This is a genomic window from Corynebacterium sp. HMSC066C02 (assembly GCF_001814945.1).
Classification (GTDB): Bacteria; Actinomycetota; Actinomycetes; order Mycobacteriales; family Mycobacteriaceae; genus Corynebacterium; species Corynebacterium aurimucosum.
The window spans coordinates 1-115,343 of record NZ_KV818436.1 but is presented as its reverse complement, the minus strand read 5'-3'; the positions used below and the strand labels follow the sequence as shown (position 1 = coordinate 115,343).

100 protein-coding genes, 2 tRNA genes, 1 other RNA gene and 1 pseudogene (1 of these 104 running past the window's edge) are annotated in these 115,343 nt (G+C 60.5%); 37 read left to right on the top strand and 67 right to left on the bottom strand.

The features are described 5' to 3' along the window. From murD to mraZ, 8 genes are all read right to left on the bottom strand, one after another. Positions 1–1,317: the 5' portion of a UDP-N-acetylmuramoyl-L-alanine--D-glutamate ligase gene (murD, locus tag HMPREF2996_RS01520; RefSeq protein WP_070729777.1), read on the bottom strand. 75 nt of this gene lie to the left of the window's left edge; only the first 1,317 of its 1,392 coding nucleotides appear in the window; the start codon lies at positions 1,315–1,317; its stop codon lies off the left edge, out of view. Then, on the bottom strand, positions 1,314–2,426 hold the full coding sequence (gene mraY, locus HMPREF2996_RS01515; RefSeq protein WP_070445282.1) for a phospho-N-acetylmuramoyl-pentapeptide-transferase: 1,113 nt from the start codon (positions 2,424–2,426) through the stop codon (positions 1,314–1,316). Before mraY ends, murD begins: the two co-directional genes overlap by 4 nt. Before the next feature lie 23 nt (positions 2,427–2,449). Then, positions 2,450–3,985, bottom strand: coding sequence for a UDP-N-acetylmuramoyl-tripeptide--D-alanyl-D-alanine ligase (gene murF, locus HMPREF2996_RS01510; RefSeq protein WP_070445279.1), 1,536 nt, complete (start codon positions 3,983–3,985; stop codon positions 2,450–2,452). Further along, positions 3,982–5,535 (bottom strand): UDP-N-acetylmuramoyl-L-alanyl-D-glutamate--2,6-diaminopimelate ligase, encoded by a 1,554-nt coding sequence (locus tag HMPREF2996_RS01505; RefSeq protein ID WP_070445276.1) that lies wholly within the window; start codon positions 5,533–5,535, stop codon positions 3,982–3,984. The genes murF and HMPREF2996_RS01505 overlap by 4 nt, the downstream gene beginning before the upstream one ends. 67 nt (positions 5,536–5,602) lie before the next feature. Continuing rightward, positions 5,603–7,471: a peptidoglycan D,D-transpeptidase FtsI family protein gene (locus HMPREF2996_RS01500; protein ID WP_070445273.1), complete on the bottom strand. Its 1,869-nt coding sequence runs from the start codon at positions 7,469–7,471 to the stop codon at positions 5,603–5,605. 328 nt (positions 7,472–7,799) lie between these two features. Further along, a complete protein-coding gene (locus tag HMPREF2996_RS01495) occupies positions 7,800–8,636 on the bottom strand; it encodes a cell division protein FtsL (protein WP_070445269.1) in 837 nt (278 codons plus the stop codon). Further along, on the bottom strand, positions 8,633–9,676 hold the full coding sequence (gene rsmH, locus HMPREF2996_RS01490) for a 16S rRNA (cytosine(1402)-N(4))-methyltransferase RsmH (protein ID WP_070445266.1): 1,044 nt from the start codon (positions 9,674–9,676) through the stop codon (positions 8,633–8,635). The genes HMPREF2996_RS01495 and rsmH overlap by 4 nt, the downstream gene beginning before the upstream one ends. A 173-nt stretch (positions 9,677–9,849) precedes the next feature. Continuing rightward, positions 9,850–10,284, bottom strand: a complete 435-nt coding sequence (gene mraZ / locus HMPREF2996_RS01485; protein WP_010190539.1) for a division/cell wall cluster transcriptional repressor MraZ — start codon at positions 10,282–10,284, stop codon at positions 9,850–9,852. Between the two features lie 526 nt (positions 10,285–10,810). On the opposite strand from mraZ, the gene HMPREF2996_RS01480 reads away from it, so the two are divergent. The 3 genes from HMPREF2996_RS01480 to HMPREF2996_RS01470 are packed head-to-tail and all read left to right on the top strand — an operon-like array spanning position 10,811 to position 13,283. Further along, on the top strand, positions 10,811–11,959 hold the full coding sequence (locus tag HMPREF2996_RS01480; protein WP_070729776.1) for an ABC transporter permease: 1,149 nt from the start codon (positions 10,811–10,813) through the stop codon (positions 11,957–11,959). Continuing rightward, positions 11,956–12,645 carry an ABC transporter ATP-binding protein gene (locus HMPREF2996_RS01475; RefSeq protein WP_070445261.1) on the top strand — a complete coding sequence of 230 codons (690 nt, stop codon included), beginning with the start codon at positions 11,956–11,958 and terminating at the stop codon, positions 12,643–12,645. The genes HMPREF2996_RS01480 and HMPREF2996_RS01475 overlap by 4 nt, the downstream gene beginning before the upstream one ends. Before the next feature lie 35 nt (positions 12,646–12,680). Further along, on the top strand, positions 12,681–13,283 hold the full coding sequence (locus HMPREF2996_RS01470; RefSeq protein ID WP_070445258.1) for a TetR/AcrR family transcriptional regulator: 603 nt from the start codon (positions 12,681–12,683) through the stop codon (positions 13,281–13,283). Positions 13,284–13,394: 111 nt separating this feature from the next. Here HMPREF2996_RS01470 and HMPREF2996_RS01465 read toward each other — a convergent pair whose 3' ends face one another. Continuing rightward, positions 13,395–13,802, bottom strand: a complete 408-nt coding sequence (locus tag HMPREF2996_RS01465) for a DUF3040 domain-containing protein (protein WP_070445255.1) — start codon at positions 13,800–13,802, stop codon at positions 13,395–13,397. A gap of 153 nt (positions 13,803–13,955) precedes the next feature. Beyond that, positions 13,956–14,399, bottom strand: a complete 444-nt coding sequence (locus HMPREF2996_RS01460) for an SAV_6107 family HEPN domain-containing protein (RefSeq protein ID WP_070729774.1) — start codon at positions 14,397–14,399, stop codon at positions 13,956–13,958. A 263-nt stretch (positions 14,400–14,662) separates the two neighbouring features. Here HMPREF2996_RS01460 and HMPREF2996_RS01455 point away from each other — a divergent pair, with 263 nt between their 5' ends. The 3 genes from HMPREF2996_RS01455 to HMPREF2996_RS01445 are packed head-to-tail and all read left to right on the top strand — an operon-like array spanning position 14,663 to position 17,910. Beyond that, positions 14,663–15,235, top strand: a complete 573-nt coding sequence (locus HMPREF2996_RS01455; RefSeq protein ID WP_070719493.1) for a GNAT family N-acetyltransferase — start codon at positions 14,663–14,665, stop codon at positions 15,233–15,235. A 43-nt stretch (positions 15,236–15,278) separates the two neighbouring features. Beyond that, a complete protein-coding gene (locus HMPREF2996_RS01450; protein WP_070445246.1) occupies positions 15,279–16,370 on the top strand; it encodes a polyprenyl synthetase family protein in 1,092 nt (363 codons plus the stop codon). Between the two features lies 1 nt (position 16,371). Next, a complete protein-coding gene (locus HMPREF2996_RS01445; protein ID WP_070719494.1) occupies positions 16,372–17,910 on the top strand; it encodes an alpha-(1->6)-mannopyranosyltransferase A in 1,539 nt (512 codons plus the stop codon). Here the strand turns inward: HMPREF2996_RS01445 and HMPREF2996_RS01440 are convergent. Continuing rightward, on the bottom strand, positions 17,879–18,277 hold the full coding sequence (locus HMPREF2996_RS01440) for an Rv2175c family DNA-binding protein (protein ID WP_070445241.1): 399 nt from the start codon (positions 18,275–18,277) through the stop codon (positions 17,879–17,881). The genes HMPREF2996_RS01445 and HMPREF2996_RS01440 overlap by 32 nt on opposite strands. Before the next feature lie 50 nt (positions 18,278–18,327). Here HMPREF2996_RS01440 and HMPREF2996_RS01435 point away from each other — a divergent pair, with 50 nt between their 5' ends. Then, positions 18,328–19,578 (top strand): protein kinase domain-containing protein, encoded by a 1,251-nt coding sequence (locus HMPREF2996_RS01435; protein WP_070711466.1) that lies wholly within the window; start codon positions 18,328–18,330, stop codon positions 19,576–19,578. A gap of 12 nt (positions 19,579–19,590) precedes the next feature. Here HMPREF2996_RS01435 and HMPREF2996_RS01430 read toward each other — a convergent pair whose 3' ends face one another. Both HMPREF2996_RS01430 and HMPREF2996_RS01425 read right to left on the bottom strand, forming a co-directional pair. Next, entirely contained in the window at positions 19,591–20,979 is a 1,389-nt protein-coding gene (locus HMPREF2996_RS01430) for a class II 3-deoxy-7-phosphoheptulonate synthase (protein ID WP_070445234.1), read from the bottom strand. Between the two features lie 73 nt (positions 20,980–21,052). Beyond that, a complete protein-coding gene (locus HMPREF2996_RS01425) occupies positions 21,053–21,559 on the bottom strand; it encodes a polyadenylate-specific 3'-exoribonuclease AS (protein WP_070445233.1) in 507 nt (168 codons plus the stop codon). A 61-nt stretch (positions 21,560–21,620) separates the two neighbouring features. Here HMPREF2996_RS01425 and HMPREF2996_RS12935 point away from each other — a divergent pair, with 61 nt between their 5' ends. Beyond that, complete coding sequence (locus tag HMPREF2996_RS12935) at positions 21,621–22,883, top strand: glycosyltransferase family 87 protein (protein ID WP_141757467.1); 1,263 nt, start codon at positions 21,621–21,623, stop codon at positions 22,881–22,883. 256 nt (positions 22,884–23,139) lie between these two features. Here HMPREF2996_RS12935 and HMPREF2996_RS12930 read toward each other — a convergent pair. The 12 genes and pseudogenes from HMPREF2996_RS12930 to HMPREF2996_RS01355 form a co-directional block, all read right to left on the bottom strand. Further along, a pseudogene (locus HMPREF2996_RS12930) lies at positions 23,140–23,328 on the bottom strand (hypothetical protein); the annotation flags it as partial. Positions 23,329–23,382: 54 nt separating this feature from the next. Then, positions 23,383–24,129 (bottom strand): lysophospholipid acyltransferase family protein, encoded by a 747-nt coding sequence (locus HMPREF2996_RS01405; RefSeq protein ID WP_070711469.1) that lies wholly within the window; start codon positions 24,127–24,129, stop codon positions 23,383–23,385. A gap of 66 nt (positions 24,130–24,195) precedes the next feature. After that, positions 24,196–25,152: an ROK family protein gene (locus HMPREF2996_RS01400; protein ID WP_070643669.1), complete on the bottom strand. Its 957-nt coding sequence runs from the start codon at positions 25,150–25,152 to the stop codon at positions 24,196–24,198. Beyond that, positions 25,145–26,308, bottom strand: a complete 1,164-nt coding sequence (locus HMPREF2996_RS01395; protein WP_070729771.1) for a glycosyltransferase family 4 protein — start codon at positions 26,306–26,308, stop codon at positions 25,145–25,147. Before HMPREF2996_RS01395 ends, HMPREF2996_RS01400 begins: the two co-directional genes overlap by 8 nt. 3 nt (positions 26,309–26,311) lie before the next feature. After that, positions 26,312–27,385, bottom strand: coding sequence for a C40 family peptidase (locus tag HMPREF2996_RS01390; protein ID WP_070445216.1), 1,074 nt, complete (start codon positions 27,383–27,385; stop codon positions 26,312–26,314). 158 nt (positions 27,386–27,543) lie between these two features. Next, a complete protein-coding gene (locus HMPREF2996_RS01385; protein WP_070445698.1) occupies positions 27,544–28,179 on the bottom strand; it encodes a C40 family peptidase in 636 nt (211 codons plus the stop codon). A gap of 1,280 nt (positions 28,180–29,459) precedes the next feature. After that, the gene (locus tag HMPREF2996_RS01380) at positions 29,460–31,082 is read right to left on the bottom strand and encodes a cytochrome bc1 complex cytochrome b subunit (RefSeq protein WP_070445213.1); all 1,623 of its coding nucleotides are present in this window, start codon (positions 31,080–31,082) and stop codon (positions 29,460–29,462) included. Continuing rightward, on the bottom strand, positions 31,082–32,302 hold the full coding sequence (locus HMPREF2996_RS01375; protein ID WP_070729769.1) for a cytochrome bc1 complex Rieske iron-sulfur subunit: 1,221 nt from the start codon (positions 32,300–32,302) through the stop codon (positions 31,082–31,084). The genes HMPREF2996_RS01380 and HMPREF2996_RS01375 overlap by 1 nt, the downstream gene beginning before the upstream one ends. Next, positions 32,299–33,186 (bottom strand): cytochrome bc1 complex diheme cytochrome c subunit, encoded by an 888-nt coding sequence (locus HMPREF2996_RS01370; RefSeq protein WP_070643661.1) that lies wholly within the window; start codon positions 33,184–33,186, stop codon positions 32,299–32,301. Before HMPREF2996_RS01370 ends, HMPREF2996_RS01375 begins: the two co-directional genes overlap by 4 nt. A 67-nt stretch (positions 33,187–33,253) precedes the next feature. Next, positions 33,254–33,838 carry an aa3-type cytochrome oxidase subunit III gene (locus HMPREF2996_RS01365; RefSeq protein WP_210398886.1) on the bottom strand — a complete coding sequence of 195 codons (585 nt, stop codon included), beginning with the start codon at positions 33,836–33,838 and terminating at the stop codon, positions 33,254–33,256. Positions 33,839–34,423: 585 nt separating this feature from the next. Further along, positions 34,424–34,855, bottom strand: a complete 432-nt coding sequence (locus tag HMPREF2996_RS01360; RefSeq protein WP_070445207.1) for an aa3-type cytochrome oxidase subunit IV — start codon at positions 34,853–34,855, stop codon at positions 34,424–34,426. Between the two features lie 19 nt (positions 34,856–34,874). Further along, complete coding sequence (locus HMPREF2996_RS01355; protein ID WP_070445204.1) at positions 34,875–35,954, bottom strand: aa3-type cytochrome oxidase subunit II; 1,080 nt, start codon at positions 35,952–35,954, stop codon at positions 34,875–34,877. Between the two features lie 354 nt (positions 35,955–36,308). On the opposite strand from HMPREF2996_RS01355, the gene asnB reads away from it, so the two are divergent. Then, positions 36,309–38,231, top strand: a complete 1,923-nt coding sequence (asnB, locus tag HMPREF2996_RS01350) for an asparagine synthase (glutamine-hydrolyzing) (protein WP_070729767.1) — start codon at positions 36,309–36,311, stop codon at positions 38,229–38,231. A gap of 67 nt (positions 38,232–38,298) precedes the next feature. Here the strand turns inward: asnB and HMPREF2996_RS01345 are convergent, their stop codons facing one another. After that, complete coding sequence (locus tag HMPREF2996_RS01345; protein WP_010190580.1) at positions 38,299–38,643, bottom strand: HesB/IscA family protein; 345 nt, start codon at positions 38,641–38,643, stop codon at positions 38,299–38,301. Between the two features lie 180 nt (positions 38,644–38,823). Here HMPREF2996_RS01345 and HMPREF2996_RS01340 point away from each other — a divergent pair, with 180 nt between their 5' ends. After that, positions 38,824–39,516 (top strand): DUF3043 domain-containing protein, encoded by a 693-nt coding sequence (locus HMPREF2996_RS01340; protein ID WP_070643655.1) that lies wholly within the window; start codon positions 38,824–38,826, stop codon positions 39,514–39,516. A 12-nt stretch (positions 39,517–39,528) separates the two neighbouring features. Then, positions 39,529–40,446: a nicotinate-nucleotide--dimethylbenzimidazole phosphoribosyltransferase gene (locus HMPREF2996_RS01335; RefSeq protein WP_070445194.1), complete on the top strand. Its 918-nt coding sequence runs from the start codon at positions 39,529–39,531 to the stop codon at positions 40,444–40,446. A 9-nt stretch (positions 40,447–40,455) separates the two neighbouring features. Here the strand turns inward: HMPREF2996_RS01335 and HMPREF2996_RS01330 are convergent, their stop codons facing one another. Continuing rightward, positions 40,456–41,559 (bottom strand): branched-chain amino acid aminotransferase, encoded by a 1,104-nt coding sequence (locus tag HMPREF2996_RS01330; protein ID WP_070729766.1) that lies wholly within the window; start codon positions 41,557–41,559, stop codon positions 40,456–40,458. 163 nt (positions 41,560–41,722) lie between these two features. Here HMPREF2996_RS01330 and HMPREF2996_RS01325 point away from each other — a divergent pair, with 163 nt between their 5' ends. Next, positions 41,723–43,222: a leucyl aminopeptidase gene (locus HMPREF2996_RS01325; RefSeq protein ID WP_070729764.1), complete on the top strand. Its 1,500-nt coding sequence runs from the start codon at positions 41,723–41,725 to the stop codon at positions 43,220–43,222. Positions 43,223–43,270: 48 nt separating this feature from the next. Here HMPREF2996_RS01325 and HMPREF2996_RS01320 read toward each other — a convergent pair whose 3' ends face one another. Then, positions 43,271–44,545, bottom strand: a complete 1,275-nt coding sequence (locus tag HMPREF2996_RS01320) for a glutaminase (RefSeq protein WP_070729763.1) — start codon at positions 44,543–44,545, stop codon at positions 43,271–43,273. A 28-nt stretch (positions 44,546–44,573) separates the two neighbouring features. Between HMPREF2996_RS01320 and HMPREF2996_RS01315 the strand changes: the two genes are divergently transcribed. Further along, positions 44,574–45,116: an isochorismatase family protein gene (locus HMPREF2996_RS01315; protein WP_070729761.1), complete on the top strand. Its 543-nt coding sequence runs from the start codon at positions 44,574–44,576 to the stop codon at positions 45,114–45,116. A 20-nt stretch (positions 45,117–45,136) separates the two neighbouring features. Here HMPREF2996_RS01315 and HMPREF2996_RS01310 read toward each other — a convergent pair whose 3' ends face one another. Further along, positions 45,137–45,544: an oxidoreductase gene (locus HMPREF2996_RS01310; protein ID WP_070526613.1), complete on the bottom strand. Its 408-nt coding sequence runs from the start codon at positions 45,542–45,544 to the stop codon at positions 45,137–45,139. Between the two features lie 148 nt (positions 45,545–45,692). Between HMPREF2996_RS01310 and sucB the strand changes: the two genes are divergently transcribed. The 8 genes from sucB to HMPREF2996_RS01270 all read left to right on the top strand — a co-directional run bounded on the left by sucB (position 45,693) and on the right by HMPREF2996_RS01270 (position 56,518). Further along, positions 45,693–47,720 carry a 2-oxoglutarate dehydrogenase, E2 component, dihydrolipoamide succinyltransferase gene (sucB, locus tag HMPREF2996_RS01305; protein ID WP_070729759.1) on the top strand — a complete coding sequence of 676 codons (2,028 nt, stop codon included), beginning with the start codon at positions 45,693–45,695 and terminating at the stop codon, positions 47,718–47,720. 273 nt (positions 47,721–47,993) lie between these two features. Beyond that, positions 47,994–49,148 carry an MFS transporter gene (locus HMPREF2996_RS01300; RefSeq protein WP_070729758.1) on the top strand — a complete coding sequence of 385 codons (1,155 nt, stop codon included), beginning with the start codon at positions 47,994–47,996 and terminating at the stop codon, positions 49,146–49,148. 73 nt (positions 49,149–49,221) lie between these two features. Next, positions 49,222–52,080 (top strand): aminomethyl-transferring glycine dehydrogenase, encoded by a 2,859-nt coding sequence (gene gcvP / locus HMPREF2996_RS01295; protein WP_070729756.1) that lies wholly within the window; start codon positions 49,222–49,224, stop codon positions 52,078–52,080. 3 nt (positions 52,081–52,083) lie between these two features. Further along, positions 52,084–53,196 (top strand): glycine cleavage system aminomethyltransferase GcvT, encoded by a 1,113-nt coding sequence (gcvT, locus tag HMPREF2996_RS01290; RefSeq protein ID WP_070729754.1) that lies wholly within the window; start codon positions 52,084–52,086, stop codon positions 53,194–53,196. A gap of 42 nt (positions 53,197–53,238) precedes the next feature. Then, positions 53,239–53,631: a glycine cleavage system protein GcvH gene (gene gcvH, locus HMPREF2996_RS01285; protein ID WP_070729752.1), complete on the top strand. Its 393-nt coding sequence runs from the start codon at positions 53,239–53,241 to the stop codon at positions 53,629–53,631. A gap of 69 nt (positions 53,632–53,700) precedes the next feature. After that, on the top strand, positions 53,701–54,507 hold the full coding sequence (lipB, locus tag HMPREF2996_RS01280) for a lipoyl(octanoyl) transferase LipB (RefSeq protein WP_070729751.1): 807 nt from the start codon (positions 53,701–53,703) through the stop codon (positions 54,505–54,507). 109 nt (positions 54,508–54,616) lie between these two features. Then, complete coding sequence (lipA, locus tag HMPREF2996_RS01275; protein ID WP_070447403.1) at positions 54,617–55,690, top strand: lipoyl synthase; 1,074 nt, start codon at positions 54,617–54,619, stop codon at positions 55,688–55,690. Positions 55,691–55,732: 42 nt separating this feature from the next. Then, positions 55,733–56,518 carry a DUF4191 domain-containing protein gene (locus HMPREF2996_RS01270; protein ID WP_070729750.1) on the top strand — a complete coding sequence of 262 codons (786 nt, stop codon included), beginning with the start codon at positions 55,733–55,735 and terminating at the stop codon, positions 56,516–56,518. A 354-nt stretch (positions 56,519–56,872) separates the two neighbouring features. Here the strand turns inward: HMPREF2996_RS01270 and HMPREF2996_RS01265 are convergent, their stop codons facing one another. Then, entirely contained in the window at positions 56,873–57,307 is a 435-nt protein-coding gene (locus HMPREF2996_RS01265; RefSeq protein WP_070447409.1) for an RDD family protein, read from the bottom strand. 129 nt (positions 57,308–57,436) lie between these two features. Between HMPREF2996_RS01265 and glnA the strand changes: the two genes are divergently transcribed. Further along, positions 57,437–58,870, top strand: a complete 1,434-nt coding sequence (gene glnA / locus HMPREF2996_RS01260) for a type I glutamate--ammonia ligase (protein WP_070447412.1) — start codon at positions 57,437–57,439, stop codon at positions 58,868–58,870. Between the two features lie 177 nt (positions 58,871–59,047). Here glnA and HMPREF2996_RS01255 read toward each other — a convergent pair whose 3' ends face one another. From HMPREF2996_RS01255 to HMPREF2996_RS01230, 6 genes are all read right to left on the bottom strand, one after another. Further along, the gene (locus HMPREF2996_RS01255; RefSeq protein WP_070729748.1) at positions 59,048–59,689 is read right to left on the bottom strand and encodes a biliverdin-producing heme oxygenase; all 642 of its coding nucleotides are present in this window, start codon (positions 59,687–59,689) and stop codon (positions 59,048–59,050) included. Positions 59,690–59,856: 167 nt separating this feature from the next. Next, positions 59,857–60,828, bottom strand: coding sequence for an HtaA domain-containing protein (locus tag HMPREF2996_RS01250; RefSeq protein ID WP_070729747.1), 972 nt, complete (start codon positions 60,826–60,828; stop codon positions 59,857–59,859). Further along, positions 60,821–61,615 carry an ABC transporter ATP-binding protein gene (locus HMPREF2996_RS01245; RefSeq protein WP_070447420.1) on the bottom strand — a complete coding sequence of 265 codons (795 nt, stop codon included), beginning with the start codon at positions 61,613–61,615 and terminating at the stop codon, positions 60,821–60,823. The genes HMPREF2996_RS01250 and HMPREF2996_RS01245 overlap by 8 nt, the downstream gene beginning before the upstream one ends. Then, positions 61,615–62,658, bottom strand: coding sequence for a FecCD family ABC transporter permease (locus HMPREF2996_RS01240; protein ID WP_070447423.1), 1,044 nt, complete (start codon positions 62,656–62,658; stop codon positions 61,615–61,617). The genes HMPREF2996_RS01245 and HMPREF2996_RS01240 overlap by 1 nt, the downstream gene beginning before the upstream one ends. Then, positions 62,639–63,685, bottom strand: coding sequence for a heme/hemin ABC transporter substrate-binding protein (locus HMPREF2996_RS01235; RefSeq protein WP_070711523.1), 1,047 nt, complete (start codon positions 63,683–63,685; stop codon positions 62,639–62,641). Before HMPREF2996_RS01235 ends, HMPREF2996_RS01240 begins: the two co-directional genes overlap by 20 nt. Positions 63,686–63,695: 10 nt before the next feature. Then, complete coding sequence (locus tag HMPREF2996_RS01230) at positions 63,696–65,546, bottom strand: HtaA domain-containing protein (protein WP_070729745.1); 1,851 nt, start codon at positions 65,544–65,546, stop codon at positions 63,696–63,698. A 718-nt stretch (positions 65,547–66,264) separates the two neighbouring features. On the opposite strand from HMPREF2996_RS01230, the gene HMPREF2996_RS01220 reads away from it, so the two are divergent. Continuing rightward, positions 66,265–67,233, top strand: a complete 969-nt coding sequence (locus HMPREF2996_RS01220; protein ID WP_083313761.1) for a TDT family transporter — start codon at positions 66,265–66,267, stop codon at positions 67,231–67,233. Between the two features lie 35 nt (positions 67,234–67,268). On the opposite strand, the gene HMPREF2996_RS01215 is transcribed toward HMPREF2996_RS01220, so the two are convergent. From HMPREF2996_RS01215 to thrC, 5 genes are all read right to left on the bottom strand, one after another. Beyond that, the gene (locus HMPREF2996_RS01215) at positions 67,269–67,850 is read right to left on the bottom strand and encodes an META domain-containing protein (protein ID WP_246822966.1); all 582 of its coding nucleotides are present in this window, start codon (positions 67,848–67,850) and stop codon (positions 67,269–67,271) included. 128 nt (positions 67,851–67,978) lie between these two features. Continuing rightward, the gene (locus tag HMPREF2996_RS01210; protein ID WP_010190620.1) at positions 67,979–68,509 is read right to left on the bottom strand and encodes an NUDIX hydrolase; all 531 of its coding nucleotides are present in this window, start codon (positions 68,507–68,509) and stop codon (positions 67,979–67,981) included. Positions 68,510–68,527: 18 nt separating this feature from the next. Further along, complete coding sequence (locus HMPREF2996_RS01205) at positions 68,528–69,376, bottom strand: S1 family peptidase (RefSeq protein WP_246822965.1); 849 nt, start codon at positions 69,374–69,376, stop codon at positions 68,528–68,530. Continuing rightward, entirely contained in the window at positions 69,369–69,521 is a 153-nt protein-coding gene (locus HMPREF2996_RS12755) for a hypothetical protein (protein WP_168166665.1), read from the bottom strand. Before HMPREF2996_RS12755 ends, HMPREF2996_RS01205 begins: the two co-directional genes overlap by 8 nt. 4 nt (positions 69,522–69,525) lie before the next feature. Further along, a complete protein-coding gene (thrC, locus tag HMPREF2996_RS01200; RefSeq protein ID WP_070729739.1) occupies positions 69,526–70,971 on the bottom strand; it encodes a threonine synthase in 1,446 nt (481 codons plus the stop codon). A 38-nt stretch (positions 70,972–71,009) separates the two neighbouring features. Here thrC and HMPREF2996_RS01195 point away from each other — a divergent pair, with 38 nt between their 5' ends. Beyond that, a complete protein-coding gene (locus HMPREF2996_RS01195) occupies positions 71,010–72,311 on the top strand; it encodes an MFS transporter (RefSeq protein WP_070729737.1) in 1,302 nt (433 codons plus the stop codon). A 311-nt stretch (positions 72,312–72,622) separates the two neighbouring features. Here HMPREF2996_RS01195 and HMPREF2996_RS01190 read toward each other — a convergent pair whose 3' ends face one another. The 4 genes from HMPREF2996_RS01190 to HMPREF2996_RS01175 all read right to left on the bottom strand — a co-directional run bounded on the left by HMPREF2996_RS01190 (position 72,623) and on the right by HMPREF2996_RS01175 (position 77,965). Beyond that, a complete protein-coding gene (locus HMPREF2996_RS01190) occupies positions 72,623–73,054 on the bottom strand; it encodes a hypothetical protein (RefSeq protein WP_236659246.1) in 432 nt (143 codons plus the stop codon). 34 nt (positions 73,055–73,088) lie between these two features. Further along, positions 73,089–73,406 carry a hypothetical protein gene (locus HMPREF2996_RS01185; RefSeq protein ID WP_070711489.1) on the bottom strand — a complete coding sequence of 106 codons (318 nt, stop codon included), beginning with the start codon at positions 73,404–73,406 and terminating at the stop codon, positions 73,089–73,091. A 154-nt stretch (positions 73,407–73,560) separates the two neighbouring features. Next, positions 73,561–76,620: a bifunctional [glutamine synthetase] adenylyltransferase/[glutamine synthetase]-adenylyl-L-tyrosine phosphorylase gene (locus tag HMPREF2996_RS01180; RefSeq protein WP_070729735.1), complete on the bottom strand. Its 3,060-nt coding sequence runs from the start codon at positions 76,618–76,620 to the stop codon at positions 73,561–73,563. 7 nt (positions 76,621–76,627) lie between these two features. Further along, entirely contained in the window at positions 76,628–77,965 is a 1,338-nt protein-coding gene (locus HMPREF2996_RS01175) for a glutamine synthetase family protein (protein WP_070643947.1), read from the bottom strand. A gap of 198 nt (positions 77,966–78,163) precedes the next feature. On the opposite strand from HMPREF2996_RS01175, the gene HMPREF2996_RS01170 reads away from it, so the two are divergent. Both HMPREF2996_RS01170 and HMPREF2996_RS01165 read left to right on the top strand, forming a co-directional pair. Beyond that, positions 78,164–79,240 carry a DUF2786 domain-containing protein gene (locus HMPREF2996_RS01170; RefSeq protein WP_070729733.1) on the top strand — a complete coding sequence of 359 codons (1,077 nt, stop codon included), beginning with the start codon at positions 78,164–78,166 and terminating at the stop codon, positions 79,238–79,240. Between the two features lie 109 nt (positions 79,241–79,349). Then, positions 79,350–81,077, top strand: a complete 1,728-nt coding sequence (locus HMPREF2996_RS01165; RefSeq protein WP_070447460.1) for a CYTH and CHAD domain-containing protein — start codon at positions 79,350–79,352, stop codon at positions 81,075–81,077. A gap of 159 nt (positions 81,078–81,236) precedes the next feature. On the opposite strand, the gene HMPREF2996_RS01160 is transcribed toward HMPREF2996_RS01165, so the two are convergent. Next, complete coding sequence (locus HMPREF2996_RS01160) at positions 81,237–81,425, bottom strand: hypothetical protein (RefSeq protein WP_012715171.1); 189 nt, start codon at positions 81,423–81,425, stop codon at positions 81,237–81,239. A gap of 147 nt (positions 81,426–81,572) precedes the next feature. Here HMPREF2996_RS01160 and HMPREF2996_RS01155 point away from each other — a divergent pair, with 147 nt between their 5' ends. Further along, positions 81,573–82,844 carry a galactokinase family protein gene (locus tag HMPREF2996_RS01155; protein ID WP_070729731.1) on the top strand — a complete coding sequence of 424 codons (1,272 nt, stop codon included), beginning with the start codon at positions 81,573–81,575 and terminating at the stop codon, positions 82,842–82,844. Here HMPREF2996_RS01155 and HMPREF2996_RS01150 read toward each other — a convergent pair. The 5 genes from HMPREF2996_RS01150 to HMPREF2996_RS01130 all read right to left on the bottom strand — a co-directional run bounded on the left by HMPREF2996_RS01150 (position 82,841) and on the right by HMPREF2996_RS01130 (position 87,452). Further along, positions 82,841–84,244, bottom strand: coding sequence for an RNB domain-containing ribonuclease (locus HMPREF2996_RS01150; protein ID WP_070729729.1), 1,404 nt, complete (start codon positions 84,242–84,244; stop codon positions 82,841–82,843). The two genes, HMPREF2996_RS01155 and HMPREF2996_RS01150, sit on opposite strands and share 4 nt — an antisense overlap. A gap of 37 nt (positions 84,245–84,281) precedes the next feature. Then, positions 84,282–84,714: RNase P RNA component class A (gene rnpB, locus HMPREF2996_RS01145), an RNA gene on the bottom strand. A 15-nt stretch (positions 84,715–84,729) separates the two neighbouring features. Further along, complete coding sequence (locus HMPREF2996_RS01140) at positions 84,730–85,890, bottom strand: bifunctional RNase H/acid phosphatase (protein ID WP_070729727.1); 1,161 nt, start codon at positions 85,888–85,890, stop codon at positions 84,730–84,732. Further along, a complete protein-coding gene (locus HMPREF2996_RS01135; protein ID WP_070643960.1) occupies positions 85,887–86,603 on the bottom strand; it encodes a zinc ribbon domain-containing protein in 717 nt (238 codons plus the stop codon). The genes HMPREF2996_RS01140 and HMPREF2996_RS01135 overlap by 4 nt, the downstream gene beginning before the upstream one ends. Next, a complete protein-coding gene (locus HMPREF2996_RS01130; RefSeq protein ID WP_070729723.1) occupies positions 86,604–87,452 on the bottom strand; it encodes a Nif3-like dinuclear metal center hexameric protein in 849 nt (282 codons plus the stop codon). It lies immediately after the preceding gene. 103 nt (positions 87,453–87,555) lie between these two features. Here HMPREF2996_RS01130 and HMPREF2996_RS01125 point away from each other — a divergent pair, with 103 nt between their 5' ends. Together HMPREF2996_RS01125 and HMPREF2996_RS01120 are read left to right on the top strand one after the other, a co-directional pair. Then, positions 87,556–88,047, top strand: a complete 492-nt coding sequence (locus HMPREF2996_RS01125) for a low molecular weight protein-tyrosine-phosphatase (protein WP_070729721.1) — start codon at positions 87,556–87,558, stop codon at positions 88,045–88,047. Between the two features lie 31 nt (positions 88,048–88,078). Next, complete coding sequence (locus tag HMPREF2996_RS01120; RefSeq protein WP_070729719.1) at positions 88,079–89,068, top strand: SURF1 family cytochrome oxidase biogenesis protein; 990 nt, start codon at positions 88,079–88,081, stop codon at positions 89,066–89,068. A 528-nt stretch (positions 89,069–89,596) separates the two neighbouring features. Here HMPREF2996_RS01120 and HMPREF2996_RS01115 read toward each other — a convergent pair. Then, positions 89,597–89,672: transfer RNA gene (locus tag HMPREF2996_RS01115), tRNA-Val, on the bottom strand. Positions 89,673–89,784: 112 nt separating this feature from the next. Next, positions 89,785–90,222: a DUF3052 domain-containing protein gene (locus HMPREF2996_RS01110; protein WP_070643970.1), complete on the bottom strand. Its 438-nt coding sequence runs from the start codon at positions 90,220–90,222 to the stop codon at positions 89,785–89,787. Between the two features lie 173 nt (positions 90,223–90,395). Between HMPREF2996_RS01110 and aceE the strand changes: the two genes are divergently transcribed. Then, positions 90,396–93,152 carry a pyruvate dehydrogenase (acetyl-transferring), homodimeric type gene (gene aceE / locus HMPREF2996_RS01105; protein ID WP_070729717.1) on the top strand — a complete coding sequence of 919 codons (2,757 nt, stop codon included), beginning with the start codon at positions 90,396–90,398 and terminating at the stop codon, positions 93,150–93,152. 232 nt (positions 93,153–93,384) lie between these two features. On the opposite strand, the gene HMPREF2996_RS01100 is transcribed toward aceE, so the two are convergent. After that, positions 93,385–94,398 (bottom strand): alpha/beta fold hydrolase, encoded by a 1,014-nt coding sequence (locus HMPREF2996_RS01100; protein ID WP_070729715.1) that lies wholly within the window; start codon positions 94,396–94,398, stop codon positions 93,385–93,387. Positions 94,399–94,424: 26 nt separating this feature from the next. Here HMPREF2996_RS01100 and HMPREF2996_RS01095 point away from each other — a divergent pair, with 26 nt between their 5' ends. Together HMPREF2996_RS01095 and HMPREF2996_RS01090 are read left to right on the top strand one after the other, a co-directional pair. Next, on the top strand, positions 94,425–94,727 hold the full coding sequence (locus HMPREF2996_RS01095) for an acyl carrier protein (protein WP_070729713.1): 303 nt from the start codon (positions 94,425–94,427) through the stop codon (positions 94,725–94,727). Further along, entirely contained in the window at positions 94,724–95,503 is a 780-nt protein-coding gene (locus tag HMPREF2996_RS01090) for an HAD-IIA family hydrolase (RefSeq protein WP_070643980.1), read from the top strand. Before HMPREF2996_RS01095 ends, HMPREF2996_RS01090 begins: the two co-directional genes overlap by 4 nt. Positions 95,504–95,506: 3 nt before the next feature. On the opposite strand, the gene HMPREF2996_RS01085 is transcribed toward HMPREF2996_RS01090, so the two are convergent. The 10 genes from HMPREF2996_RS01085 to HMPREF2996_RS01040 form a co-directional block, all read right to left on the bottom strand. Beyond that, positions 95,507–95,986: a hypothetical protein gene (locus HMPREF2996_RS01085; protein WP_070643982.1), complete on the bottom strand. Its 480-nt coding sequence runs from the start codon at positions 95,984–95,986 to the stop codon at positions 95,507–95,509. Positions 95,987–96,386: 400 nt separating this feature from the next. Beyond that, positions 96,387–97,190 carry a serine hydrolase domain-containing protein gene (locus HMPREF2996_RS01080; RefSeq protein ID WP_070729712.1) on the bottom strand — a complete coding sequence of 268 codons (804 nt, stop codon included), beginning with the start codon at positions 97,188–97,190 and terminating at the stop codon, positions 96,387–96,389. 10 nt (positions 97,191–97,200) lie between these two features. Continuing rightward, on the bottom strand, positions 97,201–97,848 hold the full coding sequence (locus HMPREF2996_RS01075; RefSeq protein WP_070643986.1) for an excalibur calcium-binding domain-containing protein: 648 nt from the start codon (positions 97,846–97,848) through the stop codon (positions 97,201–97,203). A 278-nt stretch (positions 97,849–98,126) separates the two neighbouring features. Then, entirely contained in the window at positions 98,127–99,698 is a 1,572-nt protein-coding gene (locus HMPREF2996_RS01070) for a mechanosensitive ion channel family protein (RefSeq protein WP_070729710.1), read from the bottom strand. Positions 99,699–99,741: 43 nt separating this feature from the next. Next, positions 99,742–101,340, bottom strand: coding sequence for an ABC transporter substrate-binding protein (locus tag HMPREF2996_RS01065; protein ID WP_083313756.1), 1,599 nt, complete (start codon positions 101,338–101,340; stop codon positions 99,742–99,744). 38 nt (positions 101,341–101,378) lie between these two features. After that, positions 101,379–102,452 (bottom strand): trimeric intracellular cation channel family protein, encoded by a 1,074-nt coding sequence (locus HMPREF2996_RS01060; RefSeq protein ID WP_070447555.1) that lies wholly within the window; start codon positions 102,450–102,452, stop codon positions 101,379–101,381. A 100-nt stretch (positions 102,453–102,552) separates the two neighbouring features. Next, on the bottom strand, positions 102,553–102,909 hold the full coding sequence (locus tag HMPREF2996_RS01055; RefSeq protein ID WP_083311489.1) for a hypothetical protein: 357 nt from the start codon (positions 102,907–102,909) through the stop codon (positions 102,553–102,555). Between the two features lie 74 nt (positions 102,910–102,983). Next, on the bottom strand, positions 102,984–103,433 hold the full coding sequence (locus HMPREF2996_RS01050) for a Panacea domain-containing protein (protein WP_070711510.1): 450 nt from the start codon (positions 103,431–103,433) through the stop codon (positions 102,984–102,986). A 135-nt stretch (positions 103,434–103,568) separates the two neighbouring features. Further along, positions 103,569–103,642 (bottom strand) — tRNA-Ile (locus tag HMPREF2996_RS01045). Between the two features lie 186 nt (positions 103,643–103,828). Further along, positions 103,829–104,275 (bottom strand): hypothetical protein, encoded by a 447-nt coding sequence (locus HMPREF2996_RS01040; RefSeq protein WP_246822964.1) that lies wholly within the window; start codon positions 104,273–104,275, stop codon positions 103,829–103,831. A gap of 152 nt (positions 104,276–104,427) precedes the next feature. Here HMPREF2996_RS01040 and HMPREF2996_RS01035 point away from each other — a divergent pair, with 152 nt between their 5' ends. After that, on the top strand, positions 104,428–105,762 hold the full coding sequence (locus HMPREF2996_RS01035) for an AAA family ATPase (RefSeq protein WP_070729706.1): 1,335 nt from the start codon (positions 104,428–104,430) through the stop codon (positions 105,760–105,762). A gap of 265 nt (positions 105,763–106,027) precedes the next feature. Here the strand turns inward: HMPREF2996_RS01035 and HMPREF2996_RS12925 are convergent, their stop codons facing one another. After that, positions 106,028–106,360 (bottom strand): helix-turn-helix transcriptional regulator, encoded by a 333-nt coding sequence (locus HMPREF2996_RS12925; RefSeq protein WP_246822969.1) that lies wholly within the window; start codon positions 106,358–106,360, stop codon positions 106,028–106,030. A 524-nt stretch (positions 106,361–106,884) separates the two neighbouring features. Here HMPREF2996_RS12925 and HMPREF2996_RS01025 point away from each other — a divergent pair. Beyond that, positions 106,885–107,427, top strand: coding sequence for a DUF488 domain-containing protein (locus tag HMPREF2996_RS01025; protein ID WP_070729705.1), 543 nt, complete (start codon positions 106,885–106,887; stop codon positions 107,425–107,427). Between the two features lie 395 nt (positions 107,428–107,822). Here HMPREF2996_RS01025 and HMPREF2996_RS01020 read toward each other — a convergent pair whose 3' ends face one another. Further along, entirely contained in the window at positions 107,823–111,557 is a 3,735-nt protein-coding gene (locus HMPREF2996_RS01020) for a hypothetical protein (RefSeq protein ID WP_141757466.1), read from the bottom strand. A 545-nt stretch (positions 111,558–112,102) separates the two neighbouring features. On the opposite strand from HMPREF2996_RS01020, the gene HMPREF2996_RS01015 reads away from it, so the two are divergent. The 3 genes from HMPREF2996_RS01015 (at position 112,103) to HMPREF2996_RS01005 (ending at position 114,645) form a co-directional block, all read left to right on the top strand. After that, a complete protein-coding gene (locus tag HMPREF2996_RS01015) occupies positions 112,103–112,447 on the top strand; it encodes a helix-turn-helix domain-containing protein (protein ID WP_070729701.1) in 345 nt (114 codons plus the stop codon). A gap of 219 nt (positions 112,448–112,666) precedes the next feature. Beyond that, positions 112,667–113,725, top strand: coding sequence for a DUF3322 domain-containing protein (locus tag HMPREF2996_RS01010; RefSeq protein ID WP_246822963.1), 1,059 nt, complete (start codon positions 112,667–112,669; stop codon positions 113,723–113,725). Positions 113,726–113,970: 245 nt separating this feature from the next. Next, the gene (locus HMPREF2996_RS01005) at positions 113,971–114,645 is read left to right on the top strand and encodes a hypothetical protein (RefSeq protein WP_070729698.1); all 675 of its coding nucleotides are present in this window, start codon (positions 113,971–113,973) and stop codon (positions 114,643–114,645) included. A gap of 355 nt (positions 114,646–115,000) precedes the next feature. On the opposite strand, the gene HMPREF2996_RS12750 is transcribed toward HMPREF2996_RS01005, so the two are convergent. Next, a complete protein-coding gene (locus HMPREF2996_RS12750; RefSeq protein ID WP_168166664.1) occupies positions 115,001–115,153 on the bottom strand; it encodes a hypothetical protein in 153 nt (50 codons plus the stop codon). Positions 115,154–115,343 lie beyond the last annotated feature (190 nt).

The window sequence follows — 115,343 nt, the reverse complement described above, 5'->3', positions numbered from 1 at the left end:
TGCCGCAGCGGGTGCTAAAAGCACGGTATCGCCGGCGTCGGCGTGTTGCACGGCGGCGGACACTGCCTGTTCCATTGCGGCTTCCGGATCGTGGCTATCCACGATGACGACGGGCACATGTGGCGCTGCCTTCACGAGGGCTTGGGCAAGCACATGCTTGTCGACGCCCACCAGAACCGCCGCCTTCAGCCGCGCGGCATGGGTGCGCAACAGTTCCGAGACATCAGCGCCCTTCAGTTGGCCGCCGGCCACCCACACCACGGAGTCCAAGCCGCGCATAGCGACCTCCGCGGCATGTGGGTTCGTCGCCTTGGAATTGTCGATGTAGGTCACGCCAGCATGGCGGTGAACAATCTCCCCGCGGTGGCCAGCCACCACGTAGGAGCCAAGTCCTTCGGCAATGGATTCCGGCTGAGCACCGGCGACAGCCGCGACCGCCGACGCGGCAGCGGCATCCAGCACTCCGGCCAGACCGGCAGGTTGGATGGTGGTGGCATCGTCTACCACGACGGACTTCATACCTGCCACCTCGTTGACGAGGAGGCTGCCGGTGCTCACGCCTACTTCACCTGCAGCGGGCTCGGCATGGCTGAAAGCGGTTGCGCCGGGAAGAGAAGCAGCGAGCGCTCGAACGTGCTCATCTTCCTTGCCGTAGACGGCATGCTCTCCGCGCAGAATCTTGGCCTTGTCTGCGGCATAGGCCTCGAAGGAGCCATGCCAATCCAGGTGGTCGTCCGCGAGGTTAAGCAGAGCTCCGACTTCTGGGCGTAGCTGGGAGGACCAGTGCAATTGGAAGGATGAAAGCTCCGCTACGAGGATGTCCACACGGGGCTCAGCGGCCAAGGCATCAAAAGATGACACGCCGATATTGCCTACGGCTTGGGCGCGCTGTCCGGAGCGTTGCTCGTCAGCAGCCATGATGGCAGCGAGCATGCCGGTGGTCGTGGTTTTGCCGTTGGTGCCGGTGATCGCGAGCCAACGGCGCGGGGCACCAAAAACTTCTGCTTGGTCGAGGCGGTAGGCCAACTCCACATCGCCGATCACCTCAAGGCCGCGGGAGGCTGCAGCGGCGAGCAGCGGTGAATCTGGCCGCCACCCCGGCGAGGTGACGACGAGCGAGTACTCAGCCAGGTCCACCGCGGAAGTGTCCACGGCGGCAACGCCCAACTCCGCGGAGATGCGACTGCGGGAGTCCCCGTTGCCATCGGCCACCGTTAAGTCCACGCCCAAGCGGGAAAGGACTGCCGCGCACCCGCGGCCAGAGACGCCAGCGCCGGCGATGAGGACGCGGCCGGAGAGGAAGTCTGGGCGCGTCATGCCCCTACTCCTATGCCGGAGGCGGTGAGCCAATCACCGTAGAAGATTGCCACGCCGGCCATCGCCGCCATGGCAGCCAGAAGCCAGAAGCGGACAACGACGGCCGTTTCCGCCCAACCACCGTTCTCAAAGTGGTGGTGAATCGGCGCCATACGGAAGAAGCGCTTTCCTGTGGAATGGAAGACCACGATTTGGATAACAACGGAGACCGTTTCGATGACGAACAGGGCACCGATGATGATCATGAGTAGCTCGGTACGGCTGGTAACGGAAATACCCGCGACCAAACCACCAAGTGCCAAGGACCCGGTGTCACCCATGAAGATTTTGGCGGGCGCGGCATTCCACCAGAGGAAGCCCAGGCAGCCGCCCAGTCCTGCGGCCGCAAGCACGGCGAGGTCGAGCGGATCGCGCACCTGGTAGCACCCGGCAGCAAAGTTAGTGGCGCAGGAATAGCGGAACTGCCAGAAGGTCATCAGCGAATAAGAGCCCATGACAATCGCGGTAACGCCCGCCGCGAGGCCGTCGAGGCCGTCGGTGAGGTTCACCGCGTTCGACCACGCCGCAATAAGGATGTACATGAAGATCAAGAACACGATGGTTCCGATGACCGTGCCGCCGACAGCTAGGTCGAAAGTATTCAAGTCGCGGATGAAGGATAGCTTGGTGGAGCCTGGGGTCAGCCCCGCATCGTTGGGGAAACGCAGAACCAAGAAGCCGAAGAGCAGCGCCAGCACGAGCTGGCTGACTAGCTTGGCGGTCTTATTGAGCCCGAGGTTGCGGTGGCGGAAGAGTTTGATGAAGTCATCCGCGAAGCCCACCGCGCCCAAGCCTAAGGTCAGTCCGAGGACCAGCAAGCCGGAGGCGGTAAAGGCCTCATGCCCTGTTAGCAGGCCATAGAGGCCAGCCACAACATAGGCCACCAAGATGCCCGCGAGGATGGCAAGGCCACCCATCGTCGGCGTACCGCGCTTGCGCAAGTGAGACTTGGGGCCATCCTCGCGGATCTCTTGTCCGCGGCCGGTATCGGAGAAGTAGCGGATAAGAACCGGGGTGGTAAAGATCGCCACGAGGAAGCTAACCGCACCAGCGATGATGATCTGAGTCACGAGCTTGAAGTCCTTTCTAGCGGCTAGCTGTGGTTCAGCTGTTCCGCGACCAACCAGAGACGTTGGGCATTGGAGGCCTTAATCAAGACCACATCTTTAACGTTACGGCTAGCCCAATCATCGACCCCTGCTGGGGCCACGCGCAGTATGCCGTCCACCGCCTGTGCGGCGGCCGCGGCATCGGCGCACACCACTGTATTTATACCTTGCTGCGCAGCGGCCTCGGCCATCGCCCGGCAGTTGGGATTCTCCCCTACCGCGATGAGGTGCTCGACGTGGTATTTGGCCAAAAACTCACCGAGCTGGCGGTGCGATTGCTCTGCATCGCTGCCGAGTTCTCCCATCTCCCCCAGCACCGCGATGGAACGGGCGTCGGGGCGCGCTGCTGCGGTATAAGCCAAAGCGGCAATGGCCGCTCGCATCGAATCGGGGTTGGCGTTATAGGAGTCATCGATGACGGTGACGCCATCGCGGCGGGTGCGTACGTCCATGCGGTGTTCGGAAGCGAGGCGGTGGCCGGACAGGGCAGCCGCCACCGTGTCTGCCGACACCCCCAGCTCGATGGCTGCGGCGGCCGCGGCCAGTGCATTAGACACCTGGTGGGAGCCAAAGACTTGGAGCTTCACAGCAACGGGTTCGGCATCCGGGCTGTGCAGGGTAAAGGAGGGACGAGCGACGTCATCGAGCACGATGTCGGTGGCATAGTACTGTGCTGCCGGGGCACCTCCGCGACGATTTTCCGTGGAGTAGTACACCACTTTGGCCTCCGTGCGTGGAGCCATGGCAGCGACGAAAGGATCATCGGCGTTAAGGACGGCTACGCCGCCTGCCTCCGCGTTCGGCAGCGCCTCCACCAACTCTCCCTTGGCCTGAGCGATATTCTCGCGCGAGCCAAATTCGCCGAGGTGCGCGCTACCAACGTTCAGGACCACGCCAACGCGCGGCGCGGTGATTTCGGTGAGGTGACGGATGTGCCCGATGCCGCGGGCCGACATCTCCGCCACCAGGTAGCGCGTGTGCTCATCGCACCGCAGAGCCGTATAGGGCAACCCGATTTCATTATTGAAGGAGCCGGGCGGAGCGACAGTCTCCCCCACCTCGCGGAAGATGGTGGCAATGAGGTCCTTGGTAGACGTCTTGCCGGCCGAACCGGTAACACCGACAATAGTGAGTTCCTGCTCTGCGGCAAGGCGCTGCGTTACTGCACGAGCAATCGCAGACAACGCTGCGACAACGGCGGCCGCAGACCCATCTGTATCGTTGGCGTAAATATCCGCGTTGGCACCGTCACCCTCGACGCGCCCGTGGGGTTCGACGACTATCGCCGGAACACCCACCGGCCGCGCCGCCAAAACGGCAACGGCGCCTTTATCAATTGCGGTGGTGGCGTAGTCATGGCCATCCACGCGGGCTCCGGGCAGCGCTACAAAGAGGCTGCCTGGGGTGACCTTGCGAGAATCGAATTCGACAAAACCAGTCACCTGGGTGTTTGGATCATCGACGCTATCCAGGCGGCCGCCCGTGATCTCAGCGATCTCAGCGAGGCTTAACGCAATCATGCTTGCTCCTTGGATTCTTCGGTACTCAGGGTAGTCGCAGTAGTCACGGCTTCAAGAGCTCGAGCCATCTCTTCGCGGTCATCGAAGTGATGGACGGTATCGCCAATGAGCTGGCCTACCTCGTGCCCCTTGCCAACGACGATGACGGCATCACCCGGCTGCGCCCACGCCACGACTTCATCAATGGCCTTGGCGCGTGAGCCTACCTCGCGGATATCAGCCGCTGGGTTTGCCTCCTGGGCGCCCGCAAGCACGGCTGCACGGATCGATGCTGGGTCTTCGGTGCGGGGGTTGTCATCGGTGACGACGACAAGGTCCGCGCCCTTCGCGGCGGCCGCTCCCATGAGCGGACGCTTGGAGGAATCGCGGTCACCTCCCGCGCCGACGACGATGCCGATGCGGCCCGTGCTGCCTTCCAACTGCGTGCGCAGGGTCTCCAGAACGGCCGCGATTGCAGCCGGCTTGTGCGCGTAATCCACCACAGCCACAAAGTCTTGGCCGCGGTCAACACGCTCCATGCGCCCAGGGACTGCCACCTTCTCTACACCCTCGAGGAAGACGTGCGGCTCGATTCCAATAGCGGCGGCCATCCCTGTGGCGAGAGCCGCATTGGCGATGTTGAAGGTACCCGGCATAGGCAGGCGGAATTCAAACGTTCCGGCATGCTCACCGGAGGCAAGCGTTAGTTCCACCTGCTGTGCACCGGTGACCTCAGTGCTGAGCTGACGGCCAGTGATATCGGCATCGCTTCCTTGCGAGGTCGTTGATACCCGGATCACCGGGCGTGCTGCGGCGCGCTGCGCCATACGCTGTCCCCATTCGTCATCGACGCAGATGACGGAGCGGTCGGCGGCGTGGGGGCCGTCGAAAAGCAGGGCCTTGGCCTCAAAGTAGTCTTCCATCGTCGGGTGGAAGTCCAGGTGATCCTGGCTCAGGTTCGTAAAGCCACCCACGTCGAAGCGCGTTCCCTGGACTCGTCCTAGCGATAGCGCGTGGGAGGAGACCTCCATCACCACGTGCGTAACTCCCTCAGACACCATGCGCGCAAAAAGCTCCTGCAAGGTCGGCGCCTCCGGAGTGGTCAAGGAAGTCGGGACCGGCTCCCGGTTAATGCGGGTACCCGTCGTACCAATGAGACCCACTGAATAGCCCGCGTGCAAGAGGCCTGCTTCGAGGAGGTAACTCGTGGTGGTTTTACCCGAGGTGCCCGTCACTCCAAGGATGGTGAGTTTCTGCGTGGGGTGACCATAAATCTCAGCGGACACGGCTCCGAGGATGGCGCGGATATCCTCCACCACAAGAAGCGGCCGCTTCTCTCCGGCGTCGTCGAGGATACGCTGGCCTTCGGCGTCAGTGAGAATGGCTGCGGCCTTAGTATCGGCGGCAAAGCGCGCGCCGTGAACCCGTGTGCCCGGAAGCGCCGCGAACAGGCCACCGGGCGGCAGTGCTGCCGAGTTCAGCCCACAGGACCTAACGGTAGTCGAGGCATCCCCGATCACTGTGCCCCCAGAAATCTCTGCTAGGCGCTTCAGGGTGGTGCTGCTGGTCACGGTGATTCCTCTTCTCTGTTTCTCTGTCTCTAGGTTTTCGATATGTGCTTTTCGGTGTGAGAGCTGACTACTCGGCGCGCAAAGTCAGTTGCGGTGCTGGCGGGGAGGGCGGGATATTGTCGCGGTCAAGGAGCCAGGATGCGATATCGCTGAAAACAGGGGCCGCTGATTGGCCGCCGGATCCATCGTCGTTGACACCGGATTCCGGCTCATCGAGCATGACGGCGACGACGAAGCGGGGATCATCGGCAGGCGCAATGCCCGCAAACGTGATCCAGTATTTGGAATTGGAATAAGCCCCAGTGTCCTCATCGACTTTCTGCGCGGTACCGGTCTTGCCGGAGAGCTGATAGCCCTCGATGTTGGCGTTGCCGGCGGTACCGTTGTTCAGGCCCTGCGGATCATCCTGGAAGACCGCTCGGAACATGTCGACGACGGTGCGTGCGGTTTCGGCGCTGACCACGCGGGTGGTCTCGGGCTCCTCCAGCTCTTCCTTCGTCCCGTCCGGCGCGGTGATCGAATCAATGATGCGCGGCTCGATGCGCTCGCCGTCGTTGGCGAGGGCCTGGTAAACAGACGCCAGCTGCAGGGCAGTCCATGACTGGCCCTGGCCGATGGGCAGGTTAGCGAAGGTACCGCCGGACCACTGCGAACGATCGGGAACCAGCCCCGGGGACTCGTTGGGCAGCTCGATTCCGGAGGTCTGCCCGAGTCCGAACTTCTTCAGGTAGTCGGCGTATTTATCTTGGCCAAGTCGATCCGCCAACATCAGCGTTCCGACGTTCGAGGACTTACCGAAGACGCCTGTCGTGGTATAAGGCTCAACGCCGTGCGGCCAAGCATCATTAACAGTCACGCCGGCCATGTCGATGGAGCCGGGCACCTGCAGAACTTCATCCGGGTCAGTCAGACCCTCCTCGATGGTCGCGGCGGCAGTAATAATCTTCGCCACCGAGCCGGGCTCGAAGGGGTGCGAGACCGCCAGGTTGTCGAAGGTTTTGTCCTTCTGGAGCTGCTTTTCGATGTCCTTATTCGGATCAACCGTACCAGTATTCGCCATGGCTAAGACCTGTCCGGTAGCGGCATCCAGCACGACCGCCTCAGCGCTTTTCGCCTTCGAGTTAGCCTTTGCCTTTTCCAGCTTCTGCTGCACGTAGGTCTGCAAATCAAGATCCAGCGTCAACGTGACATTTTTGCCGTCAGTGGTGGGCACCTGATCACGGAGGCTACCGGGAATCACCTGGCCATTAGCCGAAACGTCTTCGGTGGAGCTGCCATCAATACCCGTGAGGGTGGTATCACCGGAGGCTTCGAAACCAAACTGGCCTTGGCCGTCCATGGACACCTTGCCGATAACGTTCTCCGCGATAGCACCGTTGGGGTACTGGCGGATTTGCTGCTCATCGGCGGCAAGGCCGTGGTATTCCTCGGAAATAGCTACCGCGACATCTGGGTCGACATTGCGCACGAGGACCTCATACTGGGTGTCGGCACGGAGCTTGTCCATAATCTGCTCCGGTTCCACGTCGCCGGCATCGATTCCGGCCTCCTTCAGCTTGCTCGGAATCCCCTCCGACATTTCGGTGAGCCGCTCGGTCACTTTGTTGTCTAGGTAGGAATTCTTCGCGTCGGGAGCCAAGGACTCAAACTCGGCCTCCCCGGTGGCCTTCTGCTCTTCCTGCTCACGAAGCTCATCGCGCAGGCGAGTCGGTGAGACGGTCAATGACCGAGCACGCATGGTGTAGGCCAAACGTTGGCCATCGCGTGCAAGGATCTCACCGCGCCCGGCGGTGTCGACGTACACGCGGGTTCGCTGCGCTGCTGCCTTCGCTGCCAGGTCTGGACCCCATACAATCTGCACCCAGGCGAGGCGCCCCATCCAGGCCAGCATGATGACGAGCATCACCGCCGCAATGACGTGAACGCGCTGGCGCATCGTCTTTTGCTGACTCAGAAAAGGCTTGCCGGTACGTGGATTCCGGGAGCGGGTCGCGGGAACGACGCGGTCGGCGTCGTAGCGCTGCCGTGGTTGGTGAGAGGCGCCGCGTGGCTGAGCGGCACGGGCGGCGGGAGCCCGCCTCGGGCGCCGGCCACCGGAGTGTGGTGGGGTCACACGTCACCTTTCTGTCTGCAGCGAGGGTAGGTAAGTAAACAGCTGAATGTCTTGCCCCACGCTTGGCGCGGGGTAAAGACAGTCTCATCCCGAATTGTGCCCTATTATCGCCGCCTGCCCACGCAGGCACGCGCGAAGCGGGAGGGGGATTCTATCCCCGCGCCGCATAGGGAGCCTGGGCCGGAATATCCGGCAGCTCAACGCTCGCCTCCCCTGGCTGGCCGCCTTCGGGGCTATCCTCCGAATGCGCGTCCGTGGTAGCGGCACCTCCGCCTTCGCGGTTGCGCTCGCTGAGCGTCGGGCGGGCGTTGAGGTTGTCGGACATGTTGGCCGTCGCATTCGGGTCACTGGAAGCCTGCCCCGGGCGGACCGGCTCACCGTTGACATCGATGACTGATTCCATATCCGGGGTTGCCTCGCGCTTGTGCTCGATGTTGCCGTCTGCGCCAACCTCCACAACGCCCGGCTGGACCGGAATGCCCATCTTGGCTTCGTGGGCGCGGCGAGCGACATCCGAGGCCGAACGAACGTTTTCCAAGTCTCGGTTCAGGGTTTCCAGCTGGTTATCCAGCGTGGATTCTTGGGCGGTGAGCTCCTGAATCTTGAAGGTCTGGGACGTAGACAAGCCCGACAGCCACATGGCTGCGGCCACACCCGTAATCAGCAGAGCAATGGCGGTGAAGGACAGGCGCGCGAAGAGGCCGTTAACCCGCGTGGGCTGTGCGACACGACGCCCACGATTGCTTACGACCTGCTTCGAGCCAAGGCGGCTTCCCCGCAGGCCGGAGCCAACGCGGCGAGTAGGAACGGTGCCGCGGTGCGGGGTGCGGCTCGGCAGCGGGGTGGTACGACGCCCCCGTTCAAGCAGCGCGGTTCCCTGGCCCGTGGCATCGGCTCCAGTGGTGAAATCGCGGCTTGCGCCCATGGTGTGGGTCCTCTCGTGGTCGCGGCGGTGCGTTGCCTGTGCGGTACGGTCTCTCAGCGTCATGGCCTACCTCCCGGTTCATGAAAAGACGGTGTCCCCTCAAGGCGTTCGAGCGCGCGTACACGGACGGATGCCGCACGCGGGTTCTCCGCAATCTCTTCCTGGCTCGCCTTCTCCGCACCACGCGTCACCACGGAATAATGCGCCGCGGTCCCGGGCAAATCCATGGGCAGGCCCGCTGGAGTGGTCGAGGTGCTGAGCTTGGTGAAAGCATGCTTGACAATGCGATCTTCGAGCGACTGGTAGCTCATAAACACCGCACGTCCGCCAATGGACAAGGCATCCGTAATCACAGGGATAACCTGCTCAATAGCCTCAAGCTCACGGTTAACCTCAACGCGCAGTGCCTGAAAGGTTCGCTTCGCCGGGTGGCCACCAGTGCGGCGCGTTGCTGCGGGGATGGTGGCGTACAACAAGTCGACTAAGCGCGCGGAGTTGCTAAAAGGCTCCTTTTCCCTTTCCCGCAGAACCGCGGATGCGATTTTGCCGGCGAAACGCTCATCGCCATAGGTCTTTAAGATGCGAGCCAAGTCGCCGTGACTATAAGTATTGAGAATGTCGGCGGCGGTCGTTCCCTGGCGAGGGTCCATGCGCATATCCAGCGGGGCGTCAGTCTTGTACGCAAAACCGCGATCGACCTGATCCAGCTGCATGGAGGACACACCCAGATCAAATAGCGCCCCGGCTATGCCGTGCTCCCGCGCGATGGAAAAGATCTCGTCTTCCCCATCCGCGATAGCACTGCCCACCTCATCGAAACGCGCGTTGACGCCCACGAAACGGTCGGCGAAGGGGCGGAGACGTCGAGAAGCACTGCTCAACGAAGCAGAGTCACGGTCCACGCCAATGATGCGCACGGAGGGAAAGGCGGTGAGAAAATATTCGCTGTGACCACCCGCGCCCAAGGTACCGTCAACGATGACGGCATTCTCCCCTGCCGCCTCGACAGCAGGGGCAAGCAACTGGGCCATGCGAGCACGCATGACGGGGACATGGCCGTGGTTCTCGCTCACGTCGTAGTTTATGGTGCCGTCGTGCTCCACAGTTGCTGTCCCCCTTTCCGTTCAGGCGCTTAATGCTGCGGTCTGATGTTCTCGATAAAAAGCGAGTGCGTATAGGGCCCTGTCCGAGGAAGGGTTCTGATGTCGGGGAAGTACACCAGCTCATCCTCCTCGGGCAGAGTCCGTACACGCACTCTTGGTTCGCCGGGAAAGCTTTAGAGCAGCCCAGCAAGTACGTCATCGGCGTCTGCCGCCGAGTAAGCATCTTCAGTTTGCGCCTGGTATTCAGCCCACGCGGCTGCATCCCAGATTTCGAGGAAGTCGACCGACCCCACGACCACGCATTCCTTTGTCAGGTTTGCGTACTCACGGTGGCCTGCTGACAGCGTGATACGCCCGTGCCCATCGGGGCGCTGCTCGTCCGCACTCGCTGCCAAGTTACGGATGAACGCACGCGCGTCCGGGTTGGTGCGTGACACAGCCGCCGCCTTCCTAGCTCGTGCCGCGAATTCCTCCCGCGGGTATACCGCAAGCGAATGGTCCTGACCCTTGGTGACCATGAGGCCACCGGCCAGTTCTTCACGAAACTTCGCTGGAAGCGTGAGCCGCCCTTTGTCATCGAGCTTGGGAGTGTAGGTACCGAGAAACATCCCCGGGTCCACCTTCCTGCCACTCGAAAACTCCGGATTCCTCTCGCGACAAGAGAACAACTCTCTCCTCCGCTGCGCCCCACTCTACCCCACTTTCCCCCACCGCCCACACCTTTAACGCCCCTCTTCCCCGCGTGTCACGGAAAACATGCAGCTAAACAGGAGTTTTTTTCGGTGGGAAGTTTTCCCAGCACACTCTTGACATACCCCCTAAGCGCGCACTTCACACCCTTATTTACACCTGCAACTTTCACCCCTTTAGGGAGGTTCCTCCCCCGCATTCACACGATCCTGCGGTTTATACGCGCATTACCCCGCAGCCAAGCATCTCACACTCCACCGCCTCACCGGCCTACACGGGGCCAGTGGGGGAAAGTGGGGAATTTAGGGAAACTGCCCAGGAAGCCGTTTCTCGCGACAGCATTTTTAGAAACGCCACGTTCCTATGTTAGAAACACATTGTTGCTATCTCACATTTGACGGGGATGGCATTCCAACAGATTCCCACCCACTAGGAAGATCCACCATGTATCTAGCTTGGCGCGAGATGCTCTTCGCGCGTACCCGCTTCCTCCTCATGGGCGTTGTCCTCGCCCTGATGTCCATGCTCGTCGTCATCATCTCCGGCCTCACCGCAGGTTTGGTCAACGACGGAGTCTCCGGACTGAAGGCCATGGACAGCGACGTCGTCGCCTTCGCCGACGGCACCCAAAAGGACTCCGCCTTCACCCGCTCCGTAATTGATGCCTCCGCAGCCGAATCCTTCGCCCACCTCGATGGCGTAGACCAGGCCGCCCCTTTGGGCCTGACCATTGCCAATGCCCATAACCACGAGGGCACGGCAGTGGATTTGACCCTCTTGGGAGTAAAACCCGATTCCTTCCTCGCTCCAGCTGGGCTCCCCGCCATCGACACCATGCGGGTCGACGGCCAACCCAGCAATACCAAGCACGACATCATCGTCTCCTCCACCCTGCAGGATGAGGGCATCGAAGTCGGTGACACGATCACCCTTGACCGCCTGGATATCCCTCTCAATGTCATCGGCTTTAGCGATAACCAGCGCACCTTCGGTCACGTGGACGTGGCCTACCTGCCTTTGGATATCTGGCAGGAGATCCATGCCGGCGGGCGCCACGGTGAAGCCGTCAACCCGGACGCCTATGAAGAGGCTTCCGTTATCGTCGCCCGCACTACAGACAAACCCGACACCGAAGCCCTCACAGAGCAGTCCGGACTCGATGTGCGCACCCTCAAGGAAAGCTTCGACTCCTCCCCCGGCTACACCGCTGAGATGATGACCCTGTCCATGATTACGTGGTTCCTCTACGTCATCGCCGCGCTCGTCACTGGTGCTTTCTTCCTCGTCTGGACCATCCAGCGGGCAGGCAATATCGCCACTCTTCGCGCGATGGGCGCCACCAAGGGCTTCCTGTTGCGCGATAGCCTCGGCCAAGCTGTAGTCATCCTTGTCTTGTCCATCCTGGCGGGCGCGCTGGTGGCCGTCGGCTTAGGCAGCCTCTTGGAGCAGACCGCGATGCCTTATGCCACCGAATTCAGCTCTGTCATCAGTGGCGGCCTCATCCTCTTCGTCGCTGGATTGCTCGGTGCCTTCATCGCCGTCGTCCGCGTTACCCGAACCAACCCCCTCGCTGCCCTAGGAGAAAACCGATGAGCCCAGCTTTAGAACTACACGACGTCACCATCAGCTACACCGATGGCGACTCGCAAGTTAAGGCACTCGATTCCGTCAATCTCAGCATCGATCCCGGTGAATTCGTAGCCGTGGTTGGCCCATCCGGCTCTGGAAAGTCCACACTGCTCGCCGTTGCGGGCGCGCTGACAACACCCGATTCCGGCAAGGTCCTAGTCGCAGGTGAAGATATCGTGCCGCTGAGCGGCACCCAACTGGCCGAGATTCGTCGCAACCACATCGGCTTCGTCTTCCAGTCCACAGGTAACCTTCCCTCCGCGCTGACCGCGGAGGAACAAATCGAGCTGGCCACCAAGGTCATCGGCAAGACTGGGCGCTACTCCAGCGCTGAGCTGCTCGACAAGGTCGGTATGAAGCATCGGGCGAAGCACCGTCCAGGAAGCTTGTCCGGCGGTGAGCGCCAGCGTGTCGGCATCGCCCGCGCGCTCGTGGGCGATCCCCAAGTGCTGCTTGTCGACGAACCCACTGCCGCCCTTGATCGCGCACGCTCCCAAGAGATCGTGGCGCTGTTGGCAAAAGAATGCCACGACTTTAACGTCGCTGGCATTATGGTCACTCACGACTATGAAGTCCTTGAGCACTGCGACAAGGTCTATGAGATGGTCGACGGCCGCTTGACGCCTGCCTCAGCCCCAGCGTCAGAGTAGAAAAAGAATGCGCAGCTTAACGTAGAATTACGCGCATGCCGAAGATCACTGAAACGACAGTAGCCGAGCACCGTGCCGTCCAGCACCGCGCGGTGCTGGAGGCTGCCGAAAGGTTGATCATCAACAACCGTGGTGCGGTACCGACCTTGGCCGAGGTAGCTGCGGAGGTTGGGCTTGCTCGCCCCAGTGTCTATCGATATGTGTCTTCTCAACACGATTTACTGGTGCAGCTTCTCATCCAGGCCACACAGTTGTGGAATGAACAGCTCGAGGCCGCCATGAAGGTGGCTCCCCCTGAACCCACGAAACGCCTCCGCGCCTATGTGGACGCCACACTCGAGCTCTTTGTTCATGGGGCCCACGGTCATTTGATGACTGCCGCTCAACACTTCCCCCGAGCTTTTGCTGACGAGGAAGTGCAACGCTCTCATGACGGCTTCGCCTCCATCGTTGATGCGTTCTGTCCCGGTATTTCCGCGGTAGACATTTCGCTGCTCAACGCAGCCATCCTTCGGGCTTCGGAGCTAGCGGAGCGCTCTCCGGAGCAGCTCGATAGCGCGACACAGACTCTCTATGCAATGGCCGATGCCATTGTGCCCCACCCTCCTCCGCGGATGAGAGCAGACCAGGACAGATAAAACCGACTAAGAACAGCTAAGAGCAAAGCAGCCCTCCGCGAATTAACGCGGAGGGCTGCGGGGCGAGAGTACAGCTATCTATACAACGCCCATGAGCGCCTTATTTGGGGCCTAGCGTTCTTCAAAGCGACGGCGGAAATTGTCTTCCAGGCGGTTTCCAACGCCGCTGCCGCCCTTCTTGGATTGCTTGTTGTGCCCGCGCGCAGGGGCATGCGTGCCGACTGCAACCAGAGAATCTTCAGACTTTCCGCGCAGCATCCAGACACCGGAGCCGAACATAACGAGGAAGCCAAGGACGGAGAGGCTGACAAACCACAGAGATTGCTGAGCCAACGCGATACCGCCCACCATCATGCAGAGACCAACAACAATCAAGGCCACTCCGCGGAGGGTGATGGCACCCGAGTTTCCGCCGAAAGATGTTTCACCGGACACAGACGCGCCAAAATCAGGATCATTGGCCAGCAACGACTGTTCAATTTCACGCAGCGCTTGCTGTTCGTGCTCAGAAAGGGCCACAGCGTCCTCCGTAATGGGTTGGGGTTTAGGTAGTAATACTGGGAATGTGGGTTACTACCTCTATAACGTCAAGGATAGCGAGATAGTTCCCACAAAGACAGTCCATAATTTGGCCGCACTACCCCCTCACGGCCTATGACCCCGGCCCCAGTCTTAGGCCGCCATTACCCCGAAGCCCAGCTCGGACTCAGTCGCATCCACATAACGTGCGGCAAGCGCTAAGTACTGATAAACCGAATCCGGCTCAGGGACCGGATCTAGCCCAGAGGCCACACGTGAGCGCACACGGGAGTACTCCTTAAACTCCTCTGCCCACTGCGCATCAGCCAGGCCAATGAGAGCCACCTGCTCCCAGGCGGAAGTAGGCAAGCGCCGGCGGCGCGACACCGTGGACGCCGCCACGCGTGCCCCGGCTGCACGTAGCGAGGCGCGGTAAGCCATTTCCAATGCATCCGCAAAGCTTCCCTCCGCTGCGCTTCTCCGCGCATCCGCTAAGAGGTCTAGTGCTTGGTTCACAAAACGGTCTCGCTGCACCCGCTGCATAGCCTCACGGTTCCGGCTGCGGGCCGCCGCTGTTGCTGAGATTACCTGTGCCATGTCCTCTCCCCCTTGGGCTTCTTCCTCAGTTTGTCGATAAAGACTGTGCCGTTGATGCTGTTGATTGTCTGCTGTTGTTCGTTGTTGCGATTCACCTTAAAACCACCTTCCTACATCCACCTCCAATTTTAGAGCACATGTTCGAATTAAACAATGGTTTTAAAGCATCATTTCGAATGTTTTCGAACACGCACACCACGACGCTTGATGGAAGTTTCCCCGAGTGCTTTCACATACCGCGAGAATCTGTTGTTATTAGACATGTGAGTTACACGCTGCGCCGCTTAAGCCCCCAAGAGTTCGCCATTGCCCTCCCGCACTTGGTAGATATCTACATTGCAGCGATGGACTACAACCCCTCGGTGCGCGAGGGGTCCATCTCACGATGGCGCGCAGATCTCATACGCCCAGGGTTTTCCTGCGTTGTGGCCACCGATGAATATGGCATCGCCGGCTTTGCCTACGGCTTCCTAGGCACCCCCGATACCTGGTGGGATAAACAGCTCCGCCGTGCACTCGCCGCCTGCGGCGGCCCTACCCCAGAGCAAGAAGAGATTCTCCACAATTACTTCGAGCTGGCAGAAATCCACGTGCTCCCCGCGAAACAAGGCCACGGCCTGGGCCGCGCACTACTAGAAGCCTTAGCCTGGAATCTTCCCGCTCACTATATTTTGCTCTCCACACCGGAAGTTCCTCATGAAGCCAACTCCGCCTTTGGGCTCTACCGCAAGATGGGCTTTGGCGATTTCCTGCGCGACCTCCATTACCCCGCTGATTCCCGCCCCTTCGCAATCCTGCAATCTACTGTGCCGCTCGCGCCAACCGACACCACTTAACCTGGCGCCTTAGCCCTGAACCTGCCCAGGTAAAGTGGCAAGCGTGACTACACCGCAGATACCTTCCTTGGACGAAATTCCCGCAGCCGTACGCGAGGAGCTCGCGCTTTTTCTAGACCGCCAGCGTGATGCCATCGCATCCATCGGCGCTCCGGTAACCAACGCGATTTCCTATTTGGAATCCTTCGTGCTGGATGGCGGCAAGCGCATCCGTCCCCTCTACGCATGGGCAGGTTTTATCGGCGCACGCGGGCTGGAAGGGTCGGAGTCCCCGCAGGCCATGCTCCGCGCAGCCACATCCTTGGAGTTCATCCAAGCCTGCGCCCTGATCCACGATGACATCGTGGATGCCTCCGATACTCGGCGCGGTAACCCAACCGTTCACCGTGGCGTAGCAGCCCGCCATCGCGAACTCGGCTTCCACGGCGATGCTGATTTCTTCGGCCAGTCCCTTGCCATCCTCGTGGGTGACATGGCTCTGGTCTGGGCGGAAGACATGCTCCAAGACTCCGGCCTGAGCCCTGAGGCACTCGCGCGTGCCCGCGCCCCTTGGCGCGCTATGCGCCGCGAGGTAATCGGCGGGCAGATGCTGGATATCTGCCTCGAAGCGGAAGGTTCTGAGGACGCCACGTTGGCTGATTCCGTCAACCGTTTCAAGACCGCCGCCTACACCATTGAGCGCCCCCTGCACTTGGGCGCAGCCATAGCCGGCGCCCCCGAAAAGCTCGTCGCTGCTTTCCGCGGCTACGGCCAAGACATCGGGGTCGCCTTCCAGCTGCGCGATGATTTGTTGGGGGTCTTCGGTGACCCCGCCGTGACCGGCAAGCCGGCCGGTGATGATTTGCGCGAGGGCAAGCGCACAGTCCTCTTGTCCTTGGCACTGCAGCGCGCGGATGCCTCCGATCCCGCCGCGGCTGCGGAATTGCGTCGCCTCATCGGTCAGACAGAGGATCCCGCAGAGATTGCCCGCATGGCGCAGATCATTGCGGATTCGGGTGCACCGGATGTCGTCGAGCAGCGCATCAACGATCTCACGCGCTCGGGCCTTGACCACCTTCACAATGCTCAGGTTTCCCCCGAGGTTACGAAGACTCTGGAAGAGCTGGCTCACAAGTCCACGGCCCGCCGGATGTAGCATGGCTCGTCCCACAACCACGCGCGTGCCCCTGCGCATTCCCCATCCCCTGCCTTTGGGCATCATCGCCGCTGTCGTGCTAGCGCTTGCCTCTTTCTCCGGTGGCGCTACCCGCAATCGCGGTGGATTCCTTGAGGCGCTCAATATCGGCTTTCTGGCTTATGGCCATGGCCGCAACATCGGCATGGTCCTCTATTGGGTTGGCCTTTTCGGTTTGGTTGCCGCATGGGTTTTAGCCGGCCGCTACTTCATTGCCCCGCAGTTGAAGAACCCACAACCAGACGGCGCGCTGTCCGATATTCGTCGGATGCTGCTGTGCTGGGTTGCCCCTTTGTTGTGTGCGGCACCGCTGGCTTCTCGCGATGTGTATTCCTATCTCATGCAAGGTGCGATGGTGCGTGATGGCTTCGACCCTTATGTCGAAGGCGCGGCGGTGAACCCTGGTCCCTTCCTCTTGGAGGTCTCCCACGACTGGCGCAACACCACCACCCCTTATGGCCCCTTGCATCTGTGGATGGGCAATGGTGTAACCCACCTGGTAGGAGAAAACGTCGCCGCGGGCATCATCGTTTACAAGGCAATTTCGGTCCTGGGTTTTGCAGCTATCGCCTGGTCAATTCCACGGCTAGCCCGAAGCATCGGAGGCGATCCTGCCCTCGCGCTCTGGTTGGGCGTGGCGAATCCAGTGATGCTCTTGCACCTCATCGGTGGAATGCACAACGAATCAGTCATGGTGGGCTTAGTATCGCTGGGCTTGCTTGCTGCAGTGCACCACAAGTTCCATGTCAGCCTCCTTCTCGTCGGCGTGGCAGTCTCCCTCAAGGCCACCGCTGTCTTCGCCGCACCTTTTATCGTGTGGCTCATGCTGCACCACTGGGCCCCAAAGGGGACGAAGCCCATCAAGCGCTTCGGAGTCTTCCTCCTGTCCGGCTTCCTTGCCGTGGTGGAGGTCGCACTGGCGGTGGCGGCGATTACGTGGGTGTCGGGAAGCTCGTGGGGCTGGCTGTCACAGATCAGCGGCAATTCCAAGGTCATCAACCCTCTAGCTGGCCCTACCCTGCTGGCTGACATCCTCGTGCCGCTCATCCAGGTCTTCTCCCCCGATACCACCTATAACGGTGTGCTCACCGCGCTGCGCTCGGCTGCGATGATCCTCATGATCCTCGGCCTCGTCCTCGTATGGTGGTGGGGTCGCACGGGCGTGCGCCGGGCTATCGCCGCCACGGCCGCGGCGTACCAGGTGGCATTCGTCTTCAACTCTGTGACGCTGCCCTGGTACTACGCCTCCGTGCTCACGCTCATGGGAACGTTCCGCCCGCCATTGCCCTTGATCAAGCTCACCACCGGCGTGGCTATTTTCATCGGCGTCGCCTTTGCCGGTGACGGGAACCACCAGCTTTATAACTGGTTCTGGGATATCGCCATGGTGGTCGTAGCTTGGTCAGCAACGCAATGGATTTTCGATGGTGTTCCACGCACCACCGCGGCCCCGAAGCCCGATGAGGGTTCTAAAAAGCCGAAGCCTGTGCGCGCCGAATAACCTCGCGCGCCAGGTGCCCGTGCAGCGCGTCAATGGGGCGGCCTGGCAAAGAATCATCTTCGGTAAATAGGTGCGCCAGAATCTCGTTGTCGCCCCACCCGTTGTCGGAGAGGACCGTAATCACTCCGGACACATGCTTGGAAATGACGCCTTTGGCGTTGAAGAATGCTTCCGGAACGAGGCGCTCTCCCTCGGCATTGCGCCACACAATGAACTTGCGCGCATTGAGAAGATCGAAGACACGCGTGATCGGGAGATCGAGCCTTTCAGCGACCTCCTTCAGCGTCAGCAGCTTTTCCCCGGCGAGGAGCTGCGGCAGTTCTGGGTGCGGATTCTCGGTGTTTTTCTCAGACTTAGTCACGGACACAACTGTAGCCGGATCACACTTTGGGGCGCCGATCAGCCATACTGGAATCCATGACAAGGCTGAACGTGGGCGACATTCTTGAGGGACGCTACCGCATCGATCAGCCGATCGCTCGCGGCGGCATGTCCACCGTGTATCGCTGCGTTGACATGCGTTTGGGTCGCGCAGTGGCGGCCAAGGTGATGGATGAGCGCTATCACGATGACCCCGTCTTCGTCACCCGCTTCGAACGCGAAGCACGCGCGATGGCGCAGCTGAGCCACCCCAATCTCGTCGCCGTACATGACTTTTCCGCGGATGGATTACCCATTTATCTCATCATGGAGCTCATCACCGGAGGTACCTTGCGCGAGCTCCTTGCGGAACGCGGACCCATGCCGCCGCATGCCGCAGCCGGCGTCATGCACTCCGTGCTGGCCGGGCTCACCGAAGTCCACCATGCCGGCCTCGTGCACCGAGATATCAAGCCGGACAATGTTCTGATCACGGATAGCCACCGCGTCAAGGTCGGTGATTTCGGTCTGGTTCGCTCCGCCAAGGCGGAGCACGATAGCTCCGGCCAGATCGTCGGTACCGTCAGCTACCTCTCCCCCGAGCAGGTCACTGGCGCGGATATCACGCCGGCCTCCGACGTGTACTCCGCGGGAATCGTGCTCTTTGAACTATTGACCGGCACAGTCCCCTTCCACGGCGATACCCCGCTGGCGCACGCCACCGCGCGCGTGCACGAGGATGTGGTGGCGCCCTCCTCCCGCATCGAGGGGGTACCCATGCTTTTCGACGCTCTCGTGGCCACCGCCACTGCACGCCAGCCAGCCGAAAGGTTTGCGGATGCCGGCGAATTCCTCGATGCCTTGGATGATGTCTCCCGCGAGCTACAGCTCCCGAAGTTCACTGTCCCCATTCCGCGGAACTCAGCTGCCGCACGTACTGCTGCCGTGCCAACGGATTTTTCGGGCACGGATAATACCCGGGTCTTTGAAGCGACCTCAGCTATCCCTGCGCCCCAGCCCCCAACTCGGGAAACCCAGGTAGAGCCGCGCAACGACGCCTTCCTCCCGCCAGCCGCGCCTGTCGAGCCCCCGGTACCCTCCCCTGCGATACCGGAGCCTTCTGCCCCCGTTCCCCCAGCCGGGGCCGAGGAAGAGCCGGAAGAACGGCCCTTGAGCAACCGCAGCGCGATAGCCCTCATTGGCTTCCTCGTCCTCGTCGGCCTCGCCACCTTGGCCGTCGCCGTGGCGGCTTGGTGGTTCGGCTCCGGAGAATACGGCACGTGGCCGATTCTCTGGAGGCCGTATTAGCCTGCGCAGCTTCTAGTTGCGCAGCATCTCAGCGATAAGGAAGGACAGCTCCAGCGATTGCTGGGTGTTTAGGCGCGGGTCCACGGCGGACTCGTAGCGGCCCGGCAGATCCACATCCGTGATGTCCTCAGCGCCGCCAAGGCACTCGGTGACGTCCTCACCGGTGAACTCCAGGTGCACGCCGCCCGGGTGGGTGCCCAGTTCACGGTGGACCTCGAAGAAGCCTTGGACCTCGTCGACGATCTTGTCGAAGTGGCGGGTCTTGTAACCATTCGATGCCGTGAAGGTATTTCCGTGCATAGGATCGGACTGCCACACAACCTTGTGGCCGGAGTCCTCCACTGCCTTGATGATCGGGGGCAGCACGGAGCGCACCTTATCGTGGCCCATACGGGCAATCATGGTGAGGCGGCCCGGCTCACGGTTCGGGTCAAGCTTCTCCGCGTATTCCACTGCCTGCTCCGGCGTCACGCCAGGGCCAAGCTTGATGCCCACGGGGTTGCCAATGATGGAAGCAAAGGCCACGTGGAAGTCCTCAAGACCACGGGTACGCTCACCAATCCACAGCTGGTGTGCAGACAAGTCATAAAGCTTGGTTTCGCCGTTGAGATCCGTGCCCAGTCGGAGCATGGAACGCTCGTAGTCCTTCAACAACGCCTCGTGGGAGCAGTAAATCTCCGCCGAGCGCAGGGTCTCGTCCGAAACCCCACAGGCGTTCATGAAGGCCAGGCCGTTCTCAATCTCATCCGCCAGCGCCTGGTAGCGCGCACCCGCCGGGGAGTTAGCCACGAATTCGCGGTTCCACTCGTGGAGGCGGTACAGGTCTGCGGTTCCGGAGTGGGTCAGCGCCCGGACCAGGTTCATTGCCGCCGAGGAGTTCGCGTAGGCGCGAATCATGCGGGCAGGATCGTGGCGGCGGGACTCTTCGTTAGCTTCCACGCCGTTAACGATGTCACCGCGGTAGTTGTACAAGCCGTTCGCGTCCAGATCAGAGGAGCGCGGCTTCGCGTACTGGCCGGCGATACGTCCCAGCTTTACTACCGGAGTGGACGCGCCGTAGGTCAACACCACGGCCATCTGTAGCAGCGTCTTGATGTTGCCGCGGATGTGCGGCTCAGTGTTGGATTCGAAGGTCTCGGCGCAATCGCCACCCTGGAGGAGGAAGGCTTTGCCCAAGGCGACGTCGGCAAGCTTGCGCTTGAGATCCTCAACTTCCGGGGCCACGACGATAGGCGGTACGGATTCAAGAATCTTGCGCACGTTATCAGCCTGCAGCTGATCCCAGCTCGGCTGCTGTTTTGCCTCGCGGGAAATGGCGTCTTGGAACTTCTCATTGATCCCCTCCGGCAGCGGCGGCAGATCAGGAAGCACTTCTTTGGGAATATCTACTGTCCAACTCACACCCAGTATTTAACCATCTTGGGCCTGTCACGCGTTAGTTAATGGACTTTTCGGCCGCGGTATTAATTCACGATTAATGCACGCGGTTGCCCCTAGTCAGCGGCAATTGCTGCTCGCAGACTCGAAACTTAGCCAGATTATGGCGGGCGTCGACCAACGCATCATGGTTGCCATTGGGTACTGGAGGCAGCTTAGGGCGGCCAGCAAACTCCCAATACTGCTTCAGTTCGCGGGTATAGCGCGGCATCCCCTTGGGCAGGCTAGCCATGTCTCCCCACAGTTGTGCGAGGACCACATGGTCATAGGCTCCTACCCAAGCCCACAGCTCAATGGGCGTGGAATGCCGGCCCAAGAATTTCAAGAGCTCTTCGCGGATGGTCTCACGTGATTTCCAAACTGGGTCTGCGGGGCTTGGCAATTTATCCAAGACGTTCTCCCGCACCCACGCATTAGCCTTCGCGGGGTCGAAATCTGTGGACACCGCGTAGTACTCGCTTCCGTCTTCCCCGACAATACCGATGGAGACCAGCTCGATGGTCGATCCGTCCTCAATGAATTCGGTGTCGTAGAAGTAGCGCACGTCCCGTATCCTAGTCTGCCGCCTAGAGCTGCCTTGCCACTGGGGGCCTATACTCAGCTGCGTGAAGAAAGCCCTTTCCTCTCCCTTTCTCCCCCTGATAATCGCTGGGCTGGCAGCCCTACCGTGGATTATCCAGCCTGCAGCGTTATTCAGCGGCGGCTCCGTGCTTCCCTATTACCACGTTGACCTCGATGTATATCGCGAAGGAGGGCGCGCGCTGCTGCGCGGAGAGAATCTCTACACGCAAAGCTATGTACTCGACAACGGCGTCTCACTGCCCTTTACGTACCCGCCTTTTGCCGCAGTGCTCTTTGCCACGGTGTCGTGGATACCGCTGTGGCTACTCTCACTTCTCCTCACTGCGGCATCGGTGGCAGCGCTCTGGGGCTGCCTCTACGCCGTCCTTTCTCGGAGTTGCACCACTCACAGGCCCGGCTGGTGGTCTTCGTGGGCGCTCTGTGTGTGTCTGCTGTGCGAGCCCGTTATCGATACTCTCAGCTTCGGCCAAGTCAATCTCCTGTTGACAGCGATGGTCGTTGTCGATTGCCTGCTGCTGAACTCGCGGAGCCCGTGGCGTGGGGCCCTTAGCGGCGTGGCTATGGCTATCAAACTGACCCCGGCGGTCTTCCTTGCGGTCTTTGTCATCCGCCGCGAGTGGCGTGCTTTCACTACGGCCCTAGGTTCCTTTACGGTCTGCGGCGTGGTGGGCCACTTCGCTTCACCGGCAAGCTCCACGGTGTATTGGAGCGATACCATCCGGGATTCCTCCCGTATCGGCACACTGACCTACTCCAGCAACCAATCCCTCCGGGGCCTGCTCAGCCGCGTCATCCCTGAGCAAGCAACAGCCCTCTGGATAGTCGGGTGCCTCCTCATCGTGGCGACGTTGTGGTGGGTCATGGAGCGCACATCCTCACAGATTGAGCTTCTGCTGCTAGCCTCGTCGGCAGCGCTGCTGTGTTCACCTGTCTCGTGGTCGCACCACTTCACGTGGCTGTGCTTGGCGGCGGTGTATCTGACTGCCCGCCGCCGCTGGTTCATTGCCAGCCTCACATGGCTAGTTCTTCTAGCCCGCGGTCACTGGCTTGTCCCCCACGGTGAGCGACTCGAACTGACGTGGTCGTGGTGGCAGCAGATTCCGGGCAATGACTACTTCTTGCTTGTCGTATTCCTCGTTTCGTTGAGCTGCTGGCTCAAGCTCACACCTTTGGAGGAAGGTTCCTTCTTCCGCCGACTGGCTCCGATCGGCGGTGGGGTCAGCGCCCAGCCCAAGACGGGTACCTTGCCTAGGGCCCATAGGGCCAAGGACGCAACAGCGCAATAGAGCACGCACATGCTGAGCCAGAACCAGGTGTTTTCCAGCGGCCATTGACCCGCCAGGGTGACCTCCCGCGGGTGGAGCGCCATGGGGTAGCCATAAAGAACGGTCAGGCGCTGAGTAGTTATCCCACGCGCGGCGGGTGAAAAATCCGATGGCATAGGCCACGGTCATCCCGGAATATGCCCAGAAGCTACGATGATCCCACGTTCCCTTAAACGGTGCCTCGATGGCGGAGGTGAATGCAGCAATGGCATCCTGGAAATAGGCGGCGCGTGAAAAGCTCTGCGAAGCTGAAGCGAAACACCTTTTGTGCGAAGAAGCCGCTCACCAAAAAGAACAAAGGCAAACGCAAGGGGTCCAGCCACACGTTGAAGGCAGCCAGCCACGTGTCCTTGGATTCTGGAACCGTGAGCGTGATGTGCAACAGCACGACGCCCAAGATGGAGATCCCCTTTGCTACATCGGGTCAGACTAATCGCTGTTTGGGGGAGGAAGTCACTGATTACCGCGCCTCCGAACCGGGCTCGGCCCCTTCCGGGTAGCCGTGTCCGGCTTGCAAGGAAGCCTTGACATCGGAAGCGTACACGTCGACATAAGGTTCGCCCGTCAATTCCGAGAGTTGCTTCATCACGTAATCCGTAAAGGCACGAGCGGTGGCGTGATCTTGCGGGTCGAGGTTACGCTCAGCGGCCCATGCTCGGGGGTCGATGGGCTCTCCCACGCGCATGCCGACGCGAACTGGGCGCGGAATCCACGAACCGATCGGGTTGGCCTTCCGGGTATTGATCATGGCGATCGGAATGACCTTTTCACCCGTGGTCAGCGCGATGCGCGCCATGCCGGTGCGCCCCTTGTAGATACGCCCATCAGGTGAGCGAGTTCCCTCCGGGTAGATGCCAAAAAGATCTCCGCGGCCAATAATGCGTTCCGCGCTCGCCAGCATCGCGTCACTAGCGTCCTTGTTGACGCGGTCAATCGGCACCTGCCCGACCGAGCTAAAGAACCACTTTTGCATGCGGCCGACGAAGCCGGGGGTAGTGAAATACTCGCTCTTTGCCAAGAAGGTAATCTGCCGCGGGCACAGAAGCGGGAAGTAGAAGGAATCCATCACCGCTTGGTGGGAGGAGGCCAAGATAGCCGGTCCGGACTCCGGGATGCGATCCATTCCTTCGGACCATGGGCGGTTCCACACTCGAAGGGCCGGGCCGAAAAAGATGTGCTTGAAGGCCCAGTACCACTTGTTTCGCATCGCTTATAGTCCTATCTGTATGTGCCGAACAGGCAGTGCTGCCCGGTGAAAGAAAAATGTGCGGTGTTAACCTCGGTGCTCCTGGCGGGCGAGATCAGCGACTCCGATCATACCTGCCGCCGAACCCAACTTCGCGGTTGCGACTCGGGCCAGGGGCCTGTGACCGGCCCCGACAATCTGGCTAGCCATGGACTCCCGCGCTTGATCTAGGTAAAGATCCGCGTCCTGGGACACCCCGCCGCCGATTACAATCAGCTCTGGATCGAGCACATCTGCCACCATGGACAACCCCTGCCCGAGCCACTGGCCGAAGTTCTCCATGACGGCCAATCCCAGTGGATCACCTTGTCGAGCCGCAGCGGTGATCTCCTCGCCGGAGGGGTTTAGCGGAAGGGCGGTATCATAGTCGCCGCGCAATTCCTCGCAGGTATCCGGCAATGCGGTGCCGGAGGCGTAACGCTCGAGGCAACCACGCTTGCCGCAGGAGCACAGGCGCCCACCCGGTGACACGACAAGGTGCCCAAACTCTGGTGCGGTACCGAAAGCTCCTCGGTAGATTGTGCCGTTAGTAAAAAGCGTGGCACCAATGCCGGTTCCCACGGCAAAAAAGACCCAGTCCTTCGCACCCCGTCCAGCACCGAAGCGCCATTCCCCCCAAGCAGCCGAGTTGGCATCGTGTTCTAGGCGAACCGGGATGTCCATACGGTTGCTGAGGATCTCGCGTACTGGGGCATCACGCCACGGCAAATGCGGTGCGAAACGAACGACTTCACACTCGGGATCCAAAAAGCCTGCGAGAGCAAGCCCCACGGCCTCGATGTCATGGGATGCGGCCAGATTGTCTACGCAGCGCACGATGTCATCTTCGAGTGTTTGCGCATCCGTGGCGGTGGGCACACTCAGCGAATCCACAATCTCTCCGGAGGGATCAATCACCGCAGCACGCAGGTTGGTTCCACCGATATCGAACCCGATGGTGAGGCCAGCGTGGCCGCCTTCAGCGGAGGGAAAGTGTTCAAGCATGACTAGTAGGATATACCGCGTCCTGCCCACGATCACATTCAAGAACCTCACGCAATCGTGCGCCCATAATCTCCCACGTCCAATGCTCTTCCACGTGGCGCCGTCCAGCTTCCCCCATACGGTGGGCTCCGGGGACGTCGCCAAGCAGCGTGCACAACGCTAGCTCAAGCTCCGGCACCGAGGAACCGCGCACAACTATGCCCGTCTCCGGCGTTACTGTCTCCGGCGCACCGCCGGAATCCCCTGCAACGACTGGTAGGCCCGCCGCCTGCGCCTCTAGGTAGACAATTCCCAGGCCTTCGACGTCGAGGCCGCCACCCCGGGTGCGCGCCGGCATGGCAAACACGTCGGCGGCGTGTAGCGCCATCCTCAATTCCGCCGTATCCCGTGCTTCCTGCACCAAGGCGTCCGGGCAGTACAGGCGCGCAAGCTCACGCACAGTCGACTCATAACGACCGCGCCCGATGATGAGCAACTGGGCATCTGGAATTCGCGCGCGCACTTCCGGCATTGCGCGCAGCAGCTGGTCTTGGCCTTTCCGCGGGACCAGGCGGGAGATACAGACGATGACCGGGCCTGGGCCTAGCCCGAAGTGCTCCCGTGCTGCTTGTTTCTCTTCCGTAGTAGCCGGGGTGAAATCCTCTAGGTTGACCGCCGAGGGCAGGTGCACCCACTGGGCACGCGTGCCGAACGCGGGCTCGAGCCTGTTGCGCGTGTACTCAGAGATATACGTGATGACATCGGCATTCTGACCGATTCTGCGCAAGGCTTGCCGCGCCAAGGGAAGCATGGACCACCCCACCTCATGCCCGTGCGTCGTTGCCACAATGCGGCTTGCCCCAGCCGCACGCGCGGACGGCGCCATAAGCGCCAGCGGAGCTGCAGCACCAAACCAGACTGTCCCAATGTTGTTTTCACGAATGAGCTGCTGCATACGACGAGCTGTGGCGGGCGTCGGCAACATAATGCTGCGTGGCCAGCGGACCACGGTATAGGGCAGCGTCGCGTCATACTCCGCGGCAGCGTCACTATCTTGAGTCGAGGCGAAGACCACGACATCCTGCGGGTTGAGGTTGGCTAGAAAATCTCGAAGATAGGACTGAATCCCGCCAATAGTAGGCGGGAAGTCATTGGTAACGAGGAGGGTGCGCGCCATAACCTAGTAACGAACGGCGCCTTGGACGGGCATGGAATTAAGCGGCACCACGGCCACGGGCACACCATAGGTGGAGGCGTGAACCACTTGGCCATCCCCGATATACATTCCCACGTGGGTCACGCCGGGATAGTAGCCCACGATGTCCCCTGGCTGCAGCTGATCCATCGGCACTGGTGTGCCACCGGCAAGCTGCGCCTGGGAGGTACGTGGAATGCTCTTGCCCATCTGTTGGTAGCTCCACACCATGAGACCCGAACAGTCAAAGGCATCGGGACCGGTAGCACCCCACCCATAGGGAGCGCCGATGCGGGTAAGAGCGGCCTCGACGGCGGCGGAGCCAGAGCCATCAGCCAACGCGGCTAGGTCAAGACCGGAAGACCCGCCGAAGTGCTGGATCCACGCCTCCCGCGCTTCGGGGCTGAGGCCATCAACGGTGGCTTCTAGTTCCTTCTGTTGTTCCTCCAGCTCGGCCTTTTCCTTGAGAACAGTATCCCGCTGTTCCTGCAATTCATCACGCTTGCGGCGGGCTTCCGCGGCAGCATCGACAGCTTCCTGGTGCGCATCATCTGCGGCGGCAGAGGCAGCTACCATCGCAACTTCTTCACGTTTCGCAGCCTTGGACAACGCGCCCAGGTAGCCCATGCGCTCGACCGCGCTGGCGACGTCATTGGCGTTAAGAGCAGCCGAAACTGAGGTCGATGCAGCATTCCTGCGATAACGCTTTTGCGCGAGCGCATCGATGCGTTCCTGTTGCGCAGCTACCGCCGCGGAGGCGTCCTCGGAACTGCGGTGCGCTTCCTCGGCCTTGCGGTCCAACTCTTCAATGGCCTTCTCCGACTCGGCGAGCTCATCCTCAAGCCCCTTGACCTCTTCACCCTTGGCAGACACGCGCTGGGCGACGTCCGCCATACGCTCAATGAGGCCAGGGAGATCTTCAGGCTCCTGCGCTTGCGGGGTGCTTTCTTGCTGCTCCGGAGAAACCTCCTGGGACATAGCCGATGGTGAAAGGACGGCTACTGGAACGGTGCTCAAGGCAAGTGCAGCGACCGCACACGCAAGGCCACGACGCGACATGGGTACCCCCGAAACTTAGAGAAGGTTAATAGCTGACTGGATCATACCCTCAGTCGAGCAAAAACATAACGGCTACAAGAATAGCCGAGCCCCTTCCCTACCCTCACCATCAACATGGCAAGAGCAGCGGAAGGGGTTGAAAAGACTACCCAGCGCGCTTAGAAGCGAACTGCGGAGTGAATCGGCATGTAGTGCAGGGAGCGCTCGCCCACCGGGGTGCCGGAGTTCAGAGCGTCAATGATGGTGCCATTGCCAGCGTAGATGCCGACGTGGGATGCACCGGAGTAGTACACGATGATGTCGCCCGGCTGCAGCGCATCGAGGGACACCGGGGTACCGGCGGAAGCCTGCGCCTGGGAGGTGCGCGGGATGGACACGCCAGCCTGCTGGTAGGCCCAGGATGTCAGACCAGAGCAATCGAAGGCGCTCGGACCATTAGCACCGTAGACGTACGGGGAACCGATTGCGGAACGAGCGGCTGCGAGCACCTTCTCACCAACAGACTGGGACGGTGCCGGGGCCGGGGCTGCGGCGGCCGGGGTCTCAACAGCAGCGGCGTAGCCGCCACCCTGGTTAGCCTTGAAAGCCGGGATGTAGCGGTCAACGTTCGGCAGCTGCTGAATGTTCGGGACACTCTCCAGGCCGGCAACGTCGAAGCGGATGTCGGTGTTCGGAACGACAACCTCGGCGGCGTTGGCGGCTGCCGGGGTGACAACCGCTGCGGTTGCTGCGATAGCAGCGGTGGATGCAATGCGACGGGTGTTCAGGTTGCCCTGACGACGGTGCTTAGCCACGAATTTAAACTCCAAATCTTCCTGCGCGCCTACTTTTCTCCGCCAAGAGGACAACCTTGCGTTTATCTTCTCTGCAACGCGGATGAAAGCTCTGACCCAAGGGACGGGCCTAGTGTTCGACGATGACCCATTCCTGTAGAGCCATCTCCACTCGGCCCCCGAATTTTTAGGAGGGGCCAGACGCGGCGCTTAAATCTTCAGTTCGTATTGAGCACCGGTGATGTGTACACCGTGTCGGTAACTCAATGTCTCGAATAGGTTACGAAACCATCACAAGCAATGTCGAGTCAGAAACGCAAAACCGACTCCGTTACCGTCCTGTTATCAAATGGCAACCTAAACGACATAGTTCACAATTCTTCCACTCCAATGCACAATAACTATCGCCGGAAGCTTGCCCTGAGCAGCGACATCAGGGCCTCAGGAACACGCGCCGCCCCCTAGACCATTGCCACACTACGCCAACAGAAAAGCTCCACAAAACTGGCTGTGTAACCTTCGTCACACCGCCGTAATGCGCTTTAACAAAAGCCCCATTTGACCCACCACCAACTCTCATCCGAGCTTCAAACGACACTAATCGCAGAAGGAAATCCGCCCTCCCAGGCCCGCACGCGTTCCGCCTCCCATCACTAGCGAACAACGCTGATGCAACAGTAGCCATATAAAGAGAGAAGCACGGGAAGCGGACTGACTAGTCACGCACGACGCTCAACGCAGCGATTCCGGCCAGGGGAGAACTAGCGCACTGTTTGAAATCAACTACTAAGGACGCGTGAAGCCTAAGGGAATCATGAACGCTGGGGCTTGCCGCTTGACTCAGTAGTTGCGCGGCCTTTTCCCTTGAAGTACTTCCGGCCGACGCCCAGCGCCCTATCTCGAGCGACGGTATCGCCGAAAGAACAGATTAGGGAATGCAAAAGGGCTCAACGGCCCTCTAGCCCTGCTAACACCCGCCAGCGGCCCGCATAAGCGGCAAGAACGAGAAAGCGTCCCGTCCATCGCATGGACGAGACTTACTGCTCTATATAGGTCACGCTCTACCCGCGCTGCACACGCACAGATAGAAGGCCCCCTACCCCACCTGCTTCGTGGAGATCACAGCGTGAGGGAAGTCAGGCAAGCGGAAGACCGCAAATGCCCGTCGCGGAAGGTCAGCCAAAGGCTCACGGGACTTCACCTAACTCAACTCATGCAATAAAACGCTGAGAGCCCGCACCTCTCCCTATTATTCGGAAGGCGGTGCGGGCTCTGTGAGCGTGTTTCAGTGAGTGAAGGCGCTAGATGCGGCCATTCTCCTCGTCATCGCGACGGTTAGCCTCGTTGAGCTGACGGAACATCTCCGTCTCCTCAGCGTGGTTCTCGTGGCGAATCTCGTTGACGCGGGACACGATAGCCGGGTCATCGGTGGAGAAGATACCCTGCGTTTCGGAGTCAGCCAGACCAAGCTGGTTAAGCTGCTTCGGAACCTGGGCGCCAGCGTACTCGAGCGGAATCGGGTGGCCGTGGTCATCGACCGGGCCGAGCGGCTGGTGAACCTCGATGAAGGCACCGTTCGGCAGCTGCTTAATAACGCCGGTCTCAATACCGTGCTCCAGCACCTCGCGGTCGGAGCGCTGCAGACCAACGCAGATGCGGTAGGTCATGAAGTATGCAATCGGCGGCAGGACAATCAGACCGATACGGCCAACCCAGGTCATCGCATTCAGCGAGATTTGGAAGAAGTGTGCCACGTGGTCGTTACCACCAGACAGCGTTACCAGCAGGAAGAAGACGATGGCAGCCGCACCGATAGCGGAGCGAACCGGAACGTCACGCGGGCGCTGCAGAAGGTTGTGGTGAGCGTCGTCGCCCGTCAGCTTCTTCTCAATGAAGGGGTAGGCGAAGAGCAGGACAACCATCAGGCCACAGAGCAGTGCGACCCAGAATGCAGACGGAATGGTGTAGTTGCCGATGTAGAGCTCCCATGCCGGCATGACACGAGCAACACCGTCAGTCCACAGCATGTAGATATCCGGCTGGGAACCAGCGGAGACCTGGGACGGGTTGTACGGGCCAAGGTTCCAGATGGCGTTAATTGTCATCAGACCGGAGATAAGAGCCAGCACGCCGGCAACCATCATGCCCATGCCGATGGCCTTCGTGGCAAAGACCGGCATAATGCGGACACCGACAACGTTGTTCTCAGCGCGACCCGGTCCAGGGAACTGGGTGTGCTTCTGGAACCAGACCATGATGAGGTGCGCTGCGATGAGACCCAGGATGATGCCCGGGATAACCAGCACGTGCAGGATGTAGAAGCGGTCCAGCATCAGGTCGGACGGGAAGTCGCCACCGAAGATGGCCCAGTGCAGCCAGGTACCGATGATCGGCAGACCCAGGATGATGGCGGACATGATTCGCAGACCAACACCGGAGAGCAGGTCATCCGGGAGGGAGTAACCGAGGAAGCCCTCGACCATGCCCAGCAGGATCAGAGCGCAACCGATAATCCAGTTGGCCTCACGCGGGCGGCGGAACGCACCGGTGAAGAAAATACGCAGCATGTGGGCAATCATGGACATCATGAACATGAGTGCTGCCCAGTGGTGCATCTGGCGAACGAACAGGCCGCCGCGCACCTCAAAGGAAATATCCAGAGCCGTTGCATAAGCACGGGACATCTCGACGCCGTTCAGCGGAGTGTAGCCGCCGTCGTAGATGACCTTCGTGATGGAAGGATCGAAGAACAGCGCCAAGTAGATGCCGGTCAGCACCAAGATGATGAAGCTGTACAGTGCCATCTCACCGAGCATGAAGGACCAGTGAGTGGGAAAGACTTTGTTGAGCTGGGTACGCAGGACGCCGGCGGCGGAGTACCGCTCGTCCATGTTGTTACCCATCTGTGCAAGTTTGTTACTCATTATGACTTACGCTCCCAGAATGCAGGTCCGACGGGCTCGATGAAGTTGCCCTTAGCAATGAGGTAGCCCTCTTCGTCCACGTCAATCGGCAGCTGCGGCAGCGCACGGGCGGCCGGGCCGAAGACCGGCTTGCCGTAGTGCAGAGCATCGAACTGCGACTGGTGGCACGGGCAAAGAATGCGGTTGGTCTGAGCCTCGTACAACGAGGTCGGGCAACCAATGTGGGTACAAATCTTGGAGTAGGCGTAGTAATCGCCGTAGTGGAAGTCTTCCTGTCCCTTGCGCTCGATAGCCTTCTTGGCGTCATCGTTGCGCAGGCGGATGAGCATCACGGCGTTACGGTTGCCATGGATGGAGTGCATGTGGTTGGTGTAGACGTCCTTGTCCTCGGAGTACTCCGCACCATCATTGACATCCTCAGCAGCCAGCGGGAAGACAGTCTCCATACCACCGGCAGCGAGATCCTCCGGGCGAACACGCACCAGGCGGGTGACGCCGCGCGTGGTGTAGTGAGAGCCGGACTCACCCTCGTGCATCTCTGCGATGGTACCGGTGTCGCGAGCGAGATAGAGCTTGACGCCCTTCTCGTGCATGGTCCAGCCGGAAGTCCACAGGGTGCCATCACCGGCGTAGTCCAAGTCGTGGCGCTTCTTCCACGGGTTGTTAATAGCGCCGCCGAGCGGAGCGATAACGGTCAGGCCGAAGAGAACGCCGGCACCACCGAGCAGACCCTTGATGGTCTTACGACGCCCCAGAGTCGAGGTGGTCCAGGAATCATTCAGCAGCGCGGTCAGTGTGCGACGGTCAACCTCATCAGAGGGGCCATCGTGACGACGCTGAACGGAAATCTCCTCGGGGAGAATCTTCTTGACGTACTGAACAATGGCAAAGCCCAGGCCCAGGATGCACAGACCAGAGGTCAGGCCAAGCAGCGGGGTGTACAGGGTGTGCCACCACAGGCCATCCTCACCCAACATCTTGTACTCCCACGGCCAGAAGAGGTACACGCCGAGGAAAGCGATACCCATCAGGACGGAGATGATCAGCCAGAAGGTGACATTGCCAGCAGCGCGCTTCTCAGCGGGATCGCCCTCGACTGGGAAGCGCTCCTTGCGGAATGCGACGGTGACATCATCCAGCTCGGTACCGAGCGCTGCGAGCTCGTCGTTGCTCATAGCATCGAGCTCTTTACGAGAGTAATTCTTCTTTACGTTGCTCATGAGCGAGATCCAATCCACATAGCGGCAACGCACAGAAGGCTGATGCCGATGATCCACATTGCCAGGCCCTCAGCCACCGGACCGAGGCCGCCGAGCGACCAACCAGCCGGAGACGGGGTTTCCTTCGCAGACTTGAGGTAGGCGATGATGTCCTTCTTCTCATCTGCGGTCAGCTGACGGTCAGAGAACTTAGGCATGTTCTGCGGACCGGTCAGCATTGCCTGGTAGATCTCCTGCTCGTTGGCCGGGTCGAGCGGCGGCGCGAACTTACCGGAGGAAAGAGCGCCTCCCCTACCGGTGAAGTTGTGGCAGGACGCGCAGTTCATACGGAAGAGCTCGGAGCCCTTTGCTACGTCCTCGGCCTGGATCTGGCCGTTGTAGTTAGCGCCACGCAGGGACTCCTGCGCAACGGAGCCATCCTCGTCGTAGACGATGTCGGCACCGCCACCGTTGGCAGCGACGTAGGCGGCAAGCGCCAGGGTCTGCTGCTCGGTGTAGCGCGGAGTCTTGCGCTCAGCCTGAGCGTCGTTGGACATCATCGGCATACGGCCGGAGTGAACCTGGAAGTACACGGAGCCGGCGCCAATACCAACGAGGGAAGGACCACGGTCCTGGATACCCTGCAGGTTCGCACCGTGGCAGGTGATACAAGCGACTTCGTAGATGTCCTTGCCCTCTTGAACGAGTGCCTGGTCATCCTTTGCGGCGGTGGCCACCTGTGCGTCAGGGGTCAGGGCGGAAGCCAAGACACCTGCGCCAGTGAGCCCGATGCTCAATGCAAAGACGCCAGCAAGCGTGCGCTTCGCCTTGCGGCGACGGCGGGTCTTCTTAGCCGCGGCAGCGGTGTCTTCCACTGCGGCGGGCTGCTGGATGTTATCCATCATTTTCCTTTAGATAACTCGTACATGGAGATGAATGACTGTAGGCCGGCTATTCTCCGGCGACTACGGCCTACTGAACTAGGTAGATGACTACGAACACGCCAATCCACACAACGTCAACGAAGTGCCAGTAGTAAGACACTGCCATTGCCGCGGTGGCCTGTGCAGGCGTGAACTTGGAGCGAGCAATGCGCGCCAAGATAATTCCGAAGGCGATCAGACCCGCAGTCACGTGTGCCGCGTGGAAACCGGTCAGGATGTAGAAGACCGATCCGAAGACACTGGACTGAACAGTGAGACCTGCCATGATCAACTCTGTCCACTCGAACGCCATGATGCCCAAGAAGACAACACCCAACGCGATGGTTACCGAGTACCAGAGTCGGAGCTTGTAAACGTCACCCCTTTCTGCTGCAAACACGCCGAACTGAGAGGTCACGGAGGAAAGAACCAGGACACTCGTAATGAGGAAGCCCATGGGCACGTTGATGTGCGCCGTGTGCTCTACCCAGTCACCCTCCTGGCCGTTCGCACGCGAGGTGAACCACATCGCGAACAGTCCAGCAAAGAACATCAATTCCTGAGACAGGAACACGATGGTGCCGACGCTGACCATGTTGGGTCGGTTCAGCGCGGCAACACGTGGTGCTGCCATACCTTGGTTAGAAACTACGCTCGTCACGCCTAACAGTATGGCTGGTCTGACCGCATAAGTCATCTCATTTCCCCCCGATTTTTTTGAGGCCACGACCTAGACCTTCACAGTTTTCACCCCGGACAGGAACTATAAATCTTCCAGGAAGTAGTCGGGAACTTTTTAGCGCGCTTTACGACGCCCCATCCCTGCAGGTAGTGCGACTTGGCAACGCATGTTGTGAAGCCAGCAACAGGACAAGAAGAGGTACGGTTCGCCCGCAATCCGGCACGGGGCGGACCTTCCCTAATGAGATAAATCACACCCACCCCCATAGGCGAAAGTGCAGGACTGCAACTTTCGGTTGACCCCCGTAAAAATGGCCGTTAACGTGCTGGAATTCTAAGCCCAGACCTCCAGGTACACGCTTTCGGCGGCAGCCTGCTTCCCCCAGCGACCCACCCATAGCGATATTTTTTCGACTTGTTGGGAACTTTCCGCAACGCAGTACGACGCAGTCTTATCAACGACAAAACCTCCGCCACGAGGTGTGGCGGAGGCTTGAGAAGTCGTGACGCTAGAAAGCGCGGCAGAAAAGGTTAAGCCTTAGTGCTTTTCCTTCGGAAGGCCATACTGCAGAGACAGGCCGGTCACGGAGGTGACCAGCAGGACTGCGCCCAAAATGATCATCCAGAAGTAGAGGAAGATAATGCCTAGACCAAGAACTGCGATTGAACCGGTCATGCACAGCGGCCAGATGGAGCTGGGAGAGAAGAAGCCGAGAATACCAGCTGCGTCTTCAGTCTCCGCTTCTTCCCAATCTTCCGGCGCGATGTCGGAACGGTTATCGGTGAAGTGCAGGTAGCCACCCAGCATGAGGCAGAGCAGCATAGCGAGGACCATGCCCACGATGCCGACCCACTCGGTGCCGTACATGTAGCCATCATCCTTGACGTAGTTAACGCCAATGATGTAGACGATGAGCGACACGAAGAGGTAGGTCGCGATGGAATAAAAGACCTTAGATGTTGCACGCATTTTCTATCAGTTCCTTTTCTTATGCCGCCTCAGCGGTGTCGACAAAGTTGTCGGCATCGCGGGTGTCGCGCAGAGAGTTGAACGGAGCGGTGGTAACTGCGTAGGGCTCTTCACCGATGTGCTCGAGAGCCTCGGCGTTGGTTGCCTGCGGGTTCTCCTCACGGAACTTGAGGTACTCGTTGAAGTCTGCGCGGTCAACGACGCGAATCTCAAAGTTCATCATGGCGTGGTAGGTACCGCACATCTCAGCACAGCGACCAACGAAGGCGCCCTTTTCCTCAATCTTCTCTACCTGGAAGCGACGCTCCTGAGAGTTGTTCTCCGGGTGTGCGTAAGCATCGCGCTTAAACAGGAACTCCGGAACCCAGAAGGAGTGGGAAACATCGCCGGAGGCGAGGCGGAACTCAATCGGGGTGTCTACCGGCAGAACCAGCACCGGAACCTCTTCGGTGGTACCAACGGTCTCAATCTTGTTGAAGTTGAGGTAAGAGATATCGCCCATGGACTTACCGTGGATCGGGTTCGGGTTCTCAGTACCCTCCGGATCCATGGAAGATTCCTCAGCGAGCTTCTGGCGCTCAGCATCGGCACCATCGTAGTTCTCGCCATCAACCTTGTTCTCGGCGTAACCGAACTTCCAGTTCCACTGGAAAGCCGTGACATCGACGGTAACCTCAGGGTTCTTATCCAATGCCGTCACCTTCTGCTGCGCCTGAACCGTGAAGAAGAACAGGCCCATAATGATGAGAATCGGAATGATGGTCAGAGCCATCTCCAGCGGCACGTTGTACTGCAGCTGCTTGGGGAACTCGCCCTTACCAGCCTTCTCAGCCTTCTTCGCATTCCAGCGGAAGATAGCGGTGAGGAACAGACCCCACATAATGAAACCGATGATCCATGCAGCAACCCAGACCCAGATCCAGAAGTTGTACATCGAGGTCGCCTCAGGGGTCACGCCCTTCGGCCAACCCATACCAAGGAGGTTCTCAACGGCCGTCGGTGCTGCGACGTCACAACCTGCCAGAGCTAGACCGCCCAGAGCGATGACGCCCGCTAGGCCCGCCTTACGGCCGAGGTTGCGTTGCTTACGCTGTCCCACGTGTGTTCTGCCTTTCTGTGCACACAAACTTCTCGAATACTCACAGAGCATTCCTACCCAATCAGGATAGAGGATCCTGCCTGAATTTCAGACCTTTTCACTGGACTGATTAGACGCTGGCTCCGCTCTATAAATAGTGAACGTACGGGATGTTACCGGCCCACCTGCACAAGGTCACACCGACTACCCCACCCTCCCCCTACCCGCTATGACCCAATTCACAGAGCACATAGCTGTACATCATCCGAAAGTTCGCACCCTAACGGGGAGCGCGGCGCGGGGTTCGCAGATCCTCCGGTTCCGGCCGTAAAGTGTGTCAAAGATGAAGCTTGATATATAAGGAGAAGCAAGTATATGTGCGGACTCTGCGCGCTACTGAGCGCCGATCGCAATGCCGCCCAGCACCTGGAGGCCCTCGAGCAATCCCTCCAGTGCATGCGCCACCGCGGCCCCGACGCTGCTGGCACCTGGCATGACGAGGATGCAGCCTTCGGCTTTAACCGTCTATCCATTATCGATCTAGAACACTCAAACCAGCCGCTTCGCTGGGGCCCTGAAGACAACCCCGAGCGCTATGCCCTCACCTTCAACGGCGAGATTTATAACTACGTGGAGCTGCGCGAAGAGCTTAGTGCCGCCGGCTATACCTTCAATACTGAGGGCGATGGCGAACCCATCGTCGTCGGCTACCACCATTGGGGCAAGGACGTTGTCGAGCACCTGCGCGGCATGTTCGGTTTCGTCATCTGGGATACCGAAACTCGGACCATGTTCGCCGCGCGCGACCAGTTTGGCATCAAGCCCCTCTACTACGCCACCACCGACGCCGGCACCGTTTTCGCCTCTGAAATGAAGTGCATCCTGTCGATGGCCGATTCGCTGGGTCTAGACCTCAGCCTTGATAAGCGCGCCATCGAGCACTATGTGGACTTGCAATACGTGCCTGAGCCGGAGTCCCTCCACGCCACTATTCGCCGCGTCGAGTCTGGCTGCACCGTAACGCTTCGCCCTGGCGAAAAAGTTGTACCGGATCGCTACTTCAAGCCCCGCTTCCCCATTCAACCTGTGAAGCAGGGCGAGGAGCAGAAGCTCTTCGATAGGATTGCGCGGGCATTGGAGGATAGCGTCGAGAAGCACATGCGTGCCGATGTGACCGTCGGTTCCTTCCTCTCCGGCGGCATTGACTCCACCGCCATCGCAGCCTTGGCCAAGCGCCACAACCCGGACCTCCTCACCTTCACCACCGGATTCGAGCGCGAAGGCTACTCCGAGGTCGACGTCGCGGCCGAGTCTGCCGCCGCCATTGGTGTAGAGCACATCGTTAAGATTGTCTCCCCCGAGGAATACGCCGAGGCTGTTCCGAAGATCATGTGGTACCTGGACAACCCCGTGGCAGATCCCTCTCTTGTCCCCTTGTACTTCGTGGCCCAGGAGGCCCGTAAGCACGTCAAGGTAGTGCTGTCTGGTGAAGGTGCCGACGAGCTTTTTGGTGGCTACACCATCTATAAGGAGCCGCTCTCGCTAGCTCCGTTCGAGAAGATCCCCTCCCCGTTGCGCCGCGGCTTAGGCAAGCTCTCACAGGTCCTCCCCGAGGGAATGAAGGGCAAGTCCCTGCTCAACCGCGGTTCCATGACCATGGAGGAGCGTTACTACGGCAACGCCCGTTCCTTCAACTTCGAGCAGCTCCAGCGGGTGCTCCCGTGGGCCGAGCCGGAGTGGGACCACCGCGAGGTTACCGCTCCGATTTATGCGCAGTCCCAGGACTTTGACCCGGTAGCCCGCATGCAGCACCTCGACCTGTTTACGTGGATGCGGGGCGATATTTTGGTCAAGGCCGACAAGATGAACATGGCCAACTCCCTGGAGCTGCGCGTTCCTTTCCTGGACAAGGAAGTATTCAAGGTCGCGGAAACTATCCCCTACGATCTCAAGATTTCGCACGGCACCACCAAGTACGCGCTGCGCAAAGCCATGGAGCAGATTGTCCCGCCGCACGTACTGCACCGCAAGAAGCTGGGCTTCCCGGTTCCTATGCGTCACTGGTTGGCCGGCGATGAGCTTTATGGATGGGCCCAGGATCAGATCACGGAGTCCCAGACCGAGGACATCTTCAACAAGAAGGAAGTTCTGGAGATGCTCAAGGAGCACCGTGACGGAATCACCGATCATTCCCGCCGCCTGTGGACGGTGCTGTCCTTCATGATTTGGCATGGCATCTTCGTGGAAGAGCGCATCGACCCGAAGATTGAGCAGCGCGATTACCCCGTGAAGCTCTAATAAAATAGAGAATAAAAATGAAGCCCTCGCCATATGGCGAGGGCTTCGACATATCGTCTATGTGACTTTAATTGAAGGAGTCACCGCAAGCGCAGGAACCGCCAGCGTTGGGATTATCGATGGTAAAGCCTTGGGCCTCAATGGTGTCGGAGAAGTCGATCTTGGCGCCAGTGAGGTACGGGATGGACATCTTGTCTACGACAAGGTTGACACCGCCAATGGAGTCCACCTTGTCACCATCCAAGGTGCGGTCATCGAAGTAGAGCTGGTAGCGCAAGCCCGCGCAGCCGCCCGGCTGGACAGCAATGCGCAGTGACAGATCATCGCGGCCTTCCTGATCAAGCAGGGACTTTGCCTTGGCCGCAGCGGCCTCGGTCAGGATAACTCCGGTTGCAGACGCGGGAGCGGTCATGATTTCTCCTCTTATGTTTACGGAATTTTTTCTGGAGCCCACCCTACCCCCTCATACAAGAGGAAGAAAGGATGCCTCACAGTTCACTAGTGGTTCACTGGTGCTCTGTTCCCTCACCACAACGCTATCTCCCGCGGGCCTATTCCCGTTATGTCCGCGCGACCTTGTACGCTAAACAGCGTGAAACTTCCGTGGCAAAAAGATGACAAGACTTCTTCCCCCGCCGAGCACACCCCGGCGCCGGAAGAGCAACCCGCCGCCGAGAAACCGCACCGCAAGGGCTACACGCCGCCGAAGGGCCGCCCCACGCCCAAGCGTGATGCGCAGGAAATCGCCCGCGGCGTCAAGCGTGATCCCCGGGGAATGTCGGACGCGCAGCGCTACCAGCACCGCAAGGAACTCAAGGCTTCCATGTCTAAGGCAGAGTGGAAGGAATATAAGCGCAAGGAGCGCCAAGAGTCCCGCGAGCGCAACAAGGTGGCACAGGAGCGCATGGCCGCTGGTGACGAGCGCTACCTCCTCGCCCGCGATAAGGGCGAGGTCCGCCGCTACGTGCGCGATTGGGTAGATTCCCACCGCTTCATTAACGAGTGGGTCATGCCCTTTGCCATCGTGCTGCTGGTGCTCATGTTCGTCAGCACCCGGGACCCGCGCCTGTCCCAGATCATCTCGATTGGCGCCATGGCGGTCATCGTAGTCTTCGCTGTCGAGGGATTCTGGCTCGCGCGTAAGTGCAACAACGCAGTGCGCCTGAAGTTCCCCGGCACCACCGAGGCCGGTTTTGGTCTAGGGTTCTACGCGTACTCCCGCGCCTCCCAACCGCGCAAGTGGCGCACGCCGCGTCCGCAGGTGGAGCGCGGAGCTACCGTCTAAGCCGGAGGACACATGCCTGAATTCACCGCGGTTCCCCAGCTGCGCCCTTCAACCGCAGCTCAACCAAACCGCATGGCAGAGATTGCTGCATGGCTGGCGGCAGCGCAGGATTCTCCGCAGGCCACACCTCTTGAGCGGCCCCGGGCCATCGTCTTTGAAGACGCCCGGCCCACTGCCGAACGCACTGTCGACGGCGTGGGTATCACGCAGCATTCCCCCACTGATGAGGAACGGTGGCGCGATAATCTCCTCAGCGCTGCGCAGCGGGCAGGGGCGGGCATCGACTTCGTCGAGTGCACCAGCGGCGACTCCGAAAACTCTGAACCGTACGACAGCACTACCGCCATGTCCCCTGCGGAGTGCGAGTCCTTCCTCAGCCTAGGCATGACCACGGCAGATCGGGAGATCGATTCCGGCGCCGACCTGCTCATCACGTCCGCTTGTGGAATCGACACGGAGACCGTTGCCACCAGTGTTATGGGCCGGATCACCCACACCGAACCGGTAGCGATTGTGGGGACGAATACTCTGGCCAGCGGCATCACGGATGCGATGTGGAAGGCCCGCGTGAGCGTTGTGCGCGACTCCATGTTCCGTGCCCGCAACCTAGAGGGCTGGGAGGTCGTGCAGACCATCGGTTCCCCGGCTCTCGCGGCGTTGGTGGGCTTCATCGCGCAGGCCACGGCGCGGCGAACGCCGATGCTTATCGACGGCCCCCTGGCAGCCACCGCCGCCGTCCTAGCCGAGCGCACTGCGCCCGGTGTGAAGGGCTGGCTTCGCGCGGGAACCACCACCCCCGAACCGGCGCACGCCCTCGCTCTCAAGGAGCTGGGGCTTAACCCACTGCTTGATTTAAACCTGAGTGAAGGTTTCCCCCTCGGCGCGCTCGCGGCCTTGCCGCTGGTGCAGCTGGCCGCCGAGCTCGCCTAGGCAGCCCACTTATTTCGCTTCAACCAGCGTGTGCAGCCAGCCGTGGGTATCCTCCACGGACCCGCGCTGGATGCCGGTGAGGCGCTCGCGCAGAGCCATCGTCGTGGCACCGGCCTCATCGTTGTTGATGTGGAAGTCGGTATCGGTGCCCATAACGTGGCCCACCGGGGTAATAACGGCTGCGGTTCCGCAGGCAAAGGCCTCCACCATGGCGCCGGAGGCAACATCCTGCTCCCACTCCTTGTAGGTGATGCGGCGTTCTTCCACCTTCAGCCCCATGTCTTCGGCCACCTGCAGCAGAGACTTACGGGTAATACCCGGCAGCAGCGAGCCCGACAGCTCTGGGGTGACCAGGGTCTGGTTTCCCTCTTCGCCGTAGACGAAGGCGAGGTTCATGCCACCCATTTCCTCGATATAGGTGCGCTCGATAGCGTCCAGCCACACCACCTGGTCGCAGCCCTTCTCCGCTGCCTGCGCCTGCGCGAGCAGCGAAGCCGCGTAGTTGCCGGCGAATTTCGCTGCACCGGTGCCGCCGGGAGCGGCGCGTACATAGTCGGTGGACAGCCAGACGGACACCGGCTTGATACCACCGGAGAAATACGCGCCCGCCGGGGAGGCGATGACGACATAGCGGTAAGAATGCGCCGGGTGCACGCCCAGGGAGACATCAGTAGCGATCATGAAGGGGCGGAAGTACAGGGCTGCCTCGCCGCCAGCCTCGGGGACCCAGGCCTGGTCGACGTCGACAAGCTGGCGCAGGGATTCAATGAACTCCTCCTCTGGCAGCTGCGGCATTGCCATGCGCTCAGCAGAGGCTTGCAGACGCTGCGCGTTCTGCTCTGGGCGGAAGGTGGCGATGCTGCCGTCAGGCTGGCCGTAAGCCTTGATGCCCTCGAAGATGGCCTGGCCATAGTGGAAGACGGTGGAGGCCGGGTCCATGCTAAACGGCGCGTAAGGGCGTATCTGCGCGTCATGCCAACCCTTGTCCTCAGTCCAGTCAATCGTCACCATGTGGTCGGTGAAGTACTTACCAAAGCCCGGGTTCGCCAGAATCTCCTGCAGGCGCTCCGGAGAGGTGGGGTTTTCAGTTCGCGTCACGGTGTAATTCAACATGCCTCACAGCGTACTCCCCAGACACCTATAGAAGTGCAGAAATGCCCAAGCGAAATACCGAGTGACATAGTCAGTCTTCGTGCACATTGCCCCTCCGCGTTCCATATCATGCACAGGTAGGGTGTGAGGAGTATCCCATTGTCATTTTCTCAAGGAGGACATCGTGGCTTCTTCCACGTTCGAACTGCCCGCACGCGGCTCATTCCCCACCGTTGAGTTGGCCAAGAAGGCCCCCAAGCAGGCAGACGCCTTGCTCATCGCCACCTTTGCCGGTGAGGAGGGGCTCGAGGTGCCGGGTACCTCTCTGCTCGGTTCCTCCGCGCTGCGCTCAACGTATGAGGCTCTCGCCGCCGTGGGCGCGACGGGTAAGGCCGGGGAGCTCGTGAAGGTTCCTGCCCCACAGAAGGCAGGTGCCGCCCAGGTCATCGCGCTGGGTTTGGGTGACGTTGAGGCGCTCGACGATGAAGCTCTGCGCCGCGCCGCCGGCAACGCCGCTCGCGCCACTGCGGGCGTCGGCACCATCGTGACCACCTTGGCGGACTTCGGCGTTACGGCCGCCGTTGAGGGACTCATCCTCGGCGGCTACGCCTACCGCGGAATCCGCTCCACCGAACTCAAGGACAAGGAACAGCCCGCCACCTTCGTGGTCGTGGCCGATAAGTCTGTCTCCGAGGAATTCGAGGCCGCCCGCACCGTGGCCGAGTCCGTCTTGCTCGCCCGCGACCTAGTGAATGCCCCCGCCAACGAGCTTTACCCGGAGTCCTACGCCGACTTCCTTTCCGGCCAGGCCAAGGAGGCCGGTCTTGACGTCGAGGTTCTCGATGAAAAGCAGCTGGAGAAGCAGGGCTTCGGCGGAATCTTGGCCGTGGGCAAGGGCTCGGCCCGCCCACCGCGCTTAGTGCGCCTGAGCTGGAAGCCCAAGAAGGCCAAGAAGCACGTGGCCCTCGTGGGTAAGGGCATCACCTTCGATACCGGCGGTATTTCCTTGAAGCCGGGCAATGGCATGTGGGACATGATTTCGGATATGGGCGGCTCCGCTGCCATGGCGGCCACCATCATTGCTGCGGCCAAGCTGAAGCTGCCGGTACAGATCACCGCTACCCTGCCGTTGGCGGAGAACATGCCGGGCTCTGGCGCTACCCGCCCGGGCGATGTCATTACCCACTACGGCGGGCTGACCTCCGAGGTGCTCAACACCGACGCCGAGGGCCGCCTCGTGCTGTCGGATGCCATCGCCCGCGCCAGCGAGGACAAGCCGGATTACCTCATCGAAACCGCTACGCTTACCGGCGCACAGATTGTGGCACTGGGTTCGCGTACTTCCGGCATCATGGGCTCCGATGTCTTCCGCGATCGCCTCGCCGAAATCGGCCGCGAGGTGGGCGAGAACGCCTGGGCAATGCCGCTGCTGGAAGAGCACGACGAGGAGATCAAGTCCCAGGCCGCGGACATCCGCAACATCAACGCTAAGCGCGAGGGAGGCATGGAGTTCGCTGGTACCTACCTCAAGCAGTTCGTGGGCGAGGGCATCGAGTGGGCCCACATCGATATCGCCGGCCCCTCCTGGAATGGTTCCGCCCCGCGCGGCTACACCCCGAAGCGCGCCACCGGTGTGCCGGTGCGCACCGTGGTGGCAGCGCTGCGCGAGATTTCCGAAGCCTAAATCAGAGCGGCTTCATTACGGCCCCTCGTGTGAGCGGCTTAAGGCCGCTCACACCTCTTCGCCGGCGATAACGTAGTCCTCCTTGTCAGCCAGCGGAAGGACGGTGCCATCTGACATGGCGCGGTCGGTGACGAGCCCGTCATCGTCGACAAGCGCGACCTCGTTGTCTTCCTCACGCAGGCGGCGCAGGCCTTCCTTGAGCATGCGCCGGCCCACCTTGTGCAGCCCAGAGACCTGGGAGAAGTCCAAGGCCAAGCGCTTGCCGGAGAACTGGCGCTCCTCCAGCTCGTGGAGGATGGCTTCCGTGGCCGTGAAGTTGATATGACCCTGCAGTCGAATGATCGCCGTCTCATCATCTTCATCAACGCTGCGTACTGGGTGCACACCGAAGCGGTTCTCTGTGGACATCAGGTGCAGGCCCATGTCCGAGGAGAGCTCGCGGAAGATTGCGGTGCCGCGCACGCTATTTCCCTGCTCATCGAGGCGCGGAGAGAACGTCGCCACACCGATCTGGCCCGGCAGCGTGCCGATGAGACCGCCGGATACACCCGACTTAGCGGGGATTCCCACTTCAGTCATCCAGCGCCCAGCGCCGTCATACATGCCGCAGGAGCTCATCACCGCCAAGGTCATGCGGCATACGTCGGCGTCCAGAATTTTCTCCCCTGTCACGGGCTGGCGCCCACCGTTGGCCAAGGTCGCGGTCATCACGGCGAGATCCCGCACGTCGACAGACAGCGCGCACTGCGAGGTATAGGACAGCACGGCATCGTGGGCATCGTCCTGAATAATGCCGTAGGAGCGCAGCATGTGTGCGAGGGAGAGGTTGCGCTCGGCATGCTCCAGTTCGGAGTCACACAGGCGCTTGTCGACGTCCACCTCGCGCCCCGCCAATTGGGATATGAAGGCGCGAATCTTTTCCACGCGGTCCTCCACGCTGGAGTCCACGCCGTTGATGAGCTGGTTGACCACAATGGCACCAGCGTTGATCATCGGATTCACTGGGCGGTGGTCTTTGGCCAGCGAAAGCTCGTTGAAAGCCTGCCCGGAGGGCTCGAGGCCGACGACGTCACGCACCGCGTCAAGCCCCAGTTCACTCAGCGCGAGAGCATACACAAATGGTTTTGAGATGGACTGGATGGTGAAGCGGCTTTCCGCGTCACCGGCGCTATAAAGGTGGCCCGTTACTGAGCACAGCGCAACCCCCAACTGATTTGGGTTCGCACTGGCCAGTTCCGGGATGTAGTCCGCTACTTCACCGGAATCGTGATCGTGAACGCCATCAAGGATCTTCTGTAGATAAAAAGGAATCGGTGTTTTCATCGCTTCCCAGGGTATAGAATTGCTGCGTATGACACCTGCACTCATCATTGTCGATGTCCAACATGATTTTTGCCCCGGCGGAGCCCTTGGCACTGAACGTGGCAATGAGGTTGCTGAGCGCATCGGTGCGCTACAGACCTCCTATGACACGGTCGTAGCGACACAGGATTGGCATATCGATCCGGGCACACATTTCTCTGAGAATCCCGACTTCGTTGATACCTGGCCCACGCACTGCGTGGCTGATTCTTTCGGCGCCGCGATGCACGAGGCCATCGGGCCCGCCCAAGCCTATTTCAAGAAGGGCGAAAACACCGCCGCCTACTCCGGCTTCGAGGGCGCGGCTGAAGGTGTTTCATTGGCGGATTGGTTGCGCGAGCACAACGTCACCGCCGTGGACATCGTTGGCATTGCCACCGATCACTGCGTGCGCGCAACGGCTGCCGACGCCCTTAAGGAAGGCTTCACCGTGCGGGTTCTGGCGGACTACTGTGCGCCCGTCGACGAAGCCCGCGGCGCCGCCGCCCTGGAGGATTTAGCCAAGGCAGGCGCCACCATCGTTAGCGAATAAGCAACAGGGGTTATGGCTGTTTAGCTATCCCCCTGTTGGTTCTGCTGCTGGCGCTGCTCAAAACGTTCGCGGCGCTCGCGCTGTTCCTCACGCTTGCGCAGAATGCGCTCTCGCTCGATGCGCTCGCGCATGCGCTGCGGGTAACCGGTCTCTTCGACGTCATAGACATCGCAGCGCAGAAGCTTGGCCACCGCGTCAATACCTTTGGGCCCACCAATGCGGCGGCGGATGAAGGCGCCGCTTTCATCAACCACGACGACCGACATCTCGTTGACCACGGTCTCCGGCTCCACAAATGCCTCAACATAGGCCCGCCCTTGAACCCAGGCTTGAAGCTCCTGCGCGTCTTCAGCGCGAATGGTCTCCCCCGGTGCGCGGGGTGGGCGCAGTTGGGACTTAGAGCTATTGCGGCGGAAGGGGTTGAACATGGCTCTTTAGCCTACCGGAGGCCGCCTTCAGCCACTTCACGCGGAGGATGCCCCAATTAACCCCACCCATGCGCGCCTTTTATAAACACGCTGTAGAATCAATCACTAGCGTTTCAAAAATTCCAACTTTCGAGGAGTCTTAATACTTATGGCACACTCTGTTGTGATGCCCGAACTGGGCGAATCTGTAACCGAAGGCACGATTACCCAGTGGCTGAAGTCCGTCGGTGACACCGTTGAGGTCGACGAACCTTTGCTCGAGGTCTCCACCGACAAGGTCGACACCGAAATCCCTTCCCCGGTCGCCGGCACCATCCTCGAAATCAAGGCTGAGGAAGATGACACCGTAGACGTGGGAGAGGTCATCGCGATCATCGGTGATGAGGGCGAGTCCGCACCAGCTGCCGAGGAGTCGGAGGACTCTTCTGAGAAGGCTGCCGAAACCCCGGACAAGCCTGCTGAGGACGCCGAGTCTGAGGCTCCCGCTGCTTCTGGTGACGCCACCGACGTGGAGATGCCGGAGCTTGGTGAGTCCGTCACCGAAGGCACCATCACCCAGTGGCTGAAGTCCGTCGGCGACACCGTCGAGGTCGACGAACCACTCCTCGAGGTCTCCACCGACAAGGTCGACACCGAAATCCCATCCCCAGTCGCCGGCACCCTCGTTGAAATCCTCGCCGAGGAAGACGACACCGTTGACGTCGGCGCCGTCATCGCCCGCATCGGCGACGGCTCCGCCGCAGCCTCCGAGAAGCCTGCCCCCAAGGCAGAGGAAAAGAAGGAAGAGCCCAAGGCAGAGGAGAAGAAGCCTGCTGCTTCTGGTGACGCCACCGACGTGGAGATGCCGGAGCTTGGTGAGTCCGTCACCGAAGGCACCATCACCCAGTGGCTGAAGTCCGTCGGCGACACCGTCGAGGTCGACGAACCACTCCTCGAGGTCTCCACCGACAAGGTCGACACCGAAATCCCATCCCCAGTCGCCGGCACCCTCGTTGAAATCCTCGCCGAGGAAGACGACACCGTTGACGTCGGCGCCGTCATCGCCCGCATCGGCGACGGCTCCGCCGCAGCCTCCGAGAAGCCCGCTGCCAAGGAAGAAAAGGCAGAGGAAAAGAAGGAAGAGCCCAAGGCTGAGGAGAAGAAGGAAGCGTCGAAGGCAGAAGAGAAGAAGCCTGCTGCTTCCCAGTCCTCCGAGCCGAAGACTTCTGAGACTTCCACCAAGGTCAACAACGGCGATAACGTCCCGTACGTGACCCCGCTGGTGCGCAAGCTGGCTGAGAAGCACGGCGTTGACCTGTCCACCGTCTCCGGCACTGGCGTCGGCGGCCGCATCCGCAAGCAGGACGTCCTGGCCGCTGCTGGCGAGGGCGAGGCACCGGCTTCCTCCGCTAGCGCTTCCTCCAGCAACCCGCGTGCTCGCTGGTCCACCAAGTCCGTGGATCCGGAGAAGCAGGAGCTCATCGGCACCACCCAGAAGGTCAACCGTATCCGCGAGATCACGGCGTCCAAAATGGTTGAGGCCCTCCAGATCTCCGCTCAGCTGACCCACGTCCAGGAAGTCGATATGACCGCCATCTGGGATATGCGCAAGCAGTCCAAGCAGGCGTTCATTGACAAGTACGAGGCCAACCTCTCCTTCCTGCCGTTCATCGTGAAGGCAACCGTCGAGGCTCTGGTCTCCCACCCGAACGTCAACGCGTCCTACAACCCGGAGACCAAGGAGATGACCTACCACGCTGACGTCAACGTGGCCATCGCCGTAGATACTCCGCGCGGCCTGCTGACCCCGGTCATCCACAAGGCTCAGGAGCTGACGCTGCCGGAGATTGCCCAGAAGATCGCCGAGCTGGCTGACAAGGCACGCAACAACAAGCTCAAGCCGAATGATCTGACCGGTGCAACCTTCACCGTGACCAACATTGGCTCTGAGGGCGCCCTGCTGGATACCCCGATTCTGGTTCCGCCGCAGGCCGGCATCCTGGGCACCGCCGCTATTACCAAGCGCGCGGTCGTCGTCACTGAGGACGGTCAGGACGCCATTGCCATCCGCCAGATGTGCTACCTGCCGTTCACCTACGACCACCAGGTGGTCGATGGTGCCGACGCTGGTCGCTTCATCACGACCATCAAGGACCGCCTCGAGACCGCTGATTTCGAAGCCGACCTTGACCTCTAAGTCTTTACAAGACTCCAACTCTTAAGAGGCTTGCTCCCCCGCCACTGCGGTGGGGGAGCTTCGTCGTTTCGCGCACTGTTTCTCTCCTCCAACGCCGCACAACGGGCCAGGGCGGCCCAGCGACAAGCGCTCTCATGTCAGCACCCCGCCTACCTGACGAAGTTTGCCGCAGATCCTGCGGCGAGTTCAATAACTTTGGCAGATAGGCACCTTCCGAGCCCCGCCGCTGCGTTTCCATGCCTAACTGTGACTCAGCACACTAGACTGTGGCGCATGGTTTCTCAGAAGTGGTTCCGTGTCGCTTTAGGTATGTTCCTCGTCGCCTGCGGCGCCAATCTCTTCGCACCTATGGTCGTGGTCTACCAAGTCACCACCTCGCTGGGGGTTCTGCAGACGACCTTCCTCTTCGGCATCTATGCCCTCGGCATCATGGTGGCTCTCTTCATTGGCGGCCCGCTTTCGGATTCGCTGGGGCGCCGCGCCGTCATGCGCCCAGCCGTCCTCACCACCACTGCTGGCTCACTGGTCTTCCTCGCTGGCGCAGGCGGCGCCTTCCTCCCCTTGTTGATTGGCCGCCTGTGTGCCGGGGCTGCGGTGGGACTGGCCATGTCTTCCGGCGCTGCGTGGATCAAGGAGCTCAGCACCCACCTCAGCGTGGGCGCCAAGCGTTCATCCGTCGCTCTGTCGGCCGGCTTCGCCTCCGCGCCTGGAGTCGCTGGCATCGCCGCGGAATTCCTTCCCTGGCCCACCGTCCTGCCTTATCTATTACACATCGCACTTGCCCTCGTCGTGGTCCCACTCGTGTGGACGGTGCCCGAAAAGCGAACCAGAACACCGCAGACGCAGCGGCGCGCCTTCATACCGACAAGCCTGATTACTCCTAGCTACCTACCCGTCGTGGCCTACGCGCCGTGGGTCTTCGGCTCCGCTACCACCGCTTTCGTGTTCCTGCCCGCACAGCTCAGTGAGCATCTGCGCCACCCCATTCTCATCGCCGGATTGTGTGCGCTGCTCACCATGGGCAGCGGCGTGGTCATCCAACAGCTGGCGGGACGTATCCGGGTTAACGCCTTCCACGGCATGGTGCTGGCCGCACTAGGCATGGTGCTGTGTCTCATCGTCGTCGTGTCAGCACACCACGGCTGGGCAGTATTCCTCCTGCCTCTCGCAGCCATTATCATGGGTAGCTCCTATGGAATTGGCATGCTCAGCGGGCTCGCAGAAACCCAAGCCATCGCCGACCCAGCGGAGCTCGGGGCAGCAACGGGGGTGTTTTATTCGCTAACTTATCTAGGCTTCTTTGCCCCCTTCATCCTCTCCCTTTTGGGCCCTATCACAGGCTATTCCACCGCCTTCATCATTGGACTCGCGGTCGCGGCGCTGACTGCCGTGCCGCTGCATCTCCGAATCAGGGGTAACCGGGGTTAATGTCATGGCATACGCCTTATACTTGGGGGCAGTTTAGGTCACACAAACTAACGCCACGAAGGAGATTCACCATATGGATTTCATCTCTCGTCACCTCGGCCCGGATGCAGCCGAGCGTGAGACGATGCTCAAGGCTGTGGGCTACGACAGCGTCGACGCGCTGGTCGATGCCGCCTTGCCTACCTCTATCCGCGCCACTGAGGCGCTCAACCTTCCGGAGGCTTTGAGCGAAGATGACGCACAGGCGAAGCTACGCGAGTACGCCTCCCAGAACGTCGTGCTGAAGTCCTTCTATGGCCAGGGCTACTCCGATACCCTCACCCCGGCGGTCATTCGCCGCGGCCTGCTGGAGGATGCCGGCTGGTACACCGCCTACACGCCCTACCAGCCGGAGATTTCGCAGGGCCGCCTCGAGGCACTGCTGAACTTCCAGACCATGATTGAGTCCCTGACCGGCCTTCCTATCGCCAACGCCTCGCTTCTCGACGAAGCCTCTGCCACCGCCGAAGCCGTCGGCCTGATGGCCCGCGCGGTCAAGAAGGGCCGCCGCGTGCTGTTGGATTCGCGCTTGCACCCGCAGGTGCTGGCCGTGGCCGCCGAGCGCGCCCGGGCCATCGAGCTGGAGGTCGAGATTGCTGATGTCCGCGATGGCATCGTCGGCGAAGACCTCGTCGGTGCAGTTCTGGCCTACACGGGAACCGAGGGCGATATCGTCGACCCTCGCGCCGCCATCGAGGAGCTGCACACCCGCGGCGCCCTAGCTGCCGTCGTGGCTGACCCGCTGTCGCTGCTCCTTCTGGAAGCCCCGGGGTCGATGGGGGCAGATGTTGTCCTCGGCTCCTCGCAGCGCTTCGGTGTCCCACTCTTCTTCGGCGGCCCGCACGCAGCCTTCATGTCCGTCACGGATAAGCTCAAGCGCCAGCTGCCGGGCCGCATCGTGGGCGTGTCCAAGGACGCTGCCGGCCGCCCCGCTTACCGCCTGGCGCTGCAGACCCGCGAGCAGCACATCCGCCGCGAGCGCGCCACCTCCAATATCTGTACTGCCCAGGCCCTCCTGGCCAACGTGGCCTCCATGTACGCGGTCTACCATGGCCCGAAGGGGCTGAAGGAAATTGCCCAGCGCGTGCATGACCGCGCTTCTGCTTTCGCCGCGGCAGTCACCGGCGCAGGCAAGGAGATTGTCTCCCGCGACTTCTTCGACACCGTCACCGTCACCGGCGTGGATGCCGCCGCTATCAAGACCCAGCTGCAGGAACAGGGCTACCTGGTGCGCGTCATCGGAGCGGATAATGTTTCTGTTTCCTTCGGCGAGTCCGCCACCCACGAGGATGTCACCACCCTGGCCGCTGCCTTCGACGCCGCGGACTCCGCTGCGGCGACCGCCGCCTCTTTCGAGATTCCGTCCTCCGTCCAGCGCTCCGAGGAGCCGCTGCAGCACGAGATCTTCAACTCCATCCACTCCGAGACCCAGATGCTGCGCTACCTGCGCACCCTGGCGGATAAGGACTTAGCACTCGACCGCACGATGATCCCGCTGGGCTCGTGCACGATGAAGCTCAACCCCACCTCCGCCATGGAACCCATCTCCTGGCCGGAGTTCGCGGGCATTCACCCCTATGCCCCTGAGGAAACCACCGCTGGCTGGCGCGCGCTGATCGACGAACTCGAGTCCTGGCTCGCCGAAATCACCGGCTACGCGCAGGTTTCCATCCAGCCCAATGCTGGTTCCCAAGGCGAGCTGGCAGGCCTGTTGGCCATCCGCCGCTACCACGTGGCCAACGGCGACCATGGCCGCGATGTCATCCTCATCCCTGCCTCGGCACACGGCACCAACGCCGCGTCGGCGACGTTGGCCAACCTGCGCGTTGTAGTGGTCAAGACCGCTGACGATGGCTCCATTGATGTTGCTGATCTCGATGCCAAGCTCGAGCAGCACGGTGAGCACGTCGCCGGCATCATGATTACCTACCCCTCCACCCACGGCGTCTTCGACCCGGAAGTGCGCGAGGTCTGCGACAAGGTCCACGCGGCAGGCGGCCAGGTCTACATCGACGGCGCGAACATGAACGCGCTGGCCGGTTGGGCCCATCCGGGCGCTTTCGGTGGCGATGTCTCCCACCTCAACCTGCACAAGACTTTCACCATCCCGCACGGCGGAGGTGGCCCGGGCGTGGGCCCGGTGGGCGTCGCCAAGCACTTGGTACCTTTCCTGCCGACGGATGCCAACGATCCCCAGCTGGATCCTGCGCAGCCGGCTGTGGAGGGCACCGGCGTGCCGTCCACCGCATCGCGCTACGGCTCGGCCGGCGTGCTGCCGATTTCCTGGTCTTATCTGGCCATGGTGGGCTCGCAAGGACTCACGGAGGCCACGAGCCATGCCATCCTCGGCGCGAACTACCTGGCGCAGAGCCTGAAGGATTCCTTCCCCGTTCTCTACACGGGTAATGCCGGCCTGGTGGCGCATGAATGCATCTTTGACCTGCGCGAGCTGACCGACGCCTCCGGCGTCACCGCCGCTGATGTGGCCAAGCGCCTCGTGGACTACGGCTTCCACGCGCCGACCCTGTCCTTCCCGGTGGCCGGCACCCTCATGGTGGAGCCGACCGAGTCCGAGGACCTAGGTGAGCTGGACCGCTTCATCGAAGCCATGCGTTCCATCCGCGCCGAAATCCAGGAGATCATCGACGGCAAGGTGGCCTACGAGGACTCCGTCATCCACCACGCGCCGTTCAACGCCGAATCCGTCGCTGCCGACGAGTGGAACTATGCCTTTAGCCGCCAGCAGGCTGCCTACCCGGTGACCTCCCTGCGCGCTAATAAGTACTTCCCGCCGGTGCGCCGCATCGACGAGGCTTACGGTGACCGCAACCTGGTGTGCACCTGCCCGCCGCCAGAGGCTTTTGACTACTCCGACGAGAACCAGGAGGTTTAATCAATGACTGACTACCTGCACTCCCCGCTGCATGCCGAGCACGAGAAACTCGGCGCTACCTTCACCCCCTTCGGGCCGTGGGAGATGCCGCTGAAGTATGACAACGAGCTTGAGGAGCACCGCGCGGTGCGTAATGCCGCGGGCCTCTTCGACCTCTCCCACATGGGTGAAATCTGGGTCAACGGCTCAGACGCCGCCGAGTTCTTGTCTCACTGCTTCATCTCCAACCTCGCCACCCTCAAGGAGGGCAAGGCAAAGTACTCCATGATCTGTGCTGAGGATGGTGGCATCATCGATGACCTCATCACCTACCGCTTGGAGGAAACCAAGTTCCTCGTCGTGCCCAATGCCGGCAACGCCGACACCGTGTGGGAGGCGCTTAACCAGCGCGCCGAGGGCTTCGACGTGGACCTGAAGAACGAGTCCCGCGACGTGGCGATGATTGCTGTCCAGGGACCGAAGGCGCTGGAGATCCTCGTCCCGTTGGTGGAGGACACCAAGCAGCAGGCCGTGATGGACCTGCCCTACTACGCCGCGATGACCGGCAAGGTGGCCCGTAAGTATGCGTTCATCTGCCGCACCGGCTACACCGGCGAGGACGGCTTCGAGCTCATCGTCTACAACTCCGATGCCCCGGAGCTGTGGGAAGAGCTGCTCAAGGCCGGCGAGGAATACGGCATCAAGCCCTGCGGCTTGGCAGCGCGCGACTCCCTGCGCTTGGAGGCTGGCATGCCGCTCTACGGCAACGAGCTCACCCGCGATATCACCCCAGTGGAGGCCGGAATGTCCCGCGCCTTTGCCAAGAAGGAGCAGGACTTCGTAGGCGCTGAGGTGCTGCGCCAGCGCGCTGAGGAGGGCCCGCAGGCCGTTATCACCGGACTTGTCTCCTCCCAGCGCCGCGCCGCCCGTGCCGGCTCCGAGGTCTACGTGGGTGAGAACAAGGTGGGCACGGTGACATCTGGTCAGCCCTCCCCCACCCTGGGGCACCCGGTAGCACTCGCGCTCATCGATACCGCCGCTGGACTCGAGCCGGGTGCGGCCGTCGAGGTGGATATCCGCGGCAAGCGCTACCCCTTCGAAGTCTCCGCGCTGCCCTTCTACAAGCGCGATAAGTAAACTCCACTACTGAAGTCAACTACCGAAAGGACACCCCTTCTCATGGCTAATCTTCCTTCCGATTTCTCCTACTCCGAGGACCACGAGTGGATTAACGCCACCGCTGACTCCGTCGTTGGTTCTACCGTCCGTATCGGCATCACCTCCGTGGCCACCGACCGCCTGGGGGAGGTCGTCTTCGCTGAGCTGCCTGCCGTGGGCGATACCGTCGAGCACGGCGAGACCTGCGGCGAGGTCGAGTCCACCAAGTCCGTGTCTGACCTCTACTCCCCGGTCACCGGCACCGTGACCGCCGTCAATGAGGGCGTGCACGATGACTACGCAGTCATCAACAACGATCCCTTCGGTGAGGGCTGGCTCTTCGAGGTAGAGGTCACCGAGGCCGGCGATCTGATGACCGCCGACGAGTACGCCTCCGCCAACGGCGTTGACTAAAACAACGCTTGAGCAGCGCAGACTCAGCCCCTTTCGGGCTGATATCTCGCGGGGTTTAGGATCGGGTTCATGACTGCTCCCCGCGAACCTTTCTTTCCCGCGGATCGCTCCATCCGCGCGTCCGATAAGCCACTGGAGATCCGCCGCTTGGGCCGCATGGGCTACCAAGAGGCCTGGGATCTGCAGGCTGAGCTCGCGGCGGCGCGGGCGGCGGGTACGCAGGGTGATGTCATCCTCGTGGTGGAGCACCCCAACGTCTACACCGCCGGCAAGCGCACGCAGCCGGAGGATATGCCTGATAATGGCCTGCCGGTCATTGATGTCGACCGGGGAGGACGCATCACCTGGCACGGTGAGGGCCAGTTGGTGGTCTACCCCATTATCAAGCTGGCCGAGCCGGTAGACGTTGTCGATTACGTCCGCCGCCTTGAGGAGGCCATCATCCAAGCCGTCCGCGAACTCGGTGTGAGCACCGCTGGGCGCATCGATGGACGCTCTGGCGTATGGGTTCCTTCCACCACCCAGGCTACCGACCCAGCCGCCCCGAAGCGCGACCGTAAGCTCGGCGCCTTGGGCATTCGCGTGACCCGCGGCGTGACCATGCACGGCCTAGCGCTCAACTGCACCAACACCTTGGAGTACTACGAGCACATCGTGGCCTGTGGCATCGATGATGCGGATGTATCCACGCTGTCGCTTGAGCTGGGCCGCCCGGTGACTATGGAGGAGGCAGAAGCGCCGCTTCTCGACGCTCTCCTCAAAGCCCTCTCCGGGGAATTAACGGTGGCCGACCACACCTTTGCCTCGGCCCCTGATCCCATCAAAGTGGCCAATGAGAAGGCCCGCAAGGCCCGCAAAGCCGCGCAAGAAAAATAGCGGTTACCCTCGGTGGAATAAAGCCGCCACGCGCAGGGCTTGTATTAGGAAGAGCTAGTTTAAACACGTAAAGTGAGGTTCCGTGACTGTTAAGCCTGAAGGACGCAAGATGCTCCGCATTGAGAAGAAGAATGCGGAGTCTCCCATCGAACAGAAGCCGCGTTGGATCCGCAACCAGGTTCGCACCGGCCCTGGGTATGAGGACATGAAATCTCGCGTGTCTGGTGCTTCCCTGCACACCGTGTGTCAGGAGGCTGGCTGCCCCAATATTCATGAATGCTGGGAATCGCGTGAGGCTACCTTCCTCATCGGCGGCGACAAGTGCACTCGCCGCTGTGATTTCTGCGATATCGCTACTGGCAAGCCGGCGGAATTGGACCGCGACGAGCCGCGTCGTGTGGCAGAGAGCATCCAAGAAATGGATCTCAACTACACCACAATTACGGGTGTTACCCGCGATGATCTGCCTGACGAGGGCGCCTGGCTCTACGCCGAGGTGGTGCGCAAGATTCATGAGCTCAACCCGCACACGGGCGTGGAGAACCTCACCCCGGACTTCTCAGGTAAGCCGGACCTGCTCCAGGAGGTCTTTGAGGCCCGCCCCGAGGTTTTCGCCCACAACCTGGAAACCGTGCCGCGCATCTTCAAGCGCATCCGCCCGGCCTTCCGCTATGAGCGTTCGCTCGACGTCATCCGCCAGGCCCACGACTTTGGTTTGATCACCAAGTCCAACCTCATCCTGGGTATGGGCGAAACCGCAGAGGAGATCGAGGAAGCACTGCGCGACCTGCGCTCGGCAGGCTGCGACATCATCACGATTACCCAGTACCTGCGCCCTGGTCCGCGCTTCCACCCGATCGAGCGCTGGGTGCGTCCAGAGGAGTTCGTGGAGCACTCCAAGCTGGCCAAGGAGCTCGGCTTCGGCGGCGTCATGTCTGGCCCGCTGGTCCGCTCCTCCTACCGTGCTGGCCGCCTCTACGTGCAAGCCATGGAGGCACGCGGTCTCGAGCTTCCGGAGAACCTGAAGCACCTAGCGGAGACTTCCCAGGGCGCTACCGCTCAGGAAGCTTCCACCCTGCTGGAGAAGTACGGCCCCTCCGAGGAGACCCCAGTGACGACCCGCATGGTCAAGACCCCAGCCGGTGCAGCGAACCGGAACTCGGCGGCGTCCACCATTCGCTAGTTCGATTCTCTTTTTCACCCTCTGACCTCTAAAGTAGGAGCCATGGCTAACGACGACAAGGCATCGCTCAAGGAAGCGAAGAAGCAAGAGCGGGCAGCCAAGCGCGCCCAGCGCAAGCAGAACTGGTCACAGATGTGGCAAGCGTTCAACATGCAGCGCAAGCAGGACAAGGCTCTCATCCCCATCATGCTGGCTGCATTCTTGGGTGTGGGCTTGCTCTTCTTCCTTATCGGCCTGCTCTTCAACGGCCAGTGGTTCATGCTCATCATCGGCTTGGGCCTTGGCGCAATGCTCGCTATGTTCCTGTTCACTCGCCGCCTCGAGCGCGACATGTACAAGAAGGTGGAGGACCAACCTGGTGTCGCCGGTTGGGCTTTGGAGCAACAGCTGCGCAACACCGTGGGCGTGGTGTGGAAGGTCAAGCCGGGCGTGGCGGCGACCCGCCAGCAGGATCTGGTGCACCGCGTGATTGGTAACTCGGGCGTCATCTTCGTCGTCGAAGGTGACCGCAAGCGCGTCGCCCCTACTCTCAACCGTTTGAAGAAGCGCGTTGACCGCCTAGCTGGCGGCGTGCCGGTCTACGAGGTCTTCGTGGGCAGCGGTGAGGATGAGGTGCCGGTGTCCAAGCTGCGCACTCACATCATGAAGCTGCCGCGCAACTACAACAAGAACGAAACCTACGACAACATTCGCCGCATCGAGGCCATGGATGATCTGCCGGGTACTACTCCGGGTCTGCCGAAGGGCCCGATGCCCCGCCAGGCTCAGAACATGGCGGGCATGAACCGCCGCATGCGCCGCATGCAGGAGCGCAAGGGCGGCAAATAAGCCACCTCGTTCCGCACAAGGAGGGGTCCCTTCCGAGATTCTCGGAAGGGACCCCTCCTTTAATTGGCTTTAAGGACTTCCCTGGGCCTTGTTCCCTGCATTGGCCACAGCAGAATCTTCTGCTCAGCAAGCACCTTCTATTTGGCATCTCCCAAAAGGCGTCTTTAGCCCTGAAAACGCCATTTGCACAGCCTAAATGGCGTTTTTAATCCTAAAAACGCCATACAACAGATGCCTTTTGCCAGACGCCTTTTACCAGGTGCCATTTGCCAGATACCGTTCGCTGAAAGCCATCTGACCCCATACCCCGCGCGAAGCTTGTGGTGGATACGACCGGCTGGCGCTGAACAAGCTTTAGGCCATGATGACGGCGGTGCCGGTGGCGCGGTCGTGGAGGCCGCGGCCGTCGGCATCGACCATCGCTGCGGGGAAGAGCACAGCAGTCAGCAGCGTGCGGACCGCGGCCCGCCACAAACCGACAGAGGTACCCGGCACGTCGAGGCGGGCCACGCCCATACCCAGCATGGCCATTCCCGGGGTGCGAGCGAAGAGCCATCCGCACACGATGCCCATGACTACCCACACTGCATAACCCAAGAAGGCTGGGCCGCCGAGCGAATCCGTAAAGAGCTCAAGAAGATTGGCAATGATCATCGCCAAGATCCAGTCAATGAGCACGCCAAGAGTGCGCCGCATTACAGAAGCCAGGGCACCTGGCCCCTCCTTGGGCAAGCCCATTGTTTGCCCAGGCCACTGCCCGTGCTCAAAGCCGTCGTTGTTATCTGCCATGTTCACCAATCTAGCCGTCGCCTCCGCGAAGCAGAAAATTTACATCTAGGTGCCCCAGGCACCCCAGTGAAGCAGCCAATACCTGTAAACTAGTCGGGAGTACTACACGTCAACCAACAGGAGACCACCGTGTCCTTTGAGACAATCCAGGACGTCATCACATTCATCAAGGAAGAGGACGTCAAGTTCGTTGACATCCGGTTTACGGACGTCCCCGGCACTGAGCACCACTTCTCTATTCCGGCCGAGGAGTTTACTGAAGACGCAGCCGCCGAAGGCCTCGCTTTTGATGGTTCTTCCATCCGCGGATTCACCACCATCGATGAGTCCGATATGACGCTGCTGCCGGATCCGAAAACCGCCTTCGTGGATCCTTTCCGCACCGCGAAGACCTTGAACATCAAGTTCTTCGTCCACGACCCGTTCACCCTGGAGCCTTTCAGCCGCGACCCGCGCAACATCGCGCGCAAGGCTGAGGAGTACCTCGCCTCCACTGGTATTGCGGATACCTGTAACTTCGGCGCCGAGGCTGAGTTCTACATCTTCGACTCCGTTCGCTACGGCACCGACGTACATAATGGCTTCTACGAGGTTGATACCGATGAGGGCTGGTGGAACCGCGGTTCTGAGACCAACTTCGATGGCACCCCGAACACCGGTTTCAAGACTCGCGTGAAGGGCGGCTACTTCCCTACGGCGCCCGTCGACAAGCACGGCGAGGTCCGCGATGCCATGGTGGAGCAGCTGCAGAAGGCAGGCTTTGTTATCGAGCGCTTCCACCACGAGGTGGGCAGCGGCCAGAACGAGATCAACTACCGCTTCAACTCCCTGCTGCACGCGGCTGATGATATTCAGACCTTCAAGTACATCATCAAGAACACCGCTGAACAGTTCGGTAAGTCCGTAACCTTCATGCCGAAGCCGCTGGCCGGCGATAATGGTTCCGGTATGCACGCCCACATGTCCCTGTGGCAGGACGGCAAGCCGCTCTTCCACGATGAGGCTGGCTACGCCGGTCTGTCTGATATGGCTCGCTACTACATCGGCGGCATCTTGACCCACGCACCGGCTGTGCTGGCGTTCACTAACCCCACTCTGAACTCCTACCACCGTCTGGTCCCAGGCTTTGAGGCCCCAATCAACCTGGTGTACTCGCAGCGCAACCGCTCGGCTGCTATCCGTATCCCGATTACCGGTTCCAACCCGAAGGCCAAGCGCATTGAGTTCCGCGCGCCGGATCCGTCGGGCAACCCCTACTTCGGCTTCGCTGCCATGATGATGGCAGGCCTCGACGGCATCAAGAACCGCATTGAGCCGCACGCTCCGGTGGATAAGGACCTCTACGAGCTGCCGCCGGCAGAAGCTGCGTCCATCCCGCAGGCGCCGACCTCCCTGGAGGCCTCCATCGCAGCGCTTGAGGAGGACAACGAGTTCCTCACTGAGGGCGATGTCTTCTCCGAGGATCTCATCGAGACCTACATCAACTACAAGCGTGAGAACGAAATCGCACCGGTCCGCCTGCGCCCGACTCCGCAGGAATTTGAGATGTACTACGACTGCTAAAGGATATGTGGGTATCTGCCCCATTCTTTTAGCACTCAGTGCAAAGACACAACCCACGGTTTCCTTCACGGATTCCGTGGGTTGTGTCATGTTGAGCCCGGCGCGCGGGAGCCCAATGGCGCAGCTTCTGAAACTAACTAAAGGGGCTACCGGCTACGCAGGCTAATGTTCCACCGACTAATGAAGGCGCCCTATTTCAGCGAAGATACCCGAATTAAAGTTGAAAGCCCGCTCTGCCTCCGAGAGCATAGCTTCACGCTGTTCAACGTTTAGCTCCAGGCTATCCACGCGCTCGCGGTATCCCGTACGATAAGGCGGGATTTTTCCAATCGAAGTGAAGTCATAGAAGTTCAGTGCCTCAGGAGGAACTCCGTAATGGGCTCCCAAACGCGCTGCAATCACCTGCCCACCGGAAATATCACCGAGATAGCGCACGTAGTGATGGGCTACCACTTCTACTGGCTTGCCCACAATTTCTTCTAAGCGCGCGCTATAAGTCCTCGTCGCTGGAAGAATGCGAATCTCCTCACGCCAGGTTTCGCCGACGAGCACCTTTAGATCTACCTCCAGAGCTTGACGACGTTCCAGCCGTGGATCCGCTACCACACCGGCAATGGGAGTAGTCGCCACGCTGCGAACGGCGTTCTCGAGAGCTCCATATACAAACCACAATTGGCCGGCCAAATCAGCCACGGCTGACTTGTCGAGCTCCCCTGACAACAGGCGCTGCATGAATGCCGAATTCTCCGCATTCTCATGCGCACGCGCAGTCGCCTCACGCAACGCAACGGACAAAGGTTTATTGAGAGTGGTACTCACTGTTCTTCTCCACGGTGTTATTTAAAAACTACAAATCAGTTGAGGTTAGAAAAACTCAAAATCGAAAATTAAGGGGATTAGGCCGACGTGGGTGTGCGGCGCCAATTCTTATCGGCACCCCACACCCGTTACGTCGCTCTTGAACTGTCAGCGGTGTGCTTTAGCGCTTATCGCTGAAAGAAGGCACGGGCACTGTCAAAAGCACCGGACTTAACAAATGCTTGCCACAGAATTGCGATCATGCTGCCAATAGCCGCAATGCCTAGGAAGTAGTTCCAGAAGTTGGTGGTCTTCGAGCTAGAAGAGGAGCTCTCACCCGAGCTAAGGTTCTTATCTTCCGAAGGCGTCTGGGGCTTCGGCTTCTCCCCCTCGGACGGAACCTGGGGCTTCGGCTTCTCCCCCTCGGACGGATCCTTGCCATTGTCCTTCTTCTGGCCACAGCCCGGGGCGAGCTTGAGGGTCAGCTGCGCGCTATCCACCTCGGGGTTGTAGTCATGGCTGTACATACCCATGAACAGGAAGTCAACGCCCTCGACGTCACCAGAATCGTTCGTTCCGGGCTGCCGCTCGTACATAACGTCGGAAGCCGAAAGCGTGAGAGTATCCCCGTCCTTGTTCCACTGTGCCTTACCGTGACCGAATGCCCCTTCACCTGTGCGCTTGTTGGCCTCAACGCGGTCCTCCGGGGTGTACTGCGTCATGTGCTTGCCTTCAACAAAGTAGGCCTCGTAGCCGGAGCCGAGCTGGGCCTTATCGCCTTCGGTCTGCACGAATGGGTTGGTCATCTTGGAGTACAGTGCTCCGTGGTGGCCAGTGAACGTAATCGAAGAATCTTTAGCCTTGATCTTCGATGCAGTCACATTTCCTGCCTCGTCCACCGAGACTGTGGACGCTTCCGGATCGACTTCGAAACCGAAGGTGAAATCACCGCCCGTAGGGTCTCCGTTTTCCTTCACCGCTCCGGTCGTCTCCCAGCCACCGTTAGCAATTCGTCCCTTGATGTAGGAGCGCCAGGAGTGTTTGACACCCCAATTGAAATTGCCGGATTCGATGGTGCAGGATTCTGCTTCTGCCGCGGTAGCCTGCGGCACGGTAATCGCCGTCGCTGCGATAGCGGTCACCAGGATTTTTTTAAACATGGAAGTCCTCCAGTTGATGCGAGAAAAGTGGATTGATTGTGGGCGTGGCGCGCTGCGGTTGCACCTGCAGCTCGTTGACGGAGATTGGCCAGCCGTACACCTCAGACAAGGTGGCGCCGGTAAAAACCTCCGCCACGCGCCCTTGAGCTGCGATCCCCCCGCATGAGACGCACACGATGTGATCGCAATATGCAGCTGCCGCGTTCAGGTCATGGAGCACCACAACTGCGGTTACTCCTGCCTCACGGGACAGGGCTTTTACAGAGCCCAGGAGCTGTTCTTGGTGGCGGATGTCGAGGGCCGCTGTCGGTTCATCCAACAGAACTATCGGTGCATTCTGCGCAAGGACACGTGCAAAGGCCACCCGCGCGCGTTCACCACCGGAAAGCGTGCTGATATCTCTTCCTGCAAGATGAGCAACGCCCGCTGTTTCGAGGGCGGCTTCGATAAACTGATCGTCGAGTTTGGCCTGGGGCGTTCCGCCCCACGGGCGTCGCCCCATCGCTACGACATCGCGTACCAGAAATTCGAAGGACACCGCGACATCCTGAAGCATCACCGCACGTTGACGTGCAAGCTCACGGGGTGGGGCTTTAGGCGACAGACCACCGATGCGAATTTCACCGGAGAAGTCGATATCACCCGCGACCGCACCGAGGACCGTTGACTTCCCTGCACCATTCGGGCCAATCAGACCGGTAACCTCGCCTGGTTGGGCTTTAAAGGTCACGCTGTCAACGAGGGTATGTCCATCCACGTGGACAGTGAGGTTGTCTACGCTCAGCATCAGTGCACCCCCTTTCGCATCATGCGCCGCAACAAGACAAAGAAGGTCGGTCCACCAACGAGAGCGGTAAAAATACCGATTGGGAGGTCTGCAAAGGGAATCAAGGTTCGTGCTGCCACATCCGCAAAGCCGATGAGCACCGCGCCGCCTAGGGCGGATGCAGGAATAAGGATATGGTTTTGCGGTCCCACGATGCTGCGCAACAAATGGGGAACGATGAGCCCGACAAAGCCGATGAGACCAGCGAAGGAGACAGCCGCTGCGGTAAGCACTGCGGATGTCACAATTGCCACTATGCGCAACATAGGCACATCTACTCCAGTGTGTGCAGCGGCGCGTTCGCCCAGCGCAAGAATGTCAAGCTGCCTTCCTAAACACAGGGCTACCGCAAGACCAACGAGGACGACGGGAAGAACTACCCATACGTGCTTCCACTGGGAGCCGTTGAAGGAACCCATCTGCCAGAAAATGATGGCTTCCCGGTTGGCGGTCGGTGCTAGGTACACCATGAAGGAGATGATGGCATTGCACACGGCATTAATGGCGATACCCGTGAGGATCAGGTTAACCACCGTGACGCGGCCATTGTGGCGTGCAAGCTGGTAGATGATGAAGGTAACTAGTAACGCACTTAAGAAAGCCAACGCTGGCGCAGTGAAAGTTCCCGCGAAGGTGAGGTTGAAGACGATCGCTACAGCCGCCCCCACACCTGCACCGGAGGTCACACCGATGATGGATGGCTCCGCCAAAGGATTGGCAAAGATGGCTTGCATCAATGTGCCCGCGACGCCTAGAGCAGCACCTACGAGTAGCCCCAGAACTAACCGCGGTAGGCGAATACTCCAGACCACGCTGGCTGTGAGGGACTCTTGGCTCGGCCCAAAAGCGAGAATCGGGAACAGATCCGAAAGCGAGATGTAGTACTGTCCGAGGACGATCGAGATGAGCCCTGCTAGAACAGCAAGCACTGCTAAAAGTATGAAAACTGATATCCGCTGAGTACGGCGCCGTGTGAAGACGTCGCTATGCATTATCTGGGTCATAGACAGCCTTTGCGAGTTTGACCAACGTCTGACCGGTCATAGGGCCGAAGGCCAAGGATTGACCGTCGGGGATGGTGACGATGCGCTGCTTTTGGCCAGCGATGGTCTGAGCCACACCAGGGCGTTCCAGCAGACCGTCAATTCCCCCTGTGGATTTCAATCCATCGGTCATCATGATGATGACCTCCGGGTTGATGCGGGCCAGCGCTTCTGCATTAGCAGGTTCGGCATAAGAAAGGTGGTTCTCCGCAGCGAGGTCGACTCCTCCAATTCCTTCGATGAGGTCCTGGGCACCGGTCCCCTCCCCCATGATGAAGAACACGCCGCCGTTTCCACGGGCGTAGAGGAAGGCCATACGCATTGGCTCCTCGGGGGAGATGGCCTTAATGGCTTCCTTCGCCTCATCTATTTCCTTGATGGAGCGCTCTGATAACTTGCGGGCCTCGTCCGGAAGCCCGACGGTTTCACCCAGCGTGATGATGTCTTCGTCAACCGAGTCGATGGTCCGCTGCGGTTCCATAACCACAGTGGTCACGCCTGCTTCACGGATCTGATCGATCGCATCACGGGGCCCAATGGAGTGGTCCACGATAACGAGCGTCGGGTTAAGTTCCAGGACTGCCTCAACATTGATATTGTGGCCGCCTTCAGTCACAACAGGACGGTCCGCCAGATTCGGTTCAGTGGAAGAGACGGTGCGGCCAACGATATTGTCCGCGAGCCCCAATCCACTCAGCGTTTTGGTGTAGGTCCCATAAATATCCAGCGCCAGAATCCGCGAGACGTCCGTGACGGAGACGTCATAACCATCAGCGTCAGTAAGTTCCACGGGAAGGGCGGGCTGGGCATTTGTGCTTACGGGCTCGATATCGACGAAGTCACTGACCTCAGTAACGCCTTCGAACGAGCGAGGGTCGGAGAGGTCCTGCGGTTCTGGTAGCTGGTCTGTATAGCTTCCCTGTACGCCACAGGCGGTCAGTCCCACAATGCACAGAAGCGGGATAAGGAAACGTAGGAGTAGTTTCACGGCCATCTTTCTAGGAGTTGTTCATAATGAGGCGGCTGGTGGAGCCTCCGGCGATAATGAGCCCGGCGATGAACAGGAGGAGGTAGGTAACTGGGTCATCTGTGGTGCCGTTCGCGGAGCTCGCGGACTTGATCTGGAATTTCTTTGAGCCATCTTCATAGCCCTGCGAGGAGTCACTGGCTAGTGCGTTTTCCACAGCGTCGGAGTTGACGCCACCGTTGCTCTTCGCCCCAGAGCCGGCACTATCTCCCGCGCTGGACGAGCCTCCGCTGCTAGTGCTGCCGTTAGCGTCGTTGCAATCAGCGTTTCCGCCCAGGCTGGCGTTGAAACTTAGCGGATCGAGCTGGGTTCCAGGCTCATAGAATTCGGCGAATGCCTTGGAGCCAACGTCAGTCAGGGATACTGTTGCTTCACCCGATACGGCATCTGTTCCCACATCCAGAGACGTGAAATTCAAGTCGGCGATGGCGGTGCGTCCGAAGTCCTTCTTCTCGCCTTCCATGTTGGAGGAGCGCACGTCGCCGATTAGTTTTCCGGTTTTACCGTTGAAGGAGATTTCTAGGTTCGCAATATTGAGGTCGAGCTTGCCGTGGTGGCCGGTGAACTGGATGCTTCCGCCGTAGCGCACGGAACCCGCGCCGTCCTTAACTGCGCCTGAGTTGCCGGAAAACTGGAATCTACTATTGCTGTATCCGACTCCCGAGAGTTCCCATTTTCCTTGCGCAATGGAGCCGGTGATATAGGACTGGAATGACTTCTTCACTCCCCACTGCGCCGTAGCTTGGGTCACACCGGTGGCTTGGCAGGTTTCGTTGGCTGCACCGGATGCTCCAGACGAAGAGTCCGCCGAGCCCGTCGCACCCGTAGCGCCGGAGTTCGACGCGCCAGCTGTTGATGCTCCACTACTGTTTCCGCTGCCAGCTGCCACTGTTTCTGGAAGGTCGTTGCCGCTGAGGCCCGAAGTAGTGGTGCTACCAGTGGTGGAGGTTCCAGATGATGCGCTAGCCGACGCTCCGGAAGCCGCCGAGTTGGTGTCGCCCCGCTTCTTGAATGAGTCCAACTCATCCAAGAAAGCCTGAGTATTGCCCATAAACGTGGTGATACCGTTCATGGTGTCATTGGTTTCGGACAAAATAGCCATGGCTTCCTTGTTGAAGCCCGTAAAGGTGCCGGTAATAGAGTTCAGCTTCCGTTTCGAGCCAGATCCATTGCCGCCTGAGCCGCCAGAACCAGAGCAGGATCCATCCAACGCAATGGTGCCTGAGGAAGGATCGAGTTTTTCACCCTGCTCATAGAAGCCCGTGAAAAGCTTGACTCCCCCGGCACTAAGGGACGTGGTTCCTGCCAGGTTCACTGCCGAGCCGTTGTCTTTGACAGGCTCCTGCAGATTAATGGTGGCGATGACCTCATCGTCGCCTTGAATCTGGGCCCCGCGGGTGTAGTTGCTTCGGTTCAGTTCATAAGAAACGTAATCAACCGTCACTTTTGCTTGGTCACCGGAAGCAATGACCTTGAAGTCCGACATTGTCATGTCGAGAACCCCGTCATGTCCTGTGAAGTTCAGCGTGCCTTGGAACGGGATGGTGACTGTACCGCCAGAGGACGTGGGCGCGCTTGCTTGGAACACAAAAGCACCGTTGCCTTTTTCATCACCGCTAAAGCCGATACCGCTGGCTCCCCAGCCGCCGCGGGCGATATTGCCTTTGATGTAGCTTCGGAAGGATTGCTTGATCCCCCAGTTCCACGTACAGGAAGTCTCTGCGTGAGCTACCGGGGCGCTGTTCAAAAATGGAACGGCACCGAGAGCAAGGGGAGCTGCGAGCACCACACCGCATGCTGAGCGCCAGAGATTGCGAATCATGTTGAGAACCTTGTTTCACCCAATACTAATTATCGGCTAGGCTTGCCTTACTTAGGTAATCCTGCCCTAAATTGACAGGCCTGTCAACATATCACTAGACCGGAGGAAACAGCATGCACAGCCACCCCCACACCGATATCTTCAGGGGCATCTACCCCGACGTAGATCCGACCCAAAAGTTCCCCCCTACTCTGTCGGAACGCGTGGCTTTAGCATTCGCCGTCGGTGTTTTCATGTTCGGCGGAGTGAAGGGAGACCTACTCATCGCTGGCGTAGGGCTGGTGTTTGTTGTGGGCTGCGTTTGGACGCTTTCCCGAAAGACTCCCCGGCGCATCCGTACCGAAGCGCGTAGCCGGTTCCCCCAAGAACCATGGGCGGAAAACCCTAGCCCCCTTATCCCCGCTTTATGGCTCGTGCTCGGTGTACTCGCTGTAACCGCATGGTGGTTTACCCCAGATGAGTTTCTCACATGGAGCGCTTCCGCAGTGGCTATCCTGGCAGCCGCTGTAACGTGGTACATGCCGGCTATACAGGCCCGACGCGCGGATGTGCCTGAAGGACCTGACTCAAACCTATAACAAACCCAAGCTTCCGTAACCCCGCGAGCCCGATCCTCAAAGCTAGCAGGCATATACGGGCAGGTTGCCCACCCCCACAAGAGACCGATTCCGCAAAGTTCAGCACAGCAATAGGACAGTAGTTGGTGGATGCAGCTACCATGCCAGCTGTGACTGAGAAATTCCGCCAACTGCCACCGCCCGGCCCCGCGTGGGGCGGCAGCCTCATGGGCACCTCCATCGTCTCCCGGCTGCTCGTTGAGGAAGGCATGCTGACAGGTTCTGCTATCTTCGCAGCACTGTCCTGCGTTATCCTCCTCGTGCTGACAGTAGGTTTCGCGGTCTACCGCCAGCCCAGCTTTGCCCGGACCTCCATGGCGGAATGGTCCATGTACTTCATCGGCATCCTGGCGCTCGGCGCAGCACTGTCGGGTTTGACGGATATCGGAACCTTCCGCCTCGTGGGCTTCTGGATAGGCGGCCCCGTCACCGTCATCACCTGGGCGATTCAACTCACCCGCTTCGACGGCCAGCCGCGGTTTACCTGGGGCCTGCCGCTGGTCGGCCCCATGATTTCCTCCTCCGTGGCTGGCTTCCTCGCCTTGGACTATGGCCATGCATACCACGTCATGGGCACGGTTCTTTTCGTCATGTCGCTTTCTACGGCGGTCCCCATCTTCATCCGCGTGTACTGGGCCGCCTGGCACGGCAAGGTCAATCTCACCGGCGCCAACTCCGCGACGGCCTGGGTTCCGCTGGGCGTGGTGGGCCAATCCACCACCGCGATGCAGATTCTCTACCCCGGTAGTTTCTCTGTCTACTACGGGCTGACCGCCATGGTGATCGCCATTCCCCTCGCGCTCTATGCCATGGTTACCTTCTACCCCAACGTGGCCCGCTGGGTGGACTACTCGCCCGCGTGGTGGGCGTGCACCTTTCCGCCGGGAACGGTCAGCATGGGCGGGCACCAGGTAGCGCTGGTGAATGGCTCTGAGCTCCTAGACCTCATCGCGCTCAGCATCCCGGTACTCCTCATCGCGCACTGGTCTGCCTGCTCCTGCCGCTTCATTAGCTGGCTCATCGAAGGCCGGCGCGCACAGCGAAGCGGGGCCAGCCCAGTCTCAGACTAGCCCCGCCACGCGAAAATCTGGATGCTTAGGAAGCCTTAGTTCTCGGTCTTCTCAAACTGAATGACCTGGCCCTGGCTGCCCAGCGCAAAGGTATTGCCCTCTACGGGGATGACCACTGGCTTGGCGGAGAGGATGGCGTTGAGCGCATCGGCATCAGCCATCTCATCCGGGCCGCAGGCACGCATCGTAGAATTCAGGTTCTCCACCACGATGGCATCGGTCTGATCCAGCGTGTAGCTACCACCACCGGAATTGCAGCCATCGTTGAAGTTCAGCGTGCCATCCTCATTGAAGGTCACGGAGATATCCGGGTTCTTCTTTGCGGTGAAAGTACCGTTGAGAACCTTCTGGGCCTCGTCAGCCGGCAGCTTCTCCTGCAGGCCGTCAACGTCTTCGTACTTCTCAATCAAGCCAGAGCCTTCCGGTGCTTCCGAATCCTTGGAGGAGGAGAAGGAGTCACCGAACAGACGCGAGCTCAGCTCCTGGATCTGGCTGGTCTTCACGGAGTCGGCGGAGGACATCTCTTGCGCACCGGCGGTACCGGCACCCAGGACGCCGCCGGCGAGGGCGACGAACGCGGTTGCAGTGGTTACTTTCTTCAGTGTGCGTGAAATCATGGCCCCGAAGCTATCGAGCATCACCGGCAGCATCAACCCATATCATGCGTTTCTGATGATATTTTACGGCAACTCCAACACTCTAAACCCACAGGCAAGCTCCTCAGAAAACGGCACTGCGCTGGGGTTTAAGTGCGCTTAACGTAGCCCATCCGCGGGCGGAAGCCCTGCGGGTGCTTCATCTGCGCCACTGCATCCCCGATGATCATGCGGTGGCGGGCACTGACGGACGTCGGCATCTGCGCCACGGAGAACCACTGCGCGTCAAGGTTCTCTTCGTCGGAGACCACCGGCTCCGCATCATCCGGCACGGAAACGCGAATGGCGGTATCCATGAACATGCATTTGTCCCCATTGGGGTAGACCACGGGGCCCACCTGCCCCACCCCAAGAAGCGCTTCGATGCGCCCGTCAAGACCAATCTCTTCTTTAACTTCACGCAGTGCGGTCGCCGTAATCTCCTCACCTGGCTCACAGATACCGGAGATAGGACCCCACGCACCAGTATCGGCACGCTGAGCAAGCAGGACCGATGGCAGCTCCCAGATCGCGGAGCCGGTAGGCACGGCCCGCACAATAACCGCGGTCACGCCGGGCAAAAAGAGCTGCTCGTGGCCGATTTTCTCACGCAGGGACACAATATAATCAGGAGTGGGCATGGGCTTTATCTTAGCGTCTTAGAGCTGCGCCAGAATCTCCGGCAGGAGCGCTTCGATGTCAGAAGCAGGAGTAAAAGACATCTCTGCCTCCGAGCCGTGCACGCACCCCTCGCTACCCGCGGCCGCTTCCGTCGTACCGGACAGAACTCCCACAATCACGCCTTCATAGGGGCTGCCCGGCGCGCCAAAGACCGGTGCGCCGGAATCACCGTGTGTGGAGCAGACGTGGGCGCGCGCAGAGATAGTATCCACAGTGCGCTCACCAAACTGGAGTTTCCCGTTCCCCTCTCCGTGTGTGAGCGGGCCGCAGGTCTCACCGGTGATGCGCCCCAGCTTGCACACCTCATCGGGAAGTTCCTCCTGCTCGGCCGCGACCACGCTGGTGGGCATGTCCTGGGGAACATAGAACTCAGCCTGCCGCGTTATCTCCACCAAGGCGAAATCAAGCTGGTGCGTGTCCGGTGCGCTGAGGTCGGAGTAGATGATGCTGCCAACGGGCTCGGCCGGGTATATAAATTCCCCGTCCGCGGCACCCGCCCACACCGTATCCCCGGGCTCACCGCAGTGGGAGGCGGTAACGGCGATGGTGCGGCCGTCGTCAAGCACAAAGCTCCACGCCACTGTGCAGAGGTTGAAGTCGAAGGCTTCGCCGGGAACGGGCTGCATGCTAGAGATATCCAATGCTGCCCCCGGCGGCACCGGAGACGCACCCGGAGTGTGTGTTTGCGGCGGGGGCGGCTCAATAGTGGCGTTCTCGGAGGTGTTCGAGGCGGCCTCGGGAACGGGCTCAACGCCCGTGTGCACCGTGCACCCAGCCGTCGCCAGAGCTGCTGTGCTGAATGCCCCAAGCAGGAGAAACCTAGGCATCCTCTTCTGGTGCAGACTCACCCGCGTTTGCCTTATTCTCCTTATTTTCCTTCTCCATCTCCGCAACCTGCTTCATGTCACGGATGAACTTCTCTGGGTCAAATTCGGTGAAATACTCCGGGCCCGAGAACTGTTCCTGTGCCATTGGCTTAAACCTCCGTGCTCTTGATGTACTGCGTGATGTAATCCTTCACCGCCGCGGCATCGTTTGGCAGGTCGGTGACGTGGCGCTCGGCGTCCAAGATACCGGCGAAACGCTCCGGCACCTCCGGCTCGCTGCCAATGGCTTCCTTGATGGTCTCCGCAAACTTCACCGGCAGGGCGGTCTCCAGACAGATGATTGGGGTATCGACCCCATACTCTTCCTGTACCGCGCGGGCAACCTTGATGCCGTCGGCCGTGTGCGGATCCACCAGCACGCCGTAGCGCTCGTGGACATCCTTAATGGTGGCGAGGCGGTCCGCGTGGGTGGAGGAACCGGACAGGAAACCGTACTCCGCGTGGGCGGCGTCAAGTGCCTGCTTGTCGACGTTAAACCCGCCTTCCTTCACCTTTGTCCCGAAAAGCTCCTTAATCTGTGCGGCATCGCGGCCCAGCAGATCAAAAGCGAAGCGCTCAAAGTTGGAGGCGCGGGAAATATCCATCGACGGCGAGGAGGTTTTGTACGTCTGCTCCGAGGAACGCGGGCGGTAGCTGCCGGTGCGGAAGAACTCATCGAGCACGTCGTTTTCATTGGTCGCGACGATGAGTTTGTCGATGGGCAGGCCCATCTGGCGGGCGATGTGGCCAGCGCAGATATCCCCAAAGTTGCCAGTCGGGACGCTGAAGGAGACCTTCTCGGTGTTTTCCGTGGTGATCTTGAGGTAGCAATTGATGTAGTAGACCACCTGCGCCATGAGGCGAGCCCAGTTAATGGAGTTGACCGCGCCGATGCGGTTCTCTGCCTTGAAATTAGCGTCGGCCGAAACAGCCTTGACCACGTCCTGGCAATCATCAAACACGCCATCGAGGGCGATATTGCAGATATTCGGGTCATCCAGGCCGAACATCTGGGCCTGCTGGAAGGGCGTCATGCGCCCGGCCGGGGTCAGCATGAAGACACGGATGCCCTTGCGCCCGCGCATGGCGTACTCCGCCGAGGAACCGGTATCGCCAGAGGTAGCGCCCAGAATATTGAGGGTTTCGCCGCGACGGGCCAGCTCGTATTCGAAGAGCTCGCCCAACATCTGCATGGCCATGTCCTTGAAGGCGGCCGTCGGCCCCTCAGAGAGGTGGCCAATGTAAAGGCCCTCCCCCAGTTCGCTGACGGGGACGATCTCCTCGTGGTCAAACTTGGGGTAAGTGTAGGCGCGCTGGGCAATTCCTTCGAGGTCTTCGGCGGGAATATCATCCACAAAAAGCTTGAGCACTTCGGCGGCCAAGGCCGCGTAGCCACCCTCCGCCAAGGTCTGGCGCCAGTTAGTCAGAGTGGCGTCATCGATGTGGGGGTAGGTGTCCGGCAGGTAGAGGCCGCCATCGGGGGCCAGACCTCCGAGGAGGATGTCCGTAAAGGAGGCGGGCTGGCGGTCGGTATCGCGGGTCGAAATGTACTTCACCCCCTGCATCTTAGTTGGTGCCGCGTAAAGTATCAGCCATGTCGGTCCCTCATCCTCGCAATGTAATTACCACTAAGGCTCTCTCCGTGTGGGTAGCTGCGGTGTTGGTCTACATCGTGGCAATTACCGGCCGCACATCTTTTGGCGTAGCGGGGCTTGAAGCCATCGATCGCTTCGACGTCGATGCCTCCCGCATTGCTGTTTTCACCTCTGTACAACTGGGTATTTATTCACTGGCACAGATCCCTACGGGCATGCTCATTGATAGGTTCGGACCCCGCCGCCTGCTGGTCATTGGCTCCATCATCATGGGCATAGGCCAGGTGGTCCTCGGTTTCACCAGTAATTATTGGGTAGCCATCGCCGCCCGCCTGCTCATTGGCGCGGGCGATGCCACCGCCTTCCTCTCCGTGATGCGCATCCTGCCCTATTGGTTCCCGCTGCACCGGACCCCCATGTTCACCCAGGTCACCTCGTCGCTGGGGCAGCTGGGTCAGTTCATGTCCGCCCTTCCTTTTGCCATGCTGCTGGGCTGGGGCGGGTGGACCATGGCCTTCGTTACCTTGGGTGCGGTGGGCATTCTCATCGCCGTTGCGGCCGCGGTGGCGGTTGCGGATTCCCCAGAATCACTCGGCATCGTGCCCAAGCCAAAGGAAAAACCGAACGCGAAGCCGGAGAGCACTGCCGCACTGTTATCTACCGTTTTCCTCTCCCCCGTAGCCTGGCAGGCATTCTTCATTCACTGGATTGGTCTGGGGGCCACCAACGTGTTTGTCATGCTGTGGGGAGTGCCCCTGATGACCGCGGGCATGGATTTTTCTAAGACTAGCGCCGGCTGGGTCCTGACGTGGTTTAGCGTGTGCATGGTGCTGGTTGGTCCCTTGCACGGCCGGTTATCCTCCCGGGCTAGGGGTTTCCGTCCCTGGCTGGCCTTGGGGTTTGTGGCTATCCACTGCGCGGTGTGGGTCCTGTTCTTCCTCTTTGGCGGCAGCTACCTCTCACTGTTCATCCTCATCAGCGTGGTGTCCCTGTGCACACCGGTGGCAAATTATGGCTTCGACATTGTCCGTGAAAACCTGGATCGCCGCGTCGTCGCGACGGCGACGGGTCTGGGAAACATGGGCGGCTTCATTGCCACGGTCATCGGCGCCCAGCTCGTCGGCATGGTTCTCGATCACTTGGGCAATGGGCCGGACTATCCCTTCTATGACTTCCGGCTTGCTGCCTTGGCTGTCTTTGGCGTGTGGTGCATTGGCATCGTGGGTGTTCTCATCACCCACATCCTGCGCAGCCGGGGCGGGGAGGAAGGGCCGCACGCCAGAACCGTGCAAGTGGGTTAGTAAAGGGCTGAATTACTGAAAGGCCAAGGCGCTCAACGGCGCCTCAAGGGGCAGCCCATTGGCCACTTCAAAGACCCCGATCCCGCCGCCGATGGGGACGAGAACGGCGATGCTCACCCCCACTGCGGTCCTGAGCAGCTCGCGTAATTTTCGTCGTTTCTCCACCTCAACGCACCAACCTTTATCGTTTCGTTATCTGTGCGTGTGAGCTTAAGAGCTACGGCTGCAAGGCAAATCCTCATTGACTGCGCATCACCTGCCAGTCCCTGTGGGCTCCATGGCAGCGCACTCAACGAGAGTGGCGGGCAGACTTATTCTGCGGGGGTCGACTCTACGTAGATCGGACCTTCCACCGGGGCGACAACACCGGCATCGAAGGCGGCGAGGACACCTTTCGCATCATCTTTCGTGATGGCGCCTGCCTCGACGGCCTTCTCCAAATCAGCCTCAAGCATCTGACGGGAGCGGTACCTATCCGACGCCACCGACAGAAGTCCGCGTGGCACTGACTCCGATGGAATCCCCAGTGCTTCCGCCAGCGAGACAATGCGATCCTTTTCAGCCGGGTCAAGCTCGGCGCCTACCGACGGATCTTGTGGGACGCCGCCGTCGACCACCTGCTCCACCGTCAATGCCCCCTCCGGCACTTGGTACCGCTCCGTAGCCCACCAGCCCGCGCCGACGGCGGTGATGACTGCCACCACCACGAGGACCCATACGGCGATAATCTGCTTGGACTTCACGGCCACAATTTTAGACTTCTCTCACATTCGCGGCTTAATCCGCGCGGGGGCCAAAGGTGCCAAAAGAATTTCCATGCGGCGGGTGTGGCGAATCGAGGCGCTCGGACAGCGCATCGATGATGGAGCGGATGGTGGACTCCGCCACGGAGCGATCCAGGCTGTTGCGGCGCGGGCCCTCAGGCTTCGGCTCAGTCGAGACAACGCGCGGCTTGTCGACGTCCAACCGCATCACCGTCCCCTCTACGCTCAACGCAGCGGCGGGGTCGCACCCAGCAGCGCGGGCAGCGGAGAGGAAGGCGTCGAGATCAGCAAGAGTGGCATCGTTGAGGTCGAGGGACAGGTTCAGGCTCATGGTGTGCTCCTTTGTGCGGCGCGGGGATAATGACTGTTCACTGCCACCTAAGGCTATCGGCTGATCACCTGATAGAACAGGGGCTTGCTCCAAAGTCAGGGAAAGATCCGGGTGAGCTCAGGGTGCGGGTCAGGGGCGGAGCAACTGCCTTCTGCTAGTCATGCTCGAAGGATTCTGCTTCACCCCAGAACACCTCATCCACTATCTTCCGCGCGTGCCTGGTCACTTTGAGGTAATGCTCCAGGAATTGCTGATTACGCTCGGGCTCCCACCCGGCCGCGCCGGCCACCTGCGCCAGCTGCGGGCCCGGTGCCGGAAGCTGGTCCACGCGCTTGCCGCGCACCAGCACGAGCGCATTGCGGGCATCGGTGGCCAAGAGCCAAGCCTCCCGCAACTCCTGCACTTGCTCGACAGGGATGACCTCATTGTCTTCGAGGGCATCGAGCACCCGCAGCGTGGAGGGATCATGCAGCGCCGGAACCTCGTGGGCGTACATCATCTGGAGCAGCTGAACGGTCCATTCGATATCCGTTAGCCCGCCGCGCCCCAGCTTGGTGTGGGTATTGCGGTCAGCACCGCGCGGGAGGCGTTCGTTATCAACACGCGCCTTCATTCGGCGAATATCACGAATCGTCTTCTCACTCACGCCCTTCGGCGGATAGCGGAAGGCATCCACCATGGTGAGGAAACGTGTACCGACCTCCTCATCTCCTGCCACGAAGGCCGCGCGGAGCAAAGCCTGCATCTCCCAAGGCTCGCCCCACTGCGAGTAATAGCGCTCATAGGATTCGATCGAGCGCACGACCGCTCCCGAGCGCCCCTCTGGCCGCAGGCCCAAGTCCACGTCCAAGGGCGGATCCCCGGAAGGCTTTGCCAGACGGCGACGCAGTTTCTCAATGATGCCGATGGCCCATGGCAGAGCTTCTTCTTCGGCATTATCTCCTGTTGGCTCCGCCACCACGATGACATCGGCATCTGAACCAAAGCCCAGCTCCATACCACCGAGCCGCCCCATGCCAATCACGGCGATGCGGGCTGGTGGTTCGGCATCCTCATGGCTCAGCCTCCACGCCCTGACCTCGGCGCGCAGCGCGGCTTCCAGCACAACATTCCAGATGGTGGACAGTTCAAAACACACTTGTTGAACCGGCAAGAAGCCCAATAAATCAGCAGCGGCAATCCGCGCTAGCTCTGCGCGGCGGAGGGATCTGGCAACCGATACTGCCTTGTCTGGGTCCGCGTGGCGCTTGGTGGAATTAATCAAGGCGGAAGACACTTGCTCGGGCTTGGTTTCCAACAGCTTGGGCCCTGCCGCGCCATCGGAGAGCTGCTTGACGACGTCCGGGGCGCGAATAATGAGCTCCGCCGTAAAGGGCGAGGTGCCCAGAATCTTCATGAGGCGTTGGCCAACAACGCCTTCGTCACGAAGCATGCGCAAAAACCACGTCCGGTCATAAGCTGCCTCAGAAAGCTTGCGGTAATTCAGCAGGCCCATATCCGGGTCAGCGGTATTGGAGAGCCACTCCATCAACGTCGGCAGCAGAATGGCCTGGATGCGCGCCTTGCGCGATTGCCCCGCGGCGAGGGAGGTGAGGTGCTCAAAAGCTCGGTCTGGGTGGCGATAGCCCAGTGCCGCCAGCTGCAAGAGCGCGGCTTCGCGGGAGAGCTTGAGTTCATCCGCCGACATCGAGGCCACGGAATTGAGCAGTGGGCGGTAGAACAAGCGCGAGTGGAGCTCAGAGATAAGCAGGCGAATCTTCCGCAGCTGGGTATTCATCTGGTCCGCTGCCGACTGATGCCCCTGTGGGTGAAAGCCTGAATTGATGGCCAACCACGTGAGCGCCTTGTTGTCGTCCTTCTCCGGCAAGGTGTGGGTACGGCGGAAACGCTCCAGCTGAAGGCGGTGCTCAAGCAAACGCAGAAACTCGTAGGCCTCGATGAGCTGGGTGCCGTCTTCACGTCCGACATACCCGGCGCGCACGAGCGCTGCCAGTGCATCGACCGTGGCGAGCGTGCGCAGCGATTCATCCGAGCGCCCGTGCACCAACTGCAGCAACTGGACGGCGAACTCCACGTCACGCAGGCCACCCTCCCCCAGCTTGAGCTCTCGAAGGCGCATCTTTTCGGGGACATTATCCAGCACGCGGCGGCGCATAGCTTGAACGTCTTCCACGAAGGACTCCCGTTGCGACGCAGTCCACACCATCGGCCCGATCTGTTCCAGGTAGTCCGTGCCTAAGGGCAGATAGCCGGTTTGCGGCCGTGCCTTCAGCAGCGCTTGGAACTCCCAGGTTTCTGCCCACCGCTTGTAATAGGCCACGTGTGAATCCAGCGTTCGAACCAAGGCACCGGATTTACCTTCCGGGCGCAGGTTGGCGTCAACCTCGAAGAAGCAGGCCGAGCCAATCCGGTTGAACTCCGACGCTAGGCGGGTGATCCGTGGTGTCGCCTCGGAGCCTACGAAGACCACGTCCACGTCGGAGATGTAGTTCAATTCGCCCGCGCCGCACTTGCCCATCGCGATGACGGCCAGCTGCGCATCGAGTGCTTCATCCCCATAGACCACCCGGACCGCGCCGGCGAGTGCTGCCGTCAAGGCGGCATCTGCGAGGGCTGTGGTCAGCCTAGTGACCTCCCGGAAACCAACTCGCGGCTGGGGGCGTGACTGGCCCTTGCGCGAGTGAAATGTACCTGCGAGGTCATGGGCGGCAATGCGCATCATCAGCGTTCGGTAGGCCACTTTGAGTGATGCTTTGTGGTCCCCCGGTGCTGCCCGGTAGGTGCCGGGAGACGTCAGGTCGGGGCTCGCGGTGTCAGGCTGGTCTGGTTGCTCAACGTATGTCGCAGGTTCCGCCCCGACCTCTGTGAGCAGCGTGTGCAGCATTTCGGTAGGAGTCGGCAGCGCCCGCTGCAGCTCGTGCCAGGTTTCTGGGTGTGCAGCGAGATGATCACCGAATGCCGAAGAGCCGCCCAGCAGGGCGATGAGTCGCACCCGGAATGTTTCGTCCTCGCGCATCGCCGGGCCAATCTCAGGCGCCCCCTCGACGATCCTCATCAACGTGTTGAGGGCCATATCGGGATCGCCTGCTCCGGCCAGTGTCCACAACAGTTCTAGGGACTCCGGATTATCCCACCCGAGGCGGGATAGATCCTCCGCAGCAGTTGGCCGGGTCAGACCAAGAGTAGCTGGGGACGGTACTGATGCTGGACGCATGCTTCTCCTAGAAGTTCAGGTTGTTACGCAATTCGAATGCGGTGATTTGCTGCTGGTACTCATGCCACTCGTCCCACTTTGAGCGCAGGAAGTACTCAAAGACGTGTTCACCGAGGACCTCCGCCATGAACTCGGAGCGTTCAAATTCTCGGAGAGCCTGATCCAAACTGCTCGGTAGATCCTTGTACCCCATCGCGCGGCGCTCCCGGCGAGTCAGCTGGTGGACGTCATCCTCGGCCGGATCCCCTAGCTCATAGCCTTCTCTGATTCCGCGCAAACCAGCGGCAAGGAGCACCGCGTAACCCAGGTAAGGGTTCATCGCTGAATCCAGCGAGCGGATTTCAACTCGGCGCGACATTTCCTTGGAAAGGCGGTAGGTGGGAACTCGCACCAACGCAGAACGATTAGAGATTCCCCACGTCACTGACCCTGGAGCCTCGCTGCCAAACATCAGGCGCTTATAGGAGTTGGTCCACTGGTTGGTGATCGCTGTCATCTCCACTGCGTGTTCAAGAATGCCGGCGATGAACTGCCGTCCTGTGCTGGACAGCGAAATCTCATCATCGGGGTCATGGAAGGCGTTGGAATCTCCCTCGAAAAGGCTCAAGTGAGTATGCATGCCCGAGCCTGAGCGGTCCTCGAAAGGCTTGGGCATGAACGTCGCGTGCACTCCTTGCTGGGAGGCAACCTCTTTGATGAGGTAGCGGAAGGTCATGATGTGGTCCGCCATCGACAATACGTCAGCATGGCGGAGGTCGATCTCCTGCTGGCCAGGTGAGGTCTCATGGTGGCTGAACTCCGTGGCGATGCCCATTGATTCCAACGCGTACATTGACCGGCGCCGGAAGCTCGGGGCGTTATCATGCGTGGCTTGGTCGAAATAGCCGCCGTTATCGGTGGCAACAAGCCTGTTGATATCGTGCGCGTCCTCAAGGAGATAAAACTCAATCTCAGGAGACGCCTTGCACGTGAATCCCTCATTGGCCGCCTCGGTTACCTGACGGCGCAGGATGTGGCGCGGGTCCACCAACGAAGGTTGCCCATCGGGCTGAGTAATGTCACAGAACATGCGCGCCGAGAGAAGCTCGGGCTCTTCCTTGTCAAAGGGCATGATCTGAAAGGTTGAAGGGTCCGGCATCGCGATGGTGTCGGCCTCCGAAATGCGGGAGAACCCTTCCACTGAAGAGCCGTCGAAGCCAACACCTTCCTCGAAGGCGGATTCCAACTCTGAGGGGCTCATTACCACCGATTTCAGCGCCCCCAAGATGTCAGTGAACCAGAGGCGAATGAAGCGGATATCGCGTTCTTCAACTGTACGAAGGACGAATTCGTGTTGGCTGTTCATGCTTTAAACCCTACCGCCGCGCGCCGAAGCCACGGAGAGAGTTTCTTCTTTTGCCCCCGCACCGACATGTATTAACCCAGTTGGCAAGAGTATCTCGGGGGCAAATTTTTTCGACTCCTCTGTCCCCTGTCGGCTTCACATGCTTGAATGGCCACACAACCGAACAGATGTACCCATAAAGAAGGATGAGGAACAGCCATGAACGCACAACACGCAACCCTGAGCCAGCGAGGAATCGAGCTCATTAGCCAAGCAGCCCAGCAAGGATGGTCGCCTAAAGACCTGCTCCATGTCCTGGGTAGTTTTTGCCACCCACTCATTTATCGCGCCGCCCCTCATGTTCCCGCACAGATTAGTTCCACTGCGCTGCGCAAGGAATGGTTGAGCATTACCCCGCCTGCCTCGATGACCATGCCGACCGATGACCTTATGCGACTTATTGAAGCAATCACTTTCCTGCCACCCCTTCGGGACGTTGAAGTGCTAGCGGCCCAACGAACCGACTCTCGGGCATCCCGCGACAGCAAGGAAGATAGGATCCGCGCCAAAATCTCTCATCTTTTGCGAAAAGCAGAATCCACTCCCTATGAAGAAGAAGCCAGCGCGCTCATCGCCAAAGCGCAGAGCCTGCAACAACGGCACCGCCTCGAGGAGACACTGACTAGTTCCTCGGACACGGTGGTATCCACACGCATCCATATCAGCGCTCCCTATATCAACCACAAAACCACTCTGCTCAGCGTCATTGCGGATCGGAACGGATGCACCGCCCTCAGGCTGCATCCCAAAGGGATTGTCACCGTCATTGGCGCTGAAGAGGACGTTCACCACGTCACTGATCTTTTCGCCTCACTTCTACGGCAATGTGAATGGCATATGCACCACGGCGAACACGCCGAGAGTGCGCGCCAGCTTGGCAATGTGGCGTCTTTCCGCCGAAGCTTCATTCTGTCTTATGCCACCCGTATCGGTGAGTTATTGGAGGAAGCAAATTCAAAGCTGTTCTCCCACGACGTAGAAGGGACTGCTTCGGCACCAAGCGGCCCCAGCACTCGGCAAGACGAAATTACCCTGGCTCAGCAATCGCTATCGGCAGTCGAAGAACGCCGCCGCAACGCCGAAGCAGTGACTGATCGAATCTACCCCAATGCGCGCACCGTCTCCCTGGCGGTGAGAAGCTACGCAGGAGTATCCGCCGGCGCATCAGCTGCAGAAAAGTCCCACTTGGGAGGTGATTCCTTGGGGCTTAACGGACGCCGCCAACTCACCTGCTAAGGACGATTAATGGCAGGCACATTTGCGTTACTAGCCAGGTAACCTAGAAGGCGGTACCGAGGTTTGATGCCTCCTTTTTATCAATTCGCTCCCCGACGAAGGTGTGTACATGTCTCCAAAGACGTTCCTTGAAATCGAAGCCAAGTTCGCCGTGGATGAGACCACCCCCATGCCGGATCTCACCCACCTCGATGAGGTTTCCCGTGTTGCAGAAACCCGCCACCACTCGTTGTCCGCGATTTACTACGACACCGAGGACCTCCGCCTTACCCACGCGAAGATCACGCTGCGACGTCGCACCGGCGGAAATGATGATGGCTGGCACATCAAGATTCCCGGTGCGGAAGGTCGCACTGAGATCCGCGCGGAACTCGGTGAGCCCATCGACGGCAAATACGAGGTTCCGGACGAGTTGCTCCACCAGGTCCGATCGGTAGTGCGCAACCAGCCTCTTGAGCCGATCGCACAGGTGGATAACAACCGCACCGAGTTGCTCCTCGTTGACGCAGACGAACAGCCAGTTGCTGAGTTCTGCGATGACCATGTCACCGCGTTCTCCTTCCTGCCGGGTGGTTCCCAGAACACGTGGCGCGAGTGGGAAGTAGAGCTCGCCGGGGACCTGCCAGGAAGCAAAGCAGGCAGCAAACTGCTGCGGCACGCCACGTCCCTATTGATCGGTTCTGGAGCTCGGGTTTCCTCCTCGCCGTCCAAGCTGAAGTCTGCATTGGGAGACTCCATCAACAACGTCGAGCTGCCTCCGGCCCTCGCCGCGTCCACTGTGGAGCCGGGCTCCCCCGCGGCGGCAGTCGTGGAGGCACTGAAGGCTAATCGGGACAAGCTCGTCGAATTCGATCCGCGGGTTCGCCGGGATGAGTGGGATTCGGTGCACCAAATGCGTGTGGCTACCCGTGAATTGCGCAGCCACTTGCAGACCTTCCACGGCATTGTGGTGGGCCCTGAGATCAAGCGCATCGAGTCAGATCTCAAGGAGCTTGCGGCCATGCTGGGCGTTGCCCGTGATGCCGAGGTTGTGGAAGAACGTTGGCAGAATCTGCTCGCATCCGAGGACTCCGATGTTCTCGATGACGCTACCCGCGAGCACATTGCGCATGACATGGGCCGTGCCTACCGCCGTGCGCATCGCCGAGTCATCGCCGCGCTCGATTCGGACCAATACCTGGCTCTGCTCGATGCACTGGACGCTTTCCTCGCCAACCCGCCGGTTGCCGGGGAAGACACCTCCGCTGACTCAGACAGCTCATCCGCGGATAGCGGAGCGGAAGACTCTGAAAGCGCCGAGTCGGCATCCACTGATTCCGCTCAGGAACAAGAAGCAGCACAAGACTACGAGCCGAAGCACGCCAAGTCTGATGAGGAAGCCGAGCCCCACGATCTCGACACGGTGATGGCCCTGCACCTCAAGCAGGCTTATGACAAGCTGGTCAAACGGCACAAGAAAGCCGTCTCCAACTGGGATAACACCGAGCTGACGCTGCACGAGCGTGAGGAGTACTTCCACGATATGCGCAAGGCAGCGAAGAAGCTGCGCTATGCCGCGGAAGCTGCTGGGTCCGCTACCACGCTGAAGACGAAGAACCTCTACAAGGCCTGCAAGCAGATGCAATCTGTCTTGGGAGACTTCCAGGATTCGGTGACCTCCCGCGATAAGCTGCTCGAGTTGGCAGAAAGCGCACGCCGCCGTGGTGAGGACACCTTCGGCTATGGCCTCCTCTACCAGCGTGAGCGCATCATCGGATTGGAGGCACTCAACGCCTACTCGGATAGCTTCAAGGCCATCAAGTCTGCCTTCAAGCCGCTGCGCAAGAAGCTGCGCTAGCCGGCGGGGCTTTCCTCCGCTAGTCTTCCTGCGCTGCGAGGCAACAAGCAGAAGCGGCCCACACCTTCGCTCCCGTGCGGTGGTGTGGGCCGCTTCTGTTGAGCGGACGTCTTAAGTGGGTTTCTTAATCAGCCGTGCCGTTCTCGGCGGTGTGGTGCTTTAGTAATCGTCCTCGGCGGCGTCCTCAGCATCAGCTGCAGCGGTGCGTGCTTGCGCGATTTCGATGGCGCGCTCAGCCTCCTCACGGGAATCATAAGGTCCCATGCGGTTCTCCCAACCGGACACCTTGCCCTGGGATACCTCACCGGTGGACGGGTCATAGAACCACTTGTTATCGGCCTCAGCCATAATTTTCTCCATTCTCTTCATCTCTCACTCAGTGCACCCCACACTACAGACCGCCTACGTACCATGCCCGTTAGAATAGATAGGTCACTTAGTCCTGCTGCTACTTCTTTGGCAGGATATCGCCACCAGCAAAGGAGAACCTTCCCGATGCCCCTGTGGACAGCCCCTTCGACCCCGGCCGTCGACCGCGTTCGCGCCGCACACCGCGAGAACGTGGGCGCTGAATCAGCACACGTCGCCAGCGCCCCCGCCACTTGGGCACTCATTGGCGAGCACATCGACCACTACGGCGGCATCGCCATCATGGGGCTTGCAGATATCCGCGCGGCAGCAGCTGTCAGCCCCCGCAGCGACGGACTCGTCAAGGTTCACCTCGAGCACACCAATGGAGATACCGTTAAAGACGAGATCTCCCTCGAACAGGTTTCTGCCCTCGCCGCACAACAGCAGCCCGGCGTGGATTCTGAAGGCCAGCCCATCGAACCCCCAGCACCCGAAGGCGCTATCGCGGCGCGCCTCGGCGGCATCATCTACACCATGATTAACCGCCAGCTCCTTACCCGCGAAACCGCTGGTGCCGATATCACCGTGGTCAACGACATCCCCGATTCAACTGGACTCGGCACCGCCGCAGCCATCGACATCGCCACCGCTTTGGCGTTGCTCGGCACCGCGGATGATCTGCATGACGCCCCGCTGCGCGCCCGTATCGCAGAGGTCTGTTCCCAAGCGGTTGGCACCTTCGCGCGATTCCCTGCACTGCGCGCTCGTCACTCCGCCGCCCTGCGCGGCGCAGGTGATTCCATCACCATCATCGACTACGCCGACGGCTCCGTGACCCAGGCACCCCACATGATCAACAAGGACATTGCAGCTTTCGCCGTGGCCGTGCCAGGGGACGCTGATTCCGCTGAGGCCGTGACGGAGATTCGCGCCCGCGAGCGATTCATCGACGCCGCCTGCCGCGCCTTCGGCACGCCGTCGCTGCGCTTGTTGCCGGATGCGCCCCAGCGTGTCCTTGAGTGGCTGGCCGCGGTCCACAAGGTGCACGGCATCGAGAACCAGCCGACCATCGCCGAAGCCACGGCATGGCTGACCTTCTACTCGGAGGAAACTGAGCGCGCCGAAGGCATTGCTCGTGCTTTGCGCTCCCGCCGCGGCACCGAGCTCTTCCCGCTGCTCACACAGTCGCAGTCTGCCTTGGCCACCGTCTATGGTTTCAACTCCGCAGAAAAACTCGCGCAGCTGGCCACCGCCCGCGATGCCGTCGCCTCACGCTCTGCTCACGCCGGCACATCCTCCGCCGTCATCGCCTACGTGCCGAGCGCTAGGGCCACAAACTTCGCGGCCGACTTGGCCGAGGACGGCCTGCTGGTCATTCCGCTTTCTGCCGGAAGCCCTGCAATCACCGAGGACTAATCTGCCGGCCAGGCAAAGAGCACATCGCGCTCCGCAACGTCGGCCTTCACCAAGGACACCATCGTCTCCTTGCCGGTCTCTGGGTGGCCTACGGCCTGCCCAATCACCGGTGGGTCCAGCACGAAGAGCCGTGCTTTCTCGCGCTTTGGCCCACCATCAACCACGACGGCTTCGAAGTTGGTGCCTACCCACGGCGCCAAGACGGTCGCCTCCGTGAGGTTCAAGCACGCCTTATCCACCTGGGAGGCCAACTGCGATGTTGAGCGCATCGTGGACATGACATCCCCGGCGCGCTCGCGCACCCACTGCGGAACCTCGTAGCCACCGCTCAGCGCCAAGCAGACCTCCGTGGCGAAGCGGTCGACAAGCCTCCGCAGCGGGGCGGTCACGTGCGCATAGTAGCCGCCGATTCCCGCGTGCACGTCCGCTTGGCCATCTTCGAGCCACACGTAGTCCGCACCCCGCAAAAGCCGCTGGGCCTCACGCATCACCGCCATCCCGCGCGGTGAATCCGCATCCACGGAATGGAGGAATTCCGAGATGCTGCGCTCCCCCAGCTCGAAGCCCAGCGCTTCCGCTTCCGAGCGAAAAGTTGCCTCGGCCTCCGGGGTGGCCGCAGATAGGGTGCGCAGGAAACCAACTCCGTGTTCTTCCATCAACCGCCCCGCACACATTCCGGTAAGCAAGGAAATCTCCGAGTTATAGTCCATCACCTCATGGCGCGGTTCCATCACCAGCTCGTAGTGCCCCTTTTCCCCATCGCTGCTTTCTGAAACGCGCTGCGAAGGAAGGCGCAGGTTGATCGCCTCGCGGCGCAGCGAGGAGGCCTGGCGTAGCTTTCCTACTTCCGGCAGCAAGGCGATGGAGGAATGCAGCGCACCATTCTCCAAGTCCTCATGGACCTGGTCATAGTCCAGCCGCGCGCGGCTGCGCACGAGTGCGCGCTCCACCGAGAAGTCCTCCACCTCACCCGCGGAGTCAAGGTCGAAGGTCCAGAGGACGGCGGGGCGGTCGACGTAGGCAAGCAGCGAAGCCCTATCTTCGGAGAGCTCCGGCGGGTGCAGCCGCGCCGGTTCATCGGGCAGGTAGATGGTTTGGCCGCGCTTGAGGGACTCGGTCTCCAGCGCGGAGCCCGGTTCAATGAAAGCGGCAACATCGGCGATGGCATAGAGCACGCGGTAGCCGCCATCTCGGGCCTCAATAAACACGGCCTGGTCTAGGTCCTTGGAGCCGGCTGGGTCGATGGTCACCAACGGGATGTCCCGGGCGTCGCGGCGCTGCTCGGCATAGCGGTCCTGCGCGGACGCGGCCTGTGCGGTGACCTCCTCTGGGAAGTCGGTAGGAACAGAAAACTCCTCAGCGATGGGCCGAAAGTCCAAGGGCGCGGCATACAGTTTCATGCCGCCCCATTGTTCCAAAAAATAAAAGTGTAGGGCGCGAATGAGCCAACCTATAAGCCGGATTCTGTGCCGCGCGCGTGGCGCGGTGGCAAACATCCATCCAGGCCAACCGTTACCAGTTGGCTCAAGCAGCTACCTTCAGGCTTCGGCGAGCAACCTACTAACGCCTGATCGGGCCCGCTAGCGTGGCGGGCCGTGATGCCTTGCTCCCAGTGGGGTTTACCCAGCCACCGCCATCGCTGACGGTGCTGGTGCGCTCTTACCGCACCCTTTCACCCTTACCGCTTACCCCACGCCGCGCCGGAGCGAAGCGAAGGGCGCGGCGGTCTACTTTCTGTTGCACTTTCCCGCGGGTCACCCCGGGTTGCTGTTAGCAACCACCGTGCTCTGTGGAGTCCGGACTTTCCTCGGCCCGCGCCTAGTCCCATAACGGAACCGGTTCGACGGAACGCGTTTGCCCGGTCGGCTCATTCGCGCCTGTTAGTTTATCGCAGCGCGCCCAGATGCCCCACATCGTTGAAACGGTGCAGGGTGCTGCCGCCGTCGAAGAATTCAACCTCACTCACAGAAGCCAGCTCTAAGAAGAGGTGGTTGGGTGTTTGCGGTCCGGAATCAAGCGCCTGGCGCACGAAGGACTTGATGGGGTTGACGTGGGAAACCACGAGAACGGTCTGCCCCGCGTAGCGCTGCTGCAGCTTACGGCGCGCGGCACTGACACGGCGGTGCACGGCGCGCAGGGACTCCCCGCCCGGGCAGGCCACGGACGTATCCTTCAGCCAGCGCGCGTGGAGCTCGGGGTCGGCGGCGTCGGCTTCAGCAAAGGTCTTGCCCTCCCAGCGTCCAAAGTCCACCTCAATGAGGTCCTCGACGGTTTCCACACGCAGGTTCCGGCCTTCCACCACGGCCGCGGCCGTCTGCTGGCAGCGGCGCAACGGCGAGCACACCACGGCATCGATGTGGGTATCGGCCAAGGCTTGGGCGGCGGCGAGCGCTTGCTTCTTGCCCAACTCAGTCAACTCGGGGTTCGCGCGCCCGGAGTATTGCTTGGCGGCGGACATCGCCGTCTGCCCGTGGCGCAGCAGGATGAAGCGGGTGGCCGGGCCACACTCGGGGCGCCAGTCGGCCGCGGTTGAGGACGCCGCGCTTGGCGACGCCTCTCCGCCGCCCGCCGCATCGACAGCAGCGTCCGCTTCGGTGGCGTCGTCGGCACCCATGTCGAGGATGCCCACGGGCTCGCCCTTCGCGGCGGCATCCATGGCCACGTTGGACAGCTCATCAGCCACCGAGTTCTTGGCGCGCGGTACCCACTCGAGGCTGAAGCGCGGAATCTGGTTGAGCAGGCGGCGCGCCTCGATGGCGAGCTTTTGCATGTCCGGGTGCTTGATCTTCCAGCGCCCGTTCATCTGCTCCACCACGAGCTTGGAGTCCATATAGAACTCCACCTCGTCGGCCCCCAGCTCCACCGCGGCCTCAAGGCCGCGCAGCAGGCCGTGGTATTCGGCCACGTTATTGGTGGACTTCTGGCCCACGACGTAGGCGATTTCCTTGAGCACCTGCGAGCGGTCCTCGTTGTAGACCGCCGTGCCAGAACCGGCTATCCCGGGGTTGCCGCGGGAGCCGCCGTCAGCGAAGATGACTAGCTTCATGAGGCCGGGCGCACCAGGTAGGAGCCGCAATCGGAGCACTGCGGAAGCTCGTCGGCCGCCGCGTTGCGCACTGCGTTCTGCTCGGCCGGCGGCAACACGATGAAGCAGCCGCCGCAAGCGCGGCCGGTGAAGGCCGCGGCCCCCACACCGTTTTCTTCGCGCACGGTTTCGTATTCTTCCAGGACATCCGCGGGCAGCTGCTCGCGCAGCTGGCCGATGCGCACCTGTGGGTCGGGGCGGTTCGCCGCGGCCTCCTGGGCGGCCTCGGCCGCGCGCTTGAGGACTTCGAGCTTGCGCTCGGAATCGGAGACCTTTGCGCCGTGGACGTCCAGGTTGGCGCGCAGGGCGTGGATTTCGTTGTGGGCTTCCTGCAGCTCGCTCATGAGATCCGCGATACGGGACTTGGCCGCGTAGAGATCGTGCTCCAGATCCTTGCGGGTCTCCGGGTCGGTCGCGGCACCGAGCTGGGCCTTATCGTCGCGCTCGCGCTGGCGCAGCTTGCGCTCATCAGCCTGGATGCGCAGGATCTCCATCTCCATGTCATCGACGGCGAGCTGGGCGGAGCCGGAGGCGTCGACAAGCCGGGCGTGTGCGGCCTGAGCCTTCTCGTATTCCTCTTGCTCCGGGATGGTGGGAGTTCCACCGTGCGCCTGGGAGCGCTCGAGGGTGGCCAGCTCCAGCAAGATGTTCTGCAGGTCCTGTGGCAGTTTCATTTAGTTCTCCTTATGCGCAGAAATCGTCCATGGGTCGGTGCGGACATCGATGATCTCGGTGTTCACGCGCAATGCGTCCTCCACAATATCGCGCGCCTGGGCAGTCCAGGGAAACTCGCTGGCCCAGTGAGCAGTATCCACCACGGCTGGGCCCTCCGGCTCCGCCAAGTGCGCGGCGCGCAGGTGCTCATCCACCGGGTGGTGGCGCAAATCGGAGGTGACGTAGACGTCCACTCCGAGCGCGGCCGCCTGGTCCAGGAAAGAGTCCCCCGAGCCGCTGGAGACGGCCACGCGCTTGACCATCCGCTCCGGGTCACCAGCCGCGCGCACTCCCCATTCAGTTTCCGGGAGGGCATCGGCCACGCGCTGGGTGAATTCGCGCAGAGTCACCGGCTCCTCCAACTCGCCCACGCGCCCCAACCCTAAGGCCTCGTCGAGGTTCTCATAGGGCTCCACCGGGACGATGGGGCGCCCAGGCTTGATACCGACGAGCTCCGCCAGCTTGTCGTTGACACCCGGGCGTGCTTTATCCGCGTTGGTGTGCGCGGCCAACAGGGCCACGCCGTTGCGGATAAGAGTGTGAATGACCTTGCCCTTCGGGGTATCCGCCGCCACCGAGGTCACCCCGCGCAGAAGCAGCGGGTGATGCACCACGAGCATCTGCGCGCCGAGTTCCACAGCTTTGTCTGCCACCTCCTGGGTGCAGTCCAGAGCGAAAGCCACGGTGCTCACCTCATCCGTGGGGTCGCCGCATACCAGGCCAACGGCATCCCAGGGCTCGGCCAGCTGCGGCGGGTAGGCCTCGTGGATAACGCGGCGGATCTCGCCAACGGTCGTGTGTTCTGCCATCTCCTATGCTCCTTATACGGCTTGAGGTTTCACGTCAATCGCGTCGCTGCTATATCCTAGCTTTCGTTCGCCAGCGCACCCCTCTAGCTTAAGGAGCCTTTGCATGACGCCCCCGGAGAACAACAACCAGCTCCACATCGTCTTCGTATGCACGGGCAATATTTGCCGCTCACCAATGGCGGAAATCATTACCCGCGATGCCATGGAGACCGACATGCTCGATCTCCTCGCGCGCGTAGATTCCTGCGGCCTCGGCGGCTGGCACGTGGGCCAGGGCGCGGATGAGCGCGCCGTTGCTGAACTGCGCCGCGGCGGCCACGATGGTGCCGGCCACCAGGCTGCCCAGCTGGGCGAAGAGCACATGGACGCGGATCTCTTCGTGGCCATGGACACCGGCCACCGCGATGCCCTCCTGGAGCGCGGCATCCCGCAGGAGAAGGTGCGTCTCATGCGCAGCTTCGATCCGAATTCCCCGGAGGATGCCAGCGTAGAGGATCCGTTCTACGGCACGGAGGAGGATTTCGCCCGCACCCGCGAGGAGATTGATGCCGCCGTTCCCGGCCTACTCGAGTGGATTAAGACGAACCACGGCTAGATAATTCTTTGCGGCTACTAGACTGATCATCATGCTCAAGACATTCCTCAAGCCTGGGTGGGTGCTCTTTCTCATCTTCGTCGTCGCCTTTTCCTATTTCTCTTTCACTGTTCTGGCACCGTGGCAGCTGAATAAAGACGACCAGATTGTGGAGCGCAACCACCTCATTGAGGAAGCCTATGAGGCCGACCCCCAGCCGGTCACCAAGGTCTTTTCGGCGGATGGTTCCTTGCACAAGGAGTGGGAGCGCGCGGAGCTAACTGGCCACTACCTCCCGGAGGATGAGGTTCTCCTGCGCTTGCGCCCGGTGGAGTCCGCCCCGGGCTTCCAGTCACTGGTCCCCTTTGAGACCGAATCCGGCGAGACCTTCCTGGTCAACCGCGGCTGGGTGCCCACGGATGAGGGCAATTCCGTGCCCCACATCGACCCGGCCCCCACCGACAAGGTGAGCATCGTGGGCATGGCGCGCTACAACGAGCGCGAGCACTCCTCCGCCCCCATTGAGGAGCAGGGCTACACGCAGGTCTACTCCATCAATACGGAGCAGATAGCAGAGCTTGTCGACGTCCCCCTCGCCCACGACTACCTCCAACTCTCCCCCGAGCAACCAGGTGAGCTGAATGCGCTGCCGGTGCCGAAGTTGGACCGTGGCAATCACCTCTCCTACGGCTACCAGTGGATTGCCTTCGGCGTGATGGCGCCGCTGGGCTTTGCCTACTTCGTGTGGTCCGAGATTCGGGAGCGCCGCCGGGCCCGCGAGGAGGAAGAGCTGATGGCTGAGGCTACTGCGGCAGCTATTGGCACCGGCGCCGGCTCCGCCGATATCGACGCAGACGCTACCACCGCCGGCCCTGACCACGAGGCTCCCTCCGGCGAGCGGCCTGATGCCACGGCGCCTACTACCCCCGCTTCGACGCCTACGGCTGCCACGCAGCCCTCCCGCCGCTCCCGCTCGCGCTATGGCACCGCCAAGCCGGACTTCTATGAGAAGATCCGCGAGCGCGGTCAGGAACGCTACTAGCACCACTAGCTCCGCCGGCCGCTCCATCGGCTCGTCGTGGATCGCACAACGGTCGTTTCCGTAGAGCACAGCACGTCTCTTTAAGAAACGAACTACCTTCTTCGCTCCCCTCGCAACGCACAACGTTTGCGTGCTTCCATCGACATGCTGGAGGCGCCCGGTCTGACAAAAGGTGTCTCGCAAAAGGCATCAGCCATAAGGCGTTTTTAAAGCTGAAAACGCCATTTACTCATGGCAGATGGCGTTTTTAGACCCAAAGATGCCTTTTGCCAGATGCCTTTTGCTGGACGCCTTCTTGGCTTAGGGCAATAACCCACCGCACCGCCGAAAACCACCAAGTAGCAGTGCCAAGAGTAACGTTGCTCGCCCACCCATGGCCCCGGCCGGGCCGTGAGCGCTACTAGCACCACCAGCTCCGCCGGCTGCTTCAGGGTTAAGGGGCAAAATGTGGGTGTGTCTGACTCGTCGTGGAGTTGTCGTGCCATGCGTAAGACCCCCTCTCCGATTTCTCGAAAAGGGGGTCTGACCTGGTGCGGCCTGAGGGGATCGAACCCCCGACCTACTGGGTGTAAACCAGTTGCTCTTCCAGCTGAGCTAAAGCCGCAGTGCACTTGGTGTGCTCGAACAAGATTAGCCCATGGGCAGCCGCAGCAACAAATCGGGGTGTGATTCGACGCTGCGGATGCCGCGTGAGCAGGGAAATCCTGCGATTTCCCTTAGGGCTTCTTGGTGTATCCGCGGGCCACGAGGCAGGAACCCTGCCACTCACCGAGGCGCTCGGCCTTGGTCTGTACGAGGCCGGCCAGCTGTGCGGATTCGGAGATCTCGCCCGGCTCCAGGTTGCCCGGCTTTCCAGCACCCGGGGTCAGCAGCCAGATACGGCCGGAATCACCCAGGGGACGGGTGGCATCCACCAGCCCATCGACCAAGTCGCCGTCCTCCGCGCGCCACCACAGCAGCACGAGGTCACACAGTTCGTCGGTCTCTTCCTCGAGGAAGTCCTCCCCCAACACGTCCTCGATGGACTCAGAAATCGTGGAGTCACAGTCCTCGTCCCAGCCAAGTTCCAGGGCAATCTGGCCCTCCTCGACGCCGAGCTTGGCTGCAAATCCCGTCACTCGCTGAGTTCCTTCCGATGAAGTAGTTGATGTCATGCAGAGTATTTTAACGTCTACGGTGCACTTTTTCGCGTCAAACCTCCCCCATTCTTGCCCCAAGGTGGACATTTTCCCTCATAAAACCACCCGTGGGGGCCTCCGAGTGCCCCACCGTGAACGAGGCGCGTATCCTAGAGCAAGATCTGTGTACTACGACCCAGGAGGATTTAATGGCCGACTTGGACGCCCACAACGGCGACTCCAACTTTCCCATCGTTCGCGATGGCGTGGCAGCATACCTGCATGACTCCGACCCGGAGGAGACCCGCGAGTGGATGGACTCCCTCGATGGTCTTCTAGATTCTTCCGATCCGGAGCGCGCCCGCTACCTCATGCTGCGTCTTCTTGAGCGCGCTACCGCTAAGCGCGTGCCGTTGCCGTCCCTGACGTCCTCGGATTTTGTTAACACCATCCCCACCTCCCTCGAGCCGGAGTTCCCGGGCGATGAGGAGTTGGAGAAGCGCTACCGCCGCTGGATCCGCTGGAACGCGGCCATCATGGTACACCGCGCGCAGCGCCCAGGCATTGGCGTCGGCGGACACATCTCGACCTACGCAGGCGCTGCCCCGCTGTATGAGGTGGGTCTGAACCACTTCTTCAAGGGCAAGGACGATCCCTCCGGCGGTGACCAAGTTTTCTTCCAGGGTCACGCTTCCCCGGGTGTCTACGCCCGCGCCTTCATGGAGGGCCGCCTGAGCGAGGAGGACCTCGACGGCTTCCGCCAGGAGCACTCCCGCGGCGAGGGCAATGGCCTGCCTTCTTACCCGCACCCGCGCCTGATGCCGGACTTCTGGGAATTCCCCACTGTGTCCATGGGCCTTGGCCCGATAAACGCTATTTACCAGGCACGCTTCAACAAGTACCTGGAGAAGCGCGGCATTAAGGACACTTCCAAGCAGCACGTCTGGGCCTTCCTGGGTGACGGCGAGATGGATGAGCCGGAGTCCCGCGGTCTGCTGCAGATGGCTTCCCTCTATGAGCTGGATAACCTGACCTTCGTGGTCAATTGCAACCTGCAGCGCCTTGACGGCCCAGTGCGCGGTAACACCCAGATCATTCAGGAGCTGGAGTCCTTCTTCCGCGGTGCCGGCTGGTCCGTCATAAAGATTGTCTGGGGCCGTGGCTGGGACAAGCTGCTAGAAGCCGATAAGGACGGCGCCCTGGTCAACATCATGAACACCACCTCCGATGGTGACTACCAGACCTTCAAGGCGAACGACGGTGCCTACGTGCGCGAGCACTTCTTCGGCCGCGATGAGCGCACGCTCAAGCTGGTGGAGGACATGTCCGATGATGAGATTTGGGCACTACGCCGCGGTGGCCACGACTACCGCAAGATCTACGCTGCCTACGACAAGGCGTTGAGCTACGCGGGCACCGGCCGCCCGACGGTCATCCTGGCCCACACCATTAAGGGCTACGGCCTGGGCCACAACTTCGAGGGCCGCAATGCTACCCACCAGATGAAGAAGCTGACGCTGGAGGATCTCAAGCTCTTCCGCGATAAGCAGGGCATCCCGATCAGCGATGAGCAGCTCGAGGCCGATCCGTACCTGCCGCCGTACTACCACCCGGGCAAAGATGCTCCGGAGATCAAGTACATGCTGGAGCGTCGTAAAGAGCTGGGCGGCTTCCTGCCGGAGCGCCGTGAGAACTTCGAGACTCTGTCAACCCCAGACCTGTCCAAGCTGCGCTCGGTACGCAAGGGTTCCGGCAAGCAGGACGTGGCCACGACCATGGCGCTGGTGCGTACCTTCAAGGAGCTCATGCGCGACAAGGAGCTGGGCAAGCGCGTCGTGCCGATCATCCCGGATGAGGCCCGCACCTTCGGTATGGACTCGTGGTTCCCGACCCTGAAGATCTGGAACCCGCGCGGCCAGAACTACGTTCCGGTGGACCACGACCTCATGCTCTCCTACCGCGAGGCCACGGACGGCCAGATTCTGCACGAGGGCATTTCTGAGGCCGGTGCCGCAGCGTCCTTCACCGCAGCAGCCACCTCCTACGCCACCCAGGGCGAGGCAATGATTCCGCTGTACATCTTCTACTCGATGTTCGGCTTCCAGCGCACCGGTGATGCCTTCTGGGCTGCTGGCGACCAGCTGGGCCGCGGCTTCATCATCGGCGCTACCGCCGGCCGCACCACCCTGACCGGTGAGGGCCTGCAGCACATGGACGGCCACTCCCCGATCTTGGCATCGACCAACCCGGCTGTGGAGGTCTACGACCCAGCCTTCGGCTACGAGATTGCGCACCTGGTCCCCCGCGGTATCGAGCGCATGTACGGCGAGGACAACGAGCCAATCATGTACTACATCACCGTGTACAACGAGCCGGTCAAGCAGCCTGCCGAGCCGGAGAACCTCGATGTCGAGGGCCTGCACAAGGGCATCTACCACTACAACACCGCCGAGTCCGGCTCCATCCCTGCCAACATCCTCGCCTCCGGTGTGGGTATGTACGAGGCTCTGCGCGCCCAGGAGATCCTGGCTGAGAACTACGACGTCAAGGCTTCGCTGTTCTCCGTCACGTCCTGGGTCAAGCTGGCTCGCGACGGTGCTGCCCGCAACCAGGAGGCGCTGCGCAAGGGCACGGAGCCGACCGAGGCTTTCGCTACCTCCCAGCTCAAGAGCTTCGAGGGACCGTTCGTCGGCGTCTCCGACTTTGCCACGGACCTGCAGGAGCAGATTCGCCCCTACGTCCCGGGCGAGTACATCGTCCTGGGCGCAGACGGCTTCGGTTTCTCCGATACCCGCGAGGGTGCTCGCCGCTACTTCAACATCGACGCCGAGTCCATCGTCGTCGGCGTCCTCGAGGGCCTCGCCCGCGAGGGCAAGGTGGAGCGCAGCACCGTAGAGAAGGCGGCCCGCGAGCTGAAGCTCGATGACCCGACCGCCACCGTCTCCACGTCCTCCGATGAGGACTAAGCCTGAAACGGATTAAGGCTTGGGCTTAAACCCCCAAGCCTTCCAGCCCCTTCTGCCTGAGCAGCAGGGGCTTTCTTCTTGCCTAAGCCCAAGGAGAGAAACTGCCCTAGTTGCCAAAGTTCTGGCCAGATCTTGAATCAGAGGCTATAACTTTGGCAGAACGGGCAGTTCGACCACCACAGGAGGCTCAGCCAACGCCGATAAAAGGCTCAGCAGCCATCAGCGGCGAGGACTAGTTGCCGAGCACGCGATCGAGGACCCTGCCCAAAGCCTTAGAGACCTCGCTAGGCTCTTCCAGGATGACCATGTGGCCGGCGCCATCGATGACGGTCAGGGTAGAGTCCGGCCAGTGGCGGGCAATGACCTCCGATTGGCGGCGCGGGGTCACAATGTCATGCTGGCCCACCACGATTTCCCCCGGCACGCTGCGCAGCCGCGCCGTTGCACCGAACTCGGAGTGCTCCACCAAATCATCGAAGAAGCCCGCGTAGCTCGACATCGGAGTATCCAGCAGCATCGCCACGTGGAATTGCAGCTTGTCCATCTGCGGGAAGCCCTGCAACAGTGCCGCAAACACTGGGGCGATGAGTGCTGCTGCCTCGAAGCGCACGCGGTTGAGCCGGTTCGGCAGCTTCAGGCAAGCGCGGTAGACCATGCCCAGCGTCTTCGATTCCAAGATGCGAGCCACGCCAGCGGCGGCAAAACGCTGCATCGAGGTGGCCACCAGCGCCATTCCTTCGACGCGATCAAAGACATCCCGCGGGGCGCGGCGCAATAAATTCAGCGCGATCATCCCGCCCATGGAATGCCCGAGGAGGACCAAGGGCCCCTCGGTGGCGCGCTCGGAAATCACGGCCAGCACGTCATCGGCCGCACCCCGAACAGTGCACTGCGCGGGGGCGACGTGGGTGGATTGGCCGTGGCCGCGGACATCGACAAGCAGGCAGCGCACCGTGGGATAGTTACGGCGCACGTCGTTGACCTGGGAGTAGAAGCTCTCAGCCGACAGACAATAGCCGTGGATGAAAACCGCGGTGACCTCCGCATCCTCAGGGCCCACCTCATACCAGGCCACGCGCACGCCATCATTGTCCACGAAGCCCGAGTCGCTCACCCCGGTAAGCCCTGGCTCTGTCGTGAGATCATGCAGATCGTTGTGAACGGTGTGCTCGACAGCGCGCATGCGGGGGCGGACCCGGCGCGACCAGCTGCGGGCGACGGCGGAGGAACGTGCTCGAATAACCATGACATTTCAATACTAGACTGGGCCCCATGGCTAATGACCTTTCAGTGCAACTCCAAGCCCGCTTCGGCTCCGCGCCGGCAGAAGAGAAAGATACTGCACCCGCCGGCGACGCCTATAGTGAGCTCACCCGCCTCATCACAAAGGTGACCGGCGTGGAGGAAGGCCTGGAGCGCGAAGCGAAGTTGGAGGACCTGGGGGTTGAATCACTCGAGCGCATCGAATTAGCCGTGCGCCTCGAGGAAGCCTGCGGGGTCCGTCTTAATGAAGAAACCATGCTCTCCGTGACCACGGTGGGCGAACTTGCTGAGTATGTGGAGGAACACTCGTGATTTCTTATCTTTCGGACATGGACGGCGTCCTCATCAAGGAAGGGGAGATGATTCCCGGCGCGGATAAATTCATCCAAGCGCTGAAGGATAACAACATCGAGTACATGGTTCTGACTAATAACTCGATGTCCACCCCGCGGGACCTGTCAGCACGTCTTCAGAACACAGGCCTGGATATCCCGGCGGAGCGCATCTGGACCTCCGCGACGGCCACGGCGGCTTTCCTCTCCAACCAGGCGGGGCTGTCCACGGCTTATGTCGTGGGCGAGTCTGGTCTGACCACCGCCCTGCACGAGGCCGGCTGGATTCTCAATGACCGGGACGCGGATTTCGTGGTCTTGGGTGAGACCCGCACGTATTCTTTTGAAGCCATCACCACGGCAATCAATCTCATCCGCGACGGCGCGCGGTTCATTGCCACCAACCCGGATGTTACGGGCCCGGCCCCGCAGGGCGTGCTGCCAGCCACGGGCGCTGTCGCGGCACTCATCACCGCAGCGACCAACCGCGAGCCTTATTACGTGGGCAAGCCCAATCCGGTCATGATGCGCAGTGCGTTGAATAACATTGGCGCGCACTCGGAGAACACCGTGATGATCGGTGACCGCATGGATACCGACGTCAAGTCTGGCCTGGAGGCCGGCATGCGCAGCATCCTGGTGCGCTCCGGCATCAGCGATGACCGCATCATCGAGCGCTATCCTTTCCGCCCAACACGCATCATTGATTCCGTGGCGGATCTGCCGGAGCGTATCCTCGATCCCTTCGCGGACTAGGGCTTAGACCGCGCGCTTGACGACGCCCCGGAAACCATACTCCCCCGCCAGCATCTCCACCGCACGGCCCAGCGCTTCCAATTCGCTGGGCGTTCCGGTGAGCACTTGCTGGCAGCCGATTCCGGTGCAACCTGCGTTGGCGGCTTCCCCTTTAACTACGTTGTCGGTATCCGTCGTTATCGTGTTGTCGGCATTCATGCTGACAACGTCCCACAGTGGGTCGCGACGCCAGCGGGTGCACCACTGGGCGGTCAGCGGGTCATCCCCGGGCACGATGAATTCGCTTTCGCTGCGAATGCAGCGCGCCATGGCGCGCTCAATGGCGGGGCGCAGGCTGCGCGGCATGCCCGAGATCTCTAACACGGCTGTGCAGACCTCACCGCAGGCACGGTTGGGCCAACTATCCGCCGGGCTACCAAGTGGGGTGGCTGAAGCGGCCGGCGCGGCGGCACCGGCCAGCTGCGGGTGAACGCGTTGATTCACTCCTTAAACTCCTTTGACGTGCGAGTGATGGCACGCCGGCATGCGCCGACGCAAGACGAGCTTCGTCTTCCCCTACGAACTTGTCTTCATCACGTCACTCGCGCCGAGGCGCGAACACCGCCTGGTGTGGCCGCAGTATGTGGCCACGCGGTGCGTCGTTGTGTGACCACAATTTTCCCCTGCCACTTGGGCCACAACAACCCTCAACCTGCACTTAAGCCCCCATAGCCTCAACAAAGACTTGAGACTTCTACCCCGAAATTCGCCCCACGAATCACTTGAACCACACAAGTTAACGCGCGCACCATGCGCGCGTTGTCGCCACAGCCCTCCCACTACCCCCGTCGCGGCGCACCGAAGGGCACCGCGACGACATGCGGGAGTCTTCGCAGAACCGTGCCTAGCGCGCCTGGCACTCCTCCCAGATGGCCGTGTTGGCCTCAGCCCATAGCGGCTTACACCACTCACCAAAGTCACGGTCCGTGAGCGCCACCATGGCCCAATCACCCGCCACCCACAGGTAGGTTCCGCTCATGCCAAAGTGCCCCACGGTATCAGCCGGCAAGCCACCCATCCATTGCTTCTTCTCGCCGTGGATTTCAAAACCCAGCCCCCACGTACAGTCTTTGAAGCTGCCATAGCCGGGAACAATGCCGCGCAGCCCAGGGAACTGAGCGCTGCGCATTTCCTCCACCGTCGAAGGATCAAGCAGGCTGGGCGAATGTACCTCGGCAGCAAAAGCAGCAAGGTCCTCCACGCTAGAAACCAAGCCGTGCCCGGCCGAACCTTCCAGGATCGTCGCCTGCATGCCGAGCGGGGCACACACGCCTTCAGCAAGGTATTCAGCAAAGGGAATATCGGTGGCCTTTTCCACTTCCTCGGCGGCCCACTCATAGCCGGCTGAGGAGTAGATGCGGCGCTCGCCGACTGGTTTTTGTTGCTCACGAGTATCAAAGCCCACCCCCGAGGCATGGGCCAAAAGATGGCGCAGCGTGGAGCCGTCAGGGCCTGCAGGCTGATCCAGCTCCACCGCCCCTTCTTCGACGGCCACCATCACCCCATAGGCGGCCACCAACTTGGTCACAGACGCCACCGGGAAGCGGCGGGAGGTATCTCCCAGCTGCTCTACCACCTCGCCGCGGTGCAGCAGGGCGGCAGCAACGGTATCGACTGGCCAGGACTCAAGAGAAGAAAAAGCGCTCATGCGCTCCAGCTTAACGAGGATCGCGCTCGCAGCCTACGCCATCACCATCGCGGTCGAACTTGGAGCGGAAACCCGGCTCACCCGCATAGATCGGGCGGCCGAGCGCGTTCCACACATCAGCACAACGAGTGAAGTATGCCGGAGCCGGCTTCGGTGCCGGGGCGGGAGCGGGCTTGGCCGCAGGCTTCGGAGCAGGAGCTGGTGCGGGCGCGGGAGCTGGCTGTGGTGCCGGAGCAGGCGCTGGTGCGGGAGCCGGGGCCGGCGCAGGGGCCGGCGGCGAAGGAATCAGACCTGGAAGCGGATTCGGGATGATGCGCTGCTGCACGGCCCAGTAGACGCCGCCAGCAATTGCCGCGAGAATGGCTGCGGAAATGCCCACGCCAAGAGCAATCTTCTCCCCCTGGGAGGACTGCTGGAACTCAGCATCATCTTCCTCGCTGGAAGAATCAGAGCTCTGCTCAGAGGACTCAGCATCCTGGATGGAGGATGCAGCGTCCTGCTCGGAGGACCAATCTGCACCAGTATCAGCGGCGGAGGAGTCAGCGGCAGGAGCCTCGACTCCCTGACCAGCAGTCTCCGCCTGAGCAGGAACAACAGCGGATAAACAAAGAGAAACAGAGACAGAGGCGGCGAGAACCGCACGAGAGAACTTAGTCATAAAGATAAGTTATAGCCCGTTGTTCTTCCCCACAGGAAATTACGCAATGAGCTGGGGCTGGATTGCCCCCGACACACGCTTCGTTAACGAATGACCCCGCCTTGGCGATACATAAGGTGTAGCGCATTGCGCCGCTGCACTTCCCTATCACTCATATCTCTGGTGCGGCCTCTCCAAGCGTTTCCCGGCAGCACCTCTCGGTGCTGCCCCCTGAGTGCTGTACGGTGTTGCTGTCTCTCGGCGACGCTCTTCCAACCCTGTTGGGCTTTCTACAGGACCTACATCGCGCTGGAAGGCTCCGTGGCGTTCACGGTGGGCTGCTCATTAGCTGTTGGTGCAGCTGTTTCGGAGTATTGCTCCGCTGGGGTCTGCGTTGCGGGGGCCTGCGGATCCGCCGGGACATACGTGGCCTCGCCGTCCGGGGCGCTATCAGTCGGCGTCGCCGGCTGGCCTGCATCCGTCGGTTCTTGGCCCGTGGGCTCAGTAGCCGGGGCATCCTGCGGCGTGCTATTCGGTGCGGCCGAAGGCTCAGACGGTTCCGCGGACTCAGAAGCTGCTTCTGAGTCCCCCATCCAGCGCGAAGGCGAAAGCCATCCGGCATCCACCCCATCCGGGTTGGCAGAGAAAAGGAGCAGCAGGCCCACCACGCCGAGCGAGGCGAAGAGTCCCATAGTGGAGGCGCGCACGCGCCCGCCCAGCGTCCAGAAATACTGCCACTTAGTCTCCGGCTTATCGGCGCGCCAGATGCCGCCCTTGTAGTCGTCCTCTTCCTCGTCGTTGGATTCATCGGAGAACGCCGGACGGCCTGGGCCGTCATCCATGTTCTCCTGAGGCTCCTCGGCGGCATCCGCCACAGTGTCCGTAGCGATGACCTCCGTCTGCGCCTCAGCCGCGCTATCCGACGTCGCGCTGTGCTGCGAGAGCTCAGCAGTATCTGCCGCCGGCATGACGGTGGTGGGGGTGGTGGTATCGGAGGCATCGTCAAGCACCTGCGGGGCATCGCCCGGCAAGCCCTCCGCCGTGGGCAGCTTGTAGAGATCCCAGAAGGAGGACAGCAGGGCTGAGCGAATAGCGCGCTCCACCGCCCACTGGCGGGCGGGGTTTACCTGCACCAAGACGCGATACTGTACCTGCCAGGGCTGGCCAGCCGCAGTGGGTGCGGTAAGCCCGGTAGCGGGCAGGACGTCGAGCTCGCCAGCTACATCCTCGCGGATTTCCGGGGCACCGAGGGCGTGCTGAGAAATCTTTTCCACCTGCTCGGTGATCTCCGGCAAGGAATCGCCCTCATGAACCGGGATGGCAATATCCACCACCGCACGGGACCACTCTTGGGAGAAGTTCGTGACCACGCCGGCAGAACCATTGGGCACCATGACGACTTCACCGGTGGGCGTGCGCACCGTCGTCGTACGCAGAGTCAGCGATACCACGGTGCCCTCCACACCCGTCACGCCGTCGAAGCTGACGTAATCCCCCACACCGAACTGCTTTTCCGACAGGATGAAGAAACCCGCGAGGAAATCACCGATGATGGACTGCGCACCGAAACCGACGGCAGCCGAGACGACGGTCGCCGGAATCGCCGCGCCGAGGGGTGGCACCCCAAGATTGGACAGCGCAGCCAGCACGAGCAGGAAATACACCACCGCCTGCGCCACATAGACCAGCGCCCCGGCGAGTGCTAGGCGCGCTTTGGTGGATTCTTGGTTCTCATCCAAACGGGACTCAATCACCCGCACGGCCAGCCGGCCGATACGCGGGATGAGAATGCCCAACAGAAGCATTCCCAACAGCGGCAAACCATGGTCCACGATGGCCTGCCAGATGGCGAACATGTAGTACTTCAGCATTTCGCCGAGATTACTCTTTCAGCCTGACAGAACCCTTGGAACTTTAAGCGCGGTGGATGAGATAGTAATTCGGGGTGGGCTTCCACGTGAAGCCGGCGGGGACGATATCTGCGCCGTAAGCGGTATAGGACTTTGTCGTCCACAGCGGGATGGCCGGCATCTTTTCCAGCAGCAAGCTCTGCGCTTCGGTGTAGTACTTCTGGGCTTCCTCGTGGTCTTGTGCCTTACCTGCCTTTTCCAGCAACTTATCGTATTCACGGCTGCTAAAGCCGGACTCGTTCTCTGAGGAGTAGGAGGCATACAAGGGAACCAAGAAGGTCGATTCCTCTGGAAACTCCGCCTGCCAGATCGTGCGGAAGGCCCCGGTGATGTGGCGGGCAGTAACCTCTTTGCGCAGGTCCTTCAAAGTCCCAAACTCTTGGCCCTCCGAGGGAACGCCGAGGGTATCCGTCAGCTGTTTCGCCACCGCGTCAATCCACGTCTTGTGGCCGCCATCGACGTTATAGCCAATGCTGAATGTGCCCTCGAAGGGCTCCAGCTTTTCTGCTTCTTCCCACAACTCGCGGGCCTTGTCCGGCTGGTAGGTCAGCACGTCGGCCCCCTCTGGAGCGGGCGGGGTAGTGCCAAAGAGCGGCGCGACGAAGCTGGTGGCTGGAAGCACCATGTCGTGGAAGACTTCTTGAGCAATTTTTTCGCGGTCCACCGCCATGGACATAGCGCGGCGTCGCAGGCGCCCAGCCTCACCGCGGAAATTCGCGTCATTGGCGGGGATGGTGATTTCCATGATGGAGCCACCTGGCTTAGTCAGCGCACGCTCACCCAGGTCCTTTTCGAAGCTGCCGAGTCTCTCCGACGGGATGCGCGTGAGCACGTCCAACCGGCCTTCGACGAGATCCTGATAGGCCTTCTCTTCCGAGGAGTAGACAACGAACGTGATTCCCTCGTTTTGTGGCTTGCGCGGACCGTTATAGCGCGGGTTCGGCACGAGGGTTATTGCCTTCTCACGCTCCCAGGAGGCCAGCATGTAAGGTCCGCTGCCGATGGGTTCCATTCCGCGCTCGCTCAACTTATCTTGGTCTTCGGAACGCATGGGGAAAAAGACCGAATAGCCCAGCCTCTCCAGGAATCCCGCCGTGGGACGTGAGAGCTGAATGCGGAAGGACTTCTGCCCCGTGACCGTCAGGCCACGCATAGCCTTGCCGCCCTCGTGGAAACCTAGGATCGGTTCAAAATGGTGCGCAGACAGCAGCGACTGGTTTACCGCGGTATTCCACGTATCGACGAAGTCCTCAGCAGTAACGTTCGAGCCATCGGAGAACACCGCGTCCTCACGAATCACCACATCATAGGTGGTGTCATCGACCTGGGTGATGGATTCCGCCATGTCATAGTGGGTGCCACCGTCTTCATCCAGATACATTAATCCCGAATACACCAGGTTGATGATGGTCTGTCCCGGCACATCGTTGGAATCAGCCGGGATGAGGGAGCGCTGCGGCTCTGAAATATCAGTGGTGATGAGGTCTAAGCCTGAGGTATCAACGCTGCCAGGCTGCGAAGCACAGCCCACCACCGCGGGTGCCACTGCCCCCGACACTGCCAGCATCCCCAGCAGACCCAGAAAAGAACGCCTCGACGTCACGCGCTCATCACCTCACTTTCACCCATACTTTAAAGCATCTAATCATCCCGCTTTTCATAGCGACGCATGAGCCTTTCCACCAGTTCATCGGTGAGCTGATCATCAGCCAAAATGCGATCCAGAAGCTCGCGCGGTGAGGGCTCATCGGCGCTCGGAGTTTCATAGGAGTCACCGCTTAAGTCCACGCCGAAGTCGGAGGTTTCTGTCTCCGCAGTGGCAGGCTCAATCATCTCTGACATCTCCGCGACTTCCTCATTGAAAGAATCGAGGAATTCGTTAGCATCGAGAGCCGCTTCCGCGCGCCGCTTGCCGGCTCGTACCTCGCGCTCAATACGGCGTTGCAGTGCCTTTTCCATTTGGTTGTGGCGCCAGGAGCGCAGCTTCGTGGGCTCTAGGCGACGCCCCACGGCCCTACCCTTACTCTCCGCCTTACGCGCCATCACCATGACGTAGGCTGCGGTGTCATTAACCGGCGCCCACTCTTGGCGGGCAGGTACGCGCCACCCGGCCCAAATACCCAGCATCGTCATCACGAAGGAGACGACCGGCCCCAGGATGATTCCCCAGGCCAGGTAGCCGGCCGAGTCCGCGCCAAGGACCACCAAGGCGCAGGCCACCGCCGGGATCACGGTGGGGGTGTTATCCCCGAAGACGGCCGGCTCGCGGCCCATGGCGATATCACGAATCATGGATCCGCCCGTGGCCGTGAACACGCCCATCATGATGCAGGGAATCAGCGGCAGGCCATAGGCAATGGCCTTGAGCGCGCCTGTCGACGCCCACAGCGCCGAGACCACCGCATCCCCATGGGATTGCACATAGTCCCACGTCTTGCCCTTGAAGTAGACGAAGCGGGCGATGATGGCTCCGGTAAACGCCAGGTAGAGGTACTCCGGCTGGCTCATCGCGGCGACGGTTCCGCGGTTGATGAGCACGTCACGGATCATGCCGCCGCCGAGGGAAGAGAACATCGCGATGAAGAAGAAGCCCACGATGTCATAGCCGCGCTGCCGCGCCATCGTTCCGCCAATCATGCCCATGAGGAGGACACCAATGATGTCGGACCAGTAGTACAGCGACTCGATCAATGGGTCCATCTCGACAACGCTCATAGTGGTCATCGTAACGGGTAGCGAGCGGATTCTCGCATTAAGGAGCTATTCCTTGGAATGCTCCGCCTGGCTGGCAGGCCACGAAGGCTTAGAAAAGGAGCTAATGCTCGTAGAGCTCGTTGTAGGCTTTCTCAATCCAAATGACGTAAAACACTTCCCCGTCTTTCCAGCCCGCAAAAGGGAGATTCCCTTTATGGCGGTAAACCCGGAATCTCTCGACATCCTGAAACTGCCGAGGAATCTGAGGAATAATCGCGCTTGCCGGAATAAACTCTGAGCCGAGTCCGTGCTTGGGATGCTGTGCCAGCTCTTTCCATGAAAGCACTGACCGTTTGTGCCATTTTTCTAGAAACTCTGCGCGCATCGAATCATCTAGTTCTTCGAATCCCCACCCCTTCTGCAGGAATCGCGTTGACAGGAGCGGATAGTCAGCCCGCGAGCTACGAAGAGCATCCACGACGCTTGAGGCTGGGGCGCTCCTCACCCCTCTGGTTGGCCTACTCCCCCGTCGTTTACTTTTCTTGCTCACAGCTAGCAGAAATAGTTCTTCAGATCGGCATCCGTTATTTCCAACCCGCGTTTGCCTTCGACGAAGTTCTTCTTCCAAGGAGATTCGGTGTGGGTTTTATTCCGCAATGCCCATGCGGAATAAGGACCATATTTGTCCCACACTTCAATCAAATCCTGCTCAACGTCGCGGTAATCATCCCAGTTGAAATCATCCGAGATGAACTCATCGGGGTCGATGGGAAGCTTTCCGTAGTGCTTAACGTCATGGTAGACATCTACGACTACTGGGCCATGTGCCCATGCTTCCATTCGTTCAGGAAAAAGCGGCAGACCATCAGAATTGCGCATATGCAGCCCCTTGGCGTAGTAAAGAAGCTTTTGAAGCTTGAGCTGCGTAATTTCTGCATCGTCAGTTTCATCAGCCCACGCCACGAACCATTCAGCTATTTGCCGCGCCGTATATTGTTCCATGTCTGCCCTCCTTCCAGTTCCTGCCAAGAGTACAACAGGCCCGAGACACGGCACCATCCCAACGTTCGAAACGACGTACAACGCACCCCAAAAAAGGACAGCATAAAAGGAATGAGCAATGGAAGCTTCGAATTGTGGGGCCACCGGGGCTCGAACCCGGGACCAACGGATTATGAGTCCGTAGCTCTAACCGACTGAGCTATAGCCCCGCGTATTCCCTGCATGCTTTTGCGCACACAGCGAATCCGCTCCCAGCAACATTAATCGGCGGGCCCAGAAAACGACAATTTAGGCCCCTGAAATCGCTGTCTGAACTTCGACAGCACTCTTCCGCCCTTTCACCGCCAGGGAGGAGCCAAGGCACGCTTCTGCTCACTTTTTAGTCGGGCTGGGTTCTAGGACGCTGGGTAAGCTGCCAGGCTTATTCCTCCTTTTTCATCCTTCTGGCTTGCCTGCGCGCGCGGCGTCGCGCGCGCTTTGCTGTGCGGATGTCCACGACCCAACGCGGAACAAAAGACCACGGAAGCGGAATCCCCATCCGTAAACCCAATAACCCCGATGACAAAAGCCGCCACGAGCGGAACAATCAGCACCGTTTCGACGGACTCGGGAAGGTTCGCACTTGCCAACAACCCTGTGACACCGGCCGCGCCCATAATGAGTGTGCCATAAGGATAAATGAAGAGGACGCCATCGCTTTCCGCGCCTGTTGCATCGGCTGAGTCGTACCACTCTTCTGATTGGGGATTCCTCCGCACGTACCGTATATAAAAGGTCCAGTAGGCCACCATGACCAGCACTAAACCGACGCATACGAGCAGCCCAGTGGTATCCCCGTCCATAGGATATGGCCTCCTGTGGTTGCTAGTTGCGGTATGTAAACAGACGCTACCAGCCGCCACTAAGATGAGTCCGAAATCCGGATGCGGGCACGCACCCGGTTCTAAAACAGCCGTCTATGATCCGGCATGCGTGAGCCTGTAGTGTCGCGACCATGAGGCTCCTTTCCTTTAGCGTGTCCAACTTCCGCAGCATCCGCGCCACGCAGACGCTTTCGCTGTACCACCATTGGCAGCACTCCACCGCGCCGAAGGAAGGTTGGGAGCAGGTCAGCGACCCCATCACCGTCCTTATCGGCCCCACTGCATCCGGAAAGAGCAGCGTCCTCAACGCCCTCGCCTTCGCACTGCTTGCCATCGAGTCCTCTGCCACCGCCTGGCTTGCCGACGCCCCACCCAACCAACTCCCCCACGCCCCTTACCGCCTCAACCCCCGCACGCAGCGCTTGCCCAGCACTTTTGAGCTGGAGTTCGAACTCGATGGTGTGCGCTATCTCTACGGCTTCCAGTGGAGTTTCACCGGCGTGCATGCCGAGTGGCTCAGCCGCGTGCCATCAACCAGGTGGAGCCCCTGTTTCGTGCGCACCCGCGGTGAGGAGGTGCAGTGGACGCGCTCCTTTATGGATAAGGGGGATGTGGCCAAGCTCGGCCCCGTGACAGACACCGAGCTGATCCTCTCGGCCGGCCTGCGCGATGGGCACCCCGTCCTCGCCCCGCTGGCCCGCGCATTGGTGCACGACGTGGCCTACCTTCCGCACGGGCATACCGCGATGAGCACTGCCTCCCGCATCACCAGCCTCATCCGCACCGGCAAGCTGCACCTGCATGAAGCTGCCGCCCTACTTCGCGCGGCCGATGCCGGAATCCACTCCGTACGCCTCAACCAGGACCGCATCCCGGAGCACGTCTTCCGCCAGATGCGCCCGGTCATCGACGCGCTCAGCCGCAGCAACGCCCGGCTCCGCCGCCCCGACGAGTTCAACGCCTACTCCGATGCGGAGATTGAATCCCTGCTGCACGCCATCATCGTGGAGCACAAAGTTGGTGACTCCTACTACTCGCTGAAGCTGACCGATGAATCCGGTGGCACGCAGAACTGGATGGCCACCGCTCCCCTAGTCCTGGACACCCTGCGCCGCGGCGGGATCTTGGTTGCCGATGAGCTGGATTCCGCCCTGCGCCCAGCGCTCCTCGACTTCATCATCCACGCCTTCCGCGAGCCCAGAATCAACGTCAACGGCGCGCAGCTCATCTTTGCCTCCCACGCATTCAGCGCCCTTGAACGCGCCGGCGAGCTGGGCCTGCGCCCGGAAAGCTTCTGGTCCGTGGAGAAGACCGCCGCCGGCGAATCAGAACTGCACAACCTCAGCAACACTTCCGCCTCCCTGGACAACCCCGACGCCACCCACCGATTCCTGCGCGAGCGCTACGGCACCGTCTCCCGCGAGGCTCTCAATGCACTCAAGGAGCTCGTGAGGAACCACGCATAAAAGGGCGGGCGCTTGACCACGTTCTGTAGTCGAATAACCTCTTGACTGGCGCGCCTTCAGCGGGAAGCATGACTGCATGAACATCGAACGCATCGTCCCCAACCTCACAGTGGCAGATCTCCGCAGAAGCGTCGACGAACACGCTGCGGTCCTCGGTCTCGAGGTGGTGATGGATCACGGCTGGATCGTCACACTCGCCGATTCCAGAGGCTGTCAGCTGAATCTCCTCACGAGAGATGCCACAGCCTGCGAGAATCCCGATGCTTCAATCTTCATCGATGATGTCGAAGCCGCCTACTGTCGCGCTGTCGAGACAGGTCGTGAAATCGTGCACCCTCTCACAACCGAAGAGTGGGGCGTCACGCGCTTCTCTTACCGCGACGGATAAGGCAACGTCATCAACGTTGGCATGCATTCTCGATGAGCACCCAAGATGCAGGGCAGCGTTGGCGCGCTTGCCATGCACTATTTCGTTGATCCGCCACGGGGGAACACCGATAGACTCAGCGAACTTGTATTGCGCGATGCCGAGGCCCTCAATGAAGTCCTCCGTCAGGACCTCGCCAGGGTGAATCGGCACGTAAAGCTTCTCAGTCACCATTTACCTCAGTGGCAGTCAACAATCCTCCCCTTATCCTTGCAACTGGGATTCAGCTCACGCTACACGGTTTTCTCGTCTCGGAGCGCACGCTCGGTGACCGAAGTCGGATCACACGTTAAGCCTGAACTCGACGGCGTATCGGTGCAAAGAAACCTTCTCATTCGTGAATAGCAGCTAAAACCACCACCCCCGGCTATGTGCGGCAAAGATAGAGTGCGTACCAGGCAGCCTCAGCCCCCGCTCATCGTGCAGCAGCGTCCTTCATCAAGACATACATGGGATTCGCCCCACATACGGTTAATTCAGGCTTCCGATACCGCCCAGATAGTCCGTTGAAACTTTACCGAACGGTCCGTGCGGAACGCTCGGCCGTAAATAGGATTGATGCCGCACAAAGGCGGGCGCGAATGCACTAAACGTCCTCCCTGCTACCCCCGCGTTCTACCGGTCCGAGTACCTGCCGGTGCACGATACCTGGACGCCGATGTGGGTGTAGCCGCTTGGCGCGTAGCATTGGCGACATGCGCATTTTCACCGTGGGCCACTCCAACCTCGAGTTCGAGGACTTCGCTGAAATGATCAAGGCTGCCGGTGTGGCATCCATCGTGGATGTGCGCAAGCTGCCCGGGTCCAGGAAGTACCCGTGGTTCAACGGCGACCACCTTGCCGCACACCTTCCCACATGTGGCATCACTTACAGCAGAAGCGAGGGCCTCACCGGGCGGCGCAACGTGTCCCACTCGGTTCCGTTTGAGGTTAACGGCAACTGGCGTAACCGCAGCTTCCACAATTACGCCGACCATGCGCTGGGCGAGGAATTCTCGGACGCGATCTCGCAGCTACGGGCGAACGCCGCCGAAACCCCCACCGCGATCATGTGCGCAGAGGGGATGTGGTGGCGCTGCCACCGGCGTATCATCGCCACCCACTTCATCGCCCACGGTGACGAGGTTGGCCACATTATGGGCCTGGGTGCAGCCGGGGCGAAGGTGAGCGAGGCAACGCTCAACGACGGCGCAGTCATCGGCAACGATCTCCTCGTGCGCTACCCCGAGCAGGGCTAGCGCGTACACCAGACGCCAGAGGTGCAGAAACTCGGACTACGACTCAGTCAGCCACGGCATCCTCCTCGGCCTGACCTCAGGCGCGACCTACGCCTTGTATTCATGGAGCGCCCACCACCTTATGAGCAGTAGCATCGGAGGCACACCAGCGGATAGCACGCTCAAACGAGCTTTAGGTTAGGAAATCTGAACCGCTCAATCTAAGAAGACCACCGGTAGCCCCGGTAGTGCCCCAAAGCGTCGAATCGAAAAACGTGCTACCGACTTGCCGCGGCCCTAGACGTTGAACTTGAAGTCCACCACATTCCATATCCTTATAACGTCTCGAGCGATGTGCATACACACTCCAGCTCACAGTGGCCTGCAAACTCGCTGTGTGACGCGATTTATGCCGCTCAGTGCAGCCCGCGCCGGAAACGTTCTGCGTCCTCCTCGTTCCGTCGCGCTTCGTATTCGTACGAGACAGCGATTTTCCTAAACAAACCAGCCACTCGAGGCGCGATGTCGGCGAATGCTTGGGCCTTGACTCGATAGTCCGCAGCAAGCCTGAGTTCCTGCTCGCCACCGTCTTCCAAGCCGCGACTAGTAACTCCACGACTATTAAGGATATAGAGGTAGAAGCCGGTCTCAATGTGATCAAGCTGCACTTCTTCAATGAGATCCCGCACGACGTTGCCCGGCCAGGTGCCGTCATCGTCTGGTGGGGTATGGCCGAGAACCTGGCCAATCTGCTGCAGGCCGACCTCGGTCCGGCCTCGTTCAGCCAGGAGCTCCATAGCTCGATCAAGCCAGGCTCGAAGCACCTCGGCATTCATGACGCCATCGACGAGGCCGGGCGGTGTGTCCCATAGATTGAGTAAGCGGTACGCATTGGTTGCCAGGGAAACGTCGTGTTGTTCTTCGCCAGTCGGGTCCTCGGCGCCTTCTTCGTCCTCACCACTCGGCCGGGCACGGTAAACAGTGCACACGATCTCGACGAATTTTGCAGGGTCGGCAGCTAAGCTTTCGGATAGCGCTGGGACTCTCGCGTCATAGCCGAGCGCCGGAAGGTACGACCACTGCAGTCGAACAAGGCAGCCAGGCTCAAGGTGCTCGCGCATAGCTTCGAGGTAGGCGAAGAGCCGCTGAAAATCATAGGACGATAGATCACGAGCAGCGGCAGATGGAGTTTGATCTGCCAGGAGCCCTTCCAGTGCTCGCACAATGAGTTTCGCTACCTGGGGACGCGGACCGTCCTTTTCGATGCGGGTGTACATGCTCATGAGATGTACAACGTCGGCGTGGCGGTCAACTTGGATCAAGTGCTCAGCAATCTCGTCGATCTTGTCAATGTCTTGCCCCAAGCCGATTGTCTGGAATGCCCTCCAGTACCGGGCCTCAAGATCCGGGTCCATACCAACCAGAGCCCATACCTCCGCGAGGTTGTCGCGCGCGACAAGCAGGAGTCGAACACGTTGATCGACCGTAAGATCGCTCTGTTCAAGGAAGTCTGTGATCAGAGCGAAACCTTCTAGGGAATAGCGAGTCGAGAAATACGACATCGCGGTGCTGGCGAGATCCTGGTCGGCAGACGTCAACCAACCGAGCAACTCATCATCGTGCGACGAGCCGATTTTCGCCAAGGCGATACCAACGGCCTCCGGCATCGACGCGTCTCGTGCCAGCCTCGTGATGGCGTCAAAACCGCCCTCGGCCTCGATCTTTTCTACGGCTTGGACGCGTCGGCGCCCGAGCTCACGTTCAAAGGCTTCATAATCATCTTTTTTGTGAGCGCCGATATACGGAGTCCATGATTGAAAGAGTCTGATCAGTCGGACATACGCAGACCTCGGCTGGTAGCGCGCTGCCAGTGCGTCGAGCTTGCCGAGTTCCTCGTCGGAAAGTGTCCAGGCAGCATCCGGAAACCTGCGATGACGGCCGATGAGGTCCGCCAGGGTTCGCCACACCGCTTCTCGAAAGTCAGCCGTAAACTGCGGCTGGTCGGCCATCGATTCGAGAGCATCCACCACTCGTGCTCGGTCTGCTGATGGTAACTCTGCCGTGTGAGAAAGGATCGTTGACCAGCGCTGCGCATCCTGACCAGCATCTTCGATGCAACGCTCTACCGCGGCGGTCGTCATCTTCCAGAATTCGCCGTATGTCACAGATAGTTTGTCCGGCCTCCAAGTTCGGAACGCAGGTGTACTAATCGGGAAATGTGTCCCGTGCCCCTCAGGAAGCATGCTGCACTCCAACTTCCAAGCAACGCCAGGGCGTCTTCGGCGCAACGTGTCGAGGACAATAAGCCGCCGGTCAGGATCGACAGAGCTATCTGGATGCCACGGGCGGAATATTGCAGCCAAAGAGGCCGCGGGACGGTTAGCCAGCCGACCACCCGGATCGATCTCGTCAAGGCGTGCCAGGAGATCGACAGCACGTCCGAAATGATCAGAGGACCAGGACACGCACTCGAGCGCCCACAGCAGATTGCTGTGGGGAGTTCCGCCCGAGAAGATTCCCGATTCGTCGGCGTTGTCCTGGAACATGGTGGCCAATAGAGGGGAATCGCCTGCTGTTGCTGCACTGACCGCATCGAGGAAGGCGTCCGGCCCGGCCTCAGCGAGGAGGGGCAAGATGTCAGCTAGTGATTGCCACGCTCGCCCGGTATCATCTGTCGACGCCCATTCGAGTAGCTTCCCAACCAGATAGTTTGCGAAGTCTGACCCTGATACTCCACCCGACAAGACGACAGTTTGGCCGTACATTCCCAATAGAGCGAGCGACTGAGCGAGGCCGCGACGGAGGTCACCGGAGTAGCGACGGGTTTTTCCATCAATCGATGCTCTCCACCGTTGATCCCACGGTAGGTCGAGGGCCGGATCGTCCTCTGCGAAGACCCTCTCGACGATGGTCTCGAACCGCTTCATGTCATCGTGAGTCAGCTTCGGCACCAACAGCATCCAAGCATCCACCGGTGAGACAAGATGCCAAGCTTCGCCAGTGCGGATTACCAGAGGATCGGTAGGGTTGTCGGCTATTCCTGTGATCGCCTCTCTAAACGACTCGTAGTCAGTTCCCGTGAGCGCCTCGAGGATCGAACGATCCCCTTCTGCAGTGTCTCCCCAGGAGCCAGCCAACAGGATTGATCGGAAGTTTCGAGACGGACTCACATCAGCCCAGGTCGGTCGATGCAGGACGGCCTTTACAGCCAAGTTTCGCCGCAGACCGGTCAAGCTTCGCCGTGCGAGCCTACCGAGCTCTTCGGCCCTATCGCTATCTGTGACTCCGGCGCTCGTCAGCGCGACTGCTGCCTCAGCAGCATCCAACGCTGGAAGTGTGACGTCGGCACCTTCGTTGGAGACAACCGGCACACAAAAGTTGTGCACAGTACCTGCAGGGATCTCGCTTGCCAACTCGGGCGTGCGAGGGACCAAGACAAGCGGTTGGGACGAGGTTGTCAACTGCCTCCATGTGGATATGTCGTCGACGAATGCGAGCCGTGCGAGCATCTGGCCGCTGCCCTGGTCATCAAGGTTGACGGCGATCGCAGCGATGAAGGCGCATACTTCCTCCATCGAGGCGCCAGCAATCGTAGTGACGGAGCCGGATGAACCAAGCCGGTCTTCGAGATCCTTGGCAGTGTCAGTTCGACCGGCGAGCACAACTTTCGGTATCAATGTTGGATTCGTTTGTGCTGCCCAATCTCGCCACCAGGTCAGACCGGTGCGAAGTCCGTATGGAGAAAGCCCCAGTTCTTCCGACAGCCACGCCCATGTAATTGGGGCGGCCTCAAGCCAAGTCTCGATATCATCAAGCCCGAAAGCCTTGACGTCTCTCCAGACCTGGTCGTTTCGCTTATTTTTAGCCCATTTGTCCCGTGCCGTCCAAGTACGCAGGATCACTTCGATATAGGTGCATTCAGCGGTCCGTGTGCCGTCTGGAGTGTCTGTTCGCTTAGAATAGTCCTCATCGGCCTTCTTGTTAGGGCTGGAATTAACCGACAGCTCCCATACCGACAAACCATCTGGAACCCAAGCCGTCGCTTCGGTTGCCCGAACAGAACCGTCCCAATCCCCTGCTGCCACACCGTCGCCTGCGGGCATCCCTAGCTGGACCAACCCCGGTGTCGTTTCAAGGATGAGACGACGCACCAGACGCGGGAGTTCAGACTCCGAATTACGAGTATCGGCCCAGTTCTTCAGCTTACTTCGGTCAATGTAGCCTGCTCTAGTCCTCACGGGATACACCTCCAGTCGCGCAAGTTACTCCCCATAAACTAGGTCGCTCCAGGTCCAGCTTTAGAGAGTTTAATGGATAAACGATACCTTATACCTAAACGTGCAGCCCCAAATTGATCAATATCAGAAGACTAATTACGGAAGAGCACTATATGTTGAACTGGACCACCACGTTTCACATAACTATAACTTCACAGCGCTCAGTCACGCTCTGGGCCGCTCATCCGTGTTATTCTGGCGTCACGTTGTGCTGGTGTGACTATCCTTCATCTACAGCATGACGGGAGTAATTGCCTGGGGCGTCATTGGATTGGACGTCTGGCGACAATGGTCGCCACTGGCCCGCGCGACGGAACGGGCTCGCCGAACACGCCTGAGGGGATGGACCCCGGGCCGGAGCGCCGATTGGCTCCGGTAGCGCCTTCTTGACGGAAGGAGAAACGCTACCGGGAGTTTCCATGGGCGCATTCGCCTTACCGTCACTAGAAGACGAGAAAACACTTCTCACCCTGCAGGATGCGGTGGCCGAAGGTTTCGGCGGCTACTCCACCCTCCGCAAGTACATCTCCGAGGGGTATCTGCGCGCCAGCAAAATCGGTGAACGCATCAAGATCGAGAGGGCTGACCTCGAGGCCCTCAAACGCCCCACCGGCCGCCAGCCGACATTTGAGGATATCGAGTCGGCCGTGAGCCGCATCGCCGCCGCTGCTCCCCCGCTGAGTGATCAGCAGATCCACCGTCTCGCTCGGCTCCTGGGCGGTGGCCAGCAATGCGCACAAATAAAACCCCGCCAGCCTGGGTGAACTGCTCCCCATTAGTAGGACTGAGAAATCAGTTACCGACTAGAGGGGAGCAGTTTTTCATTGAGAGCACGAAATTTGCCGAGCGAATATCAGCGCGAGCAGCAGTACTCGTTCGAAATCAAGAAGGAAATTGTCCAACGCCACCTTGCCGGCGAGACAAGAAGCTTATCGACGCCTCCACCACCCACGACCCCCAACAACCCGCCCCCGAGGGTCCTAATGATGCGGACTCCTAACGACTTGCGTGCACACGCCTCCAAGTACCTGCGCAACCACTTCCCCGAAGCACTCGCAGATCCCACTGCACTCAACCTTGACTGGCCGCTGCACCCGCCAACAGCCACTGCCGCCGCCCGCGATATCAAAGCCACGAAGGACTTCATCCGCGCCTGGCAGCGCTGGCCGAACCAGGACGAGGTCATCTATGAATCCCGCAATTGGTCCCGCGCAGGCCTTGGCACCAGCGACGTTCCCACACGCGTAGTACTCACCGACGCCGAGCGTATCGCTGCCGCCGCGGGCCTGATGTCCGACTACAACCGGGCCCTCCAGCGCGCCCAGGACATCGCCGCCATCTTTCCGGACTCCCCGGACTTCGCTCATACCGTCCGCCGCACGTACAACCAGTGGAAGGACTTAAGCGCCTACGACCTGCGCTGCCTTGGACCGTGTCTGACCTGGCTGCGCGCCAATCCCCACTCCGGCGAATGGGAGCGCGCCGTGCCGGTGGAAGGCGTCGACGGCAAATGGATTGGCAACCACCGCCGCCTGCTCCTGACGCTCCTTGCTCCCTTCGGTATCACGGACTTGAGCCTGCACCGCAGTGATGCCCGCCTGCGCCTGCGCTACCTCAACCGCGCCCCGACACTCTCCGATATCGAAATCCCCCTCGCCGACGCCGCCACCCTCTTCCCCGACACCCCACCCCGGGTGCTCATCGTGGAGAACAAACAAACCTTCCTGGCACTGCCCGCGCTTGCCGACGCCTCCCCAACCACCGTCGCCATCCTCGGCTCCGGCACCGCTGCTCACCAACTCCAGGCACTGGGCTGGCTACAGCGAGCTGACATCACCTACTGGGGTGATCTTGACGCCGCCGGCTTTGCCATCCTCAACGCCGTGCGCGCCCACTTCCCCCACACCACATCACCACTCATGGACCCCGCCACCGTCACCGAATTCCAGCACCTCGCCGTCCCCGACCCCGGCGACGGCTCCGCCGCCCTCGCCCACCTCACCACCGAAGAGCAACGCGCCTACCGCTTGCTTTACACCTAAGGAAGGCTGCGCATTGAACAGGAGCGGATTCCGTTTGCGTATGCGAGTACCCAAGTTCAACGAGAGTTCTGTCCAATGAGAGAGACCTAAGAGGTTCCCGAACGAACAAATATGCGACCAACGGACTGTAACCCGCATGAAGCCTGCCCCCTCACCGCATCTCATGCTTAAAAAAGTGTCCTATGCAATAGGTATACTAGCTTTATTGTCGAACACTTTATCTACAGTGAATTGAGGTATAGCTTTTGCCCCACCGCCTCCACCCTTCTCTATCTCGCATCTTCCAACAAGCCTCTCCCGAAGACACGATTATTTTTATCGACGAGAGCTACGTAGCCCCCGGTGAGGAATTTTCCGACTCCTTTTACGCACTGGTCGCAACCGCCATTAAGTTCAAGCACCTTGCCGACACCCGGGACTATCTGAACGAAGTCGCGCAGTCCTCCTATTGGCATACGACTGAATCAATGCAAACCAGCGAAGGTCAAGAAAGGGTCGAGGCAATGCTCAAGCTTTGTCATGAATTCGGAGACTCCCATTCTGTCTCTTGTCTTCGCCCGCTTCAGCAGGACCACGATGTTGAGCACGCTCGCCAAGACTGCCTCGAGAAGCTGATCACCACTATCACCGAGCAAGACCTTTCGCTCAACGGAATCATTTTCGAGGAACGGTATTCCCAATCTGATAACGACAAAGATAGAAACACGCTAAAGCGTTTACGAAGGTTAAACGTCCTTCCACAAGGAATTCCCGCCGCATGGGTTAGCCCAGCCGACGAAAGGTGCCTTTGGATACCAGACCTTGTGGCCTATATGTATCGACGAACGCTAACTCACGGCGGACAGAGCACACTATGGTTCAACAAATATCTGGCAGAACATTGCCAAATCTTGACGGTGCCACCGAAGCGCAAACCCTAAACCTGCGCAAGCTCCAAGAGAAAAAATAAATGACCCCCACCTGCCAGTAGCCTCGGTGAGGGTCGAGCAGCTGTACATAATGTAGGGCTGCTCCTCTCTCAAAGTATGCCTTATTTAGCCCAATTCAGTCAAGAGGCACAATGCCATCTCCCCGACGCCGTCTTCGATACTCAACGCGAACCGGAATTTCATTAGTCTCCAATGGCTAGTCGAGTCTCACGGATGGTATACGGCGTTATTTAACAACCACAGGCCGGTTGACGTTTGCTTTAAACTGTTTGGAAGCACGGATTTGCAGAGGGCCCACAAGCCAATTCCTCGACGATTAAGACTTCCCCTTCGTCGGGATAAACAGTCAAGCTAGACGGCGGTTAAGAGCCGCGGACCAATTGGCAATCTCCCGTCCTAAGTACTCGACGTAGCGGCGACGGTCTTCCTCATCCATATCTTGGGCCTGAGTTACAGAAGTATCAATGTAGTCAGGTTTTGAAACGGTCGACTTTGTCAATTTAATTCCTCCTTTCCCAGCATGACACACACCTGAAGCGTCTTTCACCTTTCAGTGAGACTCTTCTTAAGGACAACCGAGTTGTGTGCGAGTGACTAGAGGCCATCTCAATGCTCCACTTGCTGCACGTGCCCGGCACGCCTGTCAGGATCAAAACATGTGAAGCGTCCTGGGTTTAGTTCCTACCTCA

Coding starts and splice junctions, on each gene's coding strand:
- murF (WP_070445279.1), bottom strand. CDS start 3,985: ATGATTGCGTTAAGCCTCGCTGAGATCGCTGAGATCACGGGCGGCCGC.
- HMPREF2996_RS01500 (WP_070445273.1), bottom strand. CDS start 7,471: ATGCGCCAGCGCGTTCACGTCATTGCGGCGGTGATGCTCGTCATCATG.
- HMPREF2996_RS01495 (WP_070445269.1), bottom strand. CDS start 8,636: ATGACGCTGAGAGACCGTACCGCACAGGCAACGCACCGCCGCGACCAC.
- mraZ (WP_010190539.1), bottom strand. CDS start 10,284: ATGTTTCTCGGTACCTACACTCCCAAGCTCGATGACAAAGGGCGGCTC.
- HMPREF2996_RS01480 (WP_070729776.1), top strand. CDS start 10,811: ATGTATCTAGCTTGGCGCGAGATGCTCTTCGCGCGTACCCGCTTCCTC.
- HMPREF2996_RS01475 (WP_070445261.1), top strand. CDS start 11,956: ATGAGCCCAGCTTTAGAACTACACGACGTCACCATCAGCTACACCGAT.
- HMPREF2996_RS01470 (WP_070445258.1), top strand. CDS start 12,681: ATGCCGAAGATCACTGAAACGACAGTAGCCGAGCACCGTGCCGTCCAG.
- HMPREF2996_RS01460 (WP_070729774.1), bottom strand. CDS start 14,399: ATGGCACAGGTAATCTCAGCAACAGCGGCGGCCCGCAGCCGGAACCGT.
- HMPREF2996_RS01445 (WP_070719494.1), top strand. CDS start 16,372: ATGGCTCGTCCCACAACCACGCGCGTGCCCCTGCGCATTCCCCATCCC.
- HMPREF2996_RS01435 (WP_070711466.1), top strand. CDS start 18,328: ATGACAAGGCTGAACGTGGGCGACATTCTTGAGGGACGCTACCGCATC.
- HMPREF2996_RS01405 (WP_070711469.1), bottom strand. CDS start 24,129: ATGCGAAACAAGTGGTACTGGGCCTTCAAGCACATCTTTTTCGGCCCG.
- HMPREF2996_RS01400 (WP_070643669.1), bottom strand. CDS start 25,152: ATGCTTGAACACTTTCCCTCCGCTGAAGGCGGCCACGCTGGCCTCACC.
- HMPREF2996_RS01395 (WP_070729771.1), bottom strand. CDS start 26,308: ATGGCGCGCACCCTCCTCGTTACCAATGACTTCCCGCCTACTATTGGC.
- HMPREF2996_RS01390 (WP_070445216.1), bottom strand. CDS start 27,385: ATGTCGCGTCGTGGCCTTGCGTGTGCGGTCGCTGCACTTGCCTTGAGC.
- HMPREF2996_RS01380 (WP_070445213.1), bottom strand. CDS start 31,082: ATGAGTAACAAACTTGCACAGATGGGTAACAACATGGACGAGCGGTAC.
- HMPREF2996_RS01375 (WP_070729769.1), bottom strand. CDS start 32,302: ATGAGCAACGTAAAGAAGAATTACTCTCGTAAAGAGCTCGATGCTATG.
- HMPREF2996_RS01370 (WP_070643661.1), bottom strand. CDS start 33,186: ATGATGGATAACATCCAGCAGCCCGCCGCAGTGGAAGACACCGCTGCC.
- HMPREF2996_RS01365 (WP_210398886.1), bottom strand. CDS start 33,838: ATGGCAGCACCACGTGTTGCCGCGCTGAACCGACCCAACATGGTCAGC.
- HMPREF2996_RS01360 (WP_070445207.1), bottom strand. CDS start 34,855: ATGCGTGCAACATCTAAGGTCTTTTATTCCATCGCGACCTACCTCTTC.
- asnB (WP_070729767.1), top strand. CDS start 36,309: ATGTGCGGACTCTGCGCGCTACTGAGCGCCGATCGCAATGCCGCCCAG.
- HMPREF2996_RS01345 (WP_010190580.1), bottom strand. CDS start 38,643: ATGACCGCTCCCGCGTCTGCAACCGGAGTTATCCTGACCGAGGCCGCT.
- HMPREF2996_RS01335 (WP_070445194.1), top strand. CDS start 39,529: ATGCCTGAATTCACCGCGGTTCCCCAGCTGCGCCCTTCAACCGCAGCT.
- HMPREF2996_RS01330 (WP_070729766.1), bottom strand. CDS start 41,559: ATGTTGAATTACACCGTGACGCGAACTGAAAACCCCACCTCTCCGGAG.
- HMPREF2996_RS01320 (WP_070729763.1), bottom strand. CDS start 44,545: ATGAAAACACCGATTCCTTTTTATCTACAGAAGATCCTTGATGGCGTT.
- HMPREF2996_RS01315 (WP_070729761.1), top strand. CDS start 44,574: ATGACACCTGCACTCATCATTGTCGATGTCCAACATGATTTTTGCCCC.
- HMPREF2996_RS01310 (WP_070526613.1), bottom strand. CDS start 45,544: ATGTTCAACCCCTTCCGCCGCAATAGCTCTAAGTCCCAACTGCGCCCA.
- sucB (WP_070729759.1), top strand. CDS start 45,693: ATGGCACACTCTGTTGTGATGCCCGAACTGGGCGAATCTGTAACCGAA.
- HMPREF2996_RS01300 (WP_070729758.1), top strand. CDS start 47,994: ATGGTTTCTCAGAAGTGGTTCCGTGTCGCTTTAGGTATGTTCCTCGTC.
- gcvP (WP_070729756.1), top strand. CDS start 49,222: ATGGATTTCATCTCTCGTCACCTCGGCCCGGATGCAGCCGAGCGTGAG.
- gcvT (WP_070729754.1), top strand. CDS start 52,084: ATGACTGACTACCTGCACTCCCCGCTGCATGCCGAGCACGAGAAACTC.
- gcvH (WP_070729752.1), top strand. CDS start 53,239: ATGGCTAATCTTCCTTCCGATTTCTCCTACTCCGAGGACCACGAGTGG.
- lipB (WP_070729751.1), top strand. CDS start 53,701: ATGACTGCTCCCCGCGAACCTTTCTTTCCCGCGGATCGCTCCATCCGC.
- lipA (WP_070447403.1), top strand. CDS start 54,617: ATGCTCCGCATTGAGAAGAAGAATGCGGAGTCTCCCATCGAACAGAAG.
- HMPREF2996_RS01270 (WP_070729750.1), top strand. CDS start 55,733: ATGGCTAACGACGACAAGGCATCGCTCAAGGAAGCGAAGAAGCAAGAG.
- HMPREF2996_RS01265 (WP_070447409.1), bottom strand. CDS start 57,307: ATGGCAGATAACAACGACGGCTTTGAGCACGGGCAGTGGCCTGGGCAA.
- HMPREF2996_RS01250 (WP_070729747.1), bottom strand. CDS start 60,828: ATGTTTAAAAAAATCCTGGTGACCGCTATCGCAGCGACGGCGATTACC.
- HMPREF2996_RS01245 (WP_070447420.1), bottom strand. CDS start 61,615: ATGCTGAGCGTAGACAACCTCACTGTCCACGTGGATGGACATACCCTC.
- HMPREF2996_RS01240 (WP_070447423.1), bottom strand. CDS start 62,658: ATGACCCAGATAATGCATAGCGACGTCTTCACACGGCGCCGTACTCAG.
- HMPREF2996_RS01230 (WP_070729745.1), bottom strand. CDS start 65,546: ATGATTCGCAATCTCTGGCGCTCAGCATGCGGTGTGGTGCTCGCAGCT.
- HMPREF2996_RS01220 (WP_083313761.1), top strand. CDS start 66,265: ATGCCAGCTGTGACTGAGAAATTCCGCCAACTGCCACCGCCCGGCCCC.
- HMPREF2996_RS01215 (WP_246822966.1), bottom strand. CDS start 67,850: ATGATTTCACGCACACTGAAGAAAGTAACCACTGCAACCGCGTTCGTC.
- HMPREF2996_RS01210 (WP_010190620.1), bottom strand. CDS start 68,509: ATGCCCACTCCTGATTATATTGTGTCCCTGCGTGAGAAAATCGGCCAC.
- HMPREF2996_RS01205 (WP_246822965.1), bottom strand. CDS start 69,376: ATGCCTAGGTTTCTCCTGCTTGGGGCATTCAGCACAGCAGCTCTGGCG.
- HMPREF2996_RS12755 (WP_168166665.1), bottom strand. CDS start 69,521: ATGGCACAGGAACAGTTCTCGGGCCCGGAGTATTTCACCGAATTTGAC.
- HMPREF2996_RS01195 (WP_070729737.1), top strand. CDS start 71,010: ATGTCGGTCCCTCATCCTCGCAATGTAATTACCACTAAGGCTCTCTCC.
- HMPREF2996_RS01185 (WP_070711489.1), bottom strand. CDS start 73,406: ATGAGCCTGAACCTGTCCCTCGACCTCAACGATGCCACTCTTGCTGAT.
- HMPREF2996_RS01180 (WP_070729735.1), bottom strand. CDS start 76,620: ATGCGTCCAGCATCAGTACCGTCCCCAGCTACTCTTGGTCTGACCCGG.
- HMPREF2996_RS01175 (WP_070643947.1), bottom strand. CDS start 77,965: ATGAACAGCCAACACGAATTCGTCCTTCGTACAGTTGAAGAACGCGAT.
- HMPREF2996_RS01170 (WP_070729733.1), top strand. CDS start 78,164: ATGAACGCACAACACGCAACCCTGAGCCAGCGAGGAATCGAGCTCATT.
- HMPREF2996_RS01165 (WP_070447460.1), top strand. CDS start 79,350: ATGTCTCCAAAGACGTTCCTTGAAATCGAAGCCAAGTTCGCCGTGGAT.
- HMPREF2996_RS01160 (WP_012715171.1), bottom strand. CDS start 81,425: ATGGCTGAGGCCGATAACAAGTGGTTCTATGACCCGTCCACCGGTGAG.
- HMPREF2996_RS01155 (WP_070729731.1), top strand. CDS start 81,573: ATGCCCCTGTGGACAGCCCCTTCGACCCCGGCCGTCGACCGCGTTCGC.
- HMPREF2996_RS01150 (WP_070729729.1), bottom strand. CDS start 84,244: ATGAAACTGTATGCCGCGCCCTTGGACTTTCGGCCCATCGCTGAGGAG.
- HMPREF2996_RS01140 (WP_070729727.1), bottom strand. CDS start 85,890: ATGAAGCTAGTCATCTTCGCTGACGGCGGCTCCCGCGGCAACCCCGGG.
- HMPREF2996_RS01135 (WP_070643960.1), bottom strand. CDS start 86,603: ATGAAACTGCCACAGGACCTGCAGAACATCTTGCTGGAGCTGGCCACC.
- HMPREF2996_RS01130 (WP_070729723.1), bottom strand. CDS start 87,452: ATGGCAGAACACACGACCGTTGGCGAGATCCGCCGCGTTATCCACGAG.
- HMPREF2996_RS01125 (WP_070729721.1), top strand. CDS start 87,556: ATGACGCCCCCGGAGAACAACAACCAGCTCCACATCGTCTTCGTATGC.
- HMPREF2996_RS01120 (WP_070729719.1), top strand. CDS start 88,079: ATGCTCAAGACATTCCTCAAGCCTGGGTGGGTGCTCTTTCTCATCTTC.
- HMPREF2996_RS01110 (WP_070643970.1), bottom strand. CDS start 90,222: ATGACATCAACTACTTCATCGGAAGGAACTCAGCGAGTGACGGGATTT.
- aceE (WP_070729717.1), top strand. CDS start 90,396: ATGGCCGACTTGGACGCCCACAACGGCGACTCCAACTTTCCCATCGTT.
- HMPREF2996_RS01100 (WP_070729715.1), bottom strand. CDS start 94,398: ATGGTTATTCGAGCACGTTCCTCCGCCGTCGCCCGCAGCTGGTCGCGC.
- HMPREF2996_RS01095 (WP_070729713.1), top strand. CDS start 94,425: ATGGCTAATGACCTTTCAGTGCAACTCCAAGCCCGCTTCGGCTCCGCG.
- HMPREF2996_RS01080 (WP_070729712.1), bottom strand. CDS start 97,190: ATGAGCGCTTTTTCTTCTCTTGAGTCCTGGCCAGTCGATACCGTTGCT.
- HMPREF2996_RS01075 (WP_070643986.1), bottom strand. CDS start 97,848: ATGACTAAGTTCTCTCGTGCGGTTCTCGCCGCCTCTGTCTCTGTTTCT.
- HMPREF2996_RS01070 (WP_070729710.1), bottom strand. CDS start 99,698: ATGCTGAAGTACTACATGTTCGCCATCTGGCAGGCCATCGTGGACCAT.
- HMPREF2996_RS01060 (WP_070447555.1), bottom strand. CDS start 102,452: ATGAGCGTTGTCGAGATGGACCCATTGATCGAGTCGCTGTACTACTGG.
- HMPREF2996_RS01050 (WP_070711510.1), bottom strand. CDS start 103,433: ATGGAACAATATACGGCGCGGCAAATAGCTGAATGGTTCGTGGCGTGG.
- HMPREF2996_RS01040 (WP_246822964.1), bottom strand. CDS start 104,275: ATGGACGGGGATACCACTGGGCTGCTCGTATGCGTCGGTTTAGTGCTG.
- HMPREF2996_RS01035 (WP_070729706.1), top strand. CDS start 104,428: ATGAGGCTCCTTTCCTTTAGCGTGTCCAACTTCCGCAGCATCCGCGCC.
- HMPREF2996_RS01025 (WP_070729705.1), top strand. CDS start 106,885: ATGCGCATTTTCACCGTGGGCCACTCCAACCTCGAGTTCGAGGACTTC.
- HMPREF2996_RS01015 (WP_070729701.1), top strand. CDS start 112,103: ATGGGCGCATTCGCCTTACCGTCACTAGAAGACGAGAAAACACTTCTC.
- HMPREF2996_RS01010 (WP_246822963.1), top strand. CDS start 112,667: ATGATGCGGACTCCTAACGACTTGCGTGCACACGCCTCCAAGTACCTG.